107 protein-coding genes, 1 tRNA gene and 2 pseudogenes (1 of these 110 only partly in view) are annotated in these 114,356 nt (G+C 70.3%); 40 read left to right on the top strand and 70 right to left on the bottom strand.

The genetic code is table 11. The features are described 5' to 3' along the window. Together ACFHWS_RS05960 and ACFHWS_RS05965 are read left to right on the top strand one after the other, a co-directional pair. Positions 1 to 266, top strand: partial view of a hypothetical protein gene (locus ACFHWS_RS05960; protein ID WP_416556161.1) — the final stretch only. 754 nt of this gene lie to the left of the window's left edge; 266 of the gene's 1,020 nt are visible here — the last part of the coding sequence; its start codon lies off the left edge, out of view; its stop codon occupies positions 264 to 266. A 19-nt stretch (positions 267 to 285) separates the two neighbouring features. Beyond that, positions 286 to 1,152, top strand: a complete 867-nt coding sequence (locus ACFHWS_RS05965) for a DUF6492 family protein (RefSeq protein WP_278171131.1) — start codon at positions 286 to 288, stop codon at positions 1,150 to 1,152. Positions 1,153 to 1,160: 8 nt separating this feature from the next. On the opposite strand, the gene ACFHWS_RS05970 is transcribed toward ACFHWS_RS05965, so the two are convergent. Beyond that, positions 1,161 to 2,561, bottom strand: coding sequence for a hypothetical protein (locus tag ACFHWS_RS05970; RefSeq protein ID WP_416556159.1), 1,401 nt, complete (start codon positions 2,559 to 2,561; stop codon positions 1,161 to 1,163). Between the two features lie 240 nt (positions 2,562 to 2,801). Between ACFHWS_RS05970 and ACFHWS_RS05975 the strand changes: the two genes are divergently transcribed. Beyond that, the gene (locus ACFHWS_RS05975) at positions 2,802 to 3,875 is read left to right on the top strand and encodes a glycosyltransferase (RefSeq protein WP_416556158.1); all 1,074 of its coding nucleotides are present in this window, start codon (positions 2,802 to 2,804) and stop codon (positions 3,873 to 3,875) included. Positions 3,876 to 3,942: 67 nt separating this feature from the next. Here ACFHWS_RS05975 and ACFHWS_RS05980 read toward each other — a convergent pair whose 3' ends face one another. From ACFHWS_RS05980 to ACFHWS_RS06015, 8 genes are all read right to left on the bottom strand, one after another. Beyond that, complete coding sequence (locus ACFHWS_RS05980) at positions 3,943 to 5,058, bottom strand: glycosyltransferase family 2 protein (protein ID WP_416556157.1); 1,116 nt, start codon at positions 5,056 to 5,058, stop codon at positions 3,943 to 3,945. An 11-nt stretch (positions 5,059 to 5,069) separates the two neighbouring features. Further along, positions 5,070 to 6,647: a lipopolysaccharide biosynthesis protein gene (locus ACFHWS_RS05985; RefSeq protein WP_416556156.1), complete on the bottom strand. Its 1,578-nt coding sequence runs from the start codon at positions 6,645 to 6,647 to the stop codon at positions 5,070 to 5,072. After that, entirely contained in the window at positions 6,637 to 7,851 is a 1,215-nt protein-coding gene (locus ACFHWS_RS05990; RefSeq protein ID WP_416567784.1) for a glycosyltransferase, read from the bottom strand. The genes ACFHWS_RS05985 and ACFHWS_RS05990 overlap by 11 nt, the downstream gene beginning before the upstream one ends. A gap of 67 nt (positions 7,852 to 7,918) precedes the next feature. Next, the gene (locus ACFHWS_RS05995) at positions 7,919 to 12,643 is read right to left on the bottom strand and encodes a DUF4082 domain-containing protein (protein ID WP_416567785.1); all 4,725 of its coding nucleotides are present in this window, start codon (positions 12,641 to 12,643) and stop codon (positions 7,919 to 7,921) included. 285 nt (positions 12,644 to 12,928) lie between these two features. Further along, the gene (locus ACFHWS_RS06000) at positions 12,929 to 14,299 is read right to left on the bottom strand and encodes an O-antigen ligase family protein (RefSeq protein ID WP_416567786.1); all 1,371 of its coding nucleotides are present in this window, start codon (positions 14,297 to 14,299) and stop codon (positions 12,929 to 12,931) included. Between the two features lie 19 nt (positions 14,300 to 14,318). After that, positions 14,319 to 15,548 (bottom strand): hypothetical protein, encoded by a 1,230-nt coding sequence (locus tag ACFHWS_RS06005; protein WP_416567787.1) that lies wholly within the window; start codon positions 15,546 to 15,548, stop codon positions 14,319 to 14,321. Positions 15,549 to 15,852: 304 nt separating this feature from the next. Beyond that, a complete protein-coding gene (locus ACFHWS_RS06010) occupies positions 15,853 to 17,787 on the bottom strand; it encodes a DUF4082 domain-containing protein (protein ID WP_416556151.1) in 1,935 nt (644 codons plus the stop codon). 432 nt (positions 17,788 to 18,219) lie between these two features. After that, positions 18,220 to 19,125 (bottom strand): glycosyltransferase, encoded by a 906-nt coding sequence (locus ACFHWS_RS06015; RefSeq protein ID WP_416556196.1) that lies wholly within the window; start codon positions 19,123 to 19,125, stop codon positions 18,220 to 18,222. A gap of 249 nt (positions 19,126 to 19,374) precedes the next feature. Between ACFHWS_RS06015 and ACFHWS_RS06020 the strand changes: the two genes are divergently transcribed. Both ACFHWS_RS06020 and ACFHWS_RS06025 read left to right on the top strand, forming a co-directional pair. Then, entirely contained in the window at positions 19,375 to 20,184 is an 810-nt protein-coding gene (locus tag ACFHWS_RS06020; protein WP_416567788.1) for a WecB/TagA/CpsF family glycosyltransferase, read from the top strand. Beyond that, positions 20,181 to 21,155 carry a glycosyltransferase family 2 protein gene (locus ACFHWS_RS06025; protein WP_416567789.1) on the top strand — a complete coding sequence of 325 codons (975 nt, stop codon included), beginning with the start codon at positions 20,181 to 20,183 and terminating at the stop codon, positions 21,153 to 21,155. The genes ACFHWS_RS06020 and ACFHWS_RS06025 overlap by 4 nt, the downstream gene beginning before the upstream one ends. Positions 21,156 to 21,210: 55 nt before the next feature. Here ACFHWS_RS06025 and ACFHWS_RS06030 read toward each other — a convergent pair whose 3' ends face one another. The 4 genes from ACFHWS_RS06030 to ACFHWS_RS06045 all read right to left on the bottom strand — a co-directional run bounded on the left by ACFHWS_RS06030 (position 21,211) and on the right by ACFHWS_RS06045 (position 24,691). Beyond that, positions 21,211 to 22,026, bottom strand: coding sequence for an alpha/beta hydrolase (locus tag ACFHWS_RS06030; protein WP_416556148.1), 816 nt, complete (start codon positions 22,024 to 22,026; stop codon positions 21,211 to 21,213). Positions 22,027 to 22,069: 43 nt separating this feature from the next. After that, a complete protein-coding gene (locus tag ACFHWS_RS06035) occupies positions 22,070 to 22,429 on the bottom strand; it encodes a hypothetical protein (protein WP_416556147.1) in 360 nt (119 codons plus the stop codon). Positions 22,430 to 22,464: 35 nt separating this feature from the next. Then, complete coding sequence (locus tag ACFHWS_RS06040) at positions 22,465 to 24,054, bottom strand: 3-hydroxyacyl-CoA dehydrogenase family protein (protein ID WP_416556146.1); 1,590 nt, start codon at positions 24,052 to 24,054, stop codon at positions 22,465 to 22,467. Positions 24,055 to 24,148: 94 nt separating this feature from the next. After that, complete coding sequence (locus ACFHWS_RS06045; protein WP_416556145.1) at positions 24,149 to 24,691, bottom strand: FHA domain-containing protein; 543 nt, start codon at positions 24,689 to 24,691, stop codon at positions 24,149 to 24,151. 346 nt (positions 24,692 to 25,037) lie between these two features. On the opposite strand from ACFHWS_RS06045, the gene ACFHWS_RS06050 reads away from it, so the two are divergent. Continuing rightward, the gene (locus ACFHWS_RS06050) at positions 25,038 to 26,540 is read left to right on the top strand and encodes an aldehyde dehydrogenase family protein (protein WP_416567790.1); all 1,503 of its coding nucleotides are present in this window, start codon (positions 25,038 to 25,040) and stop codon (positions 26,538 to 26,540) included. A gap of 7 nt (positions 26,541 to 26,547) precedes the next feature. Here the strand turns inward: ACFHWS_RS06050 and ACFHWS_RS06055 are convergent, their stop codons facing one another. Next, positions 26,548 to 27,930: a DUF2786 domain-containing protein gene (locus tag ACFHWS_RS06055; RefSeq protein WP_416556143.1), complete on the bottom strand. Its 1,383-nt coding sequence runs from the start codon at positions 27,928 to 27,930 to the stop codon at positions 26,548 to 26,550. A gap of 50 nt (positions 27,931 to 27,980) precedes the next feature. Then, the gene (nucS, locus tag ACFHWS_RS06060; RefSeq protein ID WP_416556142.1) at positions 27,981 to 28,637 is read right to left on the bottom strand and encodes an endonuclease NucS; all 657 of its coding nucleotides are present in this window, start codon (positions 28,635 to 28,637) and stop codon (positions 27,981 to 27,983) included. Positions 28,638 to 28,706: 69 nt separating this feature from the next. Between nucS and ACFHWS_RS06065 the strand changes: the two genes are divergently transcribed. Further along, positions 28,707 to 29,324: a DUF4126 domain-containing protein gene (locus tag ACFHWS_RS06065; RefSeq protein WP_416556141.1), complete on the top strand. Its 618-nt coding sequence runs from the start codon at positions 28,707 to 28,709 to the stop codon at positions 29,322 to 29,324. Positions 29,325 to 29,355: 31 nt separating this feature from the next. On the opposite strand, the gene ACFHWS_RS06070 is transcribed toward ACFHWS_RS06065, so the two are convergent. From ACFHWS_RS06070 to ACFHWS_RS06090, 5 genes are read right to left on the bottom strand one after another with little or no spacing between them, the layout of a single operon-like run. After that, positions 29,356 to 30,099, bottom strand: a complete 744-nt coding sequence (locus ACFHWS_RS06070; protein ID WP_416567791.1) for an ABC transporter permease — start codon at positions 30,097 to 30,099, stop codon at positions 29,356 to 29,358. Continuing rightward, positions 30,096 to 30,998: an ABC transporter ATP-binding protein gene (locus ACFHWS_RS06075; protein ID WP_416556139.1), complete on the bottom strand. Its 903-nt coding sequence runs from the start codon at positions 30,996 to 30,998 to the stop codon at positions 30,096 to 30,098. Before ACFHWS_RS06075 ends, ACFHWS_RS06070 begins: the two co-directional genes overlap by 4 nt. Positions 30,999 to 31,019: 21 nt before the next feature. Continuing rightward, on the bottom strand, positions 31,020 to 31,745 hold the full coding sequence (locus ACFHWS_RS06080) for a hypothetical protein (protein ID WP_416556138.1): 726 nt from the start codon (positions 31,743 to 31,745) through the stop codon (positions 31,020 to 31,022). Beyond that, entirely contained in the window at positions 31,742 to 32,638 is an 897-nt protein-coding gene (locus ACFHWS_RS06085; protein WP_416556137.1) for an ATP-binding cassette domain-containing protein, read from the bottom strand. Before ACFHWS_RS06085 ends, ACFHWS_RS06080 begins: the two co-directional genes overlap by 4 nt. Next, positions 32,635 to 33,003, bottom strand: coding sequence for a GntR family transcriptional regulator (locus tag ACFHWS_RS06090; protein WP_416556136.1), 369 nt, complete (start codon positions 33,001 to 33,003; stop codon positions 32,635 to 32,637). The genes ACFHWS_RS06085 and ACFHWS_RS06090 overlap by 4 nt, the downstream gene beginning before the upstream one ends. A gap of 146 nt (positions 33,004 to 33,149) precedes the next feature. Between ACFHWS_RS06090 and ACFHWS_RS06095 the strand changes: the two genes are divergently transcribed. Further along, a complete protein-coding gene (locus tag ACFHWS_RS06095) occupies positions 33,150 to 34,010 on the top strand; it encodes an ABC transporter ATP-binding protein (RefSeq protein WP_282232093.1) in 861 nt (286 codons plus the stop codon). 71 nt (positions 34,011 to 34,081) lie between these two features. Next, a complete protein-coding gene (locus ACFHWS_RS06100) occupies positions 34,082 to 34,882 on the top strand; it encodes an ABC transporter permease (protein ID WP_416567821.1) in 801 nt (266 codons plus the stop codon). Positions 34,883 to 35,045: 163 nt separating this feature from the next. Here ACFHWS_RS06100 and ACFHWS_RS06105 read toward each other — a convergent pair whose 3' ends face one another. The 3 genes from ACFHWS_RS06105 to ACFHWS_RS06115 all read right to left on the bottom strand — a co-directional run bounded on the left by ACFHWS_RS06105 (position 35,046) and on the right by ACFHWS_RS06115 (position 36,601). Continuing rightward, positions 35,046 to 35,717 carry an AAA family ATPase gene (locus tag ACFHWS_RS06105; RefSeq protein ID WP_416567792.1) on the bottom strand — a complete coding sequence of 224 codons (672 nt, stop codon included), beginning with the start codon at positions 35,715 to 35,717 and terminating at the stop codon, positions 35,046 to 35,048. A 162-nt stretch (positions 35,718 to 35,879) separates the two neighbouring features. Next, the gene (locus ACFHWS_RS06110) at positions 35,880 to 36,098 is read right to left on the bottom strand and encodes a winged helix-turn-helix domain-containing protein (RefSeq protein WP_281551357.1); all 219 of its coding nucleotides are present in this window, start codon (positions 36,096 to 36,098) and stop codon (positions 35,880 to 35,882) included. A gap of 308 nt (positions 36,099 to 36,406) precedes the next feature. Beyond that, positions 36,407 to 36,601 (bottom strand): helix-turn-helix transcriptional regulator, encoded by a 195-nt coding sequence (locus ACFHWS_RS06115; RefSeq protein ID WP_278171167.1) that lies wholly within the window; start codon positions 36,599 to 36,601, stop codon positions 36,407 to 36,409. 329 nt (positions 36,602 to 36,930) lie between these two features. On the opposite strand from ACFHWS_RS06115, the gene ACFHWS_RS06120 reads away from it, so the two are divergent. Beyond that, complete coding sequence (locus ACFHWS_RS06120; protein WP_416556133.1) at positions 36,931 to 37,335, top strand: DivIVA domain-containing protein; 405 nt, start codon at positions 36,931 to 36,933, stop codon at positions 37,333 to 37,335. Continuing rightward, a complete protein-coding gene (locus tag ACFHWS_RS06125) occupies positions 37,332 to 37,784 on the top strand; it encodes a hypothetical protein (RefSeq protein ID WP_416556132.1) in 453 nt (150 codons plus the stop codon). Before ACFHWS_RS06120 ends, ACFHWS_RS06125 begins: the two co-directional genes overlap by 4 nt. A gap of 81 nt (positions 37,785 to 37,865) precedes the next feature. Here the strand turns inward: ACFHWS_RS06125 and ACFHWS_RS06130 are convergent, their stop codons facing one another. From ACFHWS_RS06130 to murA, 3 genes are all read right to left on the bottom strand, one after another. Further along, complete coding sequence (locus tag ACFHWS_RS06130) at positions 37,866 to 38,051, bottom strand: hypothetical protein (protein WP_416556131.1); 186 nt, start codon at positions 38,049 to 38,051, stop codon at positions 37,866 to 37,868. 43 nt (positions 38,052 to 38,094) lie between these two features. Further along, positions 38,095 to 38,943 (bottom strand): 3-hydroxyacyl-CoA dehydrogenase family protein, encoded by an 849-nt coding sequence (locus ACFHWS_RS06135; RefSeq protein ID WP_416556130.1) that lies wholly within the window; start codon positions 38,941 to 38,943, stop codon positions 38,095 to 38,097. Between the two features lie 123 nt (positions 38,944 to 39,066). Continuing rightward, entirely contained in the window at positions 39,067 to 40,482 is a 1,416-nt protein-coding gene (gene murA / locus ACFHWS_RS06140) for a UDP-N-acetylglucosamine 1-carboxyvinyltransferase (RefSeq protein ID WP_416567793.1), read from the bottom strand. On the opposite strand from murA, the gene ACFHWS_RS06145 reads away from it, so the two are divergent. Together ACFHWS_RS06145 and ACFHWS_RS06150 are read left to right on the top strand one after the other, a co-directional pair. After that, positions 40,481 to 41,053: a cob(I)yrinic acid a,c-diamide adenosyltransferase gene (locus ACFHWS_RS06145; protein WP_416567794.1), complete on the top strand. Its 573-nt coding sequence runs from the start codon at positions 40,481 to 40,483 to the stop codon at positions 41,051 to 41,053. The two genes, murA and ACFHWS_RS06145, sit on opposite strands and share 2 nt — an antisense overlap. Before the next feature lie 25 nt (positions 41,054 to 41,078). Continuing rightward, positions 41,079 to 41,468, top strand: coding sequence for a VOC family protein (locus ACFHWS_RS06150; RefSeq protein ID WP_416556127.1), 390 nt, complete (start codon positions 41,079 to 41,081; stop codon positions 41,466 to 41,468). Between the two features lie 21 nt (positions 41,469 to 41,489). Here the strand turns inward: ACFHWS_RS06150 and ACFHWS_RS06155 are convergent, their stop codons facing one another. The 15 genes from ACFHWS_RS06155 to prmC all read right to left on the bottom strand — a co-directional run bounded on the left by ACFHWS_RS06155 (position 41,490) and on the right by prmC (position 53,467). Next, on the bottom strand, positions 41,490 to 41,927 hold the full coding sequence (locus tag ACFHWS_RS06155; protein ID WP_278171179.1) for a DUF2550 domain-containing protein: 438 nt from the start codon (positions 41,925 to 41,927) through the stop codon (positions 41,490 to 41,492). A 13-nt stretch (positions 41,928 to 41,940) separates the two neighbouring features. Then, positions 41,941 to 42,231 (bottom strand): F0F1 ATP synthase subunit epsilon, encoded by a 291-nt coding sequence (locus tag ACFHWS_RS06160; RefSeq protein ID WP_123603387.1) that lies wholly within the window; start codon positions 42,229 to 42,231, stop codon positions 41,941 to 41,943. Positions 42,232 to 42,316: 85 nt separating this feature from the next. Then, the gene (locus ACFHWS_RS06165; protein WP_416556126.1) at positions 42,317 to 43,459 is read right to left on the bottom strand and encodes an LCP family protein; all 1,143 of its coding nucleotides are present in this window, start codon (positions 43,457 to 43,459) and stop codon (positions 42,317 to 42,319) included. 144 nt (positions 43,460 to 43,603) lie between these two features. Continuing rightward, positions 43,604 to 45,058 (bottom strand): F0F1 ATP synthase subunit beta, encoded by a 1,455-nt coding sequence (atpD, locus tag ACFHWS_RS06170; RefSeq protein ID WP_416556125.1) that lies wholly within the window; start codon positions 45,056 to 45,058, stop codon positions 43,604 to 43,606. Further along, positions 45,058 to 45,987: a F0F1 ATP synthase subunit gamma gene (locus ACFHWS_RS06175; protein WP_416556124.1), complete on the bottom strand. Its 930-nt coding sequence runs from the start codon at positions 45,985 to 45,987 to the stop codon at positions 45,058 to 45,060. Before ACFHWS_RS06175 ends, atpD begins: the two co-directional genes overlap by 1 nt. Before the next feature lie 11 nt (positions 45,988 to 45,998). After that, complete coding sequence (atpA, locus tag ACFHWS_RS06180; protein WP_416556123.1) at positions 45,999 to 47,645, bottom strand: F0F1 ATP synthase subunit alpha; 1,647 nt, start codon at positions 47,643 to 47,645, stop codon at positions 45,999 to 46,001. A 56-nt stretch (positions 47,646 to 47,701) separates the two neighbouring features. Continuing rightward, positions 47,702 to 48,526, bottom strand: a complete 825-nt coding sequence (locus ACFHWS_RS06185) for a F0F1 ATP synthase subunit delta (RefSeq protein WP_416556122.1) — start codon at positions 48,524 to 48,526, stop codon at positions 47,702 to 47,704. Beyond that, positions 48,526 to 49,068, bottom strand: coding sequence for a F0F1 ATP synthase subunit B (locus ACFHWS_RS06190; RefSeq protein ID WP_278171188.1), 543 nt, complete (start codon positions 49,066 to 49,068; stop codon positions 48,526 to 48,528). Before ACFHWS_RS06190 ends, ACFHWS_RS06185 begins: the two co-directional genes overlap by 1 nt. 90 nt (positions 49,069 to 49,158) lie before the next feature. Continuing rightward, positions 49,159 to 49,371 carry an ATP synthase F0 subunit C gene (atpE, locus tag ACFHWS_RS06195; protein WP_123603394.1) on the bottom strand — a complete coding sequence of 71 codons (213 nt, stop codon included), beginning with the start codon at positions 49,369 to 49,371 and terminating at the stop codon, positions 49,159 to 49,161. Between the two features lie 114 nt (positions 49,372 to 49,485). Then, positions 49,486 to 50,286, bottom strand: coding sequence for a F0F1 ATP synthase subunit A (gene atpB / locus ACFHWS_RS06200; RefSeq protein ID WP_282232106.1), 801 nt, complete (start codon positions 50,284 to 50,286; stop codon positions 49,486 to 49,488). Between the two features lie 28 nt (positions 50,287 to 50,314). Then, entirely contained in the window at positions 50,315 to 50,530 is a 216-nt protein-coding gene (locus ACFHWS_RS06205; protein WP_123603396.1) for a hypothetical protein, read from the bottom strand. A 252-nt stretch (positions 50,531 to 50,782) separates the two neighbouring features. Then, on the bottom strand, positions 50,783 to 51,181 hold the full coding sequence (locus tag ACFHWS_RS06210) for a hypothetical protein (protein WP_282234780.1): 399 nt from the start codon (positions 51,179 to 51,181) through the stop codon (positions 50,783 to 50,785). Between the two features lie 44 nt (positions 51,182 to 51,225). Further along, positions 51,226 to 51,858, bottom strand: a complete 633-nt coding sequence (locus tag ACFHWS_RS06215; RefSeq protein ID WP_416556121.1) for a phosphotyrosine protein phosphatase — start codon at positions 51,856 to 51,858, stop codon at positions 51,226 to 51,228. Next, positions 51,858 to 52,502 (bottom strand): L-threonylcarbamoyladenylate synthase, encoded by a 645-nt coding sequence (locus ACFHWS_RS06220; RefSeq protein ID WP_123604990.1) that lies wholly within the window; start codon positions 52,500 to 52,502, stop codon positions 51,858 to 51,860. Before ACFHWS_RS06220 ends, ACFHWS_RS06215 begins: the two co-directional genes overlap by 1 nt. A gap of 62 nt (positions 52,503 to 52,564) precedes the next feature. Beyond that, positions 52,565 to 53,467: a peptide chain release factor N(5)-glutamine methyltransferase gene (gene prmC / locus ACFHWS_RS06225; protein ID WP_416556120.1), complete on the bottom strand. Its 903-nt coding sequence runs from the start codon at positions 53,465 to 53,467 to the stop codon at positions 52,565 to 52,567. 102 nt (positions 53,468 to 53,569) lie between these two features. On the opposite strand from prmC, the gene ACFHWS_RS06230 reads away from it, so the two are divergent. After that, complete coding sequence (locus ACFHWS_RS06230; RefSeq protein ID WP_416567795.1) at positions 53,570 to 55,126, top strand: GGDEF domain-containing protein; 1,557 nt, start codon at positions 53,570 to 53,572, stop codon at positions 55,124 to 55,126. A 29-nt stretch (positions 55,127 to 55,155) separates the two neighbouring features. Here ACFHWS_RS06230 and prfA read toward each other — a convergent pair whose 3' ends face one another. The 8 genes from prfA to ACFHWS_RS06270 form a co-directional block, all read right to left on the bottom strand. Next, complete coding sequence (gene prfA / locus ACFHWS_RS06235) at positions 55,156 to 56,244, bottom strand: peptide chain release factor 1 (protein ID WP_416556118.1); 1,089 nt, start codon at positions 56,242 to 56,244, stop codon at positions 55,156 to 55,158. 97 nt (positions 56,245 to 56,341) lie between these two features. Continuing rightward, a complete protein-coding gene (rpmE, locus tag ACFHWS_RS06240) occupies positions 56,342 to 56,566 on the bottom strand; it encodes a 50S ribosomal protein L31 (protein ID WP_123603402.1) in 225 nt (74 codons plus the stop codon). Positions 56,567 to 56,799: 233 nt separating this feature from the next. Further along, the gene (rho, locus tag ACFHWS_RS06245; protein ID WP_416567796.1) at positions 56,800 to 58,713 is read right to left on the bottom strand and encodes a transcription termination factor Rho; all 1,914 of its coding nucleotides are present in this window, start codon (positions 58,711 to 58,713) and stop codon (positions 56,800 to 56,802) included. A gap of 289 nt (positions 58,714 to 59,002) precedes the next feature. Further along, positions 59,003 to 59,947 (bottom strand): homoserine kinase, encoded by a 945-nt coding sequence (gene thrB, locus ACFHWS_RS06250; RefSeq protein WP_416556975.1) that lies wholly within the window; start codon positions 59,945 to 59,947, stop codon positions 59,003 to 59,005. A 34-nt stretch (positions 59,948 to 59,981) separates the two neighbouring features. Beyond that, a complete protein-coding gene (locus ACFHWS_RS06255) occupies positions 59,982 to 60,212 on the bottom strand; it encodes a hypothetical protein (RefSeq protein ID WP_416567797.1) in 231 nt (76 codons plus the stop codon). 15 nt (positions 60,213 to 60,227) lie between these two features. Continuing rightward, complete coding sequence (locus ACFHWS_RS06260) at positions 60,228 to 61,097, bottom strand: SPFH domain-containing protein (protein ID WP_416556973.1); 870 nt, start codon at positions 61,095 to 61,097, stop codon at positions 60,228 to 60,230. A 47-nt stretch (positions 61,098 to 61,144) separates the two neighbouring features. Next, entirely contained in the window at positions 61,145 to 62,368 is a 1,224-nt protein-coding gene (locus ACFHWS_RS06265) for an MFS transporter (protein ID WP_416556972.1), read from the bottom strand. 103 nt (positions 62,369 to 62,471) lie between these two features. Next, positions 62,472 to 65,849 (bottom strand): efflux RND transporter permease subunit, encoded by a 3,378-nt coding sequence (locus ACFHWS_RS06270; RefSeq protein WP_416567798.1) that lies wholly within the window; start codon positions 65,847 to 65,849, stop codon positions 62,472 to 62,474. 152 nt (positions 65,850 to 66,001) lie between these two features. Between ACFHWS_RS06270 and ACFHWS_RS06275 the strand changes: the two genes are divergently transcribed. Further along, entirely contained in the window at positions 66,002 to 66,526 is a 525-nt protein-coding gene (locus tag ACFHWS_RS06275) for a MarR family winged helix-turn-helix transcriptional regulator (RefSeq protein WP_416567799.1), read from the top strand. Here the strand turns inward: ACFHWS_RS06275 and thrC are convergent. The 4 genes from thrC to argS form a co-directional block, all read right to left on the bottom strand. Next, entirely contained in the window at positions 66,494 to 67,543 is a 1,050-nt protein-coding gene (thrC, locus tag ACFHWS_RS06280; protein WP_278171212.1) for a threonine synthase, read from the bottom strand. The genes ACFHWS_RS06275 and thrC overlap by 33 nt on opposite strands. Positions 67,544 to 67,583: 40 nt before the next feature. Continuing rightward, positions 67,584 to 68,888 (bottom strand): homoserine dehydrogenase, encoded by a 1,305-nt coding sequence (locus ACFHWS_RS06285; RefSeq protein ID WP_416567800.1) that lies wholly within the window; start codon positions 68,886 to 68,888, stop codon positions 67,584 to 67,586. A gap of 63 nt (positions 68,889 to 68,951) precedes the next feature. Further along, a complete protein-coding gene (gene lysA, locus ACFHWS_RS06290; protein WP_416556969.1) occupies positions 68,952 to 70,337 on the bottom strand; it encodes a diaminopimelate decarboxylase in 1,386 nt (461 codons plus the stop codon). A 53-nt stretch (positions 70,338 to 70,390) separates the two neighbouring features. Then, entirely contained in the window at positions 70,391 to 72,055 is a 1,665-nt protein-coding gene (argS, locus tag ACFHWS_RS06295; RefSeq protein WP_416556968.1) for an arginine--tRNA ligase, read from the bottom strand. 105 nt (positions 72,056 to 72,160) lie between these two features. Between argS and ACFHWS_RS06300 the strand changes: the two genes are divergently transcribed. The 4 genes from ACFHWS_RS06300 to ACFHWS_RS06315 all read left to right on the top strand — a co-directional run bounded on the left by ACFHWS_RS06300 (position 72,161) and on the right by ACFHWS_RS06315 (position 74,887). Further along, complete coding sequence (locus ACFHWS_RS06300) at positions 72,161 to 73,045, top strand: DUF3105 domain-containing protein (protein ID WP_416556967.1); 885 nt, start codon at positions 72,161 to 72,163, stop codon at positions 73,043 to 73,045. Next, complete coding sequence (locus ACFHWS_RS06305; RefSeq protein WP_416556966.1) at positions 73,042 to 73,788, top strand: DUF305 domain-containing protein; 747 nt, start codon at positions 73,042 to 73,044, stop codon at positions 73,786 to 73,788. The genes ACFHWS_RS06300 and ACFHWS_RS06305 overlap by 4 nt, the downstream gene beginning before the upstream one ends. A 218-nt stretch (positions 73,789 to 74,006) precedes the next feature. After that, positions 74,007 to 74,702, top strand: coding sequence for a winged helix-turn-helix domain-containing protein (locus ACFHWS_RS06310; protein WP_416556965.1), 696 nt, complete (start codon positions 74,007 to 74,009; stop codon positions 74,700 to 74,702). A 113-nt stretch (positions 74,703 to 74,815) separates the two neighbouring features. Beyond that, positions 74,816 to 74,887, top strand: a tRNA-Arg gene (locus ACFHWS_RS06315). A 24-nt stretch (positions 74,888 to 74,911) separates the two neighbouring features. On the opposite strand, the gene ACFHWS_RS06320 is transcribed toward ACFHWS_RS06315, so the two are convergent. From ACFHWS_RS06320 to ACFHWS_RS06330, 3 genes are all read right to left on the bottom strand, one after another. Continuing rightward, positions 74,912 to 75,175, bottom strand: coding sequence for a Txe/YoeB family addiction module toxin (locus ACFHWS_RS06320; RefSeq protein ID WP_416556964.1), 264 nt, complete (start codon positions 75,173 to 75,175; stop codon positions 74,912 to 74,914). Then, positions 75,172 to 75,447 (bottom strand): type II toxin-antitoxin system Phd/YefM family antitoxin, encoded by a 276-nt coding sequence (locus tag ACFHWS_RS06325; protein ID WP_416556963.1) that lies wholly within the window; start codon positions 75,445 to 75,447, stop codon positions 75,172 to 75,174. The genes ACFHWS_RS06320 and ACFHWS_RS06325 overlap by 4 nt, the downstream gene beginning before the upstream one ends. Before the next feature lie 233 nt (positions 75,448 to 75,680). Then, positions 75,681 to 77,174 (bottom strand): fibronectin type III domain-containing protein, encoded by a 1,494-nt coding sequence (locus tag ACFHWS_RS06330; RefSeq protein WP_416567801.1) that lies wholly within the window; start codon positions 77,172 to 77,174, stop codon positions 75,681 to 75,683. A 289-nt stretch (positions 77,175 to 77,463) separates the two neighbouring features. Here ACFHWS_RS06330 and ACFHWS_RS06335 point away from each other — a divergent pair, with 289 nt between their 5' ends. Beyond that, entirely contained in the window at positions 77,464 to 78,507 is a 1,044-nt protein-coding gene (locus ACFHWS_RS06335) for a hypothetical protein (RefSeq protein WP_416556961.1), read from the top strand. 77 nt (positions 78,508 to 78,584) lie between these two features. Here ACFHWS_RS06335 and ACFHWS_RS06340 read toward each other — a convergent pair whose 3' ends face one another. The 3 genes from ACFHWS_RS06340 to ACFHWS_RS06350 are packed head-to-tail and all read right to left on the bottom strand — an operon-like array spanning position 78,585 to position 81,011. Beyond that, a complete protein-coding gene (locus ACFHWS_RS06340; RefSeq protein WP_416556960.1) occupies positions 78,585 to 79,049 on the bottom strand; it encodes a hypothetical protein in 465 nt (154 codons plus the stop codon). After that, positions 79,024 to 79,695, bottom strand: coding sequence for an RNA polymerase sigma factor (locus tag ACFHWS_RS06345; protein WP_416556959.1), 672 nt, complete (start codon positions 79,693 to 79,695; stop codon positions 79,024 to 79,026). The genes ACFHWS_RS06340 and ACFHWS_RS06345 overlap by 26 nt, the downstream gene beginning before the upstream one ends. Beyond that, positions 79,692 to 81,011 carry a S8 family peptidase gene (locus ACFHWS_RS06350; protein WP_416567802.1) on the bottom strand — a complete coding sequence of 440 codons (1,320 nt, stop codon included), beginning with the start codon at positions 81,009 to 81,011 and terminating at the stop codon, positions 79,692 to 79,694. Before ACFHWS_RS06350 ends, ACFHWS_RS06345 begins: the two co-directional genes overlap by 4 nt. A gap of 190 nt (positions 81,012 to 81,201) precedes the next feature. Here ACFHWS_RS06350 and ACFHWS_RS06355 point away from each other — a divergent pair, with 190 nt between their 5' ends. From ACFHWS_RS06355 to ACFHWS_RS06420, 14 genes are all read left to right on the top strand, one after another. After that, the gene (locus ACFHWS_RS06355; RefSeq protein WP_416556957.1) at positions 81,202 to 83,913 is read left to right on the top strand and encodes a CHAT domain-containing protein; all 2,712 of its coding nucleotides are present in this window, start codon (positions 81,202 to 81,204) and stop codon (positions 83,911 to 83,913) included. Between the two features lie 269 nt (positions 83,914 to 84,182). After that, positions 84,183 to 85,670 carry an FGGY family carbohydrate kinase gene (locus ACFHWS_RS06360; protein WP_416556956.1) on the top strand — a complete coding sequence of 496 codons (1,488 nt, stop codon included), beginning with the start codon at positions 84,183 to 84,185 and terminating at the stop codon, positions 85,668 to 85,670. Between the two features lie 59 nt (positions 85,671 to 85,729). Further along, positions 85,730 to 86,398, top strand: coding sequence for a DUF2291 family protein (locus tag ACFHWS_RS06365; RefSeq protein ID WP_416556955.1), 669 nt, complete (start codon positions 85,730 to 85,732; stop codon positions 86,396 to 86,398). Then, positions 86,395 to 87,945, top strand: a complete 1,551-nt coding sequence (locus ACFHWS_RS06370; protein ID WP_416556954.1) for a sugar ABC transporter ATP-binding protein — start codon at positions 86,395 to 86,397, stop codon at positions 87,943 to 87,945. Before ACFHWS_RS06365 ends, ACFHWS_RS06370 begins: the two co-directional genes overlap by 4 nt. After that, the gene (locus tag ACFHWS_RS06375) at positions 87,942 to 89,048 is read left to right on the top strand and encodes an ABC transporter permease (RefSeq protein WP_416556953.1); all 1,107 of its coding nucleotides are present in this window, start codon (positions 87,942 to 87,944) and stop codon (positions 89,046 to 89,048) included. Before ACFHWS_RS06370 ends, ACFHWS_RS06375 begins: the two co-directional genes overlap by 4 nt. A gap of 44 nt (positions 89,049 to 89,092) precedes the next feature. Continuing rightward, positions 89,093 to 90,076, top strand: coding sequence for a D-ribose ABC transporter substrate-binding protein (locus ACFHWS_RS06380; protein ID WP_416567803.1), 984 nt, complete (start codon positions 89,093 to 89,095; stop codon positions 90,074 to 90,076). A 92-nt stretch (positions 90,077 to 90,168) separates the two neighbouring features. Next, entirely contained in the window at positions 90,169 to 91,161 is a 993-nt protein-coding gene (locus ACFHWS_RS06385) for a sugar phosphate isomerase/epimerase family protein (protein ID WP_416556951.1), read from the top strand. Beyond that, entirely contained in the window at positions 91,158 to 92,051 is an 894-nt protein-coding gene (locus ACFHWS_RS06390) for a transketolase (RefSeq protein ID WP_416556950.1), read from the top strand. The genes ACFHWS_RS06385 and ACFHWS_RS06390 overlap by 4 nt, the downstream gene beginning before the upstream one ends. Then, positions 92,048 to 93,001, top strand: a complete 954-nt coding sequence (locus tag ACFHWS_RS06395; protein ID WP_416556949.1) for a transketolase family protein — start codon at positions 92,048 to 92,050, stop codon at positions 92,999 to 93,001. The genes ACFHWS_RS06390 and ACFHWS_RS06395 overlap by 4 nt, the downstream gene beginning before the upstream one ends. A 324-nt stretch (positions 93,002 to 93,325) precedes the next feature. Continuing rightward, positions 93,326 to 94,132, top strand: coding sequence for a sugar-binding transcriptional regulator (locus tag ACFHWS_RS06400; RefSeq protein ID WP_416556948.1), 807 nt, complete (start codon positions 93,326 to 93,328; stop codon positions 94,130 to 94,132). Positions 94,133 to 94,929: 797 nt separating this feature from the next. After that, positions 94,930 to 97,437 (top strand): nucleoside hydrolase-like domain-containing protein, encoded by a 2,508-nt coding sequence (locus ACFHWS_RS06405; RefSeq protein ID WP_416556947.1) that lies wholly within the window; start codon positions 94,930 to 94,932, stop codon positions 97,435 to 97,437. Between the two features lie 140 nt (positions 97,438 to 97,577). Then, positions 97,578 to 97,823, top strand: coding sequence for a hypothetical protein (locus ACFHWS_RS06410; RefSeq protein WP_416556946.1), 246 nt, complete (start codon positions 97,578 to 97,580; stop codon positions 97,821 to 97,823). Positions 97,824 to 98,002: 179 nt separating this feature from the next. Then, positions 98,003 to 98,584, top strand: coding sequence for a hypothetical protein (locus ACFHWS_RS06415; RefSeq protein WP_416556945.1), 582 nt, complete (start codon positions 98,003 to 98,005; stop codon positions 98,582 to 98,584). Positions 98,585 to 98,738: 154 nt separating this feature from the next. Beyond that, complete coding sequence (locus ACFHWS_RS06420; protein WP_416567804.1) at positions 98,739 to 99,335, top strand: hypothetical protein; 597 nt, start codon at positions 98,739 to 98,741, stop codon at positions 99,333 to 99,335. Positions 99,336 to 99,528: 193 nt separating this feature from the next. Here ACFHWS_RS06420 and ACFHWS_RS06425 read toward each other — a convergent pair whose 3' ends face one another. Then, on the bottom strand, positions 99,529 to 99,735 hold the full coding sequence (locus tag ACFHWS_RS06425; protein WP_416567805.1) for a hypothetical protein: 207 nt from the start codon (positions 99,733 to 99,735) through the stop codon (positions 99,529 to 99,531). Between the two features lie 117 nt (positions 99,736 to 99,852). On the opposite strand from ACFHWS_RS06425, the gene ACFHWS_RS06430 reads away from it, so the two are divergent. Next, positions 99,853 to 101,379, top strand: coding sequence for a catalase (locus ACFHWS_RS06430; RefSeq protein ID WP_416556943.1), 1,527 nt, complete (start codon positions 99,853 to 99,855; stop codon positions 101,377 to 101,379). A 54-nt stretch (positions 101,380 to 101,433) separates the two neighbouring features. On the opposite strand, the gene ACFHWS_RS06435 is transcribed toward ACFHWS_RS06430, so the two are convergent. Together ACFHWS_RS06435 and ACFHWS_RS06440 are read right to left on the bottom strand one after the other, a co-directional pair. Beyond that, complete coding sequence (locus ACFHWS_RS06435; RefSeq protein WP_416567806.1) at positions 101,434 to 101,976, bottom strand: hypothetical protein; 543 nt, start codon at positions 101,974 to 101,976, stop codon at positions 101,434 to 101,436. After that, positions 101,969 to 103,303, bottom strand: a complete 1,335-nt coding sequence (locus ACFHWS_RS06440; protein ID WP_416567807.1) for a molybdopterin-dependent oxidoreductase — start codon at positions 103,301 to 103,303, stop codon at positions 101,969 to 101,971. The genes ACFHWS_RS06435 and ACFHWS_RS06440 overlap by 8 nt, the downstream gene beginning before the upstream one ends. Before the next feature lie 115 nt (positions 103,304 to 103,418). Here ACFHWS_RS06440 and ACFHWS_RS06445 point away from each other — a divergent pair, with 115 nt between their 5' ends. Beyond that, complete coding sequence (locus ACFHWS_RS06445; RefSeq protein ID WP_416567808.1) at positions 103,419 to 104,507, top strand: NAD-dependent epimerase/dehydratase family protein; 1,089 nt, start codon at positions 103,419 to 103,421, stop codon at positions 104,505 to 104,507. 45 nt (positions 104,508 to 104,552) lie between these two features. Here the strand turns inward: ACFHWS_RS06445 and ACFHWS_RS06450 are convergent, their stop codons facing one another. Continuing rightward, positions 104,553 to 105,947 (bottom strand): hypothetical protein, encoded by a 1,395-nt coding sequence (locus tag ACFHWS_RS06450; protein ID WP_416567809.1) that lies wholly within the window; start codon positions 105,945 to 105,947, stop codon positions 104,553 to 104,555. 144 nt (positions 105,948 to 106,091) lie between these two features. On the opposite strand from ACFHWS_RS06450, the gene ACFHWS_RS06455 reads away from it, so the two are divergent. From ACFHWS_RS06455 to ACFHWS_RS06465, 3 genes are read left to right on the top strand one after another with little or no spacing between them, the layout of a single operon-like run. Further along, positions 106,092 to 106,766, top strand: a complete 675-nt coding sequence (locus tag ACFHWS_RS06455; RefSeq protein ID WP_416556938.1) for a glycosyltransferase family 2 protein — start codon at positions 106,092 to 106,094, stop codon at positions 106,764 to 106,766. Next, complete coding sequence (locus tag ACFHWS_RS06460) at positions 106,763 to 107,518, top strand: TIGR04282 family arsenosugar biosynthesis glycosyltransferase (protein ID WP_416567810.1); 756 nt, start codon at positions 106,763 to 106,765, stop codon at positions 107,516 to 107,518. Before ACFHWS_RS06455 ends, ACFHWS_RS06460 begins: the two co-directional genes overlap by 4 nt. Continuing rightward, positions 107,515 to 108,189, top strand: coding sequence for a class I SAM-dependent methyltransferase (locus tag ACFHWS_RS06465; RefSeq protein WP_416567811.1), 675 nt, complete (start codon positions 107,515 to 107,517; stop codon positions 108,187 to 108,189). The genes ACFHWS_RS06460 and ACFHWS_RS06465 overlap by 4 nt, the downstream gene beginning before the upstream one ends. A gap of 4 nt (positions 108,190 to 108,193) precedes the next feature. Here the strand turns inward: ACFHWS_RS06465 and ACFHWS_RS06470 are convergent, their stop codons facing one another. After that, positions 108,194 to 108,439 (bottom strand): hypothetical protein, encoded by a 246-nt coding sequence (locus tag ACFHWS_RS06470; RefSeq protein WP_416567812.1) that lies wholly within the window; start codon positions 108,437 to 108,439, stop codon positions 108,194 to 108,196. Between the two features lie 95 nt (positions 108,440 to 108,534). Between ACFHWS_RS06470 and ACFHWS_RS06475 the strand changes: the two genes are divergently transcribed. Then, on the top strand, positions 108,535 to 108,663 hold the full coding sequence (locus tag ACFHWS_RS06475) for a hypothetical protein (RefSeq protein ID WP_416556934.1): 129 nt from the start codon (positions 108,535 to 108,537) through the stop codon (positions 108,661 to 108,663). Between the two features lie 274 nt (positions 108,664 to 108,937). Here ACFHWS_RS06475 and ACFHWS_RS06480 read toward each other — a convergent pair. The 6 genes and pseudogenes from ACFHWS_RS06480 to ACFHWS_RS06505 all read right to left on the bottom strand — a co-directional run. Further along, positions 108,938 to 109,063: pseudogene (locus tag ACFHWS_RS06480) on the bottom strand (TetR/AcrR family transcriptional regulator); the annotation flags it as partial. Positions 109,064 to 109,076: 13 nt separating this feature from the next. Further along, positions 109,077 to 109,451 (bottom strand): sensory rhodopsin transducer, encoded by a 375-nt coding sequence (locus ACFHWS_RS06485; protein ID WP_416556933.1) that lies wholly within the window; start codon positions 109,449 to 109,451, stop codon positions 109,077 to 109,079. A 121-nt stretch (positions 109,452 to 109,572) separates the two neighbouring features. Beyond that, positions 109,573 to 109,833 (bottom strand): annotated as a pseudogene (locus tag ACFHWS_RS06490) (type B 50S ribosomal protein L31). A gap of 100 nt (positions 109,834 to 109,933) precedes the next feature. Next, a complete protein-coding gene (locus ACFHWS_RS06495) occupies positions 109,934 to 111,652 on the bottom strand; it encodes a TIGR03773 family transporter-associated surface protein (RefSeq protein WP_416567813.1) in 1,719 nt (572 codons plus the stop codon). Then, positions 111,649 to 112,767 carry a WxL protein peptidoglycan domain-containing protein gene (locus tag ACFHWS_RS06500; protein ID WP_416556931.1) on the bottom strand — a complete coding sequence of 373 codons (1,119 nt, stop codon included), beginning with the start codon at positions 112,765 to 112,767 and terminating at the stop codon, positions 111,649 to 111,651. Before ACFHWS_RS06500 ends, ACFHWS_RS06495 begins: the two co-directional genes overlap by 4 nt. A 90-nt stretch (positions 112,768 to 112,857) precedes the next feature. Then, the gene (locus ACFHWS_RS06505) at positions 112,858 to 114,327 is read right to left on the bottom strand and encodes a choice-of-anchor M domain-containing protein (RefSeq protein WP_416567814.1); all 1,470 of its coding nucleotides are present in this window, start codon (positions 114,325 to 114,327) and stop codon (positions 112,858 to 112,860) included. Between the last annotated feature and the right edge of the window lie 29 nt (positions 114,328 to 114,356).

Below are 114,356 nucleotides of genomic sequence, written 5' to 3' on the forward strand. Positions count from 1 at the left end.
TGTTCAAGAAGCGCGGCGACCTGCCGCCGGGCCAGTGGCGGTTGGCCGTATACGACCTGACTACCGGCGCCGAGACCATGCTGGCCGAGACCCGCAGCGTCGACGACCAGGTCGAGTGGCTCGACGACGGGAACGTCGTCTACGGGCTGCCCCGCGACGCGGACGGCGGTGCCGCGACCAGTGACGTGTGGCAGGTCCCGGCGGACGGTTCGGGCGCACCGCAGGTACTGGTGCACGATGCCTGGTCACCGGCGGTGGTCCGGTGACCCGACGAAGGAGATCATCTTGACGGAGCTTGCCGTGGTCACCCCGAGCTTCGGCCCGGATTTCGAGTTGTGCGCCGCGTTGCACCGCTCGGTGCTGGCCCACTCCCCCGCCTCGGTGCGGCATCACATCATCGTGCCCCGGGCGGACCTGCCCCGCTTCGGGGCGCTGCGGGGCGACCGCACGGTGCTGCACGACGAGGCCGAGTTCCTGCCGTCGTCGGTCCGGTCGCTGCCGGGGACGAAATACTCAGTGAACCTGCGCCGGCCGTTCCCGCCGCTACGCGGCTGGATCCTGCAGCAGGTGATCAAGTTGTCGGCGGCGGCCCGGATCCCGGCGGACGTCGTGGTGCTGGTCGACTCGGACATCGAGTTCGTCCGGCCGTTCTCCGCAGCGACCTTCCGCCGCGACGACGTCGTGCGGTTCTACCGCCAACCGGACGAGGTCGACCAGCGGCTGCCCCGACATGTCCGGTGGCACGAGGTGGCCCGCGCGTTGCTGGGGTTGCCGGCGCAGCCGCCCCCGTACCCGGATTACGTCTCATCCCTGCTGGCCTGGGATCCGGTGATCGTCCGGGGGTTGCTGCAGCGGATCGAGTCGGTCACCGGGCGACGGTGGGCCGATGTCGTCGGGGCACAGCTGCACTTCTCCGAGTGGACGCTGTACGGCGTCTACGTCGACGAGGTGCTCGGTGGTCAGGCCGCGACCGGGTTCGCCACCACCGACAGCCGGTGCCACGCGTACTGGGAAGAGGTGCCGCTCGACGAGTCGTCGGTGGCCCGTTTCGTCGCCGGGATCGGCCCGGACGACGTGGCCGTGATGATCTCGGCGAAGTCGCGGACGCCACTGGAGCTGCGCCGCGCGGCGATCACCGCGCTCACCGGCTGAGCGACCGGTCAGTACGCGCCGCAGCTGGAGCCGCCGTCGACCCGGTAGAGGTGCACGGCGTTGCCGTCGATGAACGAGTCGGTGAACTGGCCGTCGTCGGCGAGCAGGGTGCGGTCCTCGTCGAGCACGGTGATCCGGGCGTCACCGACGCACGGCAGTTGGAACGTCGCCTCGGCGACGCTGCCGCCGGCCGAGCTGGCGAGCAGGTAGAAGTGTCCGTCGTACCACTTGGTGGCCAGGTCGACTCCGGTGGAGACGCTGGCCACCCCGTCGGCGTACGGGGCGTTGAGCACCGGCGCGAGCCGGGTGATCCGGTCGTTGACCCCAGCCACGGCCGACCGCACCGGCGCGTAGCAGGGTTCCCGCAGGGCATGCTGGCTCTGGCAGGGGCCGCTGAAGCTGTGGTTGAAGTAGACGATGCCCCGGGCGCCGTGGATGATGCTGCTCCAGACCGCCGCGACGACCTGCTCCGGGGCGATCGTCGGGTAGTGCTCCTCGTTGAACGGACGCCCGACCTCGACGAAGCTCCAGACCGGTCGGCTGCCGGGCGGCGAGACCAGGGACCGGACCCGGCCGACGGTACGGCCGTAGTTCGCAGCCCGGTGGCACAGCTCGGCGGGCAGCCGATCGGCTCCGTCGACGGTGGTGAGCTGGTCGGGGTCGAAGAACCGGCCGCCTTCGCTGTGCCCGCAGATGCCACGGTCGGTGAACCAGTAGGTGTCGACCGACACGACGTCGGCGAACTCGTTGACGAAGCGGGCGGCATCGGCGTCGCTCTGCCAGAACGCCACGCCCTTGCCGTAGTTGACCATCCGCAGCCGCTGGTCGTCCGGCAGCCGGTCGAGGATGTCACGCTGCACGGTGTAGCCGCACTCGCCGTCGGCCGGTTGGCAGATGTCGCCCTGCCCCGGGAAGTTGCCGGTCCAGGGGTCGTCGCCGGGCCCGGCCCACATGTCGGCCTCATCGGAGATCAGCCAGCCGCCGGTCTCGTCACCGTGTTCGCCGATCGGGCTGGTGATCGTGTGCATCCCGGCAGCTCGGACCAGGTCGAGGTTGGTGGTGCCGGTCAGCTCGACGTAGGTATTGAGGCCGATCTCGACGTCCTTGGCGGTGTCGGCGGGGTCGGTGACGCTTTCCAGCCAGACGCCGATCGGGAAGAACTCGGGACCGGTGGGCAGTGATGGGGAGAAGCGGTCGTAGAAGTCCGGGCCGCCGTCGACCGGGCGCAGCGTCGCACCGGCGCCACCCGCGGTGGCGACCGTACCGGGGGCGATCCCGGCGGCGACCGGACCGCGGACGGTGCCACCGATCGCCCACGCTGTGCCGGCGACGACGAGCGCGCCGACGACGATGCTGGCGATCAGGATCCAGCGCCGGCGCGGCCGGCGGGGTCCGGTAGCGACGACCATGGACGACCTTTCGAACGGTTCCTGCCAGCACCGAAGGCGGCGCCGACCGGCAGTAGTCGGACAACCACCCTGAGCGGAACATCCGATGCTAACAACAGCTGGCGTTGACGACTGCCCGCTTTGTCCACTACATTCCGTGTTCGGCGGCCACCTGTCTGGCAACCGACAGTAGTCGAAGCGGTGGTAGCGGCCGGGTACGATCACGCCGGTACCCCGACCCCCGTTGCACGGAGTTCTCACGTGATCAACCGTCTCGCGGACCAGGCCAAGGGCCTGGTCCGGTCCCGCCTTACGGCGGCAGAGATCAACCGGCGGCAGGTCCCGACCTTCCAGACCACCGACGTACGGACCGGCACACCGACCGTCTACTACCTCGCGCCGGACAACCCACAGCCCAGCGGCGGGGTACGGGTCATCTATCGCCATGTCGACCTGCTCAACGACATGGGCATCCGGGCGTACGTCATGCACAAGGACCCGGCGTTCCGCTGCACCTGGTTCACCAACCAGACGCCCGTCGTCGCGGCCACGAACGCCACCCTCGGCCCGACCGACATCCTCGTCGTCCCCGAGTGGTACGGACCCGGTCTGACCACGATCCCGCGCGGGCCACGCCTCGTGGTGTTCAACCAACGGGCGTATGACACCTTTGACCATATCCCGTACCCGGATACCCGCCCCGGTGCGCCCTACGCCGACCTGCCCGGGATGACCGCGCTGCTGGCCGTCTCGCACGACAACGTCGAGCTGCTCAGCCACGCCTTCCCGAACATCCCGGTCCGGCTGACCCGCAACGTGATCGACCCCGACGTGTTCGCTTTCGGCAGCTGGCCCCGGCGACGGCACATCGCGTACGTCGGGCACCGGCGGGCCGACGAACGCGACCAGTTGCTGCACATCCTGCGGTCCCGCCGGGTGCTGGACGGCTGGGAGGTCACCCGGATAGCCGGACGCACCGAGCAACAGACCGCGGAGATCATGCGCGACTGCGCCATATTCCTGAGCTTCAGCGACCGGGAGGGCTTCGGCATGCCGCCGGCCGAGGCGATGTCCTGCGGCGCGTACGTGGTCGGCTACCCCGGCCTGGCCGGCCGCGAGTTCTTCGACCCGGCCCACTGTGCGCCGGTGCCCGATGGTGACCTGCTGGCCTTCGCCCGAGCCGTCGAGCAGGCCTGCGCCACCTGGGTCACCCAGCCGGAGGAGCTGGCCAGGCAGGCGGGTGCCGCTTCGGCGGCGGTGCGAGACCGTTACACCGTCGCCGGCCTACGCGAAGACCTGACCGCCTTCTACCGCCCGCTGCTGACCCCCGGCTGACCGGTCCACACGGCCCGCCCCGCCGGTCCCCCGCCCGGCACCGGGGCCGCACCGACCCGCTCGGTCGTCAGATGCCGTGCCGGATCCAGGTGCGGTAACGGGCGTCGTTGCGCAGTCGACGCTGCACCACGCTGGCGGCGAAGCCCGGCACCAGCGGGGCGAACCGCGCGCCGACCGCCCGGCGCCGCTGCAGCCCAGCCCAGTGCGGCAACTGCTCTGCGGCAGAATACGTCTCCCGGGCGAACTCCACGTACCACTCGACCGGCTCGCGGTCGGTCAGCCGCCGGTCGTAGGCGTGGCATGCCGATTCGAGAGCCTCGGTGGCCAACGCTTGACGGGCCAGGTCGTGCAGCTCCCGGGCCCGGGGCAAGCCACCACCGGGACCGTCGAACAGCACGTCGAAGGCGGTCCGCCGCTCGATCAGGTCGGTCCGCCGGCCGGACGCGGCGGTGACACTGACGCTGGCCGAGTGTTCCCGGTGCCAGGCCTGGTCGGCACCGTCGACGTGACCGACGTCGGAAACCGCCGCCACCCGCATCCAGGCCTCCATGTCGCAGGCGTAGCGCATCCGGCTGTCCCACGGGCCGACCTCGGCGTAGACGCTGGCCCGGACCACCGCCTCGGGAGTGGTGATGCAGTTGACACCCAACCGGCACCGCTGTGCGATCCAGTCCTCGCCGGACCAGATCGTCCAACCGGTGACCTCGGACCGGAACTCGGTCGGCACCGCCCCGTGGAAGTGCACCGGATGGCCGTACACCAGACCGACCTCGGGGAACTCGTCGAACAGCCGCGTCGCGCGGGTCAGCGCCCCCGGGGTCAGCAGGTCGTCCGCGTCGAGCCGGACGACGAACTCCCCTGTCGCCACCGCCAACCCGTCGTTGAACGCCACGCAGGGTCCGTGGTTGGTCTCGTTGTGCACCACGACCAGCCGAGGTTCGTCGGCCCGGAGGGTGGTCAGCACCTGCCGGGTGTCGTCGGTGGAGCAGTCGTCCACGACGACCACCTCGACCTCGACGCCCTGCTGGGCGAGCGCGCTGCCGATGCTCGACGGCAGGAACCGCCCGTAGTTGTAGCTCGGGATGATCACCGACACCCGTGGCGTCCGGGCCGGATCACCGGCCGGGACCGGTGCCGGCACCCGGGTGCGGGGCAGCAGCGCGCGGCGGGCTGGCAGAGACACGTACACCTCTTTCAGGGTCGGACCGCCGTGGCGAGCGGCGTCGTCGGGGCAGGCGGCACCGGCGGGGGCGAACCGGTGGCCGGGCCGTCGTCACTCGATCCACAGTCGGCTGGCTCGCCGCCGCCCGGTTGGTCAGCCACCTGATCGGCGACCTGGCCGGCCGCCTTGAGGTCCCGCAGCCGGCGCCGCAGCCAGGGCAGCAACGGCCCGGCGAACGCCACGGCCATAACGGCACCGCCGGCCAGCAACTGCCACAGCGTGCCCGACACGGTACGCACCATCAGCAGGCCGAGCGCCACCGCGGGCACCGCCACGGCCAGCGGCAGCACCAGCGCGCCGGCCAACGCCCGCAGTCGGACGCCGTGCCGACGCAGCGCGAACGCGTACATCGGCAGGATGATCAGCGCGCAGACCAGCGCATGCCCGAACCCGGCACCGACCAGGCCGTACCAGCGCACGCCGAGGATCACTGCGGGGAAGAGCGCGACCAGCCAGACCACCTGGGCGACGAACAACGCCCGGCTCGCGCCGACTGCGATGAGGTAGGTCGCCACCAGGTCGAACAGCACCCGGAACGCCCCGAAGAAGGCCAGACCGGCCAACGCGTCGGCCGCCATCGACCAGCGCTGACCGTACAGCAACGGCACCACGACACTGGCCAACCCGGACAGCAGTACGCCGACGAGCAGCGCAACGGTCCAGGTCAACGCGGCGGCCGAGACGAATCCGGCGGCCTTGCGCCGGGGATCGGTCACGGTGGCGAAGGCCGGCAGCGCCACCGCCCGGATCGCCACCCCGAGGGCGCTCATCGGCCAGGTGGAAATGTTGAACGCCAGAGTGTAGAGGCCGAGCATCACCGTTCCGGCAGTGGCGCCGACGGTCAGGTGACCGACGTTCATCACCACCCAGGACAGGACGTTGGCGCCGGCCAACGGCACGCCGAACCGGATCAGGCTGTGGGCCACCGCCGAGTCGAACCCGAACGTCGGCCGGGACCGAGTCAGCTTGAACTGCAGTACAGTGACCATCGACTGGGCGACCACCCGGGAGATCGCCAGCGACATCGCCCCGAACCCGAGCAGCACCAGGGCGACCGTGACCGTGGTGCTCACCACCAGGCTGGCACCGTCGAGGCCGAGCTGGGCCCGTTGCCGGAACTCCCGCTGCATGACCGCGTACGGCACCACCGACAGGCCGCTGAGCACCAGGGTCAACGACATCACCTGCACCACCCGGGTGGCCTGCGGGCTGTCCATCGCCGCCGACACCGGCCCGGCCGCCAGCGACATCGCACCGGCCAGGCCCAGGCTGGTCAACAACGAGATGGTGGTGACGGTGCCGGCTCGGCCCTGCACCCCGTGCCGGATGATGTCCGCGCTCATCCCGAGGTCGGCCAGGGACATCACGATGGTCTGCACGGTCAGCGCGACCGCGAAGACACCGAACTCCTCCGGAGCGAGCAGCCGGGCCAGCAGGACGCCGACGCCGAGGCTGCCGATCCGCAGGGCGATGCTGTTCAGGGTGCTCCACGCGAGGGCGCGCTTGACCCGGGCACCGAGCGGAGCTGGTGCCGTTGCTTCAGCTGTCACTACCGCTCCCGGCCGCGCTCCGACCGGCAGCGAATCGCTGCCGGGCCAGACTCGCCTTGAAGTTGAGCAGGTGGGCGGTCGGATGGGCCATGGCCCCGGCCCGGCGCGGCAGATTCAGCCGTTGCTCGGCCGCGTGGGCGTAGATGTCCGCCTGCCGCCGGCCGGCGGCCTGCAGGCTGAACCGTTCGACGACGGTACGGCGGCCGAACTCGCCGAGCTCGGCCCGCTGCCGGGGCTCGGCGGTGGCGAGTTCGGTGAGCGCGGCGGCGACCCGGTCGGTGCCGTCGGTGCCGTCGCCGAGGCCGTAGAATCCCTGGTCGAGGAAGACCGGCAGGGTCTGCGGAGTGAGCGGCAGCCAGAACCCCTGCTCACCCTGCACGACGACCGGCTTGGCGAAGGCCATCGCGCGCAACGCCGACGACCCCATGCCGATGACGATGTCGGCGGCGGCGTAGGCGTCACGCGGGTCGAGCATCGCGCCGGTGAGGGTGACCACCTCTGCGCCCCGCTCGGCGTTGGCCTTGTCGGCCGCCTGCTGGATCTCGGCGCGGGCCTCGCCGTCGCCGACGATCAGCAGCCGCATCCGCAGCTTCGGGTCGATGCCGGCCATCGCCCGGGTAGCGGCGAGCAGTCCTTCGAGTTTGAGTGCCGCCGCCAACCGGGACACCGACACCACAACGATCTCGTCGTCGGCGACGCCGAGGGCTCGTCGGGCCGGCCCGGGGTCGCTGACCGGAGCGTTGGCGTCAGTGTCGATCGGCGGTTCGATGACGTGCACCTCGGCCCGGTGTGGGCGTTCCTGTACGGCGATCTGCTCGGTCCCGACAATCAGCGGTAGATGCCGGGGCACCCAGGCCGGCACCTCCATGGAGAGCACGGTGACCACGAGTGGCACCCCTTGGCGCAGGTACGCGCCGTAGGCGGCCTCCAAGGTGGGTGCCCACTCGTAGGCGTGGACCAGGTCGATGCGACGGTGCCGGACGACGTCGGCGATGGCGGTGACGTTACGCGGTGAAGGCGCCTCGCCCTTCGGCGGCGCGTGGACGAACTCCAGGCCCCACTCGTCGACCATGCTTCGCAGCTCGCCGTCCGGACCGTAGATGATCACCTCGTGCCCGAGTCCGGCCACGGTCGCCGCGATCTCGATGGCGTTGATCTGGCTCCCGCCGATCTCCATCGTGTGCAGGCATGTGAGGATGCGCACCTATTGTCCCTTTCAGTCTCGGCGGAGCCGCCCTGCCGATGATTCAACGGCCTCGCCGCGACTGTCCTCAAGTGTTAGGCGTGAACACGACATCTACCCAGTAGTTGTGGTTGACCGAGTGGCCGGGGAACACCCAGCCGTACGGGTCGTAGTGGTACACACCCCCGCCGACCAGCACGTGCAGTGGCGAGCGGTCCAGCTCGGTTTCGGCGAACTGGTTGGCTGTCACGGCGTACTGGCCGACCGATGTGTGGTATGAGGCCACATAGGTGGTGTCCGCCACAATGGGCACCGGCTGATCAAAGGTGACTGTCTGCCAACCGGATTCCGTCTCGTCGGTGAACACCGCCGTCGCCAACCGGACACCGTCCGCCGTCCACAGCGACCCGCGATGCGTCCCGGTGTTGGCTGGGCCCTTGTAGAACCGGACACCGGTGACCTGACCGGCGACGTCGGAGCGGAACCGCACCCCCACCTCGACTGCGTCCTCGTCAGCCCAGTTCACCGCCGCAGGCACGTCCTCCGGGCCGAAGATGCTGACCGGCGGCACCGACGGATCGGGGCTCGGAGTCGGTTCGGGGCTCGGAGTCGATTCGGGGCTCGGCGACGGAGACCCGGTCGGGGTCGGCTCCGCGGTCGGACTGGGCCCGGTCGACGGCGACGGCGACGGTCCTGCCGGTGACGGGCTGGTGGTCGGCGTCGGCGTCGGGTCGGGGTCGGGGTCACCGGCACCGGGTACGTACATCGGGTCGACCCAGTAGTTGGCAGAGTTGTACGTCCCGGTCGGGAACCCGCCGCCGGAACCGTACCGGTAAACCCCGTTGTCACCCGCCGGTGCGCTCAACTGGCCACGGCTGTAGCCGGAGCCGAAGAACCCGGCATTGAACGCATAGTTACCGTTCGGCGCATAGTACGACAACACGTACGTCGTACCCGCCGACACCGCCACCGGCTCAGCGAACGCCGCCGCCTGCCAGCCCGTACCGCCGCCCTCCGGGAACGTCACCTCCGCCAGCGGCGCACCACCACCGACCGGCCACAACCGACCGACCTGACTACCGGTGTTCCCAGGCCCACGGTAGAACCGCATCCCGACCACCTCACCGTCCACCGACGGGGTGAACTTGACGCCCACCTCCACCGGGTCGCTCTCCCCGACCGAGGACTGCTGCGGAACCGCGTCCGGCTCGAACAGGGTCACCACGTCGTCGCCGTAGGTCGTGGTGAACGACCAGGTGTACGGCTGCGCCATCGTCGTCCCGTCGCTGCTGGCCCGCACCGATGCGGTGTAGGTGTGCAGCGACCGCAGTGCGGTGTCCGAGGTGAACGTGGCGAGCCGGGTCGCGCCGTCGTAGCCGACCGTGCCGGCAACCGGCTCGGACGCCGCGTCGACCAGCTCGAACTCCAGCGACGACTCGTCGATGTCGATGTCGAAGTGGGCGGAGACCACCGTCTCGGCAGCCACCCCGGTGGCACCGGGTGTCGGCACCGTCGCGGTCACCGCCGGTCCGCTCTCGTCCGGCCGGCCGGACGACGACGGGGAGGGCGACGGGGACGAACCGTCACCGGTCGGCAGGAAGTACGGGTCGACCCAGTAGTTCGCCGCACCGTAGGTCTGGGTCGGGAAGCCACCACCGGCGGTGTAGTTGAAGACACCGTTGTTCTCCGCGGTGGCGGTCAGCGGGCCACGGCTGTAGCCGGAGTCGAAGAATCCGGGGTCGTAGGCGTAGTTGCCGTTCGGCGCATAGTACGACAACACGTACGTCGTACCCGCCGACACCGCCACCGGCTCAGCGAACGCCGCCGCCTGCCAGCCCGTACCGCCGCCCTCCGGGAACGTCACCTCCGCCAGCGGCGCACCACCACCGACCGGCCACAACCGACCGACCTGACTACCGGTGTTCCCAGGCCCACGGTAGAACCGCATCCCGACCACCTCACCGTCCACCGACGGGGTGAACTTGACGCCCACCTCCACCGGGTCGCTCTCCCCGACCGAGGGATGTTGCGGGACCACGTCCGGCTCGAACAGGGTCACCACCTGATCGGAGAAGCTCGAGGTGAACGACCACGAGTACGGCGCGTTCATCGGCACGTCGGCGTCGTCACGTGCGGTAACCGTCGCGGTATAGGTGGTCTGCTCGGTCAGCGGCACCACCGGGGTGAAGGTGGCCCGGCGGGCCGCAGCGTCGTAATTGACGGCACCCGCCACCGGCTCGTCGGCCGGGCCGGCCAGAGTGAACTCGATGCTGGCCTCGTCAACCGGCTTGCTGAACACGATCGACGGGGTCACATCCGCCGGCACGTTCGCCGCGTCCGCGATCGGCACCGTCGACGACACCGTGGGCGGTGCGTCGTCGGCGGTCACGAAGGTCACGTCGGCGTAGTAGTTCGTCGAACCCCACGAGTTGTTCGGGAAGCCGGGTCCGTCCTCCCGGTAGACACCGTTGCCCACCGGGCCTGCAGTGGCGGGTGCCAGCAGGGGTCCCGAGACGTGATCGGTCAGGAAGTAGCCGCCGTCGCTGGCGTACCGCCCTTCCGGTGCGAAGTAGGAGACCACGTAGCTGGTGCCGGCGGAGACCGGGACCGGGGTCGGCAGGCTCACCTGCTGCCAGCCAGTCTCGGTCTCGGCGGTGAAGACTGCCGTGGCCAGCACCGAACCACCGTTGGTCCAGAGCGTGCCACGGTGCTCGCCACCGTTACCCTCGCCCTTGTAGAAGCGCAGGCCGGTGACCAGACCGTCGATCTGAGGAGTGAACCGCACCCCGACCTCGACCGCCGGCTGAGTGCTCAGCGGCTCGCCGTCTGGCCTGCCATTGTCGGTCTCGACGAACGCCGGGGTGTCCGGCACCGCCTCGCCGAACAACGAGTACGGTCCGGAGACCGACAGGGCGACCGGGTCGGACGGTGTGCCCAGGTTGCCGCTGTCGTCGACTGCCCGCGCCAGCACCACGTGTGCGGCGGTGTCGGTGGGCAGGAACTCGTAGGTCCAGGAATGCGTACCGGTGGTGACCGGGTGCCAGGTGCCGCCGCCGTCGGTAGAGACCTCGACGCCGGCGACCAGCCCGCCGCCGGCGTCGGAGGCGGTGCCGGTGACCGTGACCGGCGCGCCGTGGGCCACGGAGCTGCCGTCGGTCGGTCCGGTGATCGTCGCGGTGGGTGCCAGCGCGTCGACGGACTGGCTGGTCACCACGATGCCGCTCATCGGGGTGGTCGGGGCCGCGCCCATGTCGGCGAAGAGGTTGATCGTGGCCTGCTGGATCGCGTCGTCGGCGGGCGCACCCGAGCCACCGTCGTGGTAGGCGTCGAGCCCCCACGCCCATTGGATGGTGCCGGCCCCGAAGACCAACGCACCGCTCGGTGCCCGGTACATGGTCATGTGGTGGGTGGTCTCCCCCGGCTTGCTCTCCGGACCGTAACCGACCAGGTACTCAGGGGTATGGCCGGTGGTGGTGGAGAGCCGGAAGGTGCCGGCCGGCCGGAAGCCGTTGTCCAGGTCCTCGTTGGACTCGTAGCCGACGGTGTGCGGCGCGAGGGTGGCGGTCTGGCCCGGAGCCAGCTCGGCCACGCCGGTGTGCCGCCAGAACCGCAGCCTGCCCTGCTCGGCGGGGACCTGCATGGCCAGGTCGGTGTTGTTGGCCATGTAGAGGTTGCCGACCAGCGCGTTTTCCGGCTCGCGCACCTCGCCGGTCGGAAAGCGTGGGTCACGCCACACGCCGGTCCACTCGTCCGACGGGTCGATCCGCGCGTTGTTCCAGGTCTCCTTGTAGCAGACCAGGGTACGGTACGGCGTACCGTCACCGTCGACGCTGTCCTCCCAGCGGACCTTCCAGTAGACCTCGTTGCCGGTGAAGAACGCCAGGTGCACTCCGGCGTCGCGGGCTGCCTCGACGTTGGCCCGCTGCTGCGGGGACCAGTACTCGTCGTGCCCGACGGAGACGTACACCTCGTGGTTGAGCAGCAGTTCACCGCGGACGTCCGCGTCGAGCCCACTGACATAGCTGACGTCGTATCCGTTGCGCTCCAGGAAGCGGATCATCGGATACTCGTTGGAGAAGAGGAAGTCGCGCCCCTGCTGAGCGCCGCGGGTGGCGAACGGCCGGTTGTAGCTCAGCTTGTAGGCGCGGTACGCCGGACCTTCGCCCCAGTAGAAGTCCGCTCCGCCGTAACGGTTGTACGCCTGCCAGGTGGTGTCGGAGGTCTGGAACACCAGCTGCGAGGTGCTGGTGTCGTCTCGCACGATGAACGGGATGTGGCTGTCACCACCGGTGTCCGAGCGGATGAGTCGGGCAATGTAGACCCCGGATACGGCGTCGGCCGGCACGTCCCAGGTAGCGCCGACCTGCCAGGTGCCGCAGTCGAAAATTTGGGTGTCGGTGGCGCGCACGCAGTCCGCGTCGGTGTTGGCCACCAACGGCAGGCTCGGGGTCAGCGTGGCCCACTCCCGTGCGCCGTCACCGCCGTACCAGCCGAGCCGGTAGACCTTGATTGTGTACGCGGACGCCTCGGTGCGCACCTTGAAACCGATTTGTTCCCCGACGTTCACGCTTATAGAGGTTGCGAAGCCCTGGATCGTTGGGTCACCGACCCCGGAAATATCCCATACCGAACTCGGCGTTCCCGACTTGCTGTTCTCACAGGCGATCACGTTGACCGGAGGTGCGCATGGATCGGTGGACGCAGATGCCGCCGGCATCGCGATCATCAGGGTCGCCATCATGACGACGGCGGTCGCGACGACGACGAAGTGCCGGCTGCCACGATCAAAAAATTTAAATACGCCCGCCCTCACCGAATGTCCCTTCAGGAGCCAGCCCAACGCGATACCGCGCGCCTCCCCCAGCTACGCAGCGCCGACGCTACCAGCGTGAGCCAAGCTCACAACCGGGCATGCATCTGACCCTCGGCGCGACCCGGACAGCCCACCCATCACCCATTCGGACAACCAAGCCACGGACAACGTGTAATGATCCGCATTCATACGGTTAATCAATAGACATTCTTTGAGATGTCGGATCGACGACCGAGGTGGCCGAAGAACCGAGCTTCTCGGGCACCGGCACTGGCACCGGCCTCGTTATGAACCGAACCACTGGGGCGTTGACGTCCGCACCTTCAACGCCGGGTGACTGAGCCGCCACACAGCACCGCACATGCCCACCATCAACGACATCGCCGTTGCGTAGGTGCTGAAGCTCAGCGAGTCGAAGGTGAAGCCCGCCGCGATCGCAACCAACTGAACCGCGACGAGGATCGAGCAGAGGTGCCGGTCACGCTCCGACGTCGACCTGCGCCTGGCGAGTAGCGCGACGACGATCGCGGTGACGTGCAACGCGGCGAGCACCATGACCCCGATCACGCCGTTGGTCAGGGCGAAGGCGAGCCACTGGTTGTCGAGGTACTGGTACTGGGGGGACACCCAGGTCCCGGTCCCCCGCCCGAACCACGGTCGTTGTGTGAAGTAGTACCCGACCATATCGTACCGCTCGGTCCGCGAGGTGATGCTCGGGTCCGTACTCGCTCCGAGGAACATGTTGGTGATCGTGGTGACGAGTGACGGCTTCACCACAGCCATTCCGGCGAACATGACGAGACCCAGCACCATCATGTTGTAGCGCATGCGCCACGCCCAGATGGGCATCAGCACGAGCAGCACGATCGCCAACGCCACGAATCCGGTCCGGGACATCGTCGCCGGGATGGCCGCAGCGATGAGCAACGCCAGGAGTGCGAACATCTGCCGCTGTCGAGAGGTGGCCGAAAAGCGTGCAAAGTGGATCGCGAACGGAAGAGACATCGCCATCAACAGGCTGAACTCGATGTAATGGAAGGTTGTGCTGGGCACCCGTACGCCGCCGCCACGAATCTCCAGGCCGACGACCCAGCCTTTCATCTGCAGGCCGGGTACCCGCATGTACTGGGTCAGATCAAAGTACAAGAATGCCTGAATCAGCCCAACCACGGCGACGAAGGCACAGCAGTAGACAAACACCCGCAGTACGCCGTCGAGACGGTCCCAGTTTGGCATGCCGTCGGCGGTCAACAGGATCACCCCGGAGATCGCCGCAGCGGTCAGCATCCAGCGGTCCGCCGAGTTCGCCTCCATCACGGTCAGCCCGCGGAGGAATCCGATGGCGTACGACAGCAGCATCGACAGCAGGAAGGCCAGGATCGCCCAACGCAGCGGTTGCGGCCCGGTGAGCACCAACCGCGAGTTGAGCCGGGCCGTCATCCACCAGAACCACATCAGGATCGCCACGACCAGCGCCGGGCGCCCCAGATCGGTCATTCCCGGCAGAATGAGGTGCGACGGGATCAGCGTCAGCAGGCAGACCATGAGCGACAACATGACCGGCGCGTCGATCCTGGTCAGCCTGCGGCGGGTCACATAAGTGCGTTCGCTGATCCACGCCGGTTCGAGGTCTGCCGGGTGCACCCCGGACGACATCACCGGATCCTGCCCTCGGTCATCGTGCCTGGCTGCCGTTCTTGGACGTCTCCGACGGCGTCCACTGCTCACCGCCAGCACCGGACTTGGGCAGGATAATCGTCGCGTCGTCGCGGACCGCGCGGATCACCGCCGTCTCGTCGTTGGTCGACGGCGTGACCGGCTGCTGGGTGGCTGGCTGCGGCTGGGGCGGCTGTTGCGGAGTAGCTGGCCGTTGCTGCGTGGGCTGCGGTGCGGTCGGCTGCGATCCGGAGGTCTCCCCGTCAGCGCTGTCGGCCCGGTCGTCAACCGCTCGGAAGGTCAGCGAGCCGTTGCCAACCAGCCCGCCGATCTGCACCGGACCGCCGACCAACCCGCTACCGGCCACCGGTGCCTCACCCGGCGACGACTCGGCGCTGCGATGCTCATCCGGACGGCTCATTGAACGGCTCTCCTGGCGACCCTGCGAGGCGTTGCCGGAGCTGTAGACACCGCCGGGCTTACTCGCCGCCGCGCCGTCGCGGTCACTCGCCCGGGGGCGCGGGACCGGCTGTGGGCGCGACACCGACCGCGTCTGATCGGTCCGCCCGGCCATCGGTGGGATGGTGATCGTCTCGTCGGTGCCGGTGGTGACCGGCACGGCGGCCACCGGTCGGGGCCGGCGGCGCCGCAGCAGACCGTCGATCCCGATGGTGAGCGCCGCGCTGAGCAGGACGCCGACCCCGGCGACCGCGATCGTCGCCCGGTTGACCTTGGAGTTGGCCTCCTGGATGTTGTCGCCCCGGTCGAGACGGCGAGCGGTGATGAAGCTCTCCTCGCTCGCGCCGTAGTCGGCCTGCAGCCCGACCACGCTCGCCTCCAACCGGCGGACGACCTCCTCAGTCGTCTCGGTGGCCTGGTCCTCGGACTCGCCGACCACCTCAATCGTCATGATCGGCTGCTGGTTGTCGAGGGTGATCGCGACGTTCTCGCTGAGGCCGGCGGCGTCCAGTTGCTTGAGCACGGCCTGGTCCTGCACGGTGAGGGCAGCGGCCCGGCTCAGCGACCCCAGCCCCAGCTCCAGCCAGGGGTTACGGGGAGTAGTGGGGGCGTCCTCGTCCGGAGCGGTATTGGCCGCAGTAGGCGGGATCAACTGGACGTAGGAGGTCGCGATGTAGTCCGGCTCGACGGCCATTCGCGTCCATCCGGCCGCAGCGACCGAGATGAGCAACAGCGGCGTCGCGACGTACCAGCGCCGGAACAGCAGTTTGGTGAGATCCCAAAAGTCCACTGCTGTCCTTCCATTGGGTGGCGAGGTCGGGGCGCTCGTCTTCCATCGTATGGCCAGCCGAGAAGCATGCGGGTGCGGCGTAGGACATCGGGGCCCCCGCCGGGTTCAGTGTCCGGCCGGGCACGGCAGATCCGCAAGCCTCCGACCGCCGCCTCATGCCGGACATATGTCCCGTTACGCCACACCGAACGATTGAACCGTACCGACAGTCGCCAAGGCGGCAGCTCCGAACCGGCTGTCAGGGGGACAGAGCGATGGGCCGGGTGGACGCCGCTAGCGTCCACCCGGCCCATCGAATCGGACCTTACGGCGTGATCTTGTAAATGTGGTAGCTGTACTCCTCGGCGAAGGTGTCCCGGATCGCACCCCCACTGATCGGCACCGAACGGTTCTCGAACAGCACCTCGGCGGTGTCACCGGTCACGCCGGGCGGCAGCGCCAGCGAGTGGCCGCCGGTCGGGGTGTCCTTGCCGAGCATCGCGAAGACGTAGAACGAGCCGTCGTGGGCCTTGAGCATCGTGTCCAGCCCGTTGTTGAACTCCCACTCGTAGGACTGGGTGTTCAGCACCGGTGCCAGACTGGTGATGCGCTTGTTCACCTCGGCCACGGCCGGGCGGACCGCGTCACCGCACTGCTCTCGCAGCACGTGCTGCGAGAGGCACGGCCCGCCGAAGTTGTGGTTGAAGTACTGGATGCCCCGAGCCTCGTTGATCACCGAGTTCATCACCGCGCCGGCGATTTGTGCACCGGTGATGGTCGGTGCCCAGTCCTCAGTGAACGGGTGCCCCACCTCGACGAAGGCCCACACCGGCTGCCGCTTGCCGTCCATCGCGTCAAGTTCACGCATCCGCTGCATGGTCAGCCCGTAGTTGGCCGCCCGCCGGCAGTTGTCCTTGTTCACGCCGTACGTCGGTCCCTCCGCCGCGGCGGTGCAGACGTGCGGGTCGGTGTACCAGTAGATGTCGTTGGAGACGACCGAGCTGAAGCCGTTGACGAACTTGCCGGCGTCGGAGTCGGACTGCCAGAACATCACGCCCTTGCCGTAGTTGGCGTAGCGCAACCCACGGTCACCGGACGGAACGGTGCCCGACTCCTTCTTCATCACGTCCAGCCCGCAGCCGTCCCGGCTTGACGCGCAGATCGGACCCTGGCCGGGGTAGTTTCCGGTCCACGTACCGTTGCCCGGCCCGCCCCACATATCCGCTTCGTCACCGATCACCCAGCCGACGCTCTCGTTGCCCCGGTCGCTGAACGGCTGCGGGATAAAGGCGTACATGTCGTTGCGCCTGATCAACGCGACATCCGACTGGTCGGTGAGCATGACGTAGGTGTTGAGGCCGGCCGCCTTGTCCCGGTCGATGTCCTGCTGGGTGTACACACCCTCGTACCAGACGCCGATCGGGAAGAACGACGGGTCGGTCCAGCCGGAGGCACGGGCCTGCGGGAAGTTCGCGTAGTACGCGGGGCCGCCCTCCCACGGCACCCGGGGCAGGTCGAGCACGGCCGGCGTACCGTCGGTCGGCGAGGCCGACGGGCTGGCCGACGGGGTAGCGGTCGGGCTGGCCGACGGCGACGGTGTCGGCGACGGCTCAGCGGAGGCCGTCGGCGACGGCGACGGTTCCGGCTGTTGCGATCCGGTCGGCTCGAAGGCGAGGTCGACCCAGTAGTTGCTGGCCTTCCAGGTCTGGCGAGGGAAACCACCCGATCCGTAGGCGTAGACGCCAGCGGTGCCGTCGGCCCGCAGCGGACCGGCGGACACCGGTCGTTCGAAGTAGCGCTGGGTGGCCCGGTACCGGCTGGTGTGGTACGAGGCGATGTACACCTCGCCCGCCTCGACCTCGACCGGCTCGGGCAGCGCGACATGCTGCCAACCGGAGCGGGATTCCCGCTTCGGTACGGCGGTCGCCAGCCGCTCGCCGTCCGCAGTCCACAGGTTGACCCGGTGTAGACCGCGGTCCCCCTTGGCTTTGAGGAAACGCACCGCGGTGACCACCCCGTCGCGGTCGGCGGTGAACCGCACGCCGAGCTCCACCGGCCGGGTGTCCGGGTCGACCGGCACCCGGGACACGTCCGTCTCGGCGAACAGGGTGAAGCCGTCGACCTGCTCCCCAGCGACCGAGGCGGTGACCACCGTCGCGGTGGCGAGGAAGCTGACCACCACCGCGCTGATCATCACCAGCCGGCCGCGACGGCCGGTGGGGCGACGCAGCATCCGACGCCGGCCGCGACTCGACCCCACCGAGCTCGCGTGCCGGCCGGTCGCGCCCGGGCCGGATTCGGCGGTGGGGCGCGGCGACGGGCGACCGGCCCGCCGGGCGCGCGGCGACCCGGGTAAACCGGACGAACTGGCCGTGGACGATCCCGGGATCGGTTCGTCCCGCCCCCCGTCCGGCTCAAAAGAATCCTTGCTCACCACGAGATGTACACCTCTCGGGACATGGTCCGTTGTCGGTATTGCGTTCGGCGGATCTCCCCCAGGCACTCCCCGTCCCGACGGTACGCAGCGAACTACGCCGACCGACCGGGGCCGAGGCTGACGTTAACCCAGGCCACGGACCTTCCCAAGGAACTTAATGCTCTCTTATGGCAAGCTGGCACGGCCCTGAGCCCACTCGCAGCCGACGTGAATGGTGAAATTCACTCACCTCGTACATCGACAGATCGAGATCATTTACCGGCCAGTCGGGCCGGATCCGGAGGCGTCGACCGCCGAGAGTGGATCAGCGGCATCACCGGTCGGCGAACCGGCGGTGGTCCGTCCCCAACCGGAGCGCACGCTCCATCCAGGAGAACGCCGCCTCAACTCTGCAGCAAAGGTGATCGCCACATAACAGAACGCTGCCGGAACAAGATGTGGCGCCGTGAGTACGACCCGCCGCAACCAGGACCAGGGACGGGAACCGGGCACCGGATCAAGCGCCAACTCGGCGCCCTGCGGATCCGTTCGGACGAACTCCCAGAACTCGGCGTTACCGGCACGAGATCTGGCCACTCGCCGGACCAACTCACCCGTACGCCGCGGTGCCACCACCCGTACGGGCAGGTCAACGTCCCGCTTTTCGTCGGATCTGACCACTGCGTCGAGAAACATGTCGTCGGCGATAATGTCCGGAAAATCGGTGAATCTCGCCCGCGCAGCGGCGGAGATCGCGATCAACCCACGGCCGAAGAGACGGCCGCTGAATATCGGCAACCGCGCATTGATCGCGTAGTAGGCCCGCACCGGCCAGGTACTCGCCGAGGTGTCGATCACCGGTCGCGGCGCCGCCGCCTCCACGCCGGGTTCGGCGATCACGACGGCGAGCGCGCGTAGAAGTTCCACCGATACCGCGATGTCCGCGTCCAGATAGATCCGGACGTCTCCCCCGGCGATCTCGTCGGCGGCGTTGAGCGCGGCGATTTTCGACGGCGCGGTGATCTCCAGCACCCGGGCGCCGCAGGACCGGGCGACCGCCGCGGTCCGGTCGGTGCAGCCGTTGGCGGCCACGATGATCTCGACGTCCGGCCCGAAGGACGGCGATTCGGTCATTGCACGCAAGACTGGGCCGATCCCTTCTTCCTCGTTGAAGGCCGGCATGATGACGGTAATCTGCACAACCACGATGCTTCCATTCACGGACGATGCGACAACCAGTCGAATGGGCAACCTCACTATCGCCTAGCTGACACCGATTGGCCCATCCGGTGGACCACTACGCCGAGTACGGTGCAGCTTGTGCCTCGTGACCAGTACCCCGTTACCGCAAATAGGCATCGGATCACTCTGAGCAATGTCGCTTTTGATCCCGTTCGAGAAGAAGACGTCATCCGCCACGTCGTCGTCGCGTTGGACGCCGGCACCGGCGGCCAGATCATCACCCCGAATGTGGATATTCTGCGCCGCGCCAGCCGCGAAGAGGAGTGTCACAGACACATAGAGTCATCAACTCTGGTAGTCGCAGACGGTGCGCCACTAATCTGGGCCAGCCGGATCAGCGGTGACCCGCTGCCGGCCCGGGTCCCCGGATCCGACCTGATCTGGAGCCTGTCCCGGGCGCTCGGCGAACAGCGCCGGTCGGTCTACCTGCTCGGTGGCGAGCCGGGCACGGCGGTGCAGGCCGCCGCCGTACTCCGTCGCGAGTTCCCCCAGCTCACCATCGCCGGCAAGCTCAGCCCGCCGTTCGGGTTCGACCGGTCCGAGGAGCAACTCACCCAGATCTGCGCCGAGGTGGCCGCCGCCCGACCGGACCTGATCTTCGTCGGGCTCGGCTTCCCCAAACAGGAACGGCTCATCGCCCGGCTCCGGCCGATGCTGCCGAACACCTGGTTCATGGGTTGCGGAGCGGCGATCGGCTTCGTCGCCGGGGTACACCGTCGGGCCCCCCGGTGGATGCAGCGCACCGGGTTGGAATGGATGCACCGGCTGCTCCGCGAGCCACACCGGCTCTCCCGCCGCTACCTGCTGCACGACGTACCGTTCGCGCTGCAGTTGCTCGGCGGCAGCGTCCGAACCCGGTTGCGGCGCGGCGACCGGGCCACGAACACCGGCAGCGAGTCTGCGCTCCCGCCGACCCGGCACATCCCGGCCCCCCGGGACAGCCAGGACAGCCAGGACGCCAACCGTCCCGACCCGGTCGGCTCCGGGAACCGCCCGTGAGCCGCCCCGACGTCTCGGTCGTCATCGTCTCGTACAACACGAGCCAGCTGATCGTGCGCTGCCTGACCGAGCTGTACGCGAGCCTGACCCCGGACGTCACAGCGGAGGTGGTGGTGGTCGACAACGCCTCCACCGACGGCTCCGCCGACACCATCGCCGACCGGTTCCCGCAGGTCCGCCTGGTACGGCTGACGGAGAACGTCGGGTTCGGCCGAGGCATCAACCGTGGGGCGGCGGTCAGCACCGGGCGCTACCTGCTCTGTCTCAACCCGGACACCGTTCCGGTCGGCCATCCGGTCACCGAGCTGGTCACCTTCGCCGACCGGCACCCCGGTCACGGCCTGTACACCGGGCGCACCCTGCACCCCGACGGCACCGACGACAACTACTCCTGCTGGGGCACGCCCACGGTGTGGAGCATCTTCGGCTTCGCCAGCGGGCTGTCGACCGTGTTCCGCGGCCGGGCCTGGGCGGATCCGGAGGCGCTGCCCGGTTACGACCGCCAGTCGGTACGCGAGGTGCCGGCGCTGTCCGGCTGCATGCTGCTGATTGAGCGGGAGCTGTTCGGCCGACTCGGCGGCTTCGACCCGCAGTACTTCCTCTACAGCGAGGACATCGACCTCAGCACCCGGGCCAGGGCGCTGGGTGCCCGCCCGGTGCTGACCCCGTCCGCTCAGGTGGTGCACCTGGTCGGCGCCTCGTCCAGCTCCGAGGGGCAACGGATCCGGATCCTGCGCGGCAAGGCCACCTACGTCCGGCGGCACTGGTCGCCGCTGCGGTCCTGGACCGCTGTCCGGCTGCTGGTCGCCGGGGTCGGCCTACGGGCGGTGGGCAAGACGCTGCTCGGCCGGGACCGGTCCCGGGGCGTCGACTGGATCGAGGTCTGGCGCTCCCGCCGCGACTGGGCGGCCGGCTACCCGCCGGTCGAGGAGGATCGGCCGACCACCGAACGGCTCGAACCGGCCGGCTGACCGCCCCGGCCGACCCACCCCGCAGGCACGTCGTGCGGCGGCCGCACCTGTGCGGTCATCCTTCGTCGGCCTGCCGCTGCGGCGGTCCGGCGACCGGGACATCGGCGAACGCCGCCACCGTCCGGTCGGCGTACGCGTTGGCGTCGCCGTACTGCATCGGACCGTCCCAGCTGGTCGGCAGCGGCACGGTGACCTGCGGCGCGACCCGGCGGACCACCTCGTCGAGCACCCGCTCCACCTGGCCGACCCAGAGATGGCGGGCTCCTGCGACCCCGACCACCTCCGCCTGACCGACCACGGCGAACCGCCGGGTCGCCTCGTCCGGCCGCAGGTAGTCGTCCAGCTCCGGGACCAGCGCGGTGAGTGGCTTGCCGGACGCCGACCAGGTAGCCAGGTCGGCGTCGGTGGCGAAGCGCAGCGGCGGCGACAACAGGATCGCGCCCTCGACCGCCGGGTCGCAGCCGTAGCGCAGCGCCAGGTCGGTGCCGAACGACCAGCCGAGCAGCCAGATCCTGGGCAGCTCGGCGAACTCGGCGTACTCGATCGCCGCCGCGACGTCGAACCGCTCCCCCTCGGCCGAGTCGAAGCTGCCGCCGCTGGTGCCGCGCTCGCTGCTGGTGCCCCGGGTGTTGAACCGGAGCACGGCCACGTCGGCCAGCGCCGGCAGCCGCCAGGCGGCCTTGCGGAACACGTGGCTGTCCATCATCCCGCCGTGGGTCGGCAGCGGATGCAGGCAGACCAGCGTGGCGACCGGCGGACGATCGGCTGGCAACGCCAGCTCACCGACGAGGGTGAGCCCGTCGGCGGTCTGCAGCTCGATGTCGCGGCGCTCGGCGGGCAGGATCGACATGGACCGGATCGGCTCGCTCACCCGGCCAGTCTCGCACTGCCCTGACCGGTCGGCCCGCCGGGGATCAGCCGTAGCGGGGCGCGGAGCGGGACCGCTCGACCGCCGGCCGCCGCTGCTCGCGGGCCCGCCAGCAGCCGGAGTGCCAGTGCCGCCGGTCGGTCAGATCACCCCGGCCGTCCGCCGGCCAGGCGACCACGTGCGGCACGCCCGGCCGGATCTCCTGCACGCAGCCCGGGCAGCGGTACATCTTGGTCGCCGCCGGACCGGGCACCGACCGCACCATCCACTCGCCGTCGCTGAACGACTGCACGGCGGCGACGCCCCGACGCACCCGCTCCGGGTCGACCGGCTCGGGCTGGCCGGGATCGCCGTGGCCGACGCGACCGGCGGACCGGCGGGTCGGGCGGTTGCGGCGCGGACTCATGCTCGCAAGGGTACGTCGCCGGTGCGGCGCCCTGCTCAGCCGGCGTGGTCGCGGAACCCGCCACCGGTGCGCCGGCCGAGCCGACCGGCGGTCACCAGGTTGCGCAGCAGCGGGGCGGGTGCCAGACCCGGCTCGGGCAGCTCCCGGTGGATGGCGGTCTGGACGGCCAGCGCCACGTCCAGGCCGACGGTGTCGAGCAGCTCGAACGGCCCGGCGGGATAGCCACAGCCGAGCTTCATCGCCGCGTCGATGTCGTCCGCCGTCGAATAGTTGCTCTCCAGCATCCGGACCGCGTCGTTGAGGTACGGCAACAGCAACGCGTCGGCGATGAAGCCGGCGCGGTCGCCACAGGTCACCGCGGTCCTACCGAATGCCGCGCAGAGTTGGTGCGCGGCCCGCACCGCGGTCGGCGAGGTCCGGACGGTACGCACCACCTCGACCAAACGGGCCTGCGCCGCCGGACCGCCTACGAAGTGCAGCCCGACCACGTCGGCTGGCCGGCCGGTGGCCATCGCCACGTCGATCACCGGTGCCGTCGACAGGCCGGCCACCACCACCAAATCGACGGCGGCCAGGTCACGCGCGGCCAGGTCACCGGGGCCGGCGACCGTGACGACGTCGACTCCGGCGGCGGTGAGGACCTCGGCGACGTCGGTCGCGACCGTGCCGGACCCGATCACCCCGACCGTACGCGGTGCCGGGTGACCGGCCTCGGCGGCGGCCACCGGGGTGAGGTCGTCCGGGGCGAGCCGCGACGAGCCCGGTGCCTGGTAGGTGTAGAAGCCCCGGCCCGACTTGCGGCCGAGCAGCCCGGCGGTGACCATCTGCCGTAGCAGCGGTGCGGCCGCGTGCCGGCGGTCGTGGCCACCACGCTGGTACAGCGTCTCCAGCACCTGGTACGCGGTGTCCAGACCGATCAGGTCGAGCAGCGTCAGCGGGCCCATCGGCAGGCCGTGGCCCTGCTGCATGGCCGCGTCGATGTCCTCCCGGCTGGCGTACCCGGTCTCGTACATCCCGATCGCCTGGTTGAGGTAGCCGAACAGCAGCGCGTTGGCGATGAATCCGGCGCGGTCGGCAACGCTCACCCCCACCTTGCCGAGCCGGGCGCAGAGCGCCTGGACGTCGCGGGTCACCTCGGACTCGGTCACCACGGTGCTGATCACCTCGACCAGCCGCATCACCGGTGCCGGGTTGAAAAAGTGCAGCCCGACTACCTGGCCGGGACGCTCGGTGGCGACAGCGATCTCAGTGACGCTCAACGACGAGGTGTTGGTCGCCAGGACGGCCCCCGGTGGGCATACCCGGTCGAGTTCGGCCAGCAGGTGTCGCTTGAGGTCGAGCCGCTCCGGGACCGCCTCGACGGCCAGGTCGACGTCGCGGAGTGCGTCGAGTCCGACCGCGAAGGTCACCCGGGCGTGCAGTGCGTCCCGGTCCGCCGGGTCGAGTTTGCCGCGGGCGACAGCCCGGTCGGTGGACGCCCTCAGGTTCTCCCGGCCCTTGTCCAGTGCCGCCCCGTCCACCTCGACGGCGACCACGTCGACGCCGTTGCGGGCGAAGACCTCGACAATCCCGGCACCCATCGTACCGAGCCCGACCACTCCCACGGTTTTGAACTCGCGCGCCACCTGGTCTCCGTCCGTCACCTGCGTCGGCCCGATGCATGGCGAGTCTGCCACGAACCGCCACACCGTCGTTCAGGAGCACCACGACCGGCGGCGTTCAGGAGAGCACCACGACCAGCCAGGTCAACCAGCCGACCAGGAAGACCCCGGCCAGCCCGGCCATCAGCAGCGTGCTGGGCCGACGTCGGGGGCGCATCGGCTGGGTGGGCTCGCCGAGCGCGGTGTGCAGCGGTGAATTCGGTCCGGTGGTCGGCCGCACCGGCGCGCCGGGCAACGCCGCCGTGGCCGGTCGGGGGATCCGGGTGCCGACCGGGTCGGTGAGCGCCGAGGCTGGGTCGTAGAACCGCAGTTCCACGCCGCCAATCCGGATCCGGTCGCCGTCGCGCAGCTCGGTCGGCTGCCGGATGCGCAGGTCGTTGACCCAGGTGCCGTTCGTCGACTCCTGGTCGGTCAGCACGGTACGGCCGCCACCGGCGGTTAGCACCGCGTGGCACCGGCTGACCTTGATGTCGTCGATGGTGATGTCCAGGCCGGCGTCCCGACCGATCATCCGTTCCCCGGGCGACAGCCGGTAACTGGCCCCCGGAGTCGGGCCGGTTATCACCTGTAGGAGAGGTAGCAGCGACTGGTGTTCGGACATCAGCTGGTGAAGTGCCTTCCCCCCTCGACAGCGACGCACGTCGCGCCGCCCGTTGCAGCCTGCCAGCTCCCGCCGGATCGGAACATGGTCCGTTGTCCGGTGTTGGTCGCCGGCCGGGTCAGGTCCGCGCCACCGGTTCGACGGTGGTCCGCGACAACCGGACACCCGCCCTGGCGCCAGCTGGCCAAGGCTGTCATTACATCGCCAAGAATCGAAGTCCCGCTATCCGCGAGTACCCTTCACGGCTAACCTCGGACAATACTGCGAAGCGGCCGACCAGCCCGATCCGGGGCCGGCGCAGCAACCACGGCCGGCGCAGCAACCACGGCTGGTGAAGGAGGCCACGGTGACAGCGGTACGGATCCCAGGCCGACCGGTGATCGACGGCAAGCATCTTCTCTCCTCCCACCCGGCGACCGGAGCGCCCGTAGGCCGGGTCCCGATCGCCGACCGCGATCAGGTCGCGGCGGCGGTGGCCGCAGCCCGGACCGCCACCGGCCACTGGATCGGGATCGGCCAGGCGCAACGCCGCCGCCAGCTGCTGCGCTGGCGCTCGCTGCTCGCCACCCGGATCACCGAACTCGCCGACCTGATCAACCGGGAATGCGGCAAACCGATGGCGGAGGCGATCGTCGAGGTAGCCGCCGCCATCGAACACATCGACTGGGCTGCGCAGAACGCGAAACGGGTGCTGGGTGTCCGGCGGACTCGTACCCGGCTGGTCACCGCCGAGTTCGCCGGACACCTGGAGTACCAGCCACTCGGCGTGGTCGGCGTGATCGGCCCGTGGAACTACCCGGTCCTCATCCCAATCGGCCCGATAGCGTACGCGCTGGCCGCCGGCAACACGGTGGTGTTCAAGCCGAGCGAGTACACGCCGGCGGCCGGGCAGTGGCTGGCTGACACCCTTACCGAGGCGGTCGGAGCGAGGTCGGTTCTGACGGCGGTACACGGCCTCGGCGACGTCGGAGATGCGTTGTGCCGGTCCGGAGTGGACAAGCTGTCGTTCACCGGCTCGTCGCGTACCGGCCGCCTGGTCATGGCCGCCTGCGCCGAGACGCTCACCCCGGTGGTGATCGAGGCCGGCGGCAAGGACGCGATGATCGTCGACGACGACGCCGACATCGACGCGGCGGCAGAGGCCTGCGTCTGGGGTGCGATGACCAACGCCGGGCAGAGCTGCATCGGCATCGAGCGGGTGTACGCCATGGCCCCGGTGTACGACGCGTTCGTCGACGCGGTGGTGGACCGGGCCGGCCGGCTGACCGTCGGCAGTGGACCAGATGACCAGGTCGGGCCGATCACCATGCCCGGACAGCTCGACATCGTCCGACGGCACATCAAGGACGCGCTGGCCGCCGGTGGTCGGGCGGTGCTCGGCGGTGCCGCAGCGGTACAGCCACCGTACGTGCATCCGACCGTGCTGGTCGACGTACCGCCCGACTGTACCGCCGTCCGGGAGGAGACCTTCGGACCGACCGTCACGATCAACCGGGTCGAGACCATCGACGAGGCGATCGCGGCGGCCAACGACACCAGGTACGGCCTGGGCGGCGCGGTCTTCAGCAAGCGGCGGGGGATCGCCGTCGCCCGCCGGATCCGCAGCGGAATGGTGTCGATCAACTCGGTGCTCACCTTCGTCGGGTTCAGTGAGCTGCCGTTCGGCGGGACCGGCGAATCGGGTTTTGGCCGGGTGCACGGTGAAGACGGACTGCGGGAGTTCTCCCGACCGAAGGCGATCACCCGCCGCCGGGCACCGTCGCTGCTGCCGACGATGACCTTCGAGCGGACCGCGACCGACGTGGCCCGCATCGTCAAGGTGATCAAACTGCGGTACGGCCGCGACTGATCTCGGGTCAGCCGGCGATCGGCTGATGGGCGCCGAGGCTGGCCTGGTCGGCGGCGGTGGTGCCGGCGATCCACCCGGCCCGGTTGTGGCCGCCGATCGACCGGCTGGTCACCGTCGGGAAGAGCCGCTCGGTCGCCCGGTCCACCTGCTCGTCGCGGGCCGCCAGCACCGGCACCAGCGCGGTGCCGGTTCGCGCGGCCGCCTCCCGGCCGACGTCGTCGGCGGCGGTACGCAACCGCTGCCCGATCCGCACCGCGTACGCCTCCAGGAAGGACTGGCGGAACGACCGGGTGGTCGACTGCCCGCCCCGGCCACGCTGCGGGCCGTTGCGCAGCATCGCTGCGGTGGCCTGTACCAGCAGCGAGGTGTGCAGCAACTCAACCGACTCGCAGTCGGAGGCGAACCCGACGACGGTGGCGAAGCCGAGATTGTTGGACCACACCGACCGGCAGCCGTTCGCCTCGGCGACCTGCTGCAGCAGCAACGCCTTCGCCTGCTCGTACGGTGCCTCCAGGCCGATCCGTACGGCCACCGGGTCGGCCTGTGGCCCGCCGGCCCCGGTCTGCTGCGCGGCGAGCAGCGCGTGGTCGATGCGGTGCCGGGTCATCAGCTCCTGGGCCTTGGCCGACAGCGCTTCGGCCTCCTCCGCGAATTCGGTCGACTCGGCCTTGGCCAGCAACGCCCGGATTCGGCCGAGCTGCCGCTCGTCCACGTCCTCGGTCGCGGACGGGGCCGCAGCGGTCGGCCGCTGGCGCTGCGGCCCGTCGTCGCCGGGGCGGACCGTGCCGGGCAGGGGGGCCACCAGCTCCAGTCTCGGCAGGCCGATCAGCAGCCCGGCCACCCGCACCGCGAGCAGCACGGCAGCGGACCGGTCCAGCTTGGCTCCGGCCGCCCAGGCGGTCAGCCGGTGGTCGGGCGGAGCAGCACCCCACACGTCGAGGTCGAGATCACGCAGCTGGCGGTGCCAACGGTCGGCGACCGTCGCCGGCGCGTACCCGCGCAGCTGGGCCGCGACGTACCCGGCGATTAGGCTCACCGCCCGCTTGCCGAGCTCGCGGCCGGTCACCCGCAGCACGTCGGCCGGCATCCAGCCGTGGCCCCACAGCCCGGCGGCCACCTGCCGCAACGCCTCGTCCACCGCCTGGTCCACCAGCCGGTCGTCGGCTGCGACCAGCGCGGCCACGCACTCGTCGAGGTCGTCCGGTCGGTCGGCTGTCGCCATCCGGGCCGCCCGACGCAGCAGCTCGTCGACCCGCTGCGCCTCGGTCGGTGGCCGGTACAAGCCGAACCCGTCGGGGTAGGCCGCGCCGGCGGCCTGCGCCCGTTGGCGTTGCCGCTGCTCCCTGGCCTTCTTCTTCGCGGCTCGACGTTGCTGGTTGCGCACACCCATCGGCGGACTCCAAAATCGGTGCGTGGGAGCTGGTCAAAGATCGATGCCGCTCAGAAGAGGGTGAGTTCGTCCCGTTCGATGCCGCGCAGCTTGTCGTAGTCGACCACCACGCACCGGATACCACGGTCCTCGGCAAGCACCCGGGCCTGCGGTTTGATCTCCTGCGCGGCGAAGATGCCGGTCACCGGCGCCAGCAGCGGATCCCGGTTGAGCAGTTCGAGGTAGCGGGTCAGCTGCTCGACACCGTCAATTTCGCCCCGCCGCTTCACCTCGACCGCGACGCTCGCCGCACCGTCGCGACAGAGCAGGTCCACCGGGCCGATCGCGGTCATGTACTCCCGCCGCACCAGGGTGAAATCGTCACCGAAGGTGGTCGGGTTGGCGGCGAGCAGTTCCTGGAGATGCGCCTCCACCCCGTCCTTGCGCAGGCCAGGGTCGACACCCAGGTCGTACGACAACTCCTGAAGAATTTCCTCCAGGGTGATCCGCAGTTCCTCGCCGGTCTTGTTGACCACCCGCCACATACCCGGCGTCTCCTCCAGCCGGCATGGCGGGCTCATCCAGTTCAGCGGCTTGTACGCCCGGTCGTCGGCGTGAATCGAGACCGATCCGTCCGCTTTGACCATCAACAGCCGGGTGGCCGGCGGCAGATGTGCCGAGAGCCGACCGACGTAGTCCACCGAGCATCGAGCAATCACCAGCCGCACCCGACGAGGGTAGCGCCAGCGGTGCCCGCGTACCGCGCAGGGCTGGCGCGGCGGTGCGATCCTGGTGACGTGTTCGAACTGCTGACCGGGACCGGGCTGGCCGCATCCGCAGGGCTCAACGCCTACATCCCGCTGCTGACCGTCGGCGTTCTCGCCCGCTACACCAGCCTGATCACGGTGCCGGACGGCTGGCAGTGGATGTCCGACGAATGGGTGCTGGGCATCCTCGCCGTCCTGCTGGTTGTCGAGGTCGTCGCCGACAAGGTGCCGGTCGTCGACCACGTCAACGACGTGGTGCAGACGGTCGTCCGGCCGACCGCCGGCGGGCTGGCGTTCGGCGCGGGGTCGGCGTCGGAAACAGTGACGGTCAGCGACCCCGGGGAGTTCTTCTCCTCGGACCAGTGGGTTCCGGTGCTGGTCGGTGTGCTGATCGCGCTCGGCATACATCTACTCAAGGCGACCGCCCGACCGGTGATCAACACCGCCACCGCCGGGATCGGCGCGCCGGTAGCGAGCACTGCCGAGGACGCGACCAGCGTGGTGATGTCGGTCGTCGCGATCCTGCTGCCCGTCCTGGTGCTGGTCTTCCTGGTGGCGCTGCTGATCGGCGGGCCGCTGCTGATCCGCCGGGCCCGGCAGCGCCGCCGGGAGCGGCGGGCGGCCCGGGCCGCCGGATACCGGGTCTGACCGGACACCCCGCGCCGCGCATCGCATCGCATCACCGCCAGCGGAACAAGCGGGCCGCCAGGGCACCGACCACCGCCAGGTAGCCGACCATCACCAGCAGGTGCAGCGGACGGACCGCATGCCCGGCCCAGCTGGCCTGCAAGGCCTGACTCAGCGCGCCGAGCGGGGTGAGGTCGCTCAGCCGGCGGATCGTCTCGGGCATCATCGGCCCAGGGGTCCACACCCCGGCGAAGAACAGCATCGGGAAGTAGACCAGCATGCCGATGCCGTTCGCCGCCCGTCCGGTCGACGCCAGCGCCGCGATCAGCAACCCGACCGTGAAGGTGGCCGCCCCGCCGAGCAGGAACACGCCGAGGAAGCTCACCGGGTGCTCGGGCAGCGGCACCTGGAACGCGACCGCCGCTGCGGCGACGGCCAGACCGACCGCGAGCGTCGTGGCGGCCACCGAGACCAGCAGCTGGGCGCCGAGCAGCTTCGCCGGGCGTACCGGGGTGGTGGCCATCCGGCGCAGCACCCCGCGTTCCCGGTACCCAGCCATGGTCGTCGGCAGGGAGTTGATCGCGACGCCGGCGACCGCCAGCGCGACCACCACCGGCAGGTAGATGTCGATCGGACGCAGGCCGGCGAGCTCCGCAACGGGGGTACGGAAGCCCGGCATCGCCACACCCAGGACGACGATCAGCAGCATCGGGAAGGCCAGCGCCATCACGATCATCGCCGGGTCCCGCAGGAACAGTTTGGCCTCCATCACGGTGAGCCGGCGCAGCGCGGTCATCGGTCGCCTCCGGTGAGGGTGAGAAAGGCTTCGTCCGATGTGGCCTGCTGCAGGCGCAGCTCGCGCGGCGTGACGCCGTGCCGGGACAGCGCCGCCGCGACGGCGAAGAACAGCTCCGCACCGCCGTCGACGACGACCTCACGACCGTCGAGGGTCGCGGCGGTGACCTGCGGCAGCTCGGTCAGCAGGGCGAGGTCGAGCGGCCGGTCCGGGACGAACCGGATCAGCTGCCCGCTGTCGACGCTGGCGGCCAGCCCGGCCGGGGTGTCGAGGGCGACCACCCGGCCGGCGTCGATCACCGCGACCCGGTCGCAGAGCCGCTCCGCCTCCTCCATCAGATGCGTGACCAGCACCAGGGTGACGCCCCGGTTGCGGACCGATTCGACAAGTCCCCAGGTGTCCCGGCGGGCCGCCGGGTCCAGCCCGGTGGTCAGTTCGTCGAGGAACGCCACCTTCGGGTCGCCGACCAGGGCCAGGGCGACGGACAGGCGCTGCTTCTGCCCGCCGGAGAGCTGGCCGAAGCGGGCGTCGTGCCGGGCGGACAGGCCGAGCAGGTCGAGCAGTTCCCGCCAGTCGGCCGGCTGGCGGTAGTAGGAGCTGTAGAGCTCCAGTGCCTCCCACACCTTGATCCGCTCCGGCAGCTGGCTCTCCTGCAGCTGCGCGCCGAGTTGCTGGCGCAGCCGCGCGCCATCGCGCCGCGGGTCCAGGCCGAGCACCCGTACGGTGCCCCGGTCCGGCCGGCGCAGCCCGAGCGCGCACTCCACAGTGGTGGTCTTGCCGGCACCGTTACGGCCGAGGATCCCGAAGATCTCCCCCTCATCGACGGTGAACGACACGTCGTCCACTGCGACCAGGTCGCCGTACCGCTTGTGCAGATGCTCGATCTCGATGACGGACATGGCGTCGCTCCTCAGCTCTCCTCAGCCGGAGATCTTCTTCAGTGGCAGCCGGCGAACCAGCAGCCAGGTGACGGCACCGGCGACCAGCAGGGTCAGCAGCGCGATCGCCGTTCCGGTGCCAGCGTGTGCCTCGTCGTCAAGGCCGAGCATCCGGGCGAGGCCGAACCCGGTCCATTCGGTACGGAAGCCGATCTCGACGACGAACGCCGGCAGCAGCACCACTGGCAGCAGCAATGTCCCCCACCAGGGATCGAGCAGGTGGTAGACGATCGCGGTCAGTACCCCGGCCGCCATGTAGCCCAGGTTGACCAGGCTGTACTCCAGCCAGATCGCGGCGGCGTCGCCTACCGAACCGACCAGGTACGGCTCGGTGAGCCCGTCGAGCAGACCGAAGACGTCGAGGGTCAGGTATTCGAGGCCGAAGCCGAGCGTCGTCAGGGTGGAGAAGCCGAGGGCGTACGGCACGAGGAAGCCCCAGGAGCCGATCAGCGCGTCCCGCCGGGTGACCCCGTGGGCGACGAACATCGGCAGGTAGGTGCCGACGGCGATGATGCCGAAGACGAAGGTGAACCAGCGCGGTGCCTGCAGCCCCATGCTCTGCCACATGCTCGTCTCGACCGTGCCGAACCGGGCGATCAGGCCGATGACCACGGCCCAGACCAGGTAGATGATCGTCCAGTACCACCCGGCCAGCGGCAGCGACCGGCGCAGCAAGGTACGGGTGATTCTGCAGGTGATGGCGTTCATCGCCGCATCTCCTTGTTGTCCGCTGTGTCCGCCGTGAGGTGTACGAACAGGTCCTGCAGCCCGATCGGGCCGAGCTCCAGGCCGGCGGCGCGGGCGGCGGCCCGGTCGCCGTCGTCGATGGCACCGAAAACTGTGGTGGACCGGGTGCCGCCGAGCTGCTGGCTGCCGAGCACGGTGCGTCCGGTGACGAACGCGTCGACGGCGGCGGCCGGGCCGGTCACCGCGGTCCCCCGGGCCCGCAGCGTCTCGGTCTCCTCGTGGGCGACCAGCCGGCCCCGGTGCAGCACCACCACCTCCTCGAACAGCGACCCGACCTCCTCGATCAGGTGCGTGGAGAGCACAATGGTGCGCGGGTGGGCGAGGTAGTCGTTGAGCACTTCCGCATAGAAGGCGTACCGGCTGGGCGCGTCGAGGCCGAGGTAGGCCTCGTCGAAGATGGTCAGCGGCGCCCGGGCGGCCAGCCCGAGGGTGACGCTGAGCGCCGACTTCATGCCCCGGCTCAGCCCGTTGAGCCGCTTACGCATCGGCAGGTCGAACCGCTCGACCAGGCGGGCGGCGTAGTCGGAGTCCCAGTTCGGACGCAGCGTCGCGGCGAGGTCCAGGATGCAGCCGACCCGATCGGTGTCCTGGGCATCGACCTTGTCCCGGACGAAGGCGATCTGCGACATGATCGCCGCGTTCTCGAACGGATCGGCGCCGCCGATGCGCACCGAGCCGCTGGTGGCGGCCCGGAAAGCGGCCAGTACGGCGAGCAGGCTGGTCTTGCCGGAGCCGTTGCGGCCGAGCAGTCCGTAGATCTTGCCCGGGGCGAGAGTGAGGTCGAGCGAGTCGACGGCAAGCGTGTCGCCGTAGCGGACGGTGAGATTGCGGGTCTCGATCCCCAGGCCGGTCACTGGTGTTCCCCTTCTGCTGCATGTTGAATACGGGCGACGACCTCGGCCAACGGGATGCCGATGATCCGGGCCTCGGTGACCATCGGGTCGACGACCTCGGTGAAGAACCGGTCGCGGCGCTGGCCGCGCAGCGTCTCGCGGGCGTTGGGGCTGACGAACATGCCGATCCCGCGCTTCTTGAACAGCACGCCCTCGTCGATCAGCTGGTGGAAGCCCTTGGCGGCGGTGGCGGGGTTGATCCGGTAGTAGCTGGCGTACTGGTTGGTGGACATGACCTGCTCGCCCTCCTGCAGCGCCCCGCTCAGGATGTCGTTTTTGATCTTGTCGGCTATCTGCTGATAGATCGGACTTCGATCATCGAACACGGGAGCACCTCTGGTTCACTGGTTCATTACTCGTGTAATGAACCGTAGCACCGGCGAACCAGCCCGGTCCAGCCCGCCAGCGGTGTCCGTCACCACCACGACACCCGGACGCCTTCCCCCGCACGGCAGGGGCGATAGTTGACGCCATGAGCGACAAGGCGGCGGACGCGCCGGCCATCGAGGTACGCGGGCTGCGCAAGATGTACGCCGGGACACCGGCGGTGGACGGGGTCGACCTGACCGTGCGGCGCGGCGAGGTGTTCGCTCTGCTCGGCCCGAACGGCGCTGGCAAGACCACCACCGTCGAGATCCTGGAGGGCTACCGCCGCCGCGACGCCGGCGAGGTCCGGGTGCTCGGCGTCGACCCCGACCCTGGTACGCCGCAGTGGCGCTCCCGGATCGGCATCGTGCTGCAGGGCACCGGCGAGTTCGACGAGTTGACCGTCGCCGAGGTGGTCGGCCACTTCGCCGCCTTCTACCCGACACCGGACGACCCGGCGGCGGTGATCGACCGGGTCGGCCTGGCCGGCAAGGCCCGCGCCCGCACCCACACCCTGTCCGGCGGGCAGAAGCGTCGCCTCGACGTGGCGCTCGGCATCGTCGGCCGACCGGAGCTGCTCTTCCTCGACGAGCCGACCACCGGCTTCGACCCGGAGGCCCGCCGTGAGTTCTGGGAGCTGATCCGGTCACTCGCCGGTGCCGGCACCACCATCCTGCTGACCACCCACTACCTGGACGAGGCCGAAGCCCTCGCCGACCGGGTCGGGGTGATCGCCGCCGGCCGGCTCGTCGAGGTGGCACCCCCGGCCGAGCTGGGTGGTCGGCGGGACGCCCTGGCCACCGTCGCCTGGCGTACCGCCGACGGAACGGCGCACCGCGAGGAGAGCGCGACGCCGACGAAGCTGGTCGCCGAGCTGGCCGCGCGCTTCGACGGCGAGGTGCCCGGCCTGACCGTCACCCGGCCCACCCTGGAAGACGTCTACCTGCGGATGATTGGACACAAGTGAACGCGACCACCGGCGGCACCGCCGGCGCTGTGACCTCGCCGACGGCCGGCACCCCCGGCACCTCGTCGTCCGTGCCTCGGATCGGGCCGGCGCGGCTCGGGCTGCGTCAGGGCCGGTTGGAGATCCGGCAGTTCATGCGCAGCCGCGAGTCGGTCGTGTTCACGATGGCCTTCCCGGTCATCATGATCCTGATCTTCGCGTCGATCTTCACCGGCGAGATCACCGACGGTGTCCGGTTCACCCAGTACTTCATCACCGGCATGATCGCCACCGGGCTGATGACCGTCGGGTTCCAGAGCCTGGCCATCCAGATCCCGATCGAGCGGGACCGGGGTGTACTCAAGCGGCTGCGCGGCACCCCGATGCCGAAATGGGTCTACTTCGCCGGCAAGGTCACCATGGTCGCGGTGATCGGGTTCGCCGAAACGGTGCTCCTGCTGGCCGTGGCGACCCTGCTGTTCGACCTGCAACTTCCGGACACGGCGGTCAAGTGGTTCACCCTGGGCTGGGTGTCGGTGCTCGGCATCACCGCCTGCACGCTGTGCGGCATCGCGTTCTCGTCGCTGGCGCGCAGCGGTCGCAGCGCCTCGGCAGTGGCCACCCCGGTGTCTCTGGTGCTGCAGTTCACCTCCGGCGTCTTCTTCGTCTTCACCTCGCTGCCCGGCTGGATGCAGCAGATCGCCGCGCTCTTCCCGCTCAAGTGGATGTGCCAGGGGCTGCGCTCGGTCTTCCTGCCGGAGTCCTTCGGCACCCAGGAGCCGGGCGGCTCGTTCGAGCTGGGCATGGTCGCGCTGGTGCTGGCCATCTGGTGCGTCATCGGCCTGGTGCTCTGCCTGACCACGTTCCGCTGGACCACCAAACGCGACGGCTGACTGCCAGGGGCACCAAGGTGCGCGCCGAAGACGTGATGCCGCAGGTGCATCTTGATGTACCTGCGGCATCACGCTCAACCGGCACCCCAACCCGGCGAGGTGGCACGACCGCCGACACCTGGCCGTGGTCGAGGACCACAATGCAAGGTGTCGACCGGTCGGCTCACCGTCCGGCGTTTACGAAAGCGACGATCTCGTCGAGCCCAGGACGGTAGCCGTCGCTGGCGTCCACTTCGATCTCGGGTACGTCGAGTCGAACGGGCTGGAAGCCGTGGTGGCCGACGGCTAAGGTCTGATGGTCACCGAGGGACGTATCGGCGTGGGCGCGCCGGGTTGCGTTCTCGTTCTGCCGTCGCTGGACGCGGCCGAAGGCCGTCTGCGCGGCGACCCGGCAGTGCACCACCCGGATGTCGGCGATTCCGATCAATGGCTGCAGGCCGGGGCGCCACAGGCGGTCCTGGAAAGCCGCCTCGGCGACCGTGGTGACCCCAGCGGTCAGCAGCAGTCGCAGCACGTTGAAGAAGGTGGGCAGGGTCCGAAGGGTCAGCTCGTTGCTCGGTGCGGCGATGATGCCGCCGGCAGTGTGGACCATGCCCTCCTTGATCTCGTCGCGGCAGATCGCCGGGCAGCCGATCCGCCGGGCGAGCAGGTGGGCAAGCGTCGTCTTGCCGGCCCCTGGTGGTCCGCTGATGACGACAAGGGTCGGCTTTGTTTCCACCACGTCGTTATAGCGCGGCGGCCGGTGCACGGGCAGGGGCGGCTCTGAGTAGTCATAGTCATCCACGGCCAGAAATATCCCCGCCAACTGGCCACCAGCGAAGACCGAACTGGCCACCGACACACCGCCGGCTGACGCGGATGATCATCCGCGCCCTGCCGAACGCTATCGAGGTGAGGCCTACGCACGTTATTTTCGCTTTTTAGCGTGCGTAGGCCTCACCTGATCATGAACTACGGCCGCCCGAGCCACCCCTGTCCGCCCAACGCCGACACGCAGTCACTTTGGTTCGGCCACGAACACGCCGACTCCTTCGAGGGTCTCGGTCAGCCCGGTGGCACGGAGGATCATCATCGCCTTGCCGACGACGGTGTCCGAGACGTCGTACTCGCGGCAGAGCTGTGAGCGGCTGGGCAGCTTTGTGCCCGGTGGCCACTCGCCAGACTCAATCTTCGCTCGTAGCTCGTCGGCAAGAACTTGGTACTGCTGCTTGGGCATACACACTCCCCGGATGGCATGCCCATTTGATCACGCTTCTACCTCCAACCTTAACCAGTTGCACGTTGCTCGTTGGCCTACAACCGGTGGCGATTGTAGGTTGATGGCGAACGCTCCCGGATGGCTCTTGGGGCGGTCACCTCCGGTCGGGGCGGTCAGCGAGTCACGCCGTTGGGCGTCCCGGCCCCGAAGGTTCGCCCTGGTCGCCGTACCGCAGCAGCACCAGCGGCAGCAGCAAGCAATGGGGAGGAAGAGGAGATGCGTGAACTGCGGCGCCGGCGGCGGCCGCGGCCTCGACCCCGGCGAGGTCAGTCCTCGCGTTGGCTCGGCCGGTTGGCCGCGATCCAGGCCGCCACCTCGTCGCGGCTCCAAATGCGCATCCGGCCGTTGCCCACCACGTCGATCGGCTCGGGGAAGCCCGGCCGGCGAACGATCTCCACGGCCCTCGTCCTCGACACGCCGCCGAGCATCGTGGCGATGTCTGCCAGGGCGACGAGCTTCACAACCTGAACGTAGGTCGGCAAGGTGTTACTACTTCAGCACTTACCGACTTGACACTGTCGAAGTGATAAGTGAGGCTGTTGGGAACAGAGATGAGCAGGTGAGTGACAACGGTCCGGGCCGGTCAGCGAGTCACGCCGTTGGGCGTCCCGGCCACCAAGGTTCGCTCTGGTCGCCGTACCGCCAAGGAGGGCTGCGGCGATCGGGGTGGGGTGGCCTGCCGGCATCGGCAAGCGGCAGGGCCACCCCCGTCCACCCACCAACGACACCCGGATGAGCGGAACCAGCAGCAACACCAGCGGCAGCAGCGAGCAATGGGAAGGAAGACGAGATGCGTGAACTGTGGCGACGGTGGCAGGTCCGCCGGCAACGACGCACCATGGCCGCCACACCACCGGCCAGCTGGCCCGCCGGCAGCGCCACCGGCGTCTACCGGGCACCCGGCACCCCGGCCGGCCACAATCAGCGCGGGTCGGCGTACCGACCGGTCCGGCCCTGGCAGGTCCGCAGCCACCGCTTCCCGACGGTCCCCCGGCGCGGCGGCGGCCGCGGCCTCGACCCCGGCGAGGTCGCCGCGTTCCTCGACCGCGTCGCTCACGATCTTGGCATCGTGTACGCCGAACTCGAACGCACCTGGGAGCAGAACGACCGGATCAAGGACGCGCTGCGCCGCTGGCAGTCCACGCACGCAACGCCCACTCGGCACGGCGTCTACCAGGGCGGCGCACGCCGGTGACCGGGTCGACGCCAGTCGTCGGCAGCAGTGGCGGTCCGGCGCTGACCGTACGGGCCGCCACGGCCGCCGACGTCGAACCCCTGGCCGAGTTGTTGGCACAGGCGTGCGTACTGGACCCGGTGGTGTCCTGGCTGATCAACGACCACGCGTTGCGGTACCTGACGATGCACCGGTTCTTCGCCGCCGAGCTGGAGTACGCCGTCCGGCACGGCATCGTCGACGTGGTCGGGCACTGCGACGGCGTGGCGATCTGGTACCCGCACCCGGCAGACCGGCTCCTGTCGGCGGAACATCAGCGGCGCCGGTTGCGGGCCTGCGGTGACCGGCACGGCCCGTACGCGCACTACACCTTCACCGCCGGCCGCCTCGAACCGACCGGCCGACACCGGTCAGCTCGCGGGTCAACGGCTTGCCGACCGGATGAGGCCGCTCCAGCAGCAGGCCGGTGAGGAACTCGTCGACGGCCGCCGCAACGGCCAGTGGCGAGCCGACAGGCAGCCCCTCTGTCAGGGCTCGCCGGGCAGCGTGCACTACGGAAAGTCGGTATGCCTCGTCGCTCGCTGCTGTTCGCGCTCCGCGCGGGCAGCAAGCTGGCACAGCAGTTCGTCCGCGTCGATGCCGTGGCCGGCGGCGAGGTCTGCCTCGGCACGCCGGATCTCCTCCAGCGCGCTGGGCGTGGACAACAGGTCGAGGGTCTCTAGGTCAGAGAGCGACATGATGACTACTCTTCTCGTCACGAACCTCGGTCCGGTGGCGATGTCAGTGGCTGTAGAAGCCCTGGCCGGTCTTCCTGCCCAGGTCGCCCGCGGTGACCATGCGCTGCAGCAGCTCCGGCGGGAAGAACTTCTCGTCCGCGGTGTCGGCGTAGATGTTCTTCGCCGCGTGCAGCAGCACGTCCGCCCCGGTCAGGTCGGTGGTGGCCAGCGGCCCCATCGCGTGACCGAAGCCGAGCTTGCAGGCGGTGTCGAGATCCTCGGCGGAGACCACACCGGACTCGACGAGCTTGACCGCCTCGACGACCAGCGCGGCGATCAGCCGGGTGGTGACGAAGCCGGCGATGTCCCGGTTGACCACTACGCAGGTCTTGCCGATCTCCTCGGCGAACGCCTTCGCGGTGGCCAGGGTCGCATCCGAGGTCTTGTAGCCGCGGACCAGCTCGCACAGCTTCATCATCGGCACCGGGGAGAAGAAGTGGGTACCGACCACCGATTCGGGGCGTTCGGTGACTGCGGCGATCTGGGTCACCGGGATCGCCGACGTGTTGGTGGCCAGCACGGCGTCCGCCTTGCAGATCTTGTCGAGTGCCCGGAACACCTCGTGCTTGATCTCGATGCGCTCGAAGACGGCCTCGACGACGACATCAGCGTCGGCCGCTGCCTCCAGCTCGGTAGTGGTGGTGATCCGGCCCATCGTCGACTCGACATCGTCGGCGCTGATCGCGCCCTTGCCAGCGAACTTGTCCAGCGACCGGCGGATGCCGGCGACGCCCCGGGAGGTCGCCGCGTCGTCCAGGTCGCGCAGGATGACCTGCCAGCCCGCCTGGGCGGCAACCTGGGCGATGCCCGAGCCCATCAACCCCGCGCCGATCACTGCCAGCTGACCTGCCATCTCTGCATCTCCTCGTCCACGCGCCTCGACCGGATGTGCCAGCTGGCAGCTTATCCGGCGCACCTGAACGATCGCTAACCCGGTAGGGGCGGTCGGCCGCTGGCCGTACGGCACACCCAGCAGTCAGCCGGCCGGTGCCCCGGACAGCCGCTGCACCTGGACGCCGAGCGAGCACAGGTCGGCCACGTAGTTCGGGTAGCCCCGGTCGATGTGGTGCACGTCGGCGATCTCGGTGACCCCTTCGGCGCAGAGCCCGGCGATCACCAGCCCGGCTCCGGCCCGGATGTCGGTCGCCCGGACCCGGCCGCCGACCAGCCGTTCCCGGCCACGTACCACCGCGTGATGGCCGTCGGTCCTGATGTCCGCGCCCAGCCGCAGCAGTTCGTCGACGAACTGGAACCGGCCGTCGAAGATGTTCTCGGTGACCAGTGACGCGCCCTCGCTGACCGAGGCCAGGCCGATCGCCATCGGCAGCAGGTCGGTGGCGAAGCCGGGGAACGGCAGGGTGACCACGTCCACCGCCCTCGGCCGACGTTCCATCCGTACCCGGAAACCGTCGCCGGTGGTGTCGACGGTGGCCCCGGAGGCCGCCACCTTGTCGAGGGCGACAGCCAGGAACGACGGGTCGACGCCGCGTACCGTGACGTCGCCGCGGGTCATCGCGGCGGCGAACGCCCAGGTGCCGGCGACGATCCGGTCGCCGATGGTGCAGTGGCGGACCGGCCGCAGCTCCGGCACGCCCTCGATCCGCAGGGTGGCGGTGCCGGCGCCGTCAATCTGGGCGCCCATCTCGGTGAGCATCGCGCAGATGTCGACGATCTCCGGCTCGCGGGCCGCGTTGTCGATCTCGGTGATCCCGTCGGCCAGCACCGCCGCCATCACCAGGTTCTCGGTGGCGCCGACGCTCGGGAAGTCCAGCCAGATCGTCGCTCCGTGCAGGCCCCGCGCGGCCGAGGCGACGACCAGTCCGTCGGCGGCGGAGATCTCGGCACCCATCCGGGCCAGGCCGGCCACGTGCATGTCGAGCCCGCGCGAGCCGATCGCGTCGCCGCCCGGTTGGGCGACGGTGACGCGTCCGCACCGGGCCAGCAGCGGACCGAGTACGCAGATCGACGCCCGCAGCCGGCGGACCAGATCGACGTCGGGCTGACAGCTGGGTGCCGGCGGCACGTCGATGACCACGGTGTCGGCGCGCGGCGAGCCGGCAGCCGACCGCGAGCCGGCGACCAACGACGGTCCGGCAACCGACAGCGGGTCGGACCCGCTCATGGTGACTTCGCAGCCGAGTCCGCGCAGCACGTCGGCCATGATGGCGATGTCGGTGATCCGCGGCACGTTGCCGATCACCGTCCGGCCCGGTGCCAGCAACGCCGCCGCCATCAGTTTCAACGCCGAGTTCTTCGCGCCCTCTACCGGCACCGTCCCGGCGAGCCGACTACCGCCGCCGACCCGGATGACGTCTCCGGACGCGGCCGGCGGCAGAGCTGGCTCGACGGTGGCGCTGCCGGCGCGGCTGAGAATCCGTACCCTGTCGCTCATGGCCGTCCACCTCACCCGCATCTACACCAAGGCCGGGGACACCGGCACGACCAGGTTGAGCAACAACGAACAGGTCGCCAAGACCGACCTGCGCATCTGCGCGTACGCCGACGTCGACGAGTGCAATGCCGCGCTCGGTGCCGCCGTCGCCCTCGGCGATCTCGACGAAACGCTGCGCGGAATGCTCGGGCAGATCCAGAACGACCTGTTCGATGTCGGCGCCGACCTGGCCACCCCGGTCGAGCCGGAGCCGGCGTACCCGCCGCTGCGGGTAACCGAGGCGTACGTCACCCGGCTGGAGGGGTGGTGCGACGAGCACAACTCACGGCTGGCCAAGCTTGACTCCTTCGTCCTGCCAGGCGGTACCCCCGGTGCCGCGCTGCTGCACGTGGCCCGTACCGTCGCCCGGCGGGCCGAGCGTTCGGCATGGGCGCTGATAACCCACGAACCGGAACGAACTAGTGCTCTTCCGGCAAAGTATCTCAATCGTCTCTCGGATCTGCTGTTCATCTTGTCCAGAACCGCAAACCCGGACGGCGACGTGCTGTGGAAACCGGGCGGCGGACGCTGATTCCGACAAGATCGCGGATCAGCAGATGGCCGGGCTGCACCACGTAGAGCTCTGGATACCCGATCTGTCCGGGGCTGAACCGGGCTGGTCCTGGCTGCTGGGTGAACTTGGCTGGCAGCCGTACCAGCGCTGGCCGGCCGGCCGATCCTGGCGGTACGGCGCGACGTATCTGGTGTTGGAGGAGTCCCCGACGCTCAGCAACCGGCGACACGACCGGTGCGCGCCGGGGCTGAACCACGTCGCGTTCCACGCCGGGCCGAGACAGCGGGTGGACGAGTTGGTCGCGGCGGCGCCGGCTCACGGGTGGTCACTGCTGTTCGCCGACCGGCATCCGTACGCGGGCGGGCCGGACACCTACGCCGGGTACCTGGCCGACCGGTACGGCTACGAGGTGGAAGTCGTCGCCGACGGGTAGAGCCGGATACTCCTTTGGATGTCAGGCGGCGAGGCTGCGCGAGCTCCCGCCCGGCAGGCTGGCCTCGAGCCAGGAGCTGAAGCCGGTGACCGTCGACTCCGCCATGGCGATCTCGACCGGCGCGTGGTGGCTGGTGCACCGCAGGATCACCCAGTCGTGCGGCAACGCGAGCCGCTCCTGCCCACGCGGGCTGCGCCGGCTCTCCACGGCCAGGCCGTGCCGGGACAGCACACGTTTGGGTCGCAGCGCGAAACTGAACATCCGGTACCAACGCAGCTCATCACCGGCGAACCGGCCGAATCCGGACGACCAGCCACGGCCGTCGACCATGGTGGAGACCCGGAAGCTCAACTTGATGGTGCCGCGCACCCGGACGACCAGCGCCCGCCGGACGAACAGCACCAGGATCGCGGCGAGCAGGATCAGTACGCCGATCCCGAACCATTGGATGGTCGACATCGACGCAGCCCGCTCAGTGTCCGGATGCGGTGGCGGGGGCGGCCGGAGTGGCTTCCTCCGCGAGAATCGTCACTCCGTTGGTGGTCACCGAGAGGAACCCGCCGGCGACGTCGTAGGCGAGCTGCTCCCGCCCCGGCAGCGTGATCCGTACCTGGCCGGGCTCGGCGAGCTGGCCGAGCATCGGCGCGTGGCCGGGCAGTACGCCGAGCTCACCCTCGGTGGTGCGGGCGATCACCATCTCTGCCTCACCGGACCAGACCATCTCCTCGACGGCGACGAGTTCGACGTGCAGTTGCTTGGCCAACGCGGACTCCTTTGATGGCGAGGACCACCCGAGTTTAATCGGGGCGATGCGCGGACTCCCAGCCGGGTGCCCGCCGGGCCACCCGTTACTTTTCGCGATTGACCAGTTCAGGACGGGTCAACACGAACTGGTCGAGAGTGCCGGCCCGCAACGCGGCGAGGCATTCGTCGGCGTCGTCGGTGAACCGCTCCCCCTGGTACCCGCCGCCCGGGTCGGTGACGGCAACGCCCGGCAGGCCCAGCATGACGATGTCGTCGGCACGCAGTCGGCGCAGCGCCAACGCGAAGTCGACCAGCGACCGGCCCCGGGTGCCGACCACCACCGCCTCGCCAGCGGCCTCCAGCACCGCGGTCAGCCGGCCCGGCTCGGTGATCAGATCCCGGGTGATCACCTGCTCGGCCAACGCCCGGACGAGTTGCCGTTGGTGCCGCTGCCGGCCGTAGTCGCCGTCCGGCAGGCTCTCCCGCTGCCGGACGTAGTCCAGCGCCTGCCAGCCGTTGAGCCGCTGCTCCCCCTGCTTGTACTCGGCCTGCGGACCGACGTACCCGGGGCCGTCGGGATTGCCCGGCCGCGGCCGGCCGTCCGGTTGGCGGTGCGCCGAGCGCACATCGGCGTCGATGGTCATCCGTACCCCGCCGACCGCGTCGACCAGGCGTTCCAGGCCGGCGAAGTTGACGATCACACCGGCGTCGAACCGGTCGATCCCGGTGCGGGCCGAGACCGTCGCCGCGAGCAGTTGGAAGCCGGTCACCGGGTCCGGGTGCTCGGCACCGGGCACCCTGCTGCCGAACGCCATCGCGGAGTTGATCCGGTCGACGCCGCCCGGGTGGCCGCTGACACCGAACGCCGGGACGTCCACCAGCAGGTCCCGGGGCAACGAGATCAGGTACGCCCGGGACAACCCACTCGGCACGTGCACCAGGAGCACGGTGTCGGCCCGGGGCACCTTCTCCGGCTGGTCGGTCGGCCGGTCGATGCCGGCCACCAAGAGGTTGACCGGGCCGGTGAGCCGGTCGTCCGGGCCGGTGTCCACACCGGCACCGACGCCGACGTCGCCGAACAAATTCGCGGTGGGTACGGCCGCCGCGTACCGGTCGGCGACGGTGCGGCTCAGCACCACCACGGCCCCACCGGCGAGAAGCAGACCGACGAGTACGGCGAGCAGCGCCAGCCGTTCCGGACGGCTCAGCCTCGCTGGGCGTGCCCGGGTCCGATCCGGCTGCGTCATGCTCGACCCCCGTCCGCCGCAGAGCCGGTCGGGTACCCCGGCCGGTCGCCGGCAAACGCGACGAGCGCCCCGCCGCGATGGCGGGGCGCTCGTCTGGCGCAGATCGGGTCAGCCCTTCCTCCAGGCCGACGGCTGGCGCCGTCGTCAGCCCTTCATGAGCTCCTGGGCGTTGCGCTCCAGGTCGTCGAGCCCACCGCACATGAAGAAGGCCTGCTCAGGAAAGTGGTCGTACTCCCCTTCACTGATCTTGCGGAAGGCTTCGATGGTGTCCTTCACCGGCACGTACGAACCCTTGATGCCGGTGAAGACCTCGGCCGCGTAGGTGTTCTGCGACAGAAACCGCTCGATCCGGCGGGCCCGGGAGACGGTGATCTTGTCTTCCTCGGAGAGCTCCTCCATACCGAGGATGGCGATGATGTCCTGCAGGTCCTTGTACTTCTGCAGGATCCGCTTCACCTCGGAGGCCACCGCGTAGTGCTCCTGGCCGACGAACTCCGGGGCGAGGATCCGCGACGAGGACGCCAGCGGGTCCACCGCCGGGTAGATGCCCTTGTCGGAGATGGACCGCTCCAGGTTGGTCGTGGCGTCCAGGTGCGCGAAGGTGGTGGCCGGCGCCGGGTCGGTGTAGTCGTCGGCGGGGACGTAGATCGCCTGCATCGAGGTGATCGCCTGGCCCCGGACCGAGGTGATCCGCTCCTGCAGCTCGCCCATCTCGTCGGCCAGGGTGGGCTGGTAGCCCACCGCGGACGGCATCCGGCCGAGCAGCGTGGAGACCTCGGAACCGGCCTGGGTGAACCGGAAGATGTTGTCGATGAACAGCAGCACTTCCTGCTTCTGCACGTCCCGGAAGTACTCGGCCATGGTCAGCGCGGCGAGCGCGACCCGCAACCGGGTACCCGGCGGCTCGTCCATCTGGCCGTAGACCAGCGCGGTCTTGTCGATGACGCCGGACTCGGTCATCTCGTGGATCAGGTCGTTACCCTCACGGGTCCGCTCCCCGACGCCGGCGAAGACCGACGTACCACCGAAGTTGTTCGCGACCCGGATGATCATCTCCTGGATGAGCACCGTCTTGCCCACGCCGGCACCGCCGAACAGGCCGATCTTGCCGCCCTTGACGTACGGGGCGAGCAGGTCGAGCACCTTGATGCCGGTCTCCAGCATCTCGGTCTTCGGCTCCAGGTCGGCGAACGCCGGCGCCTTCTGGTGGATCGACCGGCGCTCGGTCACCTGCAGCGTCTCCCCCTCGGCCAGGTTGAGGCACTCACCGATGGTGTTGAACACCCGGCCCTTGACGCCGTCACCGACCGGCACCATGATCGGCGCACCGGTGTCGCGGACCTCCGCGCCCCGGACCATGCCGTCGGTCGGTTGCATCGAGATGGCCCGGATGACGTTGTCGCCGAGGTGCTGGGCCACCTCGAGGGTCAGGGTCCGCTCGCCGCCGGCAAGCGCGACGTCCACGTGCAGGGCGTTGAAGATGTCGGGCATCGCGTCGCGCGGGAACTCGGCGTCGACGACCGGGCCGATGACCCGGACCACGCGGCCGGTAGCCGATGCGGTCGCTCCGGTTGCCTGGGTTTCTACAGAGGCAGTCATCACACTTCACTTCCCGCCGCCGCGAGCGCGTTGGCGCCGCCGACGATCTCGCTGATCTCCTGAGTGATCCCGGCCTGACGCGCCGAGTTCATTAGCCGCGTGTACTTCTCGATCATTTCCTCGGCGTTGTCGGTGGCGCTCTTCATCGCCCGCCGCCGGGCCGCCGATTCACTCGCCGCCGATTCGACCAGGGCCGCGTAGATCCGGGTGTTGATGTACTTCGGCAGCAACGCGTCGAGCAGCGCCTCGGCGTTCGGCTCGAACTCGTACGCCGGCAGCACCCCAGCTGCGTCCCTAGGCTCGTCCTTGACCTCCATCGGGCCGAGGATCCGGGGCACCGGGGTCTGCGTCATCAGCGACTTGAACTCGGTGGAGACGATGTGCAACTCGTCCACCCCGAGCACCTGGTCGGCCCCGCCGCCGTCGGTGTCGTCCGCGCCGCGCTGGAACGCCGCGATCAGCGTCTGGCCGACCTCGCGGGCGTCGGCGAAGCCGGGCTGCTCGGAGAAGCCGGTCCAGCTCGCTTCGATCGGCCGGTTACGGAACCGGTAGTACGAGACGCCCTTGCGGCCGATCACGTACAGCACCGGTTCCTTGCCGTCGGCCTTCAGCCGCGCGATGAGCGACTCCGCTGTCTTGATCGCGTTGGTGCTGTAGCCGCCGGCCAGGCCCCGGTCACTGGTGATCACCAGCACGCCGGCCCGGCGCACCGTCGGACGTGCGGTCAGCAGCGGATGGTCGACCGAGGCGTTGGAGGCCAGCGCGGTGAGCACACCGGTGATCGCGTTGGCGTACGGCAGCGAGGCCGCCACCCGCGCCTGGGCCTTGGCGACCCGACTCGTCGCGACGAGCTCCATCGCCTTGGTGATCTTCTTCATCGACTTCGCCGAGCGAATCCGCTGGCGGAGTACCCGAACCTGCGCTGGCATCCGGAACCGCCCTATTCCTTCTCGGCGTCAGCGTCGGCGACGTACCGGGTGACGCTCTCGCGTTCCTGCTCGCCCTCCAGGGCCTCGGCCGGTGCCTCGTTCACCATCGGCGCCGGATCCTTGGACAGGAACATCTGCTTGAACTTCTCGACCGCGTCGGACAGCGTCGCGATAATCTCGTCGTCCCAGTTGAGCGCGGCGATCGAGTCCAGCGTGCCCTTGTGCGAGTGCCGCAGGTACTCCAGAAACTCGATCTCAAATCGCCGGACGTCACCGACCGGGATGTCGTCGAGCTTGCCCTCGGTGCCGGCCCAGACCGCGACGACCTGCTCCTGCACCGGGAACGGCGAGTAGTTCGGCTGCTTGAGCAGCTCCACCAGCCGGCCACCGCGCTCCAGCTGGTTGCGCGACGCCTTGTCCAGGTCGGAGGCGAGCGCGGAGAACGCCTCCAGCTCGCGGTACTGGGCCAGGTCCAGCCGCAGCCGGCCGGCGACCTTCCTCATCGGCTTGACCTGCGCGGCGCCACCGACCCGGGAGACCGACGTGCCGACGTTGATCGCCGGCCGCTGGCCCTGGTTGAACAGGTCGGTCTCCAGGAAGATCTGCCCGTCGGTGATCGAGATGACGTTGGTCGGGATGAAGGCCGAGATGTCGTTGGCCTTGGTCTCGATGATCGGCAGACCGGTCAGCGAGCCGCCGCCCAGCTCGTCGGAGAGCTTCGCGCACCGCTCCAGCAGCCGGGAGTGCAGGTAGAAGACGTCACCCGGGTACGCCTCACGACCCGGCGGACGGCGCAGCAGCAGCGACACCGCGCGGTACGCCTCGGCCTGCTTGCTCAGGTCGTCGAAGACGATCAGCACGTGCTTGCCGGCGTACATCCAGTGCTGGCCGATCGACGACCCGGTGTACGGGGCGATGTACTTGAAGCCGGCCGGGTCGGAGGCGGGCGAGGCGACGATGGTGGTGTACTCCATCGCGCCGTGCTCCTCCAGCACGCCCTTGATCGAGGCGATGGTGGAAGCCTTCTGCCCGATCGCCACGTAGATGCAGCGCACCTGCTTGGCCGGGTCGCCGGACTCCCAGTTGGCCCGCTGGTTGAGGATCGTGTCCAGCGCGACGGTGGTCTTACCGGTCTTGCGGTCGCCGATGATCAGCTGCCGCTGGCCGCGACCGATCGGGGTCATCGCGTCGATCGCCTTGATACCGGTCTGCAGCGGCTCGGACACCGACTGGCGGGCCATCACGTTCGGCGCCTGCAGCTCCAGCTCGCGGAAGCCGTCGTTGGTGATGTCGCCGAGGCCGTCGATTGGCTCACCGAGCGCGCTGACCACCCGGCCCAGGAAGGCGTCGCCGACCGGGACGGAGAGCACCCGGCCGGTGCGCTTGACGCGCTGACCCTCCTCGATGCCGGCGTAGTCGCCCAGGACGACCACACCGATGTCACGTACGTCGAGGTTCAACGCCACGCCCAGCGTGCCGTCCTCGAATTCCAGCAGTTCGTTTGCCATCGCCGAGGGCAGGCCCTCGACGTGGGCGATGCCGTCCCCGGCGTCCGCCACGGTGCCGACCTCTTCGCGAGACAGCTCCGGCGTGTAGGAGGAGACGTAGCGTTCTAGGGCACCACGGATCTCGTCCGACGAGATGGTCAGCTCGGCCATCCTCTGCTTCCTCTATGTCTAGTGGCCCGGATGAACCCGGAACGGCATGGACTGAATCAGCGCCCAGCGAGCGCCTTGCGAGTGTCGATGAGGCGGCGCCGAACGGTGCCGTCGTACAGGTCGGAACCGATCCGTACGCTCATCCCGCCAAGTACGGCGGGGTCGACCGTCAACTTGACGGACACCTCCCGACCGTACATCTCGGCCAACGTGGCGCCCAGCCGCTGCTCCTCGGGCTGGGTCAGTGGTGCGGCGACCGTGACATGCGCGACCTGACGGTCCCGCCGGGCAGCGGCCAGCTCGACCAGCCGGCCCAGCCCGGCACCGACGGATCGCCCGCCGAAGCCCCGGACCGCCTGCTCGGCGAGGCGCACCGTGGCCGGCAGCGCCTTTCCGGTGAGCAGCGTGCGGACCAGTTCGACCCGCCGGTCGGCCGGCACGGCGACGTCACCGACCACGGCACCCAGCTGCGGGTCGCCGTCGATGATCTTGCCGAACCGGAACAGCTCGTCCTCCACCTCGGCCAGCTCGCCGGCCGACTCGGCACCGGCCAGTGCCGTGTCGACGCCGAGTCGCTCGGTGGCGTCAAGCAGCTCCGACGGCACCGACCAGCGGGCTGCGACGACCGCGTCGAGCAGGTCGAGGCTGTCCGCGCCGATCTTCCCCCCGAACAGGCCGCGCAGCAGCCCGGTCCGGTCGTCGGCGGGCCGGGCCGGGTCGGCCAGCGCCCGCCGCAGCCGGGGCTGACGGCGCAGCAGGTCGGCCACCGAGAGGATCTCGTCGGCCGTGGTCGCGACCGCCGTCGGGGCGGCACCGGCGACGTAGTCGACCAGTCGCTCGGTCACCGCTGCGTAGGACTCCCGGCTGGTGGCGGACTGCATCAGCGGGCCCCCGCGTTCTCCAGGTCGGCCATGAACCGCTCGACGGTGCCCTTACGGCGGGCCTCGTCGGCGAGCGCGTCTCCGACGATCCGGCCGGCCAGGTCGACCGCGAGCGTGCCGACCTCGGCGCGCAGCTCCCGGATGATGGTCTGCCGCTCGGCGGCGAGCTGCTCCTTGCCGGCCGCGATGATCCGGTCGGACTCCTCCCGCGCCTTGGCGAGGATGTCCTGCCGGATCCCTTCGGCGTCGGCCCGGGCGTCGTCACGGATGCGGGCCGCGTCGGTACGCGCCTCGGCCAGCTGGGCCTTGTACTGCTCCAGCAGCTGGTTCGCCTCGGCCTGGGCGGCCTCGGCCCGCTTGATGCCGCCCTCGATCGCCTCGACCCGCGCCTGGTACATCGCTTCCATCCGCGGGAACACGAACTTCAGCAGTACGGCGACGAGCAGACCGAAGGCGATCAGGCCGACGATGATCTCGGACAGCGGCGGGAGCAGGATGTTCCCGCCCTCTTCCGCGGCGATGTACGTGACTTCTTCGTACATGGACACTTCCCTTCGCCCGGACCGGCGCTCACGCAACCGGTCACCGAGTCAGACGCGGTGAGCCCGTCGGCTCACCGGATGCCGGCCGGGTCAGTTGAGCGCGAACGCGAGCACCAGACCGAGCAGGGCGAGTGCCTCGATCACGGCGAAGCCCATGAACATGTAGACCCGGGTCAGGCCGGCGCTCTCCGGCTGGCGGGCGGTCGCCTGGATGTAGGCGGCGAACACCAGACCGACGCCGATACCGGGGCCGAGGGCGGCGATGCCGTAGCCGATGGCGTTCAGGCTGCCGGTGATCTCCATGGTTGTTTTCCTCCTGCGTTGAACGCGTGTCCGTCACGCGCACGTTTAGGTGAATGTTTCAGTTGTCGTCCACGCGGCTGACCCGTGGACGTGTATCGGTCGAGGGAGGCGGAATCAGTGCGACTCGGCCAGGGAGTGCTGCAGATAGGTCGCGCTGAGCAGGGTGAACACGTACGCCTGGAGAACCATGATGCCGAACTCGAAGAAGGTCATCACGATCGCCATGCCCCAGCTCAGCACCGCGATGGGCTTGATAAACAGGCTGTCGGCCTGGAACAGCGCCACGCCGCCGAGGGTGAAGACCAGCAGGATCATGTGGCCAGCGAACATGTTGGCGAAAAGTCGGACCGACAGCGTGACGGGCCGCAGGATCAGATTCGAGACGAACTCGATCGGCACCAGGATCGGCTGCACCCACAGCGGCGCGCCGGAGACCCAGCAGACGTGCTTGACGTAACCGACGAAACCCCACTTGGCGATGCCGTGGCCGATGTAGAGCAGCCAGCTGACCAACGCCAGCACCATCGGGAAGGCGATGTGCGACATCGGCGAGATCTGGGCGAACGGGACGATGCCCCAGAGGTTGTTCAGCAGGATGAAGCAGAACAGCACCGTCAGGTAGGGCGCGAACCGCACCCCGTCCCGGCCGATGACGTCCCGGGCGATGTTGTCGCGCACCATGCCGTACACCGACTCGGCCAGCCACTGGCCCTTGGTCGGCACCAGCTTCGGGCTGCGGTAGGTGACCAGGAAGAAGATCATCACCAGCGCGGCGGCGATCCAGAGCAGCAGTGTGATCTTGGTGAAGGCGGCCGCCCAGGCGGTGCCGTCCAACCCGGGGATCAGACTGCGGAAGTCGAAGGCATCCACGCCGGGAGGGAACTCCGCGGCGAGAACGGTCGGCTGCTCAATCAACGCGCATCCTCCGTTGGTCGGGCCTGGTTCACGCGCCCAGCTTCTTAACGGTCAGGTAGACCCCGGCCGCCGTCCCGCCGATCAGCCCGATCAGCAGCCCGACGTTGGGCAGGTCCAGCCAACGGTCGACGAGCCACCCCGCACCGCCCCACACGGCCATCCCGCCGAGCAGGTAGCCGATCGCGGCAAACCCGGTGTCGGCCCCCGAGGGACCTGCGGGTTCGGAAGGTGGTTCACCGGCCATGACGCCGGAAACATATCAGGGCAACGATGGAGGCTGTGCGTCACCCCCCGCACAACCCTCGTTGTGTGGGCGACCCGGTGGCACGTCAGATGGGTGCACACGCTACTCCTCTTCCGCCCTGGTCGGTATGCACTCCCCACATGACCGGCGATCCCGACCTCAGCGTAGGTCAAATCCGACAAATCTTCGCGAAAACTGGTGATCCTCGCCGCCGGCCCACCGGCCGGGCGTACACCCGGGATTGCCGGAGGGTCAACGCGGGTCGATCTCCACGTACGGGATCCGGGCCCGGAAGGTCCACCACACCTGGGCCGTGATCCATCCCACTGTGGCCACGATGATCGCCACCGCCAGCATCCGCTGCCCCGGCCAGTCCGACGCCGCCACCGCGAACACCGCCACCCCGAGCAGCGCGAACTTCAAGCTGTAGGTGAGCAGGCCCACACTGAGCACCATCCGCGGATGCACCGAGTCCGCCCAGGCCAGCGCCAGGCTGGAGGCCACATAGCTGGCCGCCACCAGCGCGACACCGACGACGGCGCCGACCGCCCCCGGGACTCCGTCCAGCCAGCCGCCGACCCCGGCGAGCACCACCAGCAGCACCGCCGACACCATCGACGGCACCGGCAGGTGCCGCAGCCGACTGCGCATCACCGGACGACCTCCGCCTGCATCCTCTGCCCGCCCCGCCGATCTCAGGGCAGCAGCGCCACGCCGAGCGCTCCCACCGTCTCCTCGATCTCGTCGGCCACCCGGGCGAAGGTGTGGTCGCCGCGCCCCCACGGGTCGTCCAGATCGTCCCCCGGCTGCGGACCGGCGCCGGACCGGACCGCGGCGACCGCGGCGACCAGTGCCGCGCCCCGGGCGTGCATCGCCTCCGGGGTGACCGCCGCGTCCGGACCCGACCGGGCACCGGGCAGCCCGGCCGCGTCCACCGCCGGCAGCAACCGGCCGAACTCGCCGAGCACGAAGGTGCGTTCGGCGGCATCCGGGCGCAACGCGAGCACGTACTCGAGCTGGTCGGCGGTGGCGGTGAGGACCAGATCGGCGGCGTCGATCTGGTCGGACCGCAGCTTACGAGCGGCGAAGCCGTCAACCTGCCCGCCCCGAGCTAGCACCTGGCGGGCCGCCGGTGGGTTCATCTCCTCGCCGGCGTGCCAACCGCCGGTGCCGGCGCTGTGGCTGTGCAACAGCTCCTCGACCGGCGGCGCGACGGCCGGACCGAGGCGGTCCAGCCGCTGCTCGAGCGCCAGCACCAGCAGCCGCTCGGCCATCGGCGAACGGCAGATGTTGCCCATGCAGACATGAAGGACGGTGAACGGCGGCACTAGGACTCCGTACCGATGATGTCCGGGACCACGTCACGCAGCTTCTCGATCGGGATCGCGCCGTCGCGGACCACCCGGGGCACGTCGCCGGTGAGGTCGACGATGGTGCTGGGCACGGGGTCGGGACACGGGCCGGCCTCCAGGTACGCGCGCACCGAGTAGCCGAGCTGGTCCCGGGCCTCGGCAGCGGTCACCGCCGGCGGCCGGCCGGTCTTGTTCGCCGACGAGACCGCCATCGGGCCGGTCTCCCGCAGCACCTCCAGCGCCACCGGATGCAGCGGCATCCGGACCGCGACAGTGCCGTCGGTGTCCCCCAGATCCCAGTTCAGGCTGGGCGCGTGCTCGACGATCATGGTGAGCGCCCCCGGCCAGAAGGCGTCGGCCAGGTCGCGGGCGGGCTGCGGCAGGATCAGCACCAGCCCGTCGAGGGTGTGCCGGGAACCGACCAGCACCGGCGGCGGCATCTGCCGGTCCCGCCCCTTGGCGTTGAGCAACGCGGTGACCGCGTACGAGGTGAAGGCGTCGGCGCCGACGCCGTACACGGTGTCGGTCGGCAGCACGACCAGCTCGCCGTTCTTGACCGCCTCGATCGCCGCGGCGATGCCTTTGTCACGGTCGGCGGCGGACCGGCAGTCATAGAGCATCACGGTGTGCCAGTCTGCCACGTGCCCGCCCGCTGATCCGCACCGATCACCTCCAGCTGCCGTCAGCCCGCCCGGCGGGCGGTCACGAAGCGCGGCCGGCCGGCCAGATCGTGATGGCTGGTGACGGCGTCGAAACGGCCGTCGGCTACGACCAACGCGACGACGGCGGCGGCGTGACCATCGTCGTGCTCGACCCCGAACAGCCCGCCGGGACGCAGCAGGTTCACGGCGCGGTGCACCACCGGTCGGATGACCGCCAGGCCGTCCGGCCCGCCGAAGACCGCCTCGGCCGGGTCATGCCTGGCGACCTCCGGCGCCACCGGGGTGCCGTCCGGTACGTACGGCGGGTTACACAGCAGCACGTCCACCCGGCCGGCGAACTCGCCGAGCAGGCCCGGATCCCGGACGTCGCCGGCCAGCACCTCGATCGGCCGGTCCCCGGCGGCGGCCTGTCGCCGGGCGTTGCGACGCAGCCAGCGCAGGCTGTCCGCCGAGCGTTCAACCGCGACCACCCGCGCCGTCGGAGCCTCGTGCGCGACCGCCAGTGCCACCGCGCCACTGCCGCTGCACAGGTCGACGACCACCGCCTCGCCGGGCTGGTCACGCAGCGCGTCAACGCCCGCTCCGGCGAGCAGTTCGGTCTCCGGCCGGGGCACGAAGACCCCCGGCCCCACCGCGAGCTCCAGATAACGAAACGGTGCCGATCCAGTGAGGTGCTGCACCGGTTCTCCAGCCGCCCGGCGGGTCACCAGACTGTGAAACCTGCCGATGTCGGCCTGGTCGAAGTCGCCGCTCAATGCCAGCCGGCCACGCGGAATGTCCAGCACCGAGGCGGCAATCAGCTCCGCGTCGACCCGGGCGGCGGCGACACCGGCGGCGGCCAGCCGGGCGGCCGCGGCGGCCACTGCGGCTCGGACCGGCGTCCGATCCGGCAATCCGGAGGTGTTCTCTGGCAAGTGGTTCACGACATAATCATGGTGCGTCCACCCGGGCGTCCGCAGAACAGGTCGCGGATCGGGTCGGGTGTGTGCTCCGCCAGATTCCAGCGGGCTCCAGGGAGGTTGTGCGTGGGTTGGCTCGACCGGCTCACCGACCAGGCCGAGGCGCTGATGCAGGCCCGGGCGCTGATGGAAGGCAGCCGCTCAGCCGAAGCCTGTGTCGCCTTCGAGCAGGTGATCCGGAGCACCAGCAACCGGTACGTTCGGGCCGACGCGCTGGTGCAGCGGCTCTCCGCGCTGCTCAACCTCGGCCGGTCCGCCGAGTACACGGTGGCCGTCGACCGGGCGTTCGAGGCCGCCCGGGACGTCAGCGAGCCGTACCTGCACGGCCACCTGCACGCGTTGGCCGCGCTCGCCGCTCACCAGCAGGGCGCGTTCGACCGGTGTGTCACCCATCTGGTGCACAGTGCGCGGGCGCTCGGCGCCGCCACCGACGTGGACCGGGAAACCGCCTGGGGCTGGCACGACCTGGCGATGGCCTACTCCTACCTCAGTTTCCACGGGTACGCGTTGAGCGCCATCGAGCACGCCCGGCAGCTCGCCAACGCCACCGGCATTCCAGAGGAGACCTTCGCCGCGCCCGGCATCCGGCTGCGCAACGCCGTCGCGTTGGACCATCATGGAGACACCGACGGCTGCCTGCGGGTGCTCCGCGACATCGGCAGCGACCTGGCGAAGTTCGTGCACGCCGACCGGGCCAGGCTGCTGCGCCCGAGCAGCCGGGTGGCCTACGGGTACGCCCTGGCCCGGCTGGCCGCACTCGGTGAGCCGGCCCAGCTGCCCGCCGGTGCCCCGGAGGCGACCCGGTTGATGATCGACGGCGGCGACAGTGCCCGCGCCCGCGACCTGCGCCAGCTCGGGGTGGTCTGCCTGACCATCGCGGCGGACCGGCCGGCGGAGGCGTTGACCCGACTGTCCGCGGCGGTGGTCTCCGCCGAGACACTAGGTGCCGCCGAGACGGCCCGGCTGCGCAGCGTCGCGCACACCCGGGCCGGCGACCACGCCGCCGCGCATGACGCCGACCGGTACGCGTTCCGGCTGGCTACCCGGCGCAACGACCGGTTGCGCGACATGTACGTCGACGGCATCGCCGCCCGGCTGGACCAGGAGGAGATGCGTCGCTCCGCCGCGCAGTACACCCAGGAGGCGCTGACCGACCCGTTGACCGGGCTGGCCAGCCGCCGCCACCTCGACCTCTACGTCACCGACATGGCCGGCCGGGGCGATCGGGCCGTGGTGATGGTCTGCGGCCTGGACGGTTTCAAGTCGGTCAACACCGTGCACGGCCACCACTCCGGTGACCTGGTGCTGCAACGGGTCGCCGGGGTGATCAACCGGGTGATGCGCCGGGGTGACTTCGTGGCCAGGTACGGCGGCGACGAGTTCGTGGTGGTGCTGCCGGGCGCCGGCCCGGCCGAGGCGGCCGACGTGGCCCGCCGGATCACCGCCGCGGTGGCCGGTGAGGAGTGGGAGTCGCTGGTACCTGGCACTCCGGTCGGGATCAGCGTCGGCTACGCCGAGATCAGCGGTTCCGGTCCAGGGTTGCGCGAAGCGCTCAGCCGGGCCTTCGAGGTGGCCGCCCGGCAGATGCGCGAGGCCCGGCAACGGCCCCATCCGGTGCGCTGACCGTCAGGCCGGTGCCGGTGTGGCGTCGGTCAGCGGCGGGTCAGTTCGGCGTCACCGGCCAGCCGGGCGGCCCGGTCCGCCTCGGCGAGCGCGTCAAGGACGCCGTCAAGCTCCCCGCCGACCACCAGGTCCATGTTGTACGCCGTGTAGCCGATCCGATGGTCGGTGATCCGGTTCTGCGGGTAGTTGTAGGTGCGCACCCGCTCGGACCGGTCGACCGTACGCACCTGGGAGCGTCGGGCGTCGGAGGCCGCCGCGTCGGCCTGTTCCTGGGCGGCGGCGAGCAACCGGGCGCGCAGGATCCGCATCGCCTGCTCCCGGTTCTGCAGCTGGCTCTTCTCGTTCTGGCAGGAGACGACGATGCCGGTCGGCAGGTGGGTGATCCGCACCGCCGAGTCGGTGGTGTTGACCGACTGGCCGCCGGGGCCGGAGGAGCGGAAAACGTCAACGCGTAGTTCGTTCGGGTCGACGTTGACCTCGACGTCCTCGGCCTCCGGCAGCACCAGCACCCCGGCGGCGCTGGTATGGATCCGGCCCTGCGATTCGGTGACCGGCACCCGCTGCACCCGGTGCACGCCGCCCTCCCACTTGAGCCGGGACCAGACGCCGTTGCCGCCCTCGGGCATCCCCCGCGACTTGATCGCGAGCGAGACGTCCTTGACCCCACCGAGGTCGGAATCCTGCGAGTCGAGCACCTCGACCTGCCAGCCGCGCCGTTCGGCGTACCGCAGGTACATCCGGAGCAGGTCGCCGGCGAACAGCGCCGACTCCTCGCCGCCCTCGCCCGCCTTGATCTCGACGATGACGTCCTTGGCGTCGTGGGGGTCCCGGGGGATCAGCAGTTCGGCGAGGCGGGCCTCCAGGTCGGGCAGGCTGGCGGCGATTGCCTCCGCCTCGACGGTGAACGCCGGGTCCTCGCCGGCCAGCTCCCGGGCGGCGGCCAGGTCGGCCCGGGCCTGGGCGAGCTCGCCGGCGGCCTTGTGCAGCGGGGCCAGCTCGGCGAACCGGCGACCGACCCGGCGGGCGGTGGTCTGGTCCGCGTGGATCGCCGGATCAGACAGCTGCTTCTCCAGCTCGGCGTACTCGTCGAGGAGCCCGGCCAGGCGCTCGCTGCTCATACAAGTACTCCTTCATCCGGATTGAACAGACCAGGACCGTCCAGACACCGCGGCGCCCGCCCCCGACCTCGGTCGGAAGCGGGCGCCGCGTGCACAGCTACTTGGCCTTGTTGGCCTTCGCCTTGGCGTACTTCTGCTGGAACTTGGCGACCCGGCCGGCGGTGTCGAGGACGCGCTGCTTGCCGGTGTAGAACGGGTGGCAGGCGCTGCAGGTCTCAGCGTGGATCTTGCCGCCGGGTGCGGTGCTGCGGGTGGTGAACGATGCGCCGCAGGAGCAAGTGACCTCGGTGGTCACGTACTCCGGGTGAATGTCCTTCTTCACGGATGGTCCTCTCTTCGTCGGTCGCCGGGTCGCCGTCGACATCGGCCGCGCCGTTGCGCGGGCCGACTCTGGCGTGAACCGGAACCTGGCCTGTTGTCAGTCTGCCACGGGCCGTGGCGGCGGGTCGCGGTGGGCGGAGCGAACCGCCCACCGCGACCGTCACGAACACCGCCGGACGCAACGCCCGACGGACCTGCCGGATTCCCGACCGCGCGGGGCGACCGGTGCCAGGGTCACTCCCCCGGCGTCGACTTCGCGATCTGCATCAGGAACTCGATGTTGGTCCGACTCTGCTTGAGCCGGTCCAGCAGCAGGTCCAGCGCCGCCTGGGAGTCCAGCGAGTGGAGCACCTTGCGCAGCTTGTGGGTGATCGCCAGCTCCTCCGGCGCGAGCAGGATCTCCTCCTTACGGGTGCCGGACGGGTGGATGTCGATCGACGGGAACACCCGCTTGTCGGCGATCTTGCGGTCCAGCTTGAGCTCGGCGTTGCCGGTCCCCTTGAACTCCTCGAAGATCACCGTGTCCATCATGGATCCGGTCTCCACCAGTGCGGTGGCGAGGATGGTCAACGAACCGCCGTTCTCGATGTTGCGGGCCGCGCCGAGGAACCGCTTCGGCGGGTACAGCGCCGTCGAGTCGATACCACCGGACATGATCCGCCCGCTGGCCGGCGCGGCCAGGTTGTACGAGCGGCCCAGCCGGGTCACCGAGTCGAGCAGCACGACGACGTCGTGGCCCAGCTCCACCAGCCGCTTGGCACGTTCGATGGCCAGCTCGGCGACCGTGGTGTGGTCCTGCGGCGGCCGGTCGAACGTGGCCGCGACGACCTCACCCTTCACCGACCGCTGCATGTCGGTGACCTCTTCCGGGCGTTCGTCGACCAGCACCACCATCAGGTGGCACTCGGGGTTGTTGTGCGTGATGGCGTTGGCAATCGCCTGCAGCACCATCGTCTTGCCCGCCTTGGGCGGGGAGACGATCAGCGCCCGCTGCCCCTTGCCGATCGGCATCACCAGGTCGATGACCCGGGTGGTGAGGATGTGCGGCTCGGTCTCCAACCGCAACCGGTCCTGCGGGTACAGCGGCGTGAGTTTGTAGAACTCGGGACGCCGCCGGGCCTCCTCCGGCTCCATGCCGTTGATGGTGTCCAGCCGGACCAGCGGATTGTACTTGTCGCGACGCTGCTCACCCTCGCGGGTGGCGCGCACCGCGCCGGTGACCGCGTCACCGCGCCGCAGACCGTGCTTCTTGACCTGCGACATGGAGACGTAGACGTCGTTGGGCCCGGAGAGGTAGCCGGTGGTACGCACGAACGCGTAGTTGTCCAGCACGTCGAGGATGCCGGCCACCGGGACGAGTACGTCGTCCTCGGTCACCTGCGGCTCCCGGCCGCCACCACCGTCGCCGTCACCGCGGTCCCCCCGCCGCCGACGGTCGCGGAACCGGCTGCGTCGGCTGCGCCGACCGCCGCCTTCGTTGTCGTCGTCGTCGTTGTTGTTGTCCCGCTGGTTCCGCTCGCTGCGGTCACCCCGGTCGTTACGGTCACCCCGGTCACCCCGGTCGCTGCGGTCGCGACCACCCCGGCCGTCACCGCCACGCTCGGCCCGCTCGCCACGGTTGTCCCGACCGTCACCGCCACGCTCGGCCCGCTCGCCACGGTTGTCCCGACCGTCACCGCCCCGGTCGGCCCGATCGCCCGACTCAGTCGGCGTGGTCTGCGTGGTCTGCGTGGTCGCGGTCTCGTCGGTACGCGACTCGGCTGCCGACCGACGGCCCCGGCGGGTGCTGCGCTCGCGGGCCGGCTCGTCAACGATGGCGAGTTGCTCACCGTCGCCGCTGTCACGCCGCTCGGCCTCAGGACGGACCTCGGCGCGGACCTCCTCCCGAGGGGGTGCGGTCGCCGCCGCGACCTCGGCGCGCGGCCGTGGGGCGCCCCCGCCGGCCTGGCGCTCGGTGATCGCGGTGATCAGCTCACTCTTGCGCATCCGGGCGGTGCCGGAGATGCCGAGCGACGCGGCGAGGCTCTGCAACTCCGGCAGCAGCATCGCGGACAGCCCGGTGCCGGACCGCCGACGGCGGGCAGGAGCAGCGGTGGTGTCGTCAGCGACGTTGGAGACATCCGACGTCACGTCGGTGGTGTCGCTCAATGGATTCCTTCCCTCGATAGGCCGGGCAACCCGGGTCAAGACGCTAGGTGGCCGGGCGGCCTCGGTGCACCCGCCTCGCATGACACGTCGCGGGAGTCTTCGCGCAGCTCTGCCGAGCCCGCTTCACCAGCCTCGGTGGGCAGCTCTCGACATCTGCAGCGATCCGTGAAGACTGCGGTTCGGCGGTGACCTAGGCAGGGGTGAGACGGGCTTACCGCCGATAGCTTCGGGGGTGCGCCGCCCCGCAGGAGATCGCGTGCTTCGCGGCTGTGCTTGGCCTAGAGCGTAGTCAACTCTTCCGACCTGCAGCAACAGGGTCCCGCTCGGCGTGTCCTACTATAGCGCCTTCGATCCGGGCTCCGGCAACGTCTACCGCAAACAAGTGAGTCTGCCAGTCCATTCCCGGACAGAAGTCGGCCGGGACTTCGGTCAACGCCAGGACGCTCGGACCCGCCCCACTGATCACCGCGGCCACACCGGTCGCCCGCAGGCGGCGGACCAGTTCCGCACTGGCCGGCATCGATGGACCCCGGTAGTCCTGGTGCAACCGGTCCTCGGTCGCGGCCAGCAACAGCGTCGGGTCGGCAGTGATCGCATGGCTCAGCAGGGCGGCCCGGCCGGCGGTGAACGCGGCGTCCGCGTGCGGGACTTGAGCGGGCAGCGCCGCCCGCGCCGCCTCGGTCAGACCCCGGTTACTGGGTACGTAGACAGTCGGCGACACCGCCGGATGCGCTGGCACCGACACCGCCCGCGACCCGGACGCCTCGGTCCAGGCGATGGTGAACCCGCCGAGCAGGCAGGGTGCCACGTTGTCCGGGTGGCCCTCCAACCGGGCGGCGATCCGCAGCGCGGCGGCGGTGTCCAGCAGCTGCGTCCCGCCGACGACGAGCCCTCGGGCCAGCTGTACGCCGGCCACGATCGCCGCCGACGACGAACCCAGGCCGCGTGCCTGGGGGATCCGGTTCACGCAGCTCAACGCCAGGCCAGCCGGCCGGCCGCCGAGCTCGTCGAAGGTGGCGTGCATGGCGCGGACGACGAGATGGCCGCCGTCGAGCGGCAACTCGCCAGATCCTTCGCCGGAGATCTCGACCCGGCAGCCGGCGGGCACCACCCGGGCGGTCACCTCGTCGTGGTGACCGAGCGCCAACCCGAGCGCGTCGAACCCGGGGCCGAGGTTGGCGCTGGTGGCCGGGACCCGCACGGTCACCGGCCCGGGAACGAAGCTGATACCCATCGCCCCATGCTAGGTCCTGGTCGGTTGCCCGGTGTCAGGGCGCCGACGGCCGGTCCGGGCCGTCGGTCGACGGGCCCGATCCAGTTGCCCGATCGGATCCGGATGTCCGGCCCGATCCGGGTGTCCGGCCGGCGGCGCGCAGCGCGAACCGCAGCGCGTACTCGATCTGGGCGTTGACGCTGCGCAGGTCGTCGGCGGCCCACTTGGCAATCGCCTCGTGGACCGCCGGATCGAGCCGCAACAGCAGCTTCTTGCGTTCGGCCATCAGCCGTGGACCGCCTCAGCTGTAGAGAGACCCGGTGTTCACCACCGGCTGCACCGCCCGGTCGCCGCAGAGCACCACCAGCAGGTTGGCGACCATCTGGGCCTTGCGTTCCTCGTCGAGGTCGACCACGTGCTCGTCGGCCAACCGTTCCAACGCGTTGGAGACCATGCCGACGGCGCCCTCGACGATCCGGAACCGGGCCGCGACGACGGCGGCGGCCTGCTGCCGGGCGAGCATCGCGTGGGCGATCTCGGGGGCGTACGCGAGGTGGGTGACCCGGGACTCCAGCACCTCCACGCCGGCCAGCTCGACCCGCTCCCGCAACTCCTCGGTCAGCTCGTCGGCGACCACCGTACTGTCCCGCAGGCTGGCCCGCCCAGCGTCGTGCGCCTCGTACGGGTAGCTGGTGGCCAGGTGCCGGACGGCGGCCTCGGCCTGGACGGCCACGTACTCGACGTGGTCGTCGACGGCGAAGACGGCGCTCGCCGAGTCGACCACCCGCCACACCACGACGGCGGCGATCTCGACCGGGTTGCCGTCGGCGTCGGCGACCTTGAGCCGGTCGGTCTCGAAGTTGCGCACCCGCAGGGTGACCTTGCGCCGGACGGTCAACGGCCAGGTCCAGTGCAGGCCGGCGACCCGGATCGAGCCGAGGTAGCGACCGAAGAACTGCACCACCTGCGCCTCGTTGGGGTTGACCACGGTGAACCCGGTGGCGGCCAGCGCGATGACCCCGGCGTAGACCACGGCGGCGACGGCCATCCAGACATCCACGTCGGCCACCGAATTGATGCCGGGCGCCACCACCGCCAGGCCGAGCAGACCTGGCACCACCAGGCCGCCGATCACCACGAATCCCGACCTCCGGAACACGGCTCGTTCCATGCTCGTTCCCTCCACCACCAGCTCGCTATCAAAGTGATATCACGATGCTAGCGATTGGCCGCAACCACCGAGCCCAGCCGCCGGGTCGCCAGCCGCCAGCCGATCGCATAGGTGACGGTCACCAGACCACACGTCGCCAGGATGATCCGGGTGTCCAGAGTGTCGATCACACTGGCCACAATCAACTGACTCACCGAGATCGACAGGGTGGCGAGCATCAGATCGGTGGCGAAGACCCGGCCGCGCAGCCGGTCCGGCACCACCGCCTGCAGGGCGTAGTTGGACAGCACCCAGTTGCTGCCGCCGCCCAGGTGCGCAAGGAAGACCAGGGTGAGCACCAGCGGGAACCAGGTGACCAGCGAGATACTGGCGTAGGACAGCCCGTACACCGACATCGACGCGGCCAACCCGGTGAGCAGCCAGGACCGCCGGTTCAGCACCGGGCGGGTCAGCAGCGGCCCGATGACCGCGCCAGCACCCCGCACGGCGAACAGCAGGCCGGTGCCGATCGCGCCGACCCCGTACACCCCGGCCAACAGCGGAAACAACGTGAGTACGCCGTTGCCGAGGCCGACCGCGCTCTTCGCGGTCACCAGGGCGAGCACCTGCGGACGGCCACCGATGTAGGCCAGCGCCTCCCGGATCGCGGTCAGCGTCCGGGGTGCCGGCAGCGTGGCGTCGCGCGGAGCCTGCATCGGCCGGCGGATCGACATGGTGACCACCGCCGCCAGCAGCAGCGCCGCGGCGGCGATCCAGAAGCACGCGTACGGGTTGAGCGCCGCGCTGATCAGCCCGCCCAGCGACGCGCCGACGATCGCCATGGTGCCCCACGCGGAACCGGCGAAGACGTTGGCGGCGGGCAGCTCCGCCGCCGAGACCACGTTTGGTAGCGCGGCCTGGGCGGCCGGCGAGTAGCAGGACTTCGCCACCGCGAGCGACGCGATGGCGAACAACGCCAGCCAGGCGGTACCCGGGGTGCGCACGGCCAGCAGCAACAGCACCGCGACGACGGCGGCCAGGTTCGCGGCGATCAGGATCCGACGGCGGTCGAAGCGGTCGGCGAGCGTACCGGTGAACGGCAACATCAGGGCGTGGATGCCGGTGTCCACGGCGAGCACCAGAGCGCCCCAGACGCCGCTGCCGGTCAGCTCCGGCAGCAGCACCACCAGCGGCACCATGACGAACCAGTCCGCCCCGAAGACGACCAGCTCGGCGAGGAGCAGCCGGCGGAAATCCCGGTTTCCGGTAAGGACCGCTAACGGTGAGGACACGTACCGACACCTTACCGACCGGAAACCGGACAGTGGACGAAGTGTGATCTGCGCGACGGGTCGCCGCGGGTCCCCGGGGCCGGCACCCCGGGGACCCGCACGGTCACTTCTCCGTCGGCGAATCCGTCGGCGGCAGCGGCGAGGTGCGGCTCTTCGGCAGTTTCAGCACCTCGAACTGGTCGGTGCCGTCGACCAGGGCCGCCGACGGGCGGGCCGGCGGCGCGGCGACCGGCGACGTACGGCTGGCGGGGCCGGCGGTGTCGGCGGTGTCGGCGGTGTCGGAGCCGTTGCGGCCATTCGCTGCGTCGCCGGTGCCTCGTACGGCATCGGTGTCGTCGCCGGTGCCTCGTACGGCATCGGTGCCGGCGCCGGTGCCCGACGACCGATCCAGTGCCGTGGCATCGTCGCCCGCATCGCCCGCCGGGCCGGCCGACCGGCGGGTGGCCCGGCGCTGCCGCAGCCGCTCCTTGGCGCCCTCAACCATGGTGTAGAGCGTCGGCACCAGGACCAGGGTGAGCAGCGTCGAGCTGAACAGGCCGCCGATCACCACGATCGCCAACGGCTGGCCGATGAAGCCGGCCACCCCGGTCAGGCCGAGCGCCATCGGCGTCAACGCGCAGATGGTGGCGATCGCGGTCATCAGAATCGGCCGCAGCCGACGTCGGCCGCCCTCGACCACCGCCTGGGAGACGCTCATCCCCTGCTCGCGGTACTGGTTGATCAGATCCATCAGCACGATCGCGTTGGTCACCACGATGCCGACCAGCATCAACGCGCCGATCAGCGCCGGCACACCCATCGGCGTGCCGGTGACGACCAGCAGACCGATCGCGCCGGTCGCCGCGAACGGCACCGACACCAGCAGGATCAGCGGCTGGATCAGGCTGCGGAACGTCGCCACCATGATCACGAAGACGATCGCGATCGCGGCGAGCAGGGCCAACCCGAGGTCGGCGAACGCCTCCGCCTGATCGGCGCTGACCCCGCCTATGGTGTAGGTCGCACCGGCCGGCAGGCTCAGGCCCTCCAGTCGCTGCGACAGGTCGGCGCTGGTCTGCCCGACGTTCGAGCCGGTCGCGGTGCCGGTGACGGTGGCACTGCGCTCGCCGTCCACCCGGTCGATCTGCACCGGCCCGTCGACTTCGGCGATGTCGGCGAAGTCGGCGAGGGTCGCCGGCCCGACCGGCAACGCCGCCAGTTCCTCGGCCGAGGTCACCCGGGCGCTCGGGCTGAGCACAACGTCCATCCGGTCGCCGTCGATGGTGACCTCTCCCAGCGGGCTGCCGCGGAAGGCCTGGGCGACGAGTTGCCCGAGCGCGGCCTCGTTGAGCCCGGCCTGAGCTGCCGCCGCGCGGTCGATCTGCACCTGCAGCCGGGTCACGTCCTCGGACAGGGTGCTGGTGACGTCGGCGACGTCCGGGGTCTGCGACATCGCGGTCCGGACCCGCTCCGCGGCGGTGGCCAAATCGTCCGGGTCGTTGGCCTGCACGATGACCTGCAGCTGGTTGGCGCTCCCGCCACCGGGCCCGCCGTCGGCCGCCCCGACCGTGATCTCGCCCAGGCCGTCGCGGCCAGCGAACTCGTCCCGCAGCTGCTGCTGCACGGCGATGTTGTCGGCGTCCTCGGTCAGGCTGATCGAATAGCTCGCTGTGGTGTTGCCGCCGCCACCGGCGAACGGGTTGCTGCTCGCGCCGATCGACACCTGGTAGGACTCGATTCCGTCGGTCCGCGCGAGGACCCGCTCCACCGAGATGGCGGCCCGGTCGACGGCGGCCAGGCTGGTGCCCGCCGGCAACTCCTGCCGCATGCTCAGGGTGTCCTGGCCGGCGTCGTCGATGAAGTTGGTCTCCAGCCGGGTGCTCAGCGCGAACGTGCCGAGCAGCACCGCCAGCCCGATGCCGACGGTGGCCCACCGCCGGGTGGTGGCGAACCGGATCACCGGCAGGTAGCCGCGCTGCAACGGGTTGCGCAGCTCCTTGGCTTCGGCCTCCTGCCGGACCCGCTCCACGTCGGTGCCGGCGGCGGCCGGCTTGAGGAACCAGTAGGCGAGCACCGGGATGATGGTGAGCGAGACCAGCAGGGAAGCGAGCAACGCGACGGTCACCGTGATGGCGAACGGCGCGAACAGTTGGCCGACGAAACCGCCGACGATCGCGATCGGGGCGAAGACGGCGACGGTCGCCAGGGTCGACGAGGTGACCGCGCCGGCCACCTCCCGGACCCCGGTCAGGATCGCGGTGCGCCGGTCCTCGCCGTACTCCAGATGTCGTTTGATGTTCTCCAGCACCACGATCGAGTCGTCCACCACCCGGCCGACCGAGATGGTCAGCGCGCCGAGGGTGAGCAGGTTGAGCGAGTAGTCGCCGACCCACAGGGCGATCAACGCGATCAGCACCGACAGCGGGATGGAGACCGCGGTGACCACGGTGGACCGAATCGACAGCAGGAAGACCAGGATGACCAGGACCGCCATCACCAGGCCGAGCAGGCCTTCGGTGGTGAGCGCCTCGATCGAGCGTTCCACGAACGGTGCCTGGTCGAACACCACGATCAACTCGGTGTCGGCGGCCGCGCCCAGCTCGTCGAGCCGGTCCCGGATCTCGTGCGAGATGCCGACCGCGTCGCCGTCGGGGCCGGCGGTCACCGCGATCCCGAGGCTGTCCGCGCCGTTGGTCCTGGTGATCGAGGTGGCGGGGGCGGTCTGCTCGCTGATCTCGGCGACGTCGTCGAGCCGTACCGGCGGCCGGCCGGATGCGGTGAGGTAGATCCCGGCGAGATCGCTCAGTGCATCGATCCTGGTGCCGACCTGGACGGTCAGGCTCTCGTCGCCGTCGGTGAGGGAGCCGGCCGGGATGGTGACGCCGTTGACCCGCAGGGCGTTGCCGATAGCGCTCGGGTCGAGACCGGCGTCGGCCAGCGCGGCGTAGTCGGGGGTGATCGAGACGATCTGTTCACCGGCGCCGGTGACGTCGACGGCGCGTACCCCCTCGATGGCTTCCAGCTGGGGCAGCACGACCTCGTCGAGACGTCCGGCGAGCCCCGGTCCGCCGGCGCCGGTGGCGGCGAGCACCACAGCCGGCAGGTCGTCGGTGCTGCCGGCGAAGACGGCCGGTTCCACACCGTCGGGCAGTTGGATCCGGTTGATCGAGGTCTCCAGCTCGTTCACGGCGCTGGTCAGGTCGGTGCCGAAGGCGAACTCGACCTGCACGGTGGCGAAGCTCTCGCTGGAGGTGGAGGTGACGCTCTCGAGGTCGGCGACGCCCGAGATGGCGTTCTCGACGGGCTCGGTCACCTGCGATTCGACGATTTCCGGTGCCGCGCCGGGGTAGACCGCGCTGATGAACGCGGCCGGGAACTCCAACGAAGGCAAAAGCTGCTGTTTGAGCGTCGGGATGGTGACGGCGCCGAAGATCGTGATCACGACCGCGACGAGCGCCACGAGCCCTCGGTTGGCGAGGCTGAGTCTGGCGAGCAACGACATGTGCGGGCTCACTCCTGAAAAGAGTCCGGCGGCGGGACGACGGGAATTAATTCGACCAAGGCTAACAGTTAGCGTCACACAAAGTTGTTGGGATAACGTCTGCGCACGGCGGGCAGCCGGCCCGCCACCGTGCCGGACCAGAGGGAGCGCAGGTGGCCCAGCGGGACGAACTGATCGACCAGATCATGGCGACCCATCGCCGGCTGCAGCTCCTGTTCGCCTCCGACCGTTCCGACCCGCTGTTCGACTCACACCTCACCGTGCCGCAGCTGAAGATACTGCTCCTGCTCTACCTGCACGGCAGCGCCTCGGGGCAGGAGCTTAGCCAGGTGCTCGGGGTACGGATGGCCACCGTCACCGGCATCGTCGACCGGCTCGCGGCCCACCGGCTGGTCGGCCGCCGGGAGGACCCCCGGGACCGGCGGGTCCGCCGGATCGAGCTGACCGACGACGGGCGGCAGCTGATGGACCGGATCGTCACCGCCGGCACCGACCGCCAGGCCCGGCTGTTGGCCCGGCTGGACACCGACGAGCTGCGTACCGTAGCCGTCGCGACCCGGCTGCTGGTCGACGCCGCGGAAGCCGACCTGGCCGAAACCGACACGGCCCAGGTCGAGCCGCGTCACACCCGACCGGCGACGTCCTCAGGCCAGGTCGAGAGCACGTGCCGCGAGTAGCGGATCATTGCCGATGGTGGTCGGCGCCGGAGCGGTGGAGATCGCCCACTCCGGGTCCTTCAGACCGTGCCCGGTGACCGTGCAGACCACGGTGGCACCGGCCGGTACCTTGCCGGCGGCGGCGGCCTGCAGCAGCCCGGCGACACTGGCCGCGCTGGCCAGCTCGACGAAGACCCCGACCTCCCGGGCCAGCAGCCGGTACGCCGCCAGGATGTCCCGGTCGGTGACCGCGTCGATCAGACCCCCCGAGGCGTCCCGGGCGTCGAGCGCCTTGGTCCAGCTCGCCGGGTTGCCGATCCGGATCGCGGTGGCGATCGTCGACGGCTGGCGGACCACCTCGCCGGAGACGATCGGGGCGGCACCCGACGCCTGGAAGCCGTACATCTTCGGGGCGCGGGTGGCGTTGCCGGCCTCGACGTCCTCCAGGTAGCCCATCCAGTAGGCGCTGATGTTGCCGGCGTTGCCGACCGGAAGGCAGTGGATGTCCGGGGCGTCGCCGAGCCCGGCGACGATCTCGAACGCGGCGGTCTTCTGCCCGTGCAGCCGGAAGATGTTCACCGAGTTGACCAGCGCCACCGGGTAGTCCTGAGCCAGCTTGGCCGCCATCGACAGGCAGTCGTCGAAGTTGCCGTCGACCTGTAGCAGGCGGGCACCGTGCACCAGTGCCTGGGCGAGCTTACCGAGCGCGATCTTGCCCTGCGGCACGAGCACCGCGCAGGTCAGGCCGGCGCGGGCGGCGTATGCGGCGGCCGACGCGCTGGTGTTGCCGGTCGAGGCGCAGATGATCGCCTTGTTGCCCTCCTCGACCGCCTTGGAGACCGCCATCGTCATGCCCCGGTCCTTGAACGACCCGGTCGGGTTGGCCCCCTCGACCTTGAGGTAGACGTCGGCGCCGACCCGGGCGGAGAGCACCGGCGCGGGCAGCAGCGGCGTGTTGCCCTCGTAGAGGGTGATCACCGGCGTGGCGTCGGTGACCGGCAACCGGTCCCGGTACGCCTCGATCAGACCCCGCCACATGACAACCTCCTCGGTTCGCGCCGGCACAGCGTACCGGCGGCTACTGGCCGCCCTCGACCCGCAGCACGCTGGCGATGGAACGGACGACGTCCAGGCCGCGCAGCTCCTCGACGGTGGCCGCGAGGGCGGCGTCCGGCGCCCGGTGGGTGACGATCACCAGGCTGGCGTCGGCGTCCCGGCCGGACTGGCGCACGGTGGCAATCGACACGTCGTGCCGGGCGAACACCCCGGCGACGGCGGCCAGCACCCCGGCCCGGTCGGCCACGTCGAGGCTGATGTGGTAGCGGGTGACCGCCTCCCCCATCGGCCGGATCGGCAGGTCGGCGTAGGCGGACTCGCTGGCCGTGTGCACCCCGGCGAGCCGGTTGCGGGCCACCGCGACGATGTCGCCGAGCACCGCGCTGGCGGTCGGCGCCCCACCGGCGCCCCGGCCGTAGAACATCAACTGCCCGGCCGCGACCGCCTCGACGAAGACCGCGTTGAACGCGTCGCCGACGCTGGCCAGCGGATGGCTGCGCGGGATCATCGCCGGGTGGACCCGGACGCTGACCGACTCGGCGCCGTCGGCACCCGGGCCCCGCTCGGCGATGCAGAGCAACTTGATGGTGCAGCCCATCGCCTTGGCGCTGGCCATGTCGGCGGCGCTGACCTCGGTGATCCCCTCGCGGTGCACGTCGTCGGCGCCGACCCGGGTGTGGAAGGCCAGCGAGGCCAGGATGGCTGCCTTGGCGGCGGCGTCGAACCCCTCCACGTCGGCGGTCGGGTCGGCCTCGGCGTACCCGAGGGCGGTCGCCTCCTCCAACGCCTCGGTGAACCCGGCCCCGGTGGCGTCCATCGCGGAGAGGATGAAGTTGGTGGTGCCGTTGACGATGCCGGTGACCCGGGTGATCGAGTCGCCGTGCAGCGAATCACGCAGCGGGCGCAGCAGCGGGATGGCGCCGGCCACCGACGCCTCGTAGAACAGGTCGGCACCGCCCTCGGCGGCGGCGTCGTGCAGGGTGCCGCCGTCCTCGGCGAGCAGCGCCTTGTTGGCGGTGACCGCGCTCTTGCCGCTGCGCAGCGCCTCCACCAGCCAGGTCCGGGCCGGTTCGATGCCGCCGACCACCTCGACCACCACGTCGACGTCGTCCCGTTTGACCAGGCCCAGCGCGTCGGTGGTGAACAGCGCCGGGTCGACCGGCAGGTCACCACGGGCCCGGTTGGGCCGGCGGACCGCGACCCCGGCGATCTCGATCGGCGCCCCGACCCGGGCAGCGAGGTCGGCGGCCTGCTCGTGCAGCAGCCGCACCACCTCGGAGCCCACCGTGCCGCAGCCCAGCAACGCCAGCCGTACCAACTTACCCATGCTCACCCCATACCTCGCGACCGCGCGCCGCGCGCTATCCACGTCGTCCCGCCACCTGCGGCGCTATCCCACGTCCAGTGCCAGCAGATCGGCCTCGGTCTCCCGACGGACGATCACCCGGGCCGCTCCGTCGCGGACCGCGATAACCGGCGGCCGGGGCACATGGTTGTAGTTGCTCGCCATGCTCCGGCAGTACGCCCCCGTGCCCGGCACCGCGAGAAGATCTCCCGGCTGCACGTCGGCGGGCAGGAATTCATCCTTCACCACGATGTCCCCGGACTCACAATGCTTTCCCACGACCCGGGCGAGGATCGGCGCCGCGGTCGACGCCCGGGAGGCGACCGTCGCCGAGTAGGAGGCGTCGTAGAGGGCGGTACGGATGTTGTCGCTCATCCCACCGTCGACGCTGACGTAGCTCCGGATGCCGTCGACGTCCTTGACGGTGCCGACCTGGTAGAGGGTGAACACCGCCGGGCCGATGATCGCCCGGCCCGGCTCGACCGACAGGTGCGGCACGGCGAGCCGCAACGCCTCACACTCACCGTCGACGATCTTGTTCATCCGCTTGGCCAGGTCGTGGGCCGGCGCCGGGTCGTCCTGGGTGGTGTAGGCGATGCCGAACCCGCCGCCGAGATCCAGCTCGGGCAGCTCGACGCCGCGCGCGTCGCGGATCTGCGCCTGCAGCGCCAGTACCCGCCGGGCGGACACCTCGAAGCCGCCGGCGTCGAAGATCTGCGAACCGATGTGCGAGTGCAGCCCACACAGCTCCAGCACCCCCTCGTCGAGAATCCGGGCGGCTGCCTCGAACGCCGCCCCGCCGGCCAGGGAGAAGCCGAACTTCTGGTCCTCGTGGGCGGTGGCGATGAACTCGTGGGTGTGCGCCTCGACCCCGACGGTGACCCGGACCAGCACCTTCGGCCGGACGCCCCGGTCCCGGGCCAGGGTGGTCAGCCGGTCGATCTCGTCGAACGAGTCGACGATGATCCGGCCCACCCCGGCGTCGAGGGCCCGGGTCAGCTCGGCGATGCTCTTGTTGTTGCCGTGCAGGCCGATCCGCTCCGGCGGCATCCCGGCCGACAGCGCGACGGCCAGCTCACCGCCGGTGCAGACGTCCAGGTGCAGGCCTTCCTCGGCGACGATACGCACCACCGCCCGGCACAGGAACGCCTTGCCGGCGTAGTAGACGTCCTGGCCGGCGAAGGCGGCCCGGAAGTCGCGGCAGCGGGCCCGCAGGTCGTCCTCGTCGAGCAGGTACGCCGGGGTGCCGTACTCGGCGGCCAGGTCCCGCACGTCCCGGCCGCCGACGGTGATCGACCCGGTGTCCGTCCGGGTCACCGTCCGCGGCCACAGCTGTGGCAGCAGAGTGTTGACGTCGTCGGGGGTACGCAGCCAGCCCGGCCCCCGGCTGCCGAGGTCACCGTGCAGGGCCCCGGCCTCGTGTGCGCGCACGGCTCTACCGTCCTTCGTCGTTCATGGATCTGAGTCTGGGTCTGTCGGCCGGGTCACATCCGCTCGGGCGCCGAGACGCCGAGCAGGTCCAGGCCGTTGGCGATCACCGTACGGGTGGCGTCGTTGAGCCACAGCCGGGCCCGGTGCCGGTCGGTGATCTCCTCGTCGCCGAGCGGCATGATCCGGCACTTGTCGTAGAACCGGTGGTACGCCCCGGCCAGCTCCTCGAGGTAGCGGGCGATCCGGTGCGGTTCGCGCAGGTCGGCGGCGGAGGCGACCACTCCCGGAAACTCGCCGAGCGCCTTGAGCAGCTCATTCTCCTTCTCATGGTCGAGCAGCTCGGGCCGGAAGTCGTCCGGTGCGCCCCGCTGCAGCCCCACCTCGGCGGCGTTGCGGGCCACGCTGGCCGTCCGGGCGGCCACGTACTGCACGTAGAAGACCGGGTTGTCGTTCTTGGCCCGGGTCCACCGCTCCACGTCGATGTCAATCGGCGAGTCGGACGAGTAGCGGGCCAGCGCGTACCGGGCGGCGTCGACGCCGATCGCCTCGACCAGGTCCTCCAGGGTGACCACGGTGCCGGCCCGCTTGGACATCCGCACCGGCGTCCCCTCACGCACCAGGTTCACCAGCTGCCCGATCAGGATCTCCAGAGTCTGATCCGGGTCGTCGCCGAAGCAGGCCGCCATCGCCCGCAGCCGGCCGATGTAGCCGTGGTGGTCGGCACCGAGCATGATCACGACCTGGTCGAAGCCGCGCTCCCGCTTGTCCAGGTAGTAGGCGCAGTCGGCGGCGAAGTAGGTCCACTCGCCGTTGGACTTGCGCAGCACCCGGTCCTTGTCGTCGCCGAAGTCGGTGCTGCGCAGCCAGGTCGCGCCGTCGCGCTGGTAGGTGCGCCCCTGCTCGCCCAGCCGGGTCAACGCCAGCTCCAGCTCACCCCGGGCGTGCAGGTCCTTCTCGTTGAAGTACGTGTCGAAGTGCACCCCGAACCCGGCCAGCGACGCCTTGATCTCGTCGAACATCAGCGCCACGCCCTCGACCCGGAACAGCTCCCGGGCGGCGTCGTCGTCGAGGTCGCGGACCTGCGGGTGCTTGGCTGCCACGGCACCGGCGATGTCGGCGATGTACGCCCCGCCGTACCCGTCCTCGGGCGCCGCCTCGCCCCGCGCGGCGGCCAGCAACGACTTGGCAAACCGGTCGATCTGGGAGCCGGCGTCGTTGAAGTAGTACTCGGTGCCGACGTCGGCCCCGGTGGCCCGCAGGATCCGGGCGAGCGCGTCGCCCACGGCGGCCCAGCGGGTGCCGCCGAGGTGCACCGGGCCGGTCGGGTTGGCCGAGACGAACTCCAGATTGAGCCGGCGGCCGGCCAGACGCGTGCTGTGGCCGTACTCCCGGCCGGCCAGGACCACGGTGCGGGCCAGCGCCCCGGCGGCGGCCGAGTCGAGTCGGATGTTCAGGAAGCCCGGCCCGGCGATCTCCACCGAGGCGATCCCGTCGGCCTCGCTGAGCGCGGCGGCCAGCGCGGCGGCCAGCTCACGTGGGGCGGTGCCGACTCGCTTCGCCAATTGCAACGCCAGGTTCGAGGCGTAGTCGCCGTGGTCGGGGTTGCGTGGGCGCTCGACGGTGACCACGTCGGGGAGTAAAGATAGATCGAGGTCACGGTCGACGAAGACCGACCGGGCCGTGGCGCGGACGAGCTCAGCGAGATTGGCGGGAGTCACCAAAGCATGTTACCGGGGGTAGACTCGTGGCCTTGGCGGCGACCCTCACCTGCTGTGTCCCCGCTGAATGCCCCTTGACCGACCGACCTGACGAGGCACCACACCATGAGCATAAGCACCCAGGGTGGCGACAACCGCAACCCCTCCGTGGTCAGCACCGGCAAGCCGGCGGCCGGCGGCAAGCCCCGGACCGACGATAAGGCCGCGGGCAAGCCGGCGAAGGGCAAACCGGCGAGCGGCCGGGGCGGTGGTGCCACGGCCGCCCGGACCGGCGGCGGCAAGACCAGCGGTAAGGCCGGCAAGGGCGGCCGCAAGCCGGTCAAACCGGTCAAGGTCACCCAGGAGCGCAACTGGGGTCCGATCGCGCTGATGGTCGGCGTCGGGGTGCTGGCCACCGCGATCATCGGGTACGGGGCCTACGCGGTCTCCCAGGAGGCCCGGTCGTGGCAGGACCGCGCCTCGGACATCACCGAACTGGTCAACTACCGGGAGTCCAACCCTCCGGCGCTGGACCCGATGGCCGGCAAGCAGTCACACGAGTGGGGCCCGCTGGAGTACGAAATCCAGCCGCCGGTCGGCAGCAGCCACAACCCGAACTGGCAGAACTGCATGGGCGACGTCTACGACGCGCCCATCGCCAACGAGCATGCCGTGCACAGCCTCGAGCACGGCGCGGTCTGGCTCACCTACCAGGAGGGTCTGCCCGCCGACCAGGTCGAGACGCTGGCCGGCAAGATTCGGGGCAACGAGTACACAATGATGAGCCCGTTCGAAGGCCTGGAGTCGGCGGTCTCGCTGCAGGCGTGGGGTTACCAGCTCGCTGTCGACGACGTCAACGACCCGCGGATCGACGAGTTTATTCGGGCGCTGCGCCAGAACGCCACCGTCGAGCCGGGCGCCACCTGCTCCCGTGGGATCACCGCCACCGGCACCACCCCGCGCGATATCGGCACCCAGGAACAGCAGATGGACGGCGGCGCTGGGTCATGACCACCAGGACGAAGACGGACGCGATGGCCGACGCCGCGCGGGAGCCCGTCGACGGGCCGGCGACGCAGGACCGGCCGGCCGACCCGGCCGGCGGGGATCCGACCGATCCGCCGCACGGTGGCGATGCGGCCGCAACCAGCCGTCCTGGCCGGTTCGGCACCGCGTGGCTGGCTGCGGCCGTCGTGGTCGGTCTCCTGCTCGGGTACGCCGCCGGCCTGCTCACCCCCGGTCTACTGCGTCCCGGCGACACCTCGCCGGAGGCCGGGTTCGCCCGGGACATGTCGACCCACCACGCGCAGGCCGTGGAGATGTCGATGATCGTGCTGGAGCGCAGCGAGAACCCGGCGGTGCGAACCCTCGCCAGCGACATCGCGCTGACCCAGCAGAGCCAGATCGGCATGATGCAGACCTGGCTACGCGAGTGGGGCCTAGAGCCGACCGGCACCCAGCCCCGGATGGACTGGATGGAGACCACCGGCGAGTGGGCGGTGGTCGACGGTCTGATGCCGGGGATGGCCACCGACGCGCAGCGCGCCGAACTGAGGGCGGCGACCGGCGCCGAGGTGGACCGGTTGTACCTGTCGCTGATGCTCACCCACCACCTGGGCGGCATCCACATGGCCGACGGGGTGCTCGAGCTCTCCGACGACGAGGACGTGCGCTGGCTGGCCGAGTCGATGGTGAGCGGCCAGCAGAAGGAGATCGAGCTGATCCGTACCCTGCAGTCCAAGGTCGGCGGCTGACACCACACCACCCGACGGCGGCCCTACGCCTGCCAACTTCACCCGCCCGTCCCGGCCTTCGCTGGGGCGGGCGGCGTCGTATCTGCTCGACTCCCGATACACTCGGTCAGGTATGTCTGTTTATACCATGACTTCGCGTGCTTTGCCGGACTCTACCGTCTCAGACGTTTTCTAGGCACATATCGCTACCGTCCTGATACAGCCTCGTTGGTCCTGACGTGGGGGCACTTCTTAGCGATACTCGGAGATCGATCACGAGCTGGTGCCGACGGCATACGCTCGGCGGTGACGGCGCGGTGGCGGCCCGCCGTCGCGGATCACCCACCGGTGACGCTGGCGGGCTGACACCGGAGCAGGAACTCGAGCTGATCGACCTGTTGCGGGGCCGATGGCCGGAGGACCACGCGCTGGACGACGAGCTGTGGAGCCGGCGTACCGTCGCGACGCTGATCGAGCGGCGGTTCGGGCTGACGCTGAGCCCGACCGACGTCGGCCACTACCTGGACGCCTGGGGGCTGGCACCCCGGCGGCCGGAGGAACGCGCCTGCGGGCTCTGCGTCGATGCGGTCAACGAGTGGGTCGAGCGGGTCTACCCGACGGTGCTGCACGCGGCCCGGGAGCACCGGACGGACCTGTGGTGGCTCGGGCGGACCCGGCTGCACGGCACCACCCCGGCCGCCGACGTGCTGTCGGCCGCCTCGGTACGCGGCCAGGTCCGGTTCATGATCCTGACCCCGTCGATAGATCCGCCGCTGCCGCGCGAGTTCCTGCTGCGGCTGTGCGGACCGGACCGGCGCGGGGCGCATCTCGTGGTGGACGGCTCCTGGGCCAGCTCCGAACTGCCCCGCCGGTTGCCCCGGAGCATCGTCACGCACCTGCTGCCCAGCTGCGCCCGCCCGGCCCGGTCGGCCTGAGCAACTCCGGCGTCCCGGCCGGCGACCGGACCACCGCGCCGGCCGGGACCGGACACGGCGGATACCGATTCGGCGACCCGGTGCTGGGTTTGCTAATCTTCCTGGGTCGCTGAGCCCCCGTAGCTCAGGGGATAGAGCACCGCCCTCCGGAGGCGGGAGCGCAGGTTCGAATCCTGCCGGGGGCACTTCACAGGACTGCGCCGCGCCGGTCAGTCGCTGTAGTGGTACCGGGCCTTGATGATCTTCACTTCCTTCTCGTCGGCCCGGTACACCAGGCGTTGTTCGTCATCGATCCGCCGCGACCAGTAGCCGGACAGGTCGCCTCTCAGGGGCTCCGGCTTGCCGACACCGGTAAACGGGTCACGCTGGATCTCGCCGATCAGACGGGTGATCCGGCGCGCCTTCTTCCGATCCGAGGCGAGCCAGAAGAGCAGGTCCTCCCATGCGTCGGGGTCGAAGTTGACCCCCCTCACTCCTCGCCCCCGGCCAACTCCCGAAGCTCGTCCATGGTCTTGGCAATCGAGGGGCCGCCCGCTCGGTCCCGGGCGACAGCTTCCATGAGCCGCCTCGCATTCCCGGGAGACCGAAGCAGGTACACGGTTTCTTGCCAGGCGTCGTAGTCCTCCGCCGACATGAGCACCACGTCCCCGCTGCGCGAGCTGATGCGTATCGGGTCGTGGTCGTCGTTGACCCGCTCGATAAGGGGGAACAGGCGCTGCCGTGCTTCGCTTGCGCTGATGGACATGGTTGCGCTCCTTCCAGCCGGTACAGGAATACGGTACCACTGTCGTACTGGAATCTTGTACGACTCCTGCTGCTGAGTGGCAGCGTACGCGGATGCCGAGCTTGGCCGCAGCAGGTGGGAACAACCCAGTACCAGCGCGTCACACGACTTCACCCGACTCGTCTGGGCCCTGTCGGACCCGCCCGCCACGTGCCCGACCTCGGCCGGAACCCGCTTGGGCGGCGTCGCCTGCGCTACGGCGGCGGATAGAACATGCCCTGTGCGGTCACCGACGGACTGGCCGCCGACTCGTTGCCGGCGGCGTCGACGGCGACCACCGTGTACGTGTGCCAGGTCGCCCCGCCCACCGCCAGCGTCAGCTGGGTCCCGTCGGTCGCGCCGACGACGGTCGCGCCCTCGTACACCCGGTAGCTGACGGCAGGCTCGCCCCCGGTGGAGGCGGACCACGCCAGGGTGAGCCGAGCGTCGGTGAGCCAGGCGCCGGGGGCGTTGCCGGTCACCTCGAGCGACGCCGGCGCCGCCGGCCGGGCGGCGGGACCGGGCGCGGTGGTGACCCGCACCTGGGCGGAGCGCGGGGTCTCGCCACAGGACCGGGAAAGGGTCGCGCTGACCCGGTAGACATGCCGGGACGCCGACGGCAGCCCGGAGACCACCGTCTCCGGGTAGCGGGAGATGGCGACCGCCGTGTCACCGTCCCAGACGGTGTACGAGGTGGCGACGGCGTCGAAGGTCCAGCCCAGCCGCACCGACGACGGGGAGAGCGCGGTCGCCGCCAGCCCGACCGGCCGGGGCGGACTGCTCAGGCAGGTCTCGGTCCCAGCCGACACCGCTGGGCTGTGCGCCGACTCGTTGCCGGCGGGATCGAGCGCGGCGACGGTGAAGCGGTGCCAGGTGGCGTGGAAGAGCCGCTGGACGGTGACGGTGGTGCCGACGCTGGAGGCGACCCGGGTGCCGCCCTCGTAGACCGCGTACCGGTCCGGCGGCGCTCCGGCCGGCGCGGTCCAGGCCAGGCTGATCGTGGTGTCGGTGCGCCCGGTGACTGTCAGGCCGGCAGGCGGGGCGTGCCGCGCGGGATCGCCGGCGGCGGTCGTGGCGCTGGTCGAGCCGACCAGTTCGGTGGATCCGGGGCTGCACTGGTTGAGCCGGAAGAGCTGGATCTGGTGATCGGTGGCGGGCGCCAGACCGCCGACCCGGGCGCTGGTCAGCGACGTCCAGCCCAAGCTGACGCCGTTCACCCGCAGGTCCAGCTCGCCGCCGAGCGGGTGCCGGGGCCAGGAGAGCGAGACCGCCGACGCGGTGGCGGCGGTGACGGTGATCGGCAGGGTCGGGGTCGGCAGGCACTCCGGGTTGACCCCGGAGAGCCAGGAGCGGCCGGTTACCGGGTCGGTCGGCGCCGACTCCCGCCCGTGCCGGTCGACGGCGGTGACGGTGTACGTGTGCGACGAGCCGAAGGGCACGTTCATCGTCGTCGAGGTGGTGCTGGTGCGGGCGACCACGTCTCCGCCCTCGTACACCCGGAAGGAGTGGACCCGTGGCCCGGTGGGCGGTTGCTGCCAGGTCAGGTTGATCGCGACGCCGTTGGTGCTGGCCCACAGCGCGGTCGGGGTCGTCGGGCCGGCCGGTCCGTCGTACCGCGCGACGGCGGGGGATGCGCCGAGCGCGATGGCGGCGATGAGCGCGGCGCTGGTCAGCGCGGCGGCGCCGCGCCAGTGGGACGGGGCGGGCATGACTTCCCTCCATTGACACCGATCGTCATCGACTTCGATCGATGACACCTAGGGAACCCGTGCGTCGGCACCATGTCAAGCGCGGGCCACACTGGCGGAGATCACTGCGGCTCGCACCCGTCACGGAACGACCGCCCTGCCCGAGTTTCCGACTGATTTCCACCATCTGACAACGAACCGAGCCCGGCCAAAGTATTTTTCAGCGTCGATCCCTCTCGGTAGAAGTGTCCACCCCGCGACCGTCGGCACCACGGCGGTCGCCACACTCCTACCCCTTCGGGAGGAAACCTTGTCCACGCGCCTGAGGCAACGCGTACGCAGATCCACACTCGCACTGATCGGCACGGCGACGCTGGCGCTGCTGCTCCCGGTCACCTCGGCCACGGCGGCGGCACTCGACCGCTCGACCGACCGCGGTGCCGCCGCCGCACCCGTCGACGTCTACATGAAGGACCATCCGGCGGACGTCGGCATCCAACCGCACGGGCTGAGCCCGATCTGGGCGAGCCCTGACATCAAGGTATGCCCCACCGCCGTCGAGTGCGCGACCAGCCAGAACCCGATCGTCGGGCAGACCAACTACATCTTCATCAAGCTGCGCAACCCCGGCCCGTACGGTTCCGGTGGCATGGAGCAGGGTGAGATCCACGTCTACCGGACCACGCCGGGCGGCGGCGCGACCTGGCCCACCCACTGGACCGAGATCGGCTGGATGACGGTGCCGGTCTACGCCGGAGTCACCACCGTTACCATCCCCTGGAACGGTGTCCCCGGCCCGGGGCACTTCTGCCTGCTCGCCCGCTGGGTCTCCCCCAACGACCCGATGACCTTCGAGGGTCCGAGCAACAGTGTGAACACCCGGCAGAACAACAACATCGCCTGGCGCAACGTCGACTCGGTGGCGCTGTCGACCAACGGGCAGACCGAGGTCCGGCCGTTCGCGATCGGCAACGTCCTGCGGCAGCCGACCCGCAACAGCGTGGTCTTCAGCGAGGACGGCGCGCCGCTGCGTACCGCCGGTGGACGGCTCGTGGTGGATCTCGGGCCGACGTTGTTCGCCCGCTGGGTCGAGGGCGGCATGGCCGGCAAGGGCATCCGGGAAGCGGGCCGCAACCGGGTGGAGATCGTCGACCCGGGCCAGGCCAGTCTGGACAACCTGATGCTACGCGGCAACGAACGGCTGACCATGCGGCTGATGTTCACCGCCACCAACCCGGTCGAGAAGCCGATCGCCGTGATGGTGACGCAGTTCGGCCCCGATGCGGACGGTTCCGACCGGGCCGACCTGGGCGGTGTGCGCTACGACGTAACCGTCAACAAGCAGGACCGTTAGCCACCTCGGAGGGCAGGGACGGAGGTGGCGTCCGGGACCCGTGACCTCCGTCCCGACGAGGTTCCGGATCTGCTGGCTCAGCGCAGGCTGACCCAGCAGGTCCGGACCTTGTACGTCGCGGTGCTGGCCCGCAGCTGCACCGGGCCGGTCGGCGGTACACCCATCGAGAAGAATCCGGCCTCGTCCACCGGCACGTCCTCGTACTGCCCGGCGGCGGACCGGGCGCTGAGCCGGCCCGGCGCGGCCGGGGAGAGCTGCCCGACCGCCCCGCTCGCGGTGACCTCGACGGCGAGGACCACCGGACCGGACCGAAAGGTCAGGGTCCGGTCGGTACCGCCGGACCGGGTCGACCCGACCGGCTCCAGGTCACAAGCCGAGTCGAAGGTCAGCTCGGCGACCGCCAGCTCGGCGTCGACGGTCCGCCAGCTGAACGCGGCCAGTGCCGCGGCCAGGAAGTGCTCCGGCACCGGTCCGGAGTCGCGCAGGGCGGCACCCAGCTCGATCAGCAGCTCGTCGTCACTGTTTGGTGGCCACTGCCGCATCACGTTCACCTCCGTTCCCCTGCTGCTCCCCGGGCGGGCCGATCCTGACGTACGGGGCGAGGGCTGGGCAGTTGCGCAGCTTCGCCAGGCATCGGGCCTGGGTCGGGCCGACACTTCCAGTGGGCATGCCGAGTTGCTCGCCGATCTCACGGTAGCTGGCCGGCGGGTCGGCGACGAGTAGCGTGAGCAGTTCCCGGCAGCGCGGCGGCAACTCGGCGAGCGCGTCACGCAGCGCCTGGCGCCGCTCGTCCCGGAGCAGATCCTCGTCGGGAGTCGTCCGGTCGACCAGCCGGAAGACGCCGACATGCGCGTCGGTCGACTCGTCGTACGGGTCGAACGGCTGCGTACGCCGACCGAGCCGCAGCATTCGGTGACACTCCCGTCGGGTGGTGGTCACCAGCCACGCGGGCAGAGCGTGTGCCTCGCGCAGCCGGCCGAGGTGCTCGACCAGCCGCAGCCAGACGGTCTGGTTGACGTCGGCGGCGTCGGCGTGGCCGAGCCCGTAGCTGCGGATCACCGCCGCCACCAGCGGGCCGTACCGGTGGACCAGCGCGGCCCAGGCGGTCTCGTCGCCGGCGGCGGCAGCGGAAACCAGGTCGGGGACGGTAGCCGGCGCCGGGTCGGGGATGGCGTCGGGGCTGCTCATTCAACCAGCACGCCGTAGTCGGGGTGCCAGGCCGGACCGGCGGTCAGCACCGACGCGGCGGCCGCCGCGTCCAGCCCGGTGCCGGTCATCAGGGCGGCGAGCCGACCGGAGACGTGGCCGGTGGCGAAGGAGGTGCCGGCCCAGGCGGCGAAACCGTCGAAGTGCAGCACCGGCTGGCCGGGCAGTACCATCTCCCCGTCGACGTACGTGCTGGTGCGGTCGCCGTACGTGCTGGCGTCCACCCAGGAGCCGTGGCTGCTGTAGTCGGCCGGCACCGGGACGCCGTCGGTCGCGTCGAGGGCGGCGACGGCCAGCACACCGGACAGCGCCGCCGGCCAGGACGGGCGGCTGGTGCCGGCGTTGCCGGCGGCGGCGACCACCGCCGTCGTCTTGGGCAGCGCGGCGACGGCGTTGGCCAGCGGCAACGGCTGCTGGTCGTGCTGCGTGAAGTAGCCGAGGGAGAGGTTGATGACCGACACCTGCGGACCGAGCCGGCCGATCGCGGCGATCAGGCTCTCCTCGTCGCCGATGCCGTTGGCGTCCAGTGCCGACTCCGGGTCGACCCGTACGCCGGGGGCGGCCTGCCGTACGACACCGGCGACGAAGGTGCCGTGCCCGCCCTGCAGGGCCAGTTGGGTGCCGCCGAGGTACAGCGGGTCCTCGTCGTCGGTCTCCGGCAGGTAGCTGCCGCCGAGCCAGTCCGGGTGCACGTCGCCGGCCAGCCGCCAGATGCCGGTGTCGCAGACGCCGACCGTCACGTCAGCCCCTTCACCGAGCCGGGCCGGGTCCGGCGGTGGCAGCGCGGCCGCGGCCCGTGGTGGCCCGTTGGGGTTGCCCATGATGTTGCCGAATCCGAGCAGGACGTGGTGCGGCTGCACCTGCGGGGCCCGCCCGCCGGGCCACTGGCGCGGGTCGCGGAGCTGGTCGACCACGGCCGGGACGTCGGTTTCCCGGCCGAAGCGCAGTCGGCCGACATGAGCGAAGCCCTCGTCCTCGGTGACCTGGTGGCCGTTGGCGCGCAGCCGGGCCGTCACCCGTTCCATGTCGGCCGGGGCTACCAGGAGTTGCCGGGGACGGTAGAGGAACTCCGCGCCGGCTGCCGCGGTGTGCCGCCGTACCGCCGGGTGGGCGGCCAGGGTCTCCAGGAACGCCCGTTGGTAGCTCTGGTCGAGGGACGGGTCGACGGGTCCGGGCACGCCGGTCCGGCCGGTCAGGCGTGACCAGTTGGTCGTCGGGCCGAGGGGCAGCAGCGCGGCGGCCAGCGCGGACCACCCCATCAGCCGCCGACGGGAGACCTGCCCGGGAAGACCCGGCATGGGGTGACGGTGGTCGGACGACACCTGACCCTCCAAGCGGGTGGGAGACGGGGCCGGCACCACGAGGGCGACCACAAAAGGTTACGGGACCGACACGACTATTTCAAAGGATAGTTAGGTGTCAATTAAATGACTGGCGGCCGGGTGCCGGCGTTGACCTAGGGCGCACAGGTGGGGAATTCTCTCTCTCGTGACCGAACGCACCGATTCCGGTGTCGACCTGGCACAGCGGGCCCTGGACACCGTCCAGCGCTACCCACACGAGGCCATCTCGATCGCCCACCGGGTGCTCGCCGATGCACCTGACGCCCGCACCCGGTCCACTGCGGAACGTGCAATCGGACTGGCGTTGCGCGAGCTCAACGACCTGACCGGCGCGGCACGCCATCTGCGCCGGGCGGTACGGGCTGGGGACGACGCCCGGCTGCGGGCGCTGGCCCGGATGAGCCTCGGCTACGTCCTGGCCAGTGCCGGTCGGACCACCGCCGCGCTGCGGGTCGTCACCCTGGCCCTACCGCAGCTGACCGGCGCCGACGCCGGCCGAGCCCGGATGCAGCGCGGCGTGGTACTGCACTACCGGGGCCGGTTCGACGAAGCGGTCCGCGACTACGACCATGCGGTGGAGATCGCCCGCCGCGAGGGCGACCTGCTGTTGGAGGCGCGCGCCCGCAACAACCGAGGGCTACTCAACGCCCACCTCAACGCCGGCGCCGGAGACCCCGATGCCGATGACGGAGACCCCGACGGTCCGTCCGATGGCCGCCGTACGGCTCGCGGTGGCCGGGGCCCCGACGACGACCTGAGCCGCGCTGCGGCCATCTTCAGTCAACTCGGGCTGGACCTGGCCGCCGCCGACGCCCGGTGGAACAGCGGCATCGCCGCCGGACAACGCGGCGACGTGGCCGGCGCGCTGCACTGCTTCGCCGAGGTCGACACCGAGTACCGCCGGCTCGCGGTGCCCCGCCCCGCGCTGCTGCTGGACCGCTTCGAGCTGCTGCTGTCCGTTCCCTTGATCGACGAGGCGGTCGCGGTGGCCGAGACCGCCGTGACCGAGCTGCGCCGGCTCGGGATGGCCTCCGACCTGGCCGAGGCGCTGCTCGCCCAGGCGCGTGCCGCGCTGCTCGCCGGCGACCTGGCCACCGCAGCCGACACCGCCGGTGCGGCGCGCAGCCGGTTCCGACGGCAAGGCCGGCGGGCCTGGGCCACCCTCGCCCGGCACGTCGAGCTGCGGGCCGGGTACGCCCGGGGTACCCGGTCCCCCGCACTGCTCGCCGCGATGATCCGTACCGCCGACCAGCTCGACGCCACCGGCTGGCCCGGACCTGCGCTGACCACCAGGATCGAGGCCGCCCGGCTGGCCACTGCGCTGGGCCGGCACAGCCGGGCGGTCGAACTGCTGGAGGTCGCCGCGGACGCCCGGCGGCGGGGTACCGCGCCCCGCCGGGCCCAGGGGTGGTACGCCCTGGCGTTACGCCACCGGCTGGCTGGCGACGAGTCCGGGGCGGCCCGTGCGCTGCGCCACGGTCTGGCGGTACTCGACGGGCACCGCGCCTCGCTCGGCGCGACCGAACTGCGGGCCAACAGCGGGACGTACGGCAAGGAACTGGCCGCCGAAGGCCTGGACATCGCCGTCCGGCGGGGCGCACCGGCGCAAGTGCTGACCTGGGCGGAGCGGTGGCGGGCCAATGCGCTACGGATGCGACGGGTCTCACCGCCACCGGACCCGGACCTGGCCACCGCGCTGACCGAGCTGCGGATGGTCAGTGCCGCACTTGAGGACGCGTTGTTGGCCGGTAACCCGGTCCAGACGCTACGCGGCAGTCAGGCCCGGCTGGAGCAGCGAATCCGGGAGCTGGCCCGAGGGGTCAACGGTGGCGGCGAACTGCACGCGCCGCCCGGGGTCACCGACCTCGCCGCGGCGCTCGGTGCCGCCGTACTGCTGGAACTGGTGACGCACGGCGGGCGGCTGCTCGCGGTGCTGGTCCGCGACGGCCGGCCGACGCTGCACGACCTCGGACCGCTGGCCGACGCGGTACGGGCGGCCCGGCTGCACCGGTTCGGGTTGCGCCGGCTGGTCACCACCGGCGACAGCGCCGACGCCCGGACCGGGGTACGGCACACCGCCGGCGCGTTGGACCGGCAACTCTTCGATCCGGTACGCGAGCTGATCGCCGACCGTCCGCTGGTGATCGTGCCGATCGGCGAGCTGCACGCCGTACCGTGGTCGGGTCTGCCGACCTGTGCGGGCCGGGCGGTGACGGTGGCGCCATCGGCGACGGCGTGGCTGCGGGCCGCCGGCCGGCGGGCCGGCGGGGTGGACCCGCAGCCGGCCGGCGGGCCGGCGGTACTGGTGGCCGGGCCGCGACTGCCGGCTGCCGAGACCGAGGTGCGGCAGCTCGGTGCGGTGCTGCCCGGCTCCCGCGTGCTCACCAGGGCCGCCGCCACCGCCGACGCGGTAACCGCGGCGCTCAACGGCACTGGGCTGGCGCACATCGCCGCGCACGGGCGGTTCCGGGCGGACAACCCGCTGTTCTCCACGCTGGAGCTGGCCGACGGACCGTTGACCGCGTACGAACTGGAGCGAATTACTAGTCCGCCCGGTTGCGTGGTGTTGTCGGCCTGTGATTCCGGGCTGGCCGGGGTCCGCCCCGGCGACGAGGTGATGGGCTTCACCGCGGTGCTGCTGGCGCTGGGCGCCCGCTGTCTGATCGCGACGGTGCTGCCGGTGCCGGGCGAGCTGACCACCGCGCTGATGCTTGAGTTGCACCGCGAGATGCTGGCCGGGCATGCGCCAGCGGTGGCGCTGGCCCGGGCACAGCGGGCGTTCGCCGCGGACCCGGACGGTGCGGTCGGGGCCCGGCACGCGACGGCCGCCGCGTTCGTCTGCTTCGGCGCCGGTTGAGCCGAGGTGCCGTCGGCCGCTCCGCCGTTGGCGTTGCCGAGGGGTCGCCCAGTTCGCCTGCCACCGTAGCGGACCTCCGGTTAGCTGACGAGCGACGCCGCTGGCCGACCCCGCCGGTCTCACCCAGCCTGCCACTGACCGGTGAACGCCGCCAGCGGACACAGATCGTGCAGTAACGGGTACGCAGCCGGCTCTTGACACGTGGTGGTCACGGGGCCGTAACCTGATGACACTTGATTCAATAGTGAATAGATATCCAGAAGGTGACGATGGACACGATCCTGTCGGTGGACCAGGGCACCACCAACACGAAGGCGTTGCTCGTCGACGGTTCCGGGACGGTGCTCAGCCGCGCGTCGGCCTCGGCAGGCGTCACCTTCCCTCGCCCAGGCTGGGTCGAACAGGACGCGGAGGAGCTGTGGCGCAGTGTCCTGATCGCGGTACGGGACTGCCTCGACGCCGCAGGTGGCCCGACCCCGACCGCAGTCGCCGTGTCCAACCAGCGGGAGTCCGTCGTCGGGTGGGACCGCCGCACCGGCCGGCCAATCGGCCCAGTGCTCAGCTGGCAGGACGCCCGAGCGGACGACAAGTGCCGGCAGCTGACCGCCGCCGGGCTGGCCGAAACCGTACGCCAGCGGACCGGACTGCCGTTGGACCCGATGTTCTCCGCGCCCAAGATGGCCTGGCTGCTGGCGGCGGCAGGCCTGACCGAACCCGGTGCGGCAGAACGGGCCGGGATCGTCGTGGGCACGGTCGACGCCTGGCTCGTCTGGAACCTCACCGGTGGGGCAGTGTTCGCCTGCGAGGCCGGCAACGCCTCCCGAACGCTGCTGTACGACCTCACAACGCTGGACTGGGACACGGACCTACTGACCGCGTTCGGCGTACCCCGCGCGGTTCTGCCCCCCGTGCGCGCCTCCGACGCGGGCTTCGGGGTCACCGCCGACCTCGGCGTACTGCCGGCGAAGCTGCCGGTCGCCGCAGTGCTTGCGGACTCGCACGCCGCGCTGTACCAGCACGGCTGTCACCTGCCCGGTACAGCGAAGGCCACCTACGGCACCGGGACCTCCGTGATGGCGGCGGTCGCGCACCCCGACGTCCCGTCCGCCGGGGTGGCCACAACGCTGGCCTGGCTGACGGACAAGCCGACCTATGCCCGAGAGGGCAACATCATCGCGTCCGGCGCCGCGCTCGCCTGGATGGCCCGTACTCTCGGCCTGCCCGACGTAGGGCAGCTGGAGAAGGTCGCCGACGCGGTCGACGACGCCGACGGCGTGCACTTCGTACCGGCGTTCTCGGGTCTCGGCGCCCCGTACTGGGACCGGTCCGCGACCGGCATCCTCACCGGTATCACCGGCGGCACCGATCGGGCCCACTTGGCGATGGCTGCCCTGGAGAGCGTCGCCCACCAGGTCACCGACGTGCTCGAGGCGATCGAGGTCAACTCGACCGCGATCGACATGCTGCACACCGACGGTGCCGCCACCGCCAGCGGCCGGCTCATGCGGTTGCAGGCCGATCTGCTGGGCCGGTCGGTTCGGGTGGCCGACGCGGTGGACACGTCCGCGCTGGGCGCCGCGACGCTCGCCCGGCAGTCGCTCGGCCTGGCCGACGCCGACGCGGCGGTGTCTGCAGGCATGCTCGTCGAGCCCACCATGGCGGCCGAGGCCCGGGGTCGGCGCCGCACCGAGTGGGCCGCAGCCGTTGCGCGGTCCAGGGTCGGCCGGGTGTCTGACCTTCCGGACATCGGCGACTGACCGACCCGCACGAGCCGCGACCCGTCCGCGACAACCCCGACGAGAGGAGCACCTTCGCGATGACGCAGACAACCCGACAGTCCGCCGTAGCGTTGCTACGCCGTCCCTCGGTGATCGGCGGTACGTGCCTGGTGGCGCTGCTGATCGCGATCGCGTCCACCACCAAGGTGGTCGATGCGGAGGAAGCCGCCGTCGCGGGTGCGGCGCAGCAGTTCGACGCCGCCGGGTACGCCGCACAGCGCTACGACACGGAGGTGGTGCCGGCCATCGAACAGAACGCGGTCGACATCGCCCAGCTGCTGGAGGCGGTCACGGCCGACCCGGCGGCGGCCGGGCAGGAGTACGGGCACCGCGACGGCCCGAACGCCCGCTACGCCTTCGCCGCCACCGGCACCGGCGTGGCCGGACCGGTCGCGGGCACCCTGCTACCACTGCAGATCGACGGGCTGCCCGAGGGGGTGCAGGTGAGTTTGCAGGTCGGGCCAGCGATCAACGGCACCGCGCTACGCGATGCCGCCGGCTTCATCACCTTTGACCAGTTCCTCAACCAGCTGGAGTACGCCGACGCCGCCACCGAGCTGAACAACCAGGTGAAGGCGAAGGTGCTGGCGGGGTTCGACGCCGAGGCCGCGGTTGGCAAGCAGGTGTCGTTCGTGGGTGCGTTCACCTACGGCAGCAACCCGGAGCTGATCCAGGTGACGCCGGTCGAGCTGGCGGTGGCACCGTGACCACCGCCGGTCCGGTCGTGATGCGTACCCGTGCGGTCAGCAAGGTGTACGGCGGCACTCAGGCGCTCACCAGGGTCGACTTCAGCGTCCGTGCCGGCGCCGTCACCGCCCTGTTCGGCGAGAACGGCGCCGGCAAGTCCACCTTGATGAAGATCCTGGCCGGGGTGGAGACGCCGTCGAGCGGGGTGATCGAGATGGACGGCACGCCGGTGACGTTCCGGTCTGCCGTTGACGCCGTCCGGCACGGGGTCGCGATCATTCACCAGGAACTCAACCTGTGTCCGAACCTCAGCGTCACCGACAACTTGTTCCTCGGACGTGAGCGCACCGGGCGCGGAGGCCTGCTCGAAACTCGGGGGCAGCGGCGAATCACCACGGCCCTGCTGGACCGGCTGGAGGAGCCGATCGACCCAGACGCCCTGGTCGGTGACCTGCGCCTAGGTCAGCAGCAGATCGTCGAGATCGCGCGTGCGATCTCGCTCGACACCCGGGTTCTGATCATGGACGAGCCGACGTCCGCGCTGAGCGCAGCCGAGGTCGAGGTGCTGTTCCGGGTCATCCGCGAGCTGACCGGCAATGGCGTGGCGATCGTCTACATCTCCCACCACCTGGAGGAGGCGCTGGAAATCGCCGACGACGTCGCTGTGCTGCGCGACGGAGCGCTCATCGCCACCGACGACGCCGCCAACGTCGACCTGAACTGGATCATCGCGAACATGGTTGGTCGTAGCCCGGACGACCTGTACCCGAGGCTGACGACTCCGGCGGGCGAGCCACTGCTGCGGATCCGCGGCGTGAGCGTCGTGGACGCGACCAACCCGGCTCGCCTAGCCGTCGACAGCTTGGACCTGACCGTCCACGCCGGCGAGGTGGTCTGTCTGTACGGGTTGATGGGCGCTGGCCGTACCGAACTTCTGGAGGCGCTCGCCGGCCGGCTACCGCTGCACACTGGATCGGTCACGGTAGCCGGCCAGGACGTCGCCTCGGCGGGCATCGCCGAGCGGATCGACCTAGGGCTCGTACTGGTTCCCGAGGACCGGCAACGGGACGGCCTGGTGCAGACCATGTCGGTCGGCGAGAACCTGTCACTGGCGGCGATCCGGCGGCTCCGGCTCGGGCCGCTCATCGCCCGGGCGAAGGAAGCCGGCGCGGTCGGCCGAACGATTGCCAGTGTCACGGTGAAGGCCGCCGGCGCCGGTGCGGCGATCACTTCACTGTCCGGCGGCAACCAGCAAAAGGTGGTGATCGGCAAGGCGCTGCTGACGGAGCCGCGGGTGCTGCTGCTGGACGAGCCGACCCGGGGTATCGACGTCGGCGCCAAGGCGGACATCTTCACACTGATGGCGGACCAGGCCCGGCAGGGTGTCGCGGTGCTGTTCGCCACCTCAGAACTGGGCGAGGCGCTGAACGCCGCCACCCGGGTGGTGGTGATGTACCGCGGCCGGGTGGTGCAGATCCTGGACCCGGCGACCACCAGCAAGGAGCAGCTCATGGCGGCCTCCGGCGAGGCCACGCCGCCGCCACCGTCGAATGGAGCGACCGCATGACCAGCATCCGCACCAGCGAGCCGGCCACCGCGACGGCCGGCGAACGCCGGCCGACGGTGCGATCGGGACCGAGCTGGACCCGCCGGCTGGGCGACGCAGCCCTGGAGCTGCGGGCGTTCATCGCCCTCGCCGTCATCGTGGTCATCTTCGCTTCGCTGTCCGACACCTACCTGACCAGCAGCAACCTGATCACGATGACCCGCCATGTGGCGATCAACGCCATTCTCGCGCTGGGCATGCTGTTCGTCATCCTCACCGGCGGAATCGACCTGTCTGTCGGCTCGATCGTGGGGCTGTCCGGCATCGTCGCCGGGGTGCTGCTGCAGGGCTGGGAGATCAATTCCTTCGACGTCGTCCTGTACCCGCAGGTGTGGGCGGTGATCGTCATCTCCCTCGCGGTGGGGATGCTGGTCGGCGCGGTCAACGGACTGCTCGTCGCACGATTCAACCTGGCCCCGTTCATCGCCACCCTCGGCATGCTGTACGTGGCGCGCGGCATCGCCATGCTGATCTCGGACGGCGCCACGTTCCCCCGGCTCGAAGGCAGCCCGGAATTGGGCAACACCGGCTTCGGCTTCCTTGGTCGCGGCCGACTGCTCGGTATTCCCACCTCAATCTGGATCATGGTGCTGCTGGCCCTGCTCGCGATGGTGCTGATCCGACGGATGCCGTTCGGGCGCTGGTTGTTCAGCGTCGGTGGCAACGAGCGGGCGGCCGAACTGTCCGGCGTACCGATCCGCAAGGTCAAGATGTGGGTCTACATGCTGTCCGGATTCTGCGCCGCCATGGTCGGTCTGATCATCGCCTCGGAGCTGACCTCGGCCGCGCCACAGTCCGGGGAGACCTTCGAACTCAACGCGATCGCCGCAGTAGTGATCGGCGGCGCGTCCCTGGCCGGCGGGCGGGGCACGGTCCGTGGCGCGTTGGTCGGCGCATTCGTGATCGGCTTTCTCTCCGACGGCCTCGTGATGGTCGGAGTCTCCACGTTCTGGCAAATCGTGATCAAGGGAGCGGTAATCATCCTCGCCGTACTGCTCGATCAGGGCCAGCAACGCCTGAAACGTTCCTCTGCGGCTACGGCAGCGAGGCAGGCATCCCCGTAGCCGTCCCCATCCCCCACAAATTCCCAACTGAGGAGGCAGCACCGATGTTCCGTTCTCCCGTAAGGCGGGCGGCCGCACTGCTGGTCGCCGGGACGCTCGCCCTGGCGGCGTGCGGCACCGACGACGGCACCGCACCGGCCACCGACGATTCGACCGACTCGGCCGGCGGGCTGATCGCCGTCATCACCCCGTCGCACGACAACCCGTTCTTCAAGGCAGAGGCCGACGCGGCAGTGGCCAAGGCCGAGTCGCTCGGCTACGAGACGACGTCAACGTCGCACGACGACGACCCCAACAAGCAGTCCGAGCTGATCGATTCGGCGATCAGCGCTGGGGCCAAAGCGATCATCCTGGACAACGCCGGCGCCGACGCGTCGATCGGCCCGATCCGTAAGGCGGTCGAGGCCGATGTGAAGGTCTTCCTCATCGACCGGGAGATCAACGAGACCGGCCTGGCCACCGCGCAGATCGTGGCGAACAATTCACAGGGTGCCGCGCTGGTCGCCGAGGAGTTCGTCCGGGCGATGGACGGTAGCGGCGGCTACGTCGAGCTGACCGGCAAGGCCTCCGACACCAACGCCGGAGTTCGTTCCAGCGCCTACTCGGGTGTGATCTCGCAGTACCCGGACATGCAGCTGGTCGCCCAGGAGACGGCGAACTGGGACCAGCAGGAGGCGTTCACCAAGACTGAGACGATTCTGCAGACGAACCCGGAAATCAAGGGCATCATCGCGGGTAATGACACGATGGCGCTGGGCGCGCTGGCCGCGGTCAAGGCCGCCGGCCTGGGCGACAACATCGTCATCGCCGGCTTCGACGGCAGCCCGGACGCGGTGGCCGCGATCAAGGCCGGCGAGTTGCTCGCGACCGGCCTGCAGCCGGCCGTGCTGATCGCCGAAACCGCGGTGGAACAGGCCGACGAGGTGATTCGCACCGGTACCGCCAGTCAGCCCGAAAAGCAGTCCATCGACTGCGCCTTGATCACCGCAGACAACGCCGACTCGTACACCTTGTTCGCGCTGGAGTGACGTACGCCGCCCGGTAGGGGCGCTGGGAAGCTTTGTGCCCCTACCGGGCTCTGGTAACCTTCTAGTGAATCGGATTTCGGAGTTGAATAGATATGCCTAGTGAGCCGAGGTTCGGTGCCGGACTGTGGCACTTCGCCAGTTACGTCGACCGCTACGCGGTGGACGGCTACGCCCCCGCTGTCACCACCCTGGAAGCAATAGCCCGGGCGGGCGAGGTCGGTGAGCTGTCCGTGGTCGATCTGAACTACCCGTTCACTGCGGGAGTCGGCCTGTCCGAGGTGAAGGACGCGCTTGCCGAGGCCGGCCTGGCTGCCATCGGCATCACGCCGGAGATCTACCTACGCAGGTTCAGCAAGGGCGCCTTCACCAACCCGGACCCGGCGGTGCGCTCCGCCGCGCTCGACCTGATGCACGAGGCAGCCGGAGTCGTCCGCGAGCTCGGCGCCGACTACGTCAAGATATGGCCCGGTCAGGACGGCTGGGACTACCCGTTCCAGGTGGACCACCGGCAGCTCTGGGCGCTGGCCGTCGACGGCATGCGCGAGCTCGCTGGCGCTCATCCCGACCTGAAGTTCGCCATCGAATACAAGCCACGCGAGCCCCGGGTACACATGACCTGGGATTCCGCCGCCCGTTCGCTGCTGGGCATCCAACAGATCGGCCTGGACAACGTCGGGGTCCTGCTCGACTTCGGTCACTCACTGTACGGCGGAGAGTCGCCCGCCGACGCCGCTCAGCTGCTCATCGACCACGGCCGGCTCTACGGGATGGACGTCAACGACAACCTCCGCGGCTGGGACGACGACCTGGTGGTCGGAACCGTCCACCTCACCGAGATCTTCGAGTTCTTCTACACCCTGCGGGTGAACAACTGGGAAGGCGTCTGGCAGCTCGACCAGTTCCCGTTTCGGGAGGACAGCATCGAGGCGGCCCGGCTGTCGATCCGCTTCCTCAAAGCGGTGCACCGAGGTCTGGATCTGCTCGACATTCAGGCGCTACGCGAGGCGCAGCACCGCCAGGACGCGCTCACCGCGCAACGCCTGGTGCAGGACGCCCTGCTGCGTTCGATGGTGGTGGACCGATGAACGCGGCACCGGTCGCCGCCCCCGACACCCCGGCGCTGCCCGTCCTCGGTCGAATCGGCCCCGAGGCCGGCCGGGAGGCGATCATCGCGCACATCCGGGAGGGAGCCCGGCTTATCCGGCGGCGCGACATCAGCATGATCAACGCGGCCGGGCTGGGGCATGTCGGTGGCGAGTTCAGTGTCATCGACATCCTGGCCACCCTCTATCTGCACGTGCTGGAGATCTCCGCAGACCAACTGGATGATCCGGAGCGAGATCGGCTCATCCTGTCCAAAGGTCACGCGGCCGGCGCACTTTACGCCACGCTGGCCGCCGCCGGCCTGCTCGACCCGGTAGCCCTGGACACGTTCCTGCAGCCGCTGTCCAAGCTCAACGGACATCCCGACCGGACCAAGGTCCGCGGTGTCGAGGCCAACACCGGCCCGCTCGGGCACGGTCTGCCGATCGCGGTCGGCACCGCCCTGGCCGGCAAGCTCGACGGTTCCCGTCGACGCACCTTCGTCGTCCTCGGCGACGGCGAGTTGCAGGAGGGCTCCAACTGGGAGGCGATGATGGCCGCCGCACACCACCGGTTGGAGCGCCTCACCGCGATCGTCGACCGCAACCGGCTGCAGCAGGGTGCCCGGGTCGCCGACACCAACGAGCTGGAGCCGCTCGCGGACAAGATCCGTGCGTTCGGTTGGCAGTCGGTCGAGGTCGACGGACACGACCACGGCGCGCTGCTCGACGTGCTCACCCGCGCCCCGGCCGACGGCAAACCCACCTTCGTGATCGCCCACACGGTGAAGGGCCATCCGATCACCTTCATGAGCGACGAGGTCGCCTGGCACCACAAGGTCCCCGACGCCGACCAGGTTGCCACCGCCCTCGCTGAGTTGGAGACAGAGTGAGCACCTTGACGACCGATCAGGTCCTGCACGACTGCCGCGACGCCTACGCGGCGACCCTCGTCGAGCTCGCAGCAACCGATCCACGGATCGTCGCGGTGGTCAACGACTCGGTGGGTTCCAGCAAGCTGAGCGAGTTCAGCAGCAGATTTCCTGACCGGCTGATCAACGTCGGCATCGCCGAGCAGGACATGGTGGGCGTTGCCGCCGGCCTGGCCAACGGCGGGAAGATACCCTTCGTTTCGGCCGCCTCGTGCTTCCTCACCGCCCGCGCGCTCGAGCAGATCAAGGTCGACGCCGCGTACTCCAACCACAACCTGAACCTGTGCGGGATGAGCCCGGGCATGGCTTACGGCGAGCTCGGACCCACGCACCACTCGATCGAGGATCTGGCCTGGCTCCGTGCCATACCCAATCTCACGGTCATCGTGCCCAGCGACCCCGCCGAGACCGGGCAGGCGGTCCGCTGGGCGGCCGGGCATCCAGGGCCGGTCTTCATCCGGGTCAGTCGGATGGGCGTCGCTGCGGTCAACGCCGAGAACTACCGCTTCGTGGCCGGGCAGGCGGTCCGGCTCCGCGAAGGAACCGACATCACGATCATCGCCAACGGGACCGTCGTCTCCGCGGCGATGGAGGCCGCCGGGCTGCTGAGTCGGCTTGACATCGAGGCTCGCGTGCTGTCGATGCCGACCGTGAAGCCGCTCGACGTCGACGCCGTCGTGGCGGCGGCGCGGGACACCGGCGCGATCGTCACCGTCGAAGAGGCGCTGACCACGGGCGGCCTGGGCGGAGCTGTCGCGGAGACCGTTGTGCAGCACCATCCGGTTCCGGTCAGGTTCGTCGGCGTCCCCGGTGTGTTCGCGCCCACCGGTTCGGCCCGATGGCTGCTGGAGCACTTCGGGATCTCTCCCGCCGGCATCGTCGACGCGGCCCACCGGGTGCTTCGACGCTGACCCGCACGGGCTCTGAGTGGGCCGTGCTACGCGTGCGCCCTGCCGGCCCAAAGGCGGGCGCTACGATCGGCAGGGATCGGCCAACCGGCCCTCGGGCAAGTACCAGAGGGCAGCCACCAAGCCGCAGCTGAGGAGGATGTCGTCGGCACGAAACCACGAGCGGCATACAGCGACGACCAGGTTCGGCTTGTCGCGAAGGTCGCCCGCATGTACCACGAACGAAACATGCGGCAGACCAGCATCGCCGATGAGTTGCACATCTCGCAGGCACGTGTGTCCAGGCTGCTCAAACGAGCCACTGAGATTGGCATCGTCCGGACGATCGTGTCGCTGCCGGCCGGTGTCCACACCGACTTGGAGGAGGTTATCGAGCAGCAGTACGATCTACATGAGGCTGTGGTGGTCGATGCCTCGAGCGTGGATGACCTGCTCCCAGCTCTGGGCGCGGCGGCAGCCGACTACCTGGAGACCACCCTCACCGGCGGTGACCGGGTCGGCATCTCCTCGTGGAGCGCGACTCTGCTGGCCGCCGTCGAACGGATGCGTCCGTCCCGCACCCGCGTCGTTGATCAGGTCGTCCAGATCGTCGGTGGCGTCGGGAATCCTCGCGTGCAGGTACGCGCAAACCTGCTGATGAGCCGATTCGCGGCGATGACCGGAGCCGAGCCACTTTTCATGCCGGCGCCGGCGATGCTCGGCACCGAGGCTGCTCGCGAGGCGTTGTTGCGGGATCCCACCGTCGCGGAAGTGCTGCAGACCTGGCCTAAGCTGACGATGGCACTGGTCGGCATCGGCAGCCTCGAGCCCTCGCCGCTGCTACTCGAGAGCGGCAACGCCCTCGCGGAGCCTGACCAGGCGGCCCTACGCGCCGGCGGTGCCGTAGGGGATGTCTGTCTGCGGTTCTACGACGCCGTAGGTCAGGCCGTGCACACCCCGCTCGGCGACCGAATCCTTGGCATCAGTCCCACAGAGTTGCAGACGATTCCCCGGCGGGTCGCCGTCGCTGGCGGGCGGAACAAGCTCGCCGCCATCCGCGGCGCGCTGCTCGGCAAGCACGTCAATGTGCTCATCACCGATCTCACGGTCGCCCAACTCCTGGTTGACACCCCAGATCGACCTACTTCCCGGTAGCTCATCCGATTTGTTTCGCCGAGGCCAGCGAAACTGGTAAGTCTGGCAGGTCGACAAGATTGCCTACTGCCGCAGTCGACCGATGTCGCATCCTCCTCGAATAGGTATTCATAACCGATTTTCCTTGCAGCGCCCGACCGCTACTGGCATGATGAGGCGTGGACAACACGCGCTGGGAGCCCAGAAGCGCCGATGTTTCCGTGGCCGAGGGCAACGGCAACGGACGCACCCAATTCCTCGACGACGTAGCTGAGGGCAAAGGTCAGCAGTAGCTCGCCGGCCATCCGGCGAGAAGCAGGCCCACGCCCTCAGCTACGCCCATTCCGGCATCGCCGGCCTGCAATAGGCAGAGGAAGGGACGCCCCCGCCGAGGTCTGCCGGCTCGAAAACGCCATCTAGCGGACTCCGGCGTCGCGCGGTTACCGCGACGACGCTCGCTGTCGCATGCGCAGCGCCTACTGGTAAGTGTCAGCCCGGCCGATCACCCACAAGCACCGACGCCAATCAAGGCGAAACAGTGCACCCACCGGCACGGAATATTTATTCAGTGCCGACTACCCTTGCAGCTGCGATTCTCGTCTGCCATGATGACTGTCGATATGGCGTTCGGGAGACCGGGGGCGCTGCTCGTTCTGTGGCCGAGGGCAACGGCCGCAAACTCTCGTCCTTCATAACCGCAGCTGGGGCGGCAGCCGGCGACATGTCCGTTCACCTTCTGGCAGCAATGCGCTCAGCTCAGGTCCAGCTGCGCTATTCGCCGCCCATCGTCCTGACTAGGGCGGCAGAGAGGAAGCCCGATGAGGCTTGCCCACCACAAGAAAGCTCGACTGTCCGGACTCCGACGTAGCGCGCTGGCCGCGACCGCGCTCGTCGTGGCTTCCACCACGACAGTAGCCGTCGCCACTCAAGCCAGCGCCGCAGCCGGTTGCCGGGTTGACTACAACATCACCAGCCAGTGGTCTGGCGGCTTCGGCGCGACCATCGACATCACCAACCTCGGCGACCCGATCTCGGGCTGGACACTCCAGTTCACCTTCCCCGCAGGCCAGACAATCACTCAGCTCTGGAACGGCTCGGTCAGCCAGTCCGGGAGCAACGTGACCGTCAGAAACGCCTCTTACAACGGCAACATACCCACCAACGGCACCGTCAGCCCTGGGTTCAACGGAACCTGGAACAGCAGCAACCCGAAACCCACCTCGTTCACCTTGAACGGCACCGTCTGCACCGGCTCCACAGTCCCCACCACCCCACCTCCCACCACCGCACCACCACCCACCACCGCACCACCACCCACCACCGCACCACCACCCACCACCGCACCACCTACTCAGACGGTCTTCGCCGTCAACGCTGGCGGCAGCGCCTTCACCAGCTCGGACGGCACCGCCTTCGCCACCGACACGGGATTCTCCGGCGGCTCCACCTACACCGTCAGCGACCCCATCAGCGGCACCACTGACGACACCCTCTTCCAGAGCGAACGCTACGGCGACTTCAGCTACTCAGCCTCAGTGCCCAACGGCTACTACACAGTCACCCTCTACTTCGCCGAGGTCTACCACACCGCAGCTGGTCTCCGAAGCTTCGACGTCCTCATGGAGGACACCGAACAGGTCGGCGACCTCGACATCTTCGCTCAAGTCGGCGCGGACGCCGCCTACACCACCGAAAGCTCCGTAGCCGTCGGCGACGGCACCATCGACATCCAATTCGTATCCAACATCGAGAACGCAAAGGTCAACGCCATCAGAGTCGCCCGAACCAGCAACCCCGGCGACCCAGTGGCCGCCTTCACCGTCACCCCGACCAACCCCAAACCCGGCGACACCATCACCGTCGACGCCACCGCATCCTTCGACCTTGACGGCACCATCACCAGCTACCGCACCGACTACGGCAACGGCACCATCAAGACCGGCGCAGTCACCACGCACCAGTACCCCACCGCCGGCACCTACACCGTCACCGTCACCGTCACCGACAACGACGGCCGCACCAACTCACTCGCCAAGTCAATATCGGTACGAGCCGCATCCGCAAAACCGCGGGTCATCAACACAACCGACCTAGGTGCCGACCCGGACGACCTGCAGTCGCTCGTTCGTATGTTGGTGATGGCCAACGAGGTGGACCTGGAAGGCATCATCGGCAGCACCAGCTGCTGGCGGCCGACGCAGAGCTCCTCCAACATGAACAATCTACTCAATCCACGACTGAACGCGTACGGCCAGGTGCTGTCCAACCTGCAACGACACGCAGACGGTTACCCGAGCCTGTCGTACCTGCAGTCCATCTCGAAGTTGGGCCAGACCGGCTACGGCATGGACGCGGTCGGTTCGGGTAGGGACACCCCAGGATCAGAGCTGATTATCGCTGCGGTGGACCGAGACGATCCCCGGCCGGTTTGGGTCAACTTCTGGGGTGGCGGCAACACTTTGGCGCAAGCGGTCTGGAAGGTACAGAACACTCGCAGCCAGGCAGAGGTCAACCGGTTCATCAGCAAGCTCCGGGTGTACGACATCCTCGGTCAGGACGATGCGGGCGCGTGGTTGACGAAGAACTACCCGAACCTCGTCTACATCCGCGCAAAGAACCTGGTGTACAGCTGGCAGCCGTCGGACAGTTGGTTGGACTCCAACGTCCAGAACCACGGTCCGCTGGGGGCGCAGTACCCGGACAAGCAGTGGGCGACCGAGGGTGACACCCCGGCGTTCCTGCACCAGATCGCGAACGGGCTGACCGATCCGGACCACGTGGACTGGGGCGGCTTCGGCGGTCGGTTCGGCCCGGCCGAAAGGTCCGCTGTACGTGGTATGTCCTGCAGTGGTCGACTAGACCACGAGCCGTCGTTCGACCCCTACTACATGTACACCGACGCGTCGGAGGGTGGCAGCTCGATCAACCGGTGGAGCACCGCGATTCACAACGACTTCGCGGCCCGGATGGACTGGAGTATCACCAGCAGCTACTCCGGCGCCAACCATCATCCGATCGCCGTGCTCAACGGTGACACCACCAAGGATGTCCTGGAGATGTCCGCCTCCGCTGGCTCCAGTGTGAACCTCAGCGCAGCCGGCTCCAGCGACCCAGACGGCGACTCGCTGGCATACACGTGGTCGTACTACGACGAGCCCAGCTCGTACAACGGCAGCGTGTCGATCAGCAACAGCTCTGGCACCTCGGCCACGGTGCAGATCCCGTCGAACGCTGGCGGGCAGAGCATCCACATCATCCTGCAGGTACGTGACAACGGTTCGCCCAACCTGTACTCCTTCCGGCGGATGGTGATCAACGTCCGGTAGGTCGGGTCAGCCGCCGGCCGCGGAGACGGAGCGGCGGCCAAGGGGCGCCTCCCAGGCAGGACATTGTTGGACTGCCCGGGAGGCGCCCTGCTTCCTGTGGTCCGACCGACCAGCACGCCCGCCGCTCCGCCGGTGCCGCCGTGATCAGCTTCGACCCGTTCTCCGTCGGCCAGGAAGGCACCGGACGCAGCGACAAGCAGGGTGCCTCCTTCGGTGATGCGGCCTCGGACGACCTCCAACCTCAGAACCCGGTCCGCACCCGCTTTGCCGCCCCTTGCGCACGGAGTATCACGTGGATACTCCTCGAACACCACGCACCTCCTGAGTGTTCCTACAACCACACTGGCATCGATGTTGCTGAATTGGGTTCGCTCGTGCTGAAATGACTCACATCGCCGTAGCGTGGGGGCAACCGCGTTGACAGCGGCCAGCCGGGAGCATCGCAGCGTCGACAGCGCGGCACCTGACAGACACCCGCGCCGCTCCGCCCGACGGGCTGCCCCGTCGGCAATATCCACTCTGATCTGCCAAGGATCCGGATTCGGCGACGAAATGAGAAGTAGCCATGGTTGCACGGGAGAGATTCGCCAGGTGGTACCGAAACCGCGTTGCCTGGGTGGCGGTGATCCTGCTGGCGACGTCGGTCAGCGTGGTCGTACTGGTCGACTCGGCCGACCCCGACCTGGCACCGGCGGATCTGCGTGGACAGATCATGACCCGGATGCGTGCCACGCTTGAACAGGCGGACCCGGAGCAGCACAACCACGCCGGACACATCGTGCAGGCGGCCAACGGGGACGAGCCGGCACCGGCGGTGATCTGCGGGGTCCACATCTACGGCCACGAGCCGACCGACGTCGACACACTCGCCGACGTACGGACCGTCTACGGCTTCCACCTGTGCGGGGTCGCCGGACCCGACCGCCCCTGGGACGTCGCCCCGAAGCTCGCCGGTCCGGTAATCGTGGACCTGTCCACCGAGCCACCGGGGATCCAGGTCGTCGAGGCCACCGCTGAGATCATGTTCGTCGACCGGCTGCAGCAGATGTTCCCGGCCAAGTACGCGGAGCTGGCAATGAAGGAGGCCCTGACCGAATCGGAGATGGCCGATCTGCGTCTCCGCTACGACGCCGCAGCCGGACTCTGACCACGACGAGCGGAGCGCCGACGGCGCCGACGGACGTCCCGTGGTGGTCGGGACCTTAGTCCCGACCACCACGGGTGTTCCGCCTCAGGCGGCGGGAACCGCCAACGCGGGAAGCTGATCTCGTCACAGCGAGATGCGAGTCGCGGAGGCGACGATGACGACCATCCAGCACAGCAGCCACCGGTCGATCCAACGGCCCCTCGAGCACGCCGAACTCCCCGGCGCGATGCTGACCACCACCGCCGCCCGGGCCCTGGCCGTGCTGCGGATCTCCACCGGGTTCGTCTTCCTCTGGGCGTTCCTCGACAAGACCTTCGGATTCGGCTTCGCCACCCCGGCCGAGCGGGCCTGGGTCAACGGCGGCTCGCCGACCAAGGGCTTCCTCTCCTCTGTCGAGGTCGGCCCGCTGCAGTCGTTCTTCCACTCGATCGCCGGCACCTGGTGGGCCGACACCCTGTTCATGGCCGGCCTCGGTGCCATCGGCATCGCCCTGATCGCCGGCATCGGGCTGCGCGTCGCCGCCGCGTCCGGTGCCCTCATGATGGTGTTCATGTGGCTCGCCGAGTTCCCGCTCGATCGCGTCACCGCCAGCGGCGAACCCGCCCACGCCACCAACCCGCTGGTCGACTACCACATCGTCTACGCGGTCGTCCTGGTCGTCCTCGCCGCCGCGTACGCCGGCCACACCTGGGGTCTCGGCCGGCTCTGGGCGAAGCTGCCCTTCGTGCAGCGCAACCGCTGGATGATTTGACCTTTCCCCCCGATCGGTGTGCCGGACCACTCCCCGCGGTCCGGCACACCGGCGTCTGCGGTACCGCCGACCTGTCAGGCCAGCAGCTCTCGCCGATCCAGCTACCGGGCCCGCAGCCGGGCGGGATCGCGAACACCGCCGACCCGATCGGGGTCACCCACTCGTTGAACAGGTCGTGGTCGGCCAGCCGCTGCTAGATCGGCAGCCCGACCTCGTTCACCGCGCCGGTGAAGTCCGGTTCGTCGGTCTCCTTCTCGCCGGTCAGCGGTGCCCCGCCGGCCAGCCGCCGCCCGATCACCAGCTCCTTGTCGACCCGGCCCACGACGAGGGTCGAAACCATCGCTGCCGGGCTGCACACCGACCGGGTGCCGGCCGTGCCGGTCGGCACGGCCACCCGCATCGCCTGATCGGGGATCCGGTGTCGGGCCCGGCGGCCGAGCACGCAGGGCTGAGAGCGTCGTTGGTTGGGTATGGGTGCCAGTAGCGCACGGACTTGCCGCCGACCCGAGGAGAGCTCGTGACCGACCAGCGACAACGCCCACCGACCACCACCGACGCCGGGGTGCCGGTCGCCAGCGACGAGCATTCGCTCACCGTCGGCCCGAACGGCCCACTGCTGCTGCAGGACCACTACCTGATCGAGCAGATGGCGAACTTCAACCGGGAACGGATCCCGGAGCGGCAGCCGCACGCCAAGGGCGGCGGCGCGTTCGGCGCGTTCCAGGTGACCGGCGGCGTCAGCGCGTACACCCGGGCGGCGGTCTTCCAGCCCGGCACCGAGACCGAAACGATGGTCCGGTTCTCCACCGTCGCCGGGGAACGGGGCAGCCCGGACACCTGGCGCGACCCGCGCGGCTTCGCCGTGAAGCTGTACACCAGCGACGGCAACCTCGACATCGTCGGCAACAACACGCCGATCTTCTTCATCAAGGACCCGATGAAGTTCCAGCATTTCATCCGGTCGCAGAAACGCCGGGCCGACAACAACCTGCGCGACCACGACATGCAGTGGGACTTCTGGACCCTGTCGCCGGAATCCGCGCACCAGGTCACCTGGCTGATGAGCGACCGGGGCATTCCGCGTACCTGGCGACACATGAACGGGTACGGCAGCCACACGTACATGTGGATCAACAGGCGGGGCGAGAAGTTCTGGATCAAATACCACTTCAAGACCGACCAGGGCATCGAGTTCTTCACCCAGGACGAGGCGGACCAGATGGCGTCGGCCGACACCGACTACCACCAGCGGGACCTGTTCGAGCACATCGCCGCCGGGCAGTTCCCGTCCTGGACGCTGTACGTGCAGGTGATGCCGTTCGAGCAGGCCAGGACGTACCGGTTCAACCCGTTCGACCTGACCAAGGTGTGGCCGCACGGCGACTACCCGCTGCACGAGGTGGGCCGGCTGACCCTGAACCGCAACGTCACCGACTACCACACCGAGATGGAGCAGGCGGCGTTCGAGCCGAACAACGTGGTACCCGGCACTGGGCTGTCCCCGGACAAGATGCTGCTGGCCCGCGGGTTCAGCTACGCTGACGCGCACCGCGCCCGGCTCGGCGTCAACTACCGGCAGATCCCGGTCAACTCGCCCAAGGTGCCGGTGCACAGCTACTCGAAGGACGGCGCGATGCGCGTGCGCAACGTCACCGACCCGGTGTACGCGCCGAACTCGTACGGCGGACCGCAGGCGCAGCCGAATCTCACCGACGACGGCGGCACCTGGTACGCCGACGGCGAGATGGTCCGGGCGGCGTACTCGTCGCACGCCGAGGACGACGACTGGGGGCAGGCCGGCACCATGGTTCGCCAGGTGCTGGACGACGCGGCCCGCGACCGGCTGGTCGACAACATCGTCGGGCACCTGCTCAACGGGGTGAGCGAACCGGTGCTGCAACGTGCCTTCGGGTACTGGCGCAACGTCGACAAGAACATCGGCGACCGGGTGGCCGCCGGAGTGCGGGCCAAGCAGGATGAAAAGGATCCAAAAGCGGCCAAGCAGGCCAATCCCGCTCGGTCGGGCATGCAGGCCAAGGCCTGACCCGTGGCGGTACGGCGGACCGGCGGACCGGCGGACCTCGACCCGACGCTTTGATCATCGGCGGTCCCGCAACTGGACGCGGTACAGGCGGACGGCGAGCCACAGCCCGCTGACGGCGAACATCGCGACGCTGGCCAGCAGCCAGCGAGTCAGGTACGGCTGCTGGGTCAGGCCGGTCGCGGCGGTGAACGTGCCGCCGCCGAGCCGCAGGATGCCGGGCAGGTAGACGACGAACAGCAGCGCCGCGCCGAGCGCCGGCACCCGGACGTGGTTCGCCACGGACAGCCGGGCCGGACGGCTACCGTTCCCGACATCCGCCTGGGCCGCGGTCGCGGACCGGGTGGCGGCGGCGGACCGGGTCGCGGTGAGCAGCGCCCGGTCGGCGGCCGCGTAGACCGGGAACATGACCAGGTCGTGCACGATCACTGCGGCCACGAACCAGATCAGCATCCGTACGGCGGTCGCCTCGCCGGCCAGCCGCAGCACCACCCAGCCGGCGACCGCTAAGCATCCGACCAGCAACAGCAGGTGCCACCACGGCGCCCCATAGCCGGCCCGGAGCCGCCCGGCCACCAGCTGCCCGCTCCGGTCACCCATTGCCGTCACCGTCGCCGCTGAACTCGATGGTCGCCACCCATTTGGTGCAGTGCACGCCGGGCAGCGCCGGCACGATGATCCGGGCCGGAAAGCCGTGGTCGAGGGAGAGGTCGACGCCGTTGACCCGCAGCGCCAGCAGCGAGTCGGGGTCCAGCACCTGGTTGGCCTGCAGGGTCGCCTTGTTGAACAGGCCGCCGCGCTGGATCGAGGTGACCCGGGCCGACGCCGGCTCGGGCACTCCGGCCTCGGCGGCCAGGTCGCGCAGCCGTACCCCGGTCCAGGTCTGCAGGGTCGACCAGCCCTCCACACACGCGATCGGCAGCCGGGCGGTGTGCGACGGCATGCCGAGCAGCTGTTCCCGGCTCAGGCTCACCACCCGGCCGTCGTCGCCGAGCAGCTCCAGGCGCCAGCCGTCGCCGGTGTCGGCCGGCCGGATCCCGGCCGCCGCGGCGGTGCGGTTGACCGGGAAGCCGTTCGGTCCGTCACCGGCCGGTCGGCCACGGGGCAGCAGCAGGGCCAGCCGCCGCCACGGGCCGTCCAGGCTCTGCCCGACGGTGAGCACGGCCAGCAGCAGCGACCCGCCGCCGACCAGGGCGAGCGCTCCCCGGCGGCTGATCGTCGCCGGGGCGGGCCGCGGGGCGACCAGGCCGTCCGGATCGGGCGGCTCGGGCCGGGTGTCGGCCCGCGAGGTGCGCAGTTCGGCACGCAGCGGCCGGGACCGCAACGCGGTGATCATCCGGGGCAGCTTGAGTACGACGTGGACGACGAACGCGGCGGTGAACACCCACGCCCCGAAGTAGTGCGCGGTGTAGAAGTCGAACCCGAACAGGTACGCGTACTGCACGTTGAGCACACCGGTGACGGTCTGGAACAGGATTCCGCCGACCAGCAGCAGCAGGGAGATCCGCTCCAGTGCCTGCGCCGCCGACCGCACCGGCGGCCAGGCGAACAGTTTCGGAATCACCGACCACAGTTTGGCCAGGATCACCGGGATCAGCGCGATCCCCAACGCCACGTGCAGGCCCTGGCTGACCCGGAACAGCCAGGACGGGCGGGTCGGCCAGTCGAAGTACGGCAGCCGCAGCCAGCCGACGTCGCGCGGAAACGCCTGACCGAACTGCGGCCCGTAGGCGATGTAGTCGAGCAGCCCGGTGATCATCACGACTGGCAGGCCGATCAGCAGAACGAGGCCGAGGATCGAGGTCAGCCAGGGGCCGCGCAGCGGGCTGCGCCAGCGGTGGGCAACGTCGAACGGGCCGGCGGAGGCGGGACCGGCGGAGGCGGGGCCGGAGCCGGGGTCCGGTGCCGGATCGGTGGTGGCGGCCATGTACCGGGACGCTAGTTCGCCACGACCGGGTCAGGGCCCGGTTCGACGATTACGGAATTCTGACGGCTGGCCGGAACCGGACCGGCGACCTACCGGCCGGCCATACCGTGAGCGGATGCGGATACTGCTCACCGGCGCGGCCGGGTTCATCGGATCGCACGTCGCCGACCTGCTGGTCGACGAGGGACACGAGGTGGTCGCGCTGGACGCGCTGCTGCCGCAGGCACACGGCGACGAGCCACCCGACTGGGTCCGCCGGCACGACCTGGTACGCGGCGACGTTCGCGACGGCGAACTGTTGGACCGGCTGCTGCCCGGCGTCGACGTGGTCTGTCACCAGGCGGCGGTGGTCGGCCACGGCCTCGACCCGTCGGACGCGCCGTCCTACGCCGGGCACAACGACTACGGCACCGCGGTACTGCTGGCCGCGATGCACCGGGCCGGCGTGACCCGACTGGTACTGGCCAGCTCGATGGTGGTGTACGGCGAAGGCCGCTACACCTGTGCCGGGCACGGCGTCGTCCGGCCGGCGCCACGCCGCCCTGACGACCTGGCCGCCGGCCGGTACGACCCCCGCTGCCCGCAGTGCGCCGGTGAACTCCGCTGGACACGGGTGCCGGAGGACGCACCGCTTGAGCCGCGCAGCACCTACGCGGCGAGCAAGCTCGCCCAGGAGCATCTGGCGGCGGCGTGGGCGCGGCAGACCGGCGGCGGTGGCTGGGCGCTGCGCTACCACAACGTCTACGGCCCCCGGATGCCACGCGACACCCCGTACGCGGGAGTGGCGTCGCTGTTCCGGTCGGCGTTGGCCGGCGGGCGGGCACCGCAGGTGCTCGAGGACGGCCGGCAGCAGCGGGACTTCGTCCACGTCACCGACGTGGCCTGGGCAAACCTGCTGGCCATGGTCGCCGACCAGCCGGCCGGCATGGTCCCGGTGAACGTCTGCTCGGGTGAACCGCACCCGGTCGGTGAGCTGGCCCGACAGCTGGCGGCGGCGATGGGCGGGCCGGAGCCGGCGATCGTCGGCGGTGCCCGGCCGGCGGACGTACGGCATGTGGTGGCCGACCCGGGTCGGGCGGCGCGACTGCTCGGCTTCACCGCCCAGGTCGGTTTCGCCGACGGAGTAACCGCGTTCGCCACCGACCCGCTGCGGGAGTCGGCCGCGCTGCCGCGTGAACCGGCTGCCCTGCAGGTGCCGGCCTGAAGCCGGATCCCCGGCCGGCGCTACTGGCGCCGGCCGGGGATCCGGTCAGGAGAAGGTCAGCAGCAGGTGGTTGACGGCCAGCGCGGTCGTCGCCTGCCCGGCCAGCCACCAGCGGCGTGCGCCGGCCGGCAGGTGGGCCGTGGCGACCAGCAGCCACACCACGAACGGCAGCCAGATCCGCTCCACCTCGGCCTTGCTCAGCCCGGACAGGTCGGCCGCGACGATCGCGGCGGCCGCTGTCAGCGGCAGCACCACCATCGGTCGCGCGGCGGCCCGCAACCCGGCGAGCAGCCGCCGCCCGCGGGACACGCCGGCCGCCGGTATCGTCGGGGCGGCCCGGCGTACCGCCTGCTGGGCCGCCCCGATCGTGCGCCGCAGCGCCGGCCCGACGACCAGGCCGGCGGAGAGCAGCATCGCCGCCAGGTTGGCCCACACCCAGTAGCTGTACGGACGCTCGGCCGCCCAGCCCTGGTAGTACCGCTCGACGACCAGTTGATAGCCCTCCCACCACCAGAAACCGGCGGCGGTGAACGCGGCCACGACGGCCACCACCCCGGTGCCGGCGATCAGCAGCGCCGGTAGGAACCGGCCGGGCCGCGTCACCAGCACCGCCAACGCCAACGGCCCGACCAGCACGAACCCGTACGACAGGTAAAGCGCGAAGCCGAGCAGCAGGCCGCCGGTGAGCAGCGCCGCCGGGTGGCGGGCGGCCAGCAGGGCCAGCCCGGCGGCGACCACCCCGGTGAACACCCCGTCGCCGGACGAGCCGATCCACACCGCGCCGGGCAGCAGCACCAGGAACGGCAGGACGGTGCGGGCGGCGTCCTCGGCGCCGAGCCGACGCAGCGTCGCCGGCACGCTGACCACCATCGTCGCGCCGATCAGGATGCAGGCCAGGCCGGCCGCGGTGCCACCGCCGAGGCCGATCCGGTCCAGCCAGACGAAGACCAGCAGCGCCCCCGGCGGGTGGCCGGCGGTGTGCGTGGACCAGGAGCCGGGCTGGAAGTCGATGATCCGGTCACTGAACCCGGCCAGCATCACCGGGATGCTGGTGATTCGGTGCACCTCGTGCAGGTACTCGGCCTGGTTGGTGAGGCGTTCGGTGACCCCGGCGGTCCAGCCGTCGATCAGGGCCAGCGACAGAATCCAGGCCACCGCGGCGAGGTACCCGACGCTGAGCAGCCGCGCCCAGCCGGCGGTGCGCGCCCACCGTACCCCCCAACCGACGACCACGACGGCGACCGCGACGGCGAGCGGCGTGCCCCAACCGACGTGCGGACGCCAGAACGCGTACAGCGGTGCGGTCTCGGCGTAGAGTCCGACGCCACGCCGGTTGAGCACCACACCGACGACGACGGCGGCGGCGATCAGCGCCAACTCGACCCCGAGCACGGTCAGGTCCGCACGGCCGGACCGCCGGGTGGCGGATTCTGGTGTCATGACCAACGGACGGTACGGCCTGCGCCGGCACCCGGGCCGGGCAACGGCCAGACCGTAACCCTCCGGTAAGAATTGCCGCCCGTAAGACTTCCGTAAGCGCGGAACGCCACCCGGTCGGGGGCGGTTCGTCCTAGCGTCGGCGGTATGCCGACACCGATCGACGTGGTGCTGCCCTGCCTCGACGAGGCAGCCGCCCTGCCGGGCGTACTCGCCGCGCTGCCGCCCGGCTACCGGGCGGTGGTGGTGGACAACGGGTCCCGGGACGGGTCCCAGCAGGTGGCCGCCGCACACGGCGCGCGGGTGGTGCACGAGCCGCGGCGCGGGTACGGGGCCGCCGTGCACACCGGCCTGCTGGCCGCCGAGACCGAGCTGGTCTGCGTACTCGACGCGGACGGGTCGTTCGATCCGACGGAGCTGCCGGCGCTGGTGCGTCCGGTCGCCGACGGGCACGCCGAGCTGACCGTGGGACGCCGCCGACCGGTGTCGGCGCGGGTCTGGCCCTGGCACGCCCGGGCCGGTACGGCGCTGGTCGCGGCGCTGCTACGGCAGCGCGGCGTACCGCTGCGGGACCTCAGCCCGATCCGGGTGGCTCGCCGCGAGGCGCTGCTCTCGCTCGGGGTCACCGACCGGGCCTTCGGCTACCCGTTGGAGCTGATGATCCGGGCCGCCGGTGCCGGGTGGCGCATCGTCGAGCTGGACGTGACGTACGCGCCCCGGGCGGCCGGCACCCGTTCGAAGGTGTCCGGCTCGGTACGCGGCACGCTGCGGGCGACCCGCGACTTCGGTCGGGTGTTGCGCACCGTGGACGGTACCCGGTGACCGTCCTGCTGGTGATGGCGAAGACACCGGTGGCCGGGCTGGTGAAGACCCGGCTCTGCCCGCCGGCCACCCCCGGGCAGGCTGCCCGGATCGCCACCGCCGCGCTGCTGGACACGATGGACGCGGTCCGCGCGGCCGGCGCGGTGACGCCGGTGCTGGCGCTGGCCGGCCGGCTGACCGACGCCGACGCGTACCCGGGTGCCGCTGAGGAGCTGGTCGTGGCGACTGCCGGCTGGCGGGTACTGCCGCAGCGCGGGGACGGGTTCGCCGACCGGCTGGCCAACGCGCACGCCGACGTGGCGGCGGCGTACCTGGGTCGGCCGGTGCTGCAGATCGGGATGGACACTCCGCAGCTGACCGGCGCGGCGCTGACCGCCGCCGTCGAGACGCTGACCGTCGCCGGTGGGGCACCGACCGAGGCGGGTGGGGTGCGGGCCGGCACCGGCGCGGTGCTCGGTTGGGCGGCCGACGGCGGCTGGTGGGCGCTGGGTCTGACCGATCCCCGGCATGCCGAGGTGCTGCGGCGGGTGCCGATGTCGACCTCGCACACCGGGCGCGACACCTGGTCGGCGCTGCGCGCGCGAGGGCTGCGGGTCGCGCCACTGCCGGTGCTGCGCGACGTCGACGAGTGGCGCGACGCGCTGGCGGTGGCCGACGCGGTCCCCGGCAGCCGGTTCGCCGGCCAGGTGGCGGCGGTGGGCGTGCCGGCCCTGGCCCGGATACCGGTGCCTGCCGTCGGGGCGCGACGGTGACCGCCAGCGTGCCCGGCCGGTACGCGGCGGACCACGGTTTCGCCGCCGCGCTGCTGGCTCCGGCGGCCGGCGGACACTGGCTGGTGCAGGGTGACGGGGTCCGCTGGCGGCTGCCGGTGGAGCGCTGGCACGGGCCGGTGGAACCGACGACCGATGCGGTGGTGGCCCGGTGCTGTGGCCCGACCCTGGACCTGGGCTGCGGGCCGGGCCGGGTCACGGTGGCGCTGACCCGGGCCGGGGTGACCGCCGTCGGGGTGGACGTGTCGGCCCGAGCGGTGGCGCTGACCCGGGCCCGGGGCGGGGTGGCGATCCACCGTGACCTGTTCGACCGGCTGCCCGCCGAAGGCCGGTGGCGGCACGCCGTACTGCTGGACGGCAACATCGGCATCGGCGGCGACCCGGTGGCGCTGCTGCGCCGGTGCCGGTCGTTGCTGCATCCGCTGGGCACCCTGCTGGTGGAGCTGGATCCGCCCGGGGTCGGGCTGTGGCGCGGGTACGCGCACGTGGTCAGCACCGCCGCCGGAGGCCGGCCCCGGCTGGGGCCGGCGTTCCGGTGGGCACGGCTGGACACCGACGCGGTACGGGCCGCTGCGGCCGCCGGTGGGCTGACCGTCCGGGAGGTTTTCCGCGACGCCGGCCGCTGGTTCGGCGAACTGGCGGTGTCGCGGTGAGTGGCTACCGCCCGCCGGCGGACACCGGGCCGTCCGACACCGGGCCGTCCGACACCGGGCCGTCCGACACCGGGTAGCGCAGCACCAGTGGATCGGCCGACAGATCGGCCCGGGCGAGGAACTCGCGTACCTGCGGTTCGACGGCCGGGCCGGTCAGCGCGGCGAACCGCTGAAGCATCGACGCGACCGCGCAGACCACGGCGAGCTCGACCAGTTCGTCGGCGTCGAAGTGGTCGATGGCCGGCTGCACCTGCCGCCGGGGGTCACCTGTCGCTGTTCTTCCTGGAACACCGGCGACTGCCGGAGCGACAGTGGCGTACCCGGGCGGCTGAGCACGTTGCCGCCGTGGGGGACAACAACACGCTCGCCGGCATCGGCGCGGCACCCGGCACCCGGCACCGCCGCCCAGGTGGACCGGCCGCCTGCCCCACCGAGTTGATCTTCCGTTGGTCGCAGACGTCGTTCAGCCACTGACGCCCGGCGCTCACTACCGGGCGCGACGTTGCTCGGGTGACTGACGATCCCCTGCGTACCCACCAGCCGGAACACTCCGAGACCCGGGATCCGGCCATGCGCACGCCGCTGCAGGCCGAGACGGTCGAGCTGACCGGCCCGGTCGACCGGTTCAGCGTCGAGGTCGACTTCGCGGCCCGGTTCCAACCGGTTCGCACCGGTGCCGCCGGCCGCTCCCCGGCCGCCGGTCGCGGTGCTGCGCCACACCACCGTCGGCTACTGGCGGTTCGACTCGGCCGGCTTCGGCGACCAGTGCCGCCACCCGCTGCTGGAACTCGACCTTCTGCGCCCGGACGAAACCGGCGACGTGCGGCGTGGTCCCGCCCAGTTCGCCGAAGGTGTTGATGAACAGGCAGCCACGGATACGCCGGCCCTCACCCGGCGTACGGGGTCGCGTCGGTCAACGCCACCACCCCCGGCAGCCGGGTGTCCTGCCGCTGGAACTGCACCACCACCGGCTCCGACGAGGTCAGTACGCAGCCGAACGGTCGGCCCAGCCGGATCGGCTCCGGGTCGACGAGGTCGTTGAGCCGGGCGTGCCGGATCCGGCGCGCCCACACCACCCAGCGGTACGGCCCCGCCGGCTCCTGATCGTCGTAGTACACGGTCAGCTCGACCTCGGCATCGACGTCGCCGGCGTTGAGCAGGCAGAGCTGGTCGAAGCTGGTGAACTCCGGCTCGTCGCCGTTGCTAACCGGCGGGATCCGCCCCCCGGCCACCGCCCAGACGCGGGCACCGATGCCAGCCATCACGCCTCCTCGCCGGCCACTGCCGCTACGGTCGCGACTACCAGCGCCTACCGGCTACCCGGCGACCGGCGCGGCAAACCCGGCCACGACACACCGGGAAGCGCGGGGGCGGCTGCTCACGCTAGCCGGCCGTCGCGTCGCCCTCCGGGCGCTTCTTCCGGGCGTACTTGGGACGAAGCTTCTCCACTCGACCGGCGCTGTCCAGCAGGCGCTGCCGACCCGTTCAGAACGGGTGGCTGGCCGAGGAGATCTCCACGTCGACCACCTAGTACGTCTGGCCGTCGGTCCACTCGATCGTCTTCTGGCTGGTCGCGGTCGATCGGGTCAAGAACGCAAAGTCCGCACTTCGATCCCGGAAAACCGCACTTAGGGTGGATATCAGGCTTCCTCCCCGGCACGGACCAGCACGTGACAGCCGAGTCGCATGCCGACCACACGCATGGTCCCGACTGTGGCCACGACATGGTGTCCCACGGCGATCACTACGACGAGCACTGATCGGCGCGTCGCCGACGCGTCGCGAACAGCACCAGCGCGCCAGCGATCACCAGGATGGCTCCGGTGGCCGGCAGGTGCCACGACGATCCGGTCCGCGGCAGTCTCCCGTCACCGGAGCCACCACCCGGGTTGTCGTCGCCGGGCCCGAAGCCCGTGTCCGGGTCCGTCGCGTCACCGATCGCCACGGTGAGCGAGCGCGAGTCGGTGACCGTCGATCCTGACGACGTAGTGGCCGACATCTCGAAGGCCAGCCGGTAGATGCCGGGCTCGCTGAACGCCCAGTTGCCGTGGGCGTGCGTGTTGATCGGGATGTCGAGCTGCTGCGGCAGCCGGGCCGACGAATCGAACAGCACCTCGGATTCGCCGAACGACCCGGTCAGGAACAGCGCGAACCGGCCGGGGCCGTCGACACCGGTAAAAGTCCAGGTGACCGGGCCACGAACCCCGGCCACGACCGACGGATGCTGCGTGTTCCAGCCCGGCCAGACGATCCCGGAACGCTGCCCCTGCGGCAACAGCCACACCTCGTCCCCGGGCGCACCGAGGAAGTCGGCGTCGTCCGGAACGGTGATCTTCGCGTTGTCCATGACGTGCAGCACCACGTCGGCGAGCTCGCGCCACGCCGGGGGCGAGACGGTGTCGTCCTTGAGGCGGATCGTCCAGTTCTCGCCGGTGAGATCCGGACCCATGTCGACATGACCGTCGTCGATCACCACCCGTGACCCGTCCTGCTGAGCCGCTGCGGCGAGCGGCGGCGCGGCGCTGGTCGCCGCCGGTGCGGCACCCGCCGCCAGCGCCCGCGCGGGGGTGCCGGCCGACGGCGAATCGGCACCGAGCGGTACGCCGTCGCCCGAGGCGGCACCGGACACCCTCGCCAGGTCTGCCGCCGGAGCGGGAGCCGGGGCCGGCACCGGCCGGGTGTCTGCGGGGTCGGGCCGCGCTTCGTCGAGCCGCGGCACCAGCACCCGATAGTCGGCGTCGGCCGTCACCTCGGTGCCGTTGGCCAACGTCGCGGCCGCCGACAGCGTCAGCCGGTACTCGCCTGCGGCGTCGAAGAGCCAGACCAGACCGCCGGTCCTGGTCGCTGTCGGAAGCCGGGCGGTACGCGGCATCGCGTCGAGGGTGCCGAACAACGGCGTCGGCTGGCCGAGCCCACCGAGGGTATAGGCGGCGAATCCACCCGGGCCGTCGACCTGACGCAGCGACAGCTCGATGGTGTCGCCGCGGACCGCCCCGCGGGGCAACGCCCTCGTGTCCAGGTACGAAAAATCGGTGTCGCCACCGGTCAGTGCCCACATCAGCCGACCGGGCGTTCCGAGGAACCGGAATGCTGGATGGTCAGGTGTCCGCACCGCCACGCCGCCCGCCGGTCCGAAGACCACCGTCGCCGGCTGCCGGCCGACGCCGGAAGTTCCTCGACCAGTCACCGACTCCGCGCGGGCCGGCCCGGACGCCACTCGGGTGACCACCGACAGCGTCTCGCCGTCGATCGCGACCGCCACCAGGTCGGCCCCGGCAGCGCTCACCGACAGAGACGTCGGCGGCACGGTAGGCGGCGGAGACGTCGGCGGCACGGCGGTCGCGGGTGCGGCGGTCACCGGGGCCGGCGCGGTCAGGGCCGCGGCCAGTGCACCGATAGCCAGCACCGCAGCGCACCGGCGACGCGTCGCCGCACCGGTGTGGCGGTGGATCATCATCATCATGAGGTCCCCTGGGTCGTCTTGTCGTCAGTGGCATCGGTGACCGCGCGGTTGCGTACGGCCTCGGCGCGACCCTGTTCGCGCGCGGCGGCGACGGCCTGTTCCAGCTGTGCTGCCCGCCGTCGCCGGGCGTGGCGGCGGCGGGCGACGACCAGCCAGCTGGCCAGCCCGATCACCAGCAGGATCACCAACTGCGGCCAGGGGACGGCCCACACGTCGCTTTCGCCGATCATGGTCGCCGGAGCCGGGTCGAGCACCTCGTCGGTGACGGCGGTCGGTGCGACGGTGAGCCGCGCGCCGAGCCGGAACATCGGCGGTACGCCGGCGGCTCGGATCGTGGTCCGGAAACTTTCGCCGGGCAGGATCTCCGGCAGCGAATCGCCGTCGACGCTGCGCCCGGCCAGCCCGAACGGTCCGGCGACGGTCAGCTGCGGCTGCCCGGTGAGCCGTACGTTGCCGGTGTTGCGCACGGTGAAGCTTGCCGTGACGGTGCCGCCGCCGATCGGATTCCAGGTGCCTTCGTACGTCGTCGACAGGTCCCCGACGTCCAGACCCGGCTGGAGTTCCCCGGTGACCCGTAGGTAGATCCGGGAGCCGACCCGGTGGTCGACCGCCACCTGGTTGCCCTCGGCGTCGGTGCCGGTGCCGGTGAGCGACGCGACGATGCCGCCGGGGTGGTCGCCGGGAGTGGCGTTGTCCGGCACCGCGATCGTGAACGGCACGTCCAGCCGCGACATCGACGGCACGGTGAAGGTGCCGGACTCGAACGTCACCCAGGCACCGACGTCGACCGGTTCCCCGGTCGCCGGCAGCAGGTCGAAGCCGCCCTGTTCGGTGGTGAACGCGTCGCTGGCGTACACGTCGAGGGTGATCGGCTGGTCGGAGTGGTTCGTGATCGCCACGTAGTCGGTGAGAGTGGCACCCGGATCCAGTTTGTACTCGAACGCCGGCCGGCCGTTCGGCCCGTCGGGGCTGGACGGAGCGACGCCCCAGGTGAGGGACTGCGCCGCGAGGGGCGTGTAGCTCGGCGATCCGACCGTCGCCGGGCCGGCGACCGGGCCCGTCGACACGACGGCGACGGCGAGGAAACCGGCGAGCAGGGCTGCTGGCGTACGCATGCGGGGTGGTCCGTTTCGCGGAGGGCGTGGGACGGGCCGGGTGACGAGGCGGCACGGTGTCGTCGCCCGGCCCGTTCCCTGGTGCGATCCTCAGATCGCGGTGAGGGTGAGAGTCGCGGTGTAGGTGCCGGGCACGGTCTCGGTCGGCAGACGCAGCTGCAGGCCGGCCGACAGAGTCGCGGTGCCCCGGCCCACGCCGGTCGGCGCCGAGCCGAGAACGGCACTGCTGCCGAGTCCGCCGCCGACGCCGACGACGTATGGCTCGACGACCGGTCCGGCCACGACGCCCTGACCAGCGGACTGGTCGACCACCTGCGGGGTCCAGCCGAGGTAGCCGGAGCTGAAGGTGGCACCGTCGGGGCCGGTGAAGTTGTCCGGCAGCTGACCGCCGGCGCTCCAGCCGGGGGCGCCGGCCCGGGTGTCGGTGACGGTGACCGGGCGCAGGCTTCCGGCGCTCTCCCAGCTGTCACCACCGCTGGTCAGCTGCGCCGGCGGCAGGACGACGCTGCGGTCGTCCGGGTCGACGCTGATCACCAGTGCGCCCTGGGTGGGGTCGATCGACGCGGTGATGGTCTGCGATGCCTCCGGGTCGGTCGGGGTGAAGGCCACCCAGAGCCAGACCTCCGCGCTGATCGCGACGACGCTGTGGTTGTCGTCGTAGAGCTTCACCTGGTATTCGCAGGCGTTGAGCTCGCGGGTGGCGGTGAAGCTGTAGGACGCGCCGGCCTCGCCTCCGATGATGGCGAAGTCGTCGCTGCCGGGGCAGCGGCTGAACCAGTGGTAGTGGTCCAGCTCGGTCTGCGGGGTCTGCATCGCCTGCAGGGTGACGGTGTCGCCGGGCTGGTACTCGTCGGCCATGCCGGCGATGCTCAGCACGGTCTCGGGACCGGTGCCGTCGAGCTCGCCGACCACGAACGCGTAGTCGACCGGGCCGGTGCTGACGGTCGTGCCGTCGGTCAGCGTCGCGTCGGCCTGGAAGGTCAGCGTGTAGGCGCCCAGCGCGCTGAACGCCCAGTTGGCGTGCGCATGGGTGCGGATCGGTACGTCGATGGCGTCCGGCAGGCCGTCGTCGCTGCGGAACTTCATGATCGGGCCGCCGAAGCTGTCCTGGGTGAATACCCAGACGGCGCCTGGTCCGGTGACCTCGACGAGGCTCAACTGGACCTTGTCGCCGGCGAAGACGCCGGAGCCGAGGGTGGTGGTGTTCCAGCCGGGCCAGAGCAGGTCCGGGTCCTGGGTCAGCGGCAGCAGCCAGATCTGCGATCCGGCCGGCCCGAGGAAGGCGAACCGGGGGTCGTCCGGCACGGCCGTGGCCGCTTCGGGCAGCACCTGGAAGGTCACGTCGGCCGGGTCGCGGTTGACCGACGGGCTGACCGTGTCGTCGTGGACCTCCAGGGACAGTTCACCGTCGTGGTAGTGGAAGTCGACCGCGTCGGCGTGGCCCTTGGCGAGCACCACCTGCTCGGCGGCAGCCGCAGCGGTCGGCGCCAGCAGCACACCGCCGGCGATCACCGCCGCGCCGGCCAGGGCCGCGAGCGTGAAAGCACCTGTCGTTCTCATTCTTGGTTCCTCCCTCGCCCGCACTGTGG

Source organism: Micromonospora sp. LOL_013 (genome assembly GCF_048060315.1).
GTDB lineage: Bacteria > Actinomycetota > Actinomycetes > Mycobacteriales > Micromonosporaceae > Micromonospora_E.

Excerpts from the sequence above, each read along its gene's own strand:
- ACFHWS_RS06155 (WP_278171179.1), bottom strand. The coding sequence starts at position 41,927 with ATGTCGACCATCCAATGGTTCGGGATCGGCGTACTGATCCTGCTCGCC.
- ACFHWS_RS06255 (WP_416567797.1), bottom strand. The coding sequence starts at position 60,212 with ATGGCCGAACGCAAGAAGCTGCTGTTGCGGCTCGATCCGGCGGTCCAC.
- ACFHWS_RS06135 (WP_416556130.1), bottom strand. The coding sequence starts at position 38,943 with ATGGCAGGTCAGCTGGCAGTGATCGGCGCGGGGTTGATGGGCTCGGGC.
- ACFHWS_RS06190 (WP_278171188.1), bottom strand. The coding sequence starts at position 49,068 with ATGTACGAAGAAGTCACGTACATCGCCGCGGAAGAGGGCGGGAACATC.
- ACFHWS_RS06130 (WP_416556131.1), bottom strand. The coding sequence starts at position 38,051 with ATGTCGCTCTCTGACCTAGAGACCCTCGACCTGTTGTCCACGCCCAGC.
- ACFHWS_RS06035 (WP_416556147.1), bottom strand. The coding sequence starts at position 22,429 with ATGAGTCCGCGCCGCAACCGCCCGACCCGCCGGTCCGCCGGTCGCGTC.
- ACFHWS_RS06150 (WP_416556127.1), top strand. The coding sequence starts at position 41,079 with ATGGCCGGGCTGCACCACGTAGAGCTCTGGATACCCGATCTGTCCGGG.
- ACFHWS_RS06505 (WP_416567814.1), bottom strand. The coding sequence starts at position 114,327 with ATGAGAACGACAGGTGCTTTCACGCTCGCGGCCCTGGCCGGCGCGGCG.
- ACFHWS_RS06055 (WP_416556143.1), bottom strand. The coding sequence starts at position 27,930 with ATGGGTGTGCGCAACCAGCAACGTCGAGCCGCGAAGAAGAAGGCCAGG.
- ACFHWS_RS06390 (WP_416556950.1), top strand. The coding sequence starts at position 91,158 with ATGAACGCGGCACCGGTCGCCGCCCCCGACACCCCGGCGCTGCCCGTC.
- ACFHWS_RS06185 (WP_416556122.1), bottom strand. The coding sequence starts at position 48,526 with ATGCAGTCCGCCACCAGCCGGGAGTCCTACGCAGCGGTGACCGAGCGA.
- ACFHWS_RS06375 (WP_416556953.1), top strand. The coding sequence starts at position 87,942 with ATGACCAGCATCCGCACCAGCGAGCCGGCCACCGCGACGGCCGGCGAA.
- ACFHWS_RS06330 (WP_416567801.1), bottom strand. The coding sequence starts at position 77,174 with ATGCCCGCCCCGTCCCACTGGCGCGGCGCCGCCGCGCTGACCAGCGCC.
- ACFHWS_RS06220 (WP_123604990.1), bottom strand. The coding sequence starts at position 52,502 with ATGCTCTATGACTGCCGGTCCGCCGCCGACCGTGACAAAGGCATCGCC.
- ACFHWS_RS06405 (WP_416556947.1), top strand. The coding sequence starts at position 94,930 with ATGAGGCTTGCCCACCACAAGAAAGCTCGACTGTCCGGACTCCGACGT.
- ACFHWS_RS06415 (WP_416556945.1), top strand. The coding sequence starts at position 98,003 with ATGGTTGCACGGGAGAGATTCGCCAGGTGGTACCGAAACCGCGTTGCC.
- ACFHWS_RS06385 (WP_416556951.1), top strand. The coding sequence starts at position 90,169 with ATGCCTAGTGAGCCGAGGTTCGGTGCCGGACTGTGGCACTTCGCCAGT.
- ACFHWS_RS06165 (WP_416556126.1), bottom strand. The coding sequence starts at position 43,459 with ATGACGCAGCCGGATCGGACCCGGGCACGCCCAGCGAGGCTGAGCCGT.
- atpD (WP_416556125.1), bottom strand. The coding sequence starts at position 45,058 with ATGACTGCCTCTGTAGAAACCCAGGCAACCGGAGCGACCGCATCGGCT.
- ACFHWS_RS06455 (WP_416556938.1), top strand. The coding sequence starts at position 106,092 with ATGCCGACACCGATCGACGTGGTGCTGCCCTGCCTCGACGAGGCAGCC.
- murA (WP_416567793.1), bottom strand. The coding sequence starts at position 40,482 with ATGAGCGACAGGGTACGGATTCTCAGCCGCGCCGGCAGCGCCACCGTC.
- ACFHWS_RS06175 (WP_416556124.1), bottom strand. The coding sequence starts at position 45,987 with ATGCCAGCGCAGGTTCGGGTACTCCGCCAGCGGATTCGCTCGGCGAAG.
- ACFHWS_RS06495 (WP_416567813.1), bottom strand. The coding sequence starts at position 111,652 with ATGATGATGATGATCCACCGCCACACCGGTGCGGCGACGCGTCGCCGG.
- atpA (WP_416556123.1), bottom strand. The coding sequence starts at position 47,645 with ATGGCCGAGCTGACCATCTCGTCGGACGAGATCCGTGGTGCCCTAGAA.
- ACFHWS_RS06120 (WP_416556133.1), top strand. The coding sequence starts at position 36,931 with ATGCGTGAACTGTGGCGACGGTGGCAGGTCCGCCGGCAACGACGCACC.
- ACFHWS_RS05970 (WP_416556159.1), bottom strand. The coding sequence starts at position 2,561 with ATGGTCGTCGCTACCGGACCCCGCCGGCCGCGCCGGCGCTGGATCCTG.
- ACFHWS_RS06075 (WP_416556139.1), bottom strand. The coding sequence starts at position 30,998 with ATGTCCGTCATCGAGATCGAGCATCTGCACAAGCGGTACGGCGACCTG.
- ACFHWS_RS06270 (WP_416567798.1), bottom strand. The coding sequence starts at position 65,849 with ATGTCGTTGCTCGCCAGACTCAGCCTCGCCAACCGAGGGCTCGTGGCG.
- ACFHWS_RS06485 (WP_416556933.1), bottom strand. The coding sequence starts at position 109,451 with ATGGCTGGCATCGGTGCCCGCGTCTGGGCGGTGGCCGGGGGGCGGATC.
- ACFHWS_RS06205 (WP_123603396.1), bottom strand. The coding sequence starts at position 50,530 with ATGGCCGGTGAACCACCTTCCGAACCCGCAGGTCCCTCGGGGGCCGAC.
- thrC (WP_278171212.1), bottom strand. The coding sequence starts at position 67,543 with ATGTGGCGGGGTCTGATCGAGGCGTACCGGGACCGGTTGCCGGTCACC.
- ACFHWS_RS06145 (WP_416567794.1), top strand. The coding sequence starts at position 40,481 with ATGGCCGTCCACCTCACCCGCATCTACACCAAGGCCGGGGACACCGGC.
- ACFHWS_RS06015 (WP_416556196.1), bottom strand. The coding sequence starts at position 19,125 with ATGCCGGCCTTCAACGAGGAAGAAGGGATCGGCCCAGTCTTGCGTGCA.
- ACFHWS_RS06285 (WP_416567800.1), bottom strand. The coding sequence starts at position 68,888 with ATGGGTAAGTTGGTACGGCTGGCGTTGCTGGGCTGCGGCACGGTGGGC.
- thrB (WP_416556975.1), bottom strand. The coding sequence starts at position 59,947 with ATGGGTATCAGCTTCGTTCCCGGGCCGGTGACCGTGCGGGTCCCGGCC.
- ACFHWS_RS06445 (WP_416567808.1), top strand. The coding sequence starts at position 103,419 with ATGCGGATACTGCTCACCGGCGCGGCCGGGTTCATCGGATCGCACGTC.
- ACFHWS_RS06110 (WP_281551357.1), bottom strand. The coding sequence starts at position 36,098 with ATGCCCAAGCAGCAGTACCAAGTTCTTGCCGACGAGCTACGAGCGAAG.
- ACFHWS_RS06380 (WP_416567803.1), top strand. The coding sequence starts at position 89,093 with ATGTTCCGTTCTCCCGTAAGGCGGGCGGCCGCACTGCTGGTCGCCGGG.
- ACFHWS_RS06080 (WP_416556138.1), bottom strand. The coding sequence starts at position 31,745 with ATGAACGCCATCACCTGCAGAATCACCCGTACCTTGCTGCGCCGGTCG.
- ACFHWS_RS06210 (WP_282234780.1), bottom strand. The coding sequence starts at position 51,181 with ATGCGCAGTCGGCTGCGGCACCTGCCGGTGCCGTCGATGGTGTCGGCG.
- ACFHWS_RS06070 (WP_416567791.1), bottom strand. The coding sequence starts at position 30,099 with ATGACCGCGCTGCGCCGGCTCACCGTGATGGAGGCCAAACTGTTCCTG.
- ACFHWS_RS06260 (WP_416556973.1), bottom strand. The coding sequence starts at position 61,097 with ATGGAACGAGCCGTGTTCCGGAGGTCGGGATTCGTGGTGATCGGCGGC.
- ACFHWS_RS06095 (WP_282232093.1), top strand. The coding sequence starts at position 33,150 with ATGAGCGACAAGGCGGCGGACGCGCCGGCCATCGAGGTACGCGGGCTG.
- ACFHWS_RS06345 (WP_416556959.1), bottom strand. The coding sequence starts at position 79,695 with ATGAGCAGCCCCGACGCCATCCCCGACCCGGCGCCGGCTACCGTCCCC.
- ACFHWS_RS06325 (WP_416556963.1), bottom strand. The coding sequence starts at position 75,447 with ATGTCCATCAGCGCAAGCGAAGCACGGCAGCGCCTGTTCCCCCTTATC.
- atpE (WP_123603394.1), bottom strand. The coding sequence starts at position 49,371 with ATGGAGATCACCGGCAGCCTGAACGCCATCGGCTACGGCATCGCCGCC.
- ACFHWS_RS06440 (WP_416567807.1), bottom strand. The coding sequence starts at position 103,303 with ATGGCCGCCACCACCGATCCGGCACCGGACCCCGGCTCCGGCCCCGCC.
- ACFHWS_RS06365 (WP_416556955.1), top strand. The coding sequence starts at position 85,730 with ATGACGCAGACAACCCGACAGTCCGCCGTAGCGTTGCTACGCCGTCCC.
- ACFHWS_RS06360 (WP_416556956.1), top strand. The coding sequence starts at position 84,183 with ATGGACACGATCCTGTCGGTGGACCAGGGCACCACCAACACGAAGGCG.
- prfA (WP_416556118.1), bottom strand. The coding sequence starts at position 56,244 with ATGAGCAGCGAGCGCCTGGCCGGGCTCCTCGACGAGTACGCCGAGCTG.
- ACFHWS_RS06435 (WP_416567806.1), bottom strand. The coding sequence starts at position 101,976 with ATGGGTGACCGGAGCGGGCAGCTGGTGGCCGGGCGGCTCCGGGCCGGC.
- ACFHWS_RS06425 (WP_416567805.1), bottom strand. The coding sequence starts at position 99,735 with ATGCGGGTGGCCGTGCCGACCGGCACGGCCGGCACCCGGTCGGTGTGC.
- ACFHWS_RS06350 (WP_416567802.1), bottom strand. The coding sequence starts at position 81,011 with ATGCCGGGTCTTCCCGGGCAGGTCTCCCGTCGGCGGCTGATGGGGTGG.
- ACFHWS_RS06340 (WP_416556960.1), bottom strand. The coding sequence starts at position 79,049 with ATGCGGCAGTGGCCACCAAACAGTGACGACGAGCTGCTGATCGAGCTG.
- ACFHWS_RS06300 (WP_416556967.1), top strand. The coding sequence starts at position 72,161 with ATGAGCATAAGCACCCAGGGTGGCGACAACCGCAACCCCTCCGTGGTC.
- ACFHWS_RS06000 (WP_416567786.1), bottom strand. The coding sequence starts at position 14,299 with ATGTCGTCCGGGGTGCACCCGGCAGACCTCGAACCGGCGTGGATCAGC.
- ACFHWS_RS06305 (WP_416556966.1), top strand. The coding sequence starts at position 73,042 with ATGACCACCAGGACGAAGACGGACGCGATGGCCGACGCCGCGCGGGAG.
- ACFHWS_RS06500 (WP_416556931.1), bottom strand. The coding sequence starts at position 112,767 with ATGCGTACGCCAGCAGCCCTGCTCGCCGGTTTCCTCGCCGTCGCCGTC.
- ACFHWS_RS06450 (WP_416567809.1), bottom strand. The coding sequence starts at position 105,947 with ATGACACCAGAATCCGCCACCCGGCGGTCCGGCCGTGCGGACCTGACC.
- ACFHWS_RS06420 (WP_416567804.1), top strand. The coding sequence starts at position 98,739 with ATGACGACCATCCAGCACAGCAGCCACCGGTCGATCCAACGGCCCCTC.
- ACFHWS_RS06045 (WP_416556145.1), bottom strand. The coding sequence starts at position 24,691 with ATGTCCGAACACCAGTCGCTGCTACCTCTCCTACAGGTGATAACCGGC.